The organism is Streptomyces sp. NBC_01750 (assembly GCF_035918095.1).
Taxonomy (GTDB): Bacteria; Actinomycetota; Actinomycetes; order Streptomycetales; family Streptomycetaceae; genus Streptomyces.
In genome coordinates this window covers 1,663,015-1,774,559 of sequence record NZ_CP109137.1, presented here as the reverse complement: position 1 = coordinate 1,774,559, position 111,545 = coordinate 1,663,015, and the positions used below count along the sequence as shown (strand labels likewise).

Here is a 111,545-nt window from a genome sequence, read left to right as displayed (position 1 = left end):
CTCCTCGATACGGGGCGTGAAACGGCCCGCCGCCATGTCCGCGCGGAGTTCGAGGAGTTCGTCCGCGTCGACCGCGTACCACTTGATCCGGTCGAAGAAGCGCAGCAGCCACGGCTGTTCCTGCCAGCGCGACCACACCTGAGTCGTACGGCCCACGAACTGATAGCCGCCCGGCCCCTCCATGCCGTAGACGCACAGATACGCGCCGCCGATTCCGACCGAGTTCTCCGCCGTCCAGGTCCGGGCCGGGTTGTACTTCGTGGTGACCAGCCGGTGGCGCGGGTCCAGCGGCGTGGCGACCGGCGCCCCCAAGTAGACGTCGCCCAGGCCGAGTACGAGATATTCCGCGTCGAAGACCGTGCGGTGGACGTCGTCCACCGAATCGAGGCCGTTGACGCGGCGGATGAACTCGATGTTCCACGGGCACCATGGCGCGTCGTCACGTACCCCGGCCGTATAGCGGGCGATCGCCTCCCGTGTCGCCGGGTCGTCCCAGGACAGGGGGAGGTGGACAGTCCGCGACGGCACCACCAGGGCGTCCGCGGGCGGGAGTTCGGACTCGAGGCGGGTCAGGACCGAGAGGAGGGCCGCCTGGGAGAGGGTCTCGGGGTCGATCTGGATCTGGAGCGAGCGGATGCCCGGCGTCAGATCCACGACGCCAGGCAGCCCCTCCGCCGCCACCGCCTCGGCCAGCGCGTGAACCCGCATCCGCAGCGCGAGATCCAGCTGCATCTCCCCGTACTCGACCAGCAGATTGTCGTCCCCGCTGCGGCGGTAGGTGACCGACTCGCCCTGCCCGAGGATCCCGCCGTCGACGATGGCCTCGCGCTCCTCGCCCTCGACCGTCACGGGGACGAACCTGACCGTGTCACCCGGCCGCAGCTGGCCCAGTTTCCAGCGCTCGGCCTTCAGAATCGTCGCCGGGCAGACGAAGCCGCCGAGCGAGGGGCCGTCCGGGCCCAGCAGCACGGGCATGTCTCCCGTGTAGTCGACCGCGCCGACCGAGTACGGCGTGTCGTGGATGTTGGACGGGTGCAGTCCTGCCTCTCCGCCGTCCGTCCGCGCCCACCGCGGCTTCGGGCCGATCAGCCGTACGCCCGTGCGCGCGGAGTTGAAGTGGACCTTCCACCCGGCGGCGTAGAAGTCATGGATGTCCTCCTCGGTGAAGAACTCCGGTGCGGCGTGTGGGCCTTCGGTCACCGCGATGTGCCAGATGTTCGGGTAAGCGGGGCGGTCGGCGTGCGGGACGGGCGTGCCGAACGCCGCCGCCGTGCCGCCGTGGAGCACATCGCCCGTACGCAGCGCCCGGCCGCCGTGGCCGCCGAACCGGCCCAGCGTGAACGTGGCCGCGCTGCCCAGGAAGTCCGGTACGTCCAGACCGCCCGCGAACAGGATGCAGGTGCGCAGGCCGTGGCCGTCGGGGGTGCCGACGGCCAGCGAGGAACCCGCGGGGACGGTGAACGGCTCCCACTGGCGGACCGGTGCGCCGTCGACCGTCACCGGCGCGGGCGCGCCCGCGACGCAGACCGTCGTCGCGTGCGTGAACCGCAGCGTCGGGCCCTGCAGCGTGCACTCCAGTCCTGGCGCGCCCTCGTCGTTGCCGAGCGCACGGTTGCCGAGGCGGAACGAGCGATCGTCCATCGGCCCCGACGGCGGCACGCCGACCTGCCAGTAACCGGTGCGACCCGGCCAGTCCTGGACGGTGGTGAGGGTTCCCGGTGTCATGACTTCGATACGCGGCGTCGGGTCGCTGATGGTCGCCAGCGTCGCGGTGGTGTGTGCGGCGGCCCTTACGGAGGCGTCGGCGAGCGCGGCCCGCACCAGGCCCAGATTGGTCTCGATGCCGTCGACGCGGGTCGCGGCGAGCGCGGAGTCCAGCCGGTCGAAGGCTTCGGCACGATCGGCGCCGTACGCCACGACTTTCGCCAGCATCGGGTCGTACGCCGTCGTCACCTCCGTCCCTGTCTCGACCCAGGAGTCGACACGTACGTCCGTGGGGAAGGACACCCGGGTCAGCAGGCCGGCGCCGGGGCGGTGGTCGCGGCTCGGGTCCTCGGCGTACACGCGGGCCTCGACGGCGTGCCCGCGCGGTTCGCCGGGCTCGCGCACGACGGCGGTCTCGCCCTGCGCGAGCCGCAGCATCCACTCGACGAGATCGACGCCATAGATCTCCTCGGTCACCGGATGCTCCACCTGAAGGCGGGTGTTGACCTCCAGGAAGTAGGCCTCCTCGCGGGCCGCGTCGTACACGAACTCGACCGTGCCGGCCGAGCGGTAACCGACGCTTGCGCACAGCTCCCGTGCCGAGGAGGTCAGTCGTCGGCGTACGGCAGCGGGCAGGCCGGGCGCCGGGGCCTCCTCCAGCACCTTCTGATTGCGGCGCTGGAGCGAGCAGTCGCGGTCGCCGAAGGTGATCACCCGGCCCTCGCCGTCGCCGAATACCTGCACCTCGACATGGCGGGCGTGCTCGACCAGGCGCTCCAGGAAGACGCCGGCCGAGGAGAAGGAGGCCGCGGCGACGCGCTGCACCCGCTCCCACGCGTCGGCCAGGCCCTCGGCGTCGTGCACGGCCCGCATGCCGATGCCGCCACCGCCGCCCGTCGCCTTGAGCATCACCGGGTAGCCGATGCGGTCTGCCGCCGCCAGCGCGGTGGACAGGTCGGGCAGCAGTCCGGTGCCGGGGGCGAGTGGCACGCCCGCGGCCTCGGCGGCCGCCCGCGCGGTGTGCTTCGCGCCGAAAAGTTCCAGCTGCCCGGGGGTCGGCCCGGCGAAGACGAGTCCGGCGTCCTCGCAGCGGCGCGCGAAGTCCGCGTCCTCGGAGAGGAAACCGTAGCCGGGGTGGATGGCGCCCGCGCCCGTGTCCTTCGCGGCCTTGAGTACGAGATCGGCGTCGAGGTACGACTCCTTGGCGGGCGCGGGGCCGAGCCGTACCGCCTCGTCGGCGAGCCGGACATGGGGTGCGGCGCGGTCGGGGTCGGAGAACACGGCGACCGTACGCAGCCCGAGGCGGCGGGCGGTGCGGATGATGCGGACGGCGATCTCGCCCCGGTTGGCGACCAGCAGTGTGCCGAACGCGGTCATACGGCGGCCTCGCTGATCGTCATCTCGACTGCGGTCGGCTCGAAGCCGTTGCACGGGTTGTTGATCTGAGGGCAGTTGGAGACGAGGACCAGGACATCGGTCTCGGCGCGCAGGGTGACGCGCAGACCCGGCGAGGAGATGCCGTCGACGATGCCGAGCGTGCCGTCCTTCTCGACCGGGACGTTCATGTACCAGTTGATGTTGGAGACCAGATCGCGCTTGCCGAGGCCGTAACGCGCGCCCTCCGCGAGGAAGTTGTCGACGCAGGCGTGCTGCGACCAGGTGTGGTGGCCGTAGCGCAGGGTGTTGGACTCCTTGGAGCAGGCGCCGCCGACTGTGTCGTGCCGTCCGCAGGTGTCCTCGGTGACGGTCATCAGCGGGGTGTGCTCGTTCGACAACAGCACGCTCCCGGTGGTGAGGAAGATGTTCCCCTGGGCGTGGACGGTATCGGCGGCGCTGTAACGGACGGTGGTGTCCTGGGCGTCGTACAACAGGAAGTCGACGGCCTGATTGCCGTGCAGATCGGTGATGGTCAGCTGTTTGCCGGCGCGGACGACGGCGGACCAGGCGGCGCGAGCGGGTACGACGGTGGTCGCGCTCATGCGAGTCCCCTCGAGGCAAGGAAATCAATGGTGTTGGCGAAGGCGCGGCGTCCCTCCGGTGTGGCCTCCCACAGCGGATCGCCGGGCGCGGTGGGCGCGGCGCGCCAGGCCAGCACCTCCAGCGCCGTGCTGGTGTACTCGGGGCGCGGGTCCAGTGGATGCGGGACGTTCGCGATCAGCACGGTCACGTCCTGCTCGGCGCGGAGCGTCACGGAGGCTCCGGGGCCGGCCGAGCCGGTGAAGTCGAGGGCGCCGTCGTCCCGTACCTCCACGCCCTGGAAGAAGGAGAGCGAAGGCGGCAGATCGCGCGGCTCCAGGCCGTTCTTGAGCGCGGCGAGCTTCAGGAGCTCGCGGCCCGCGGGGGACGCGGAATGGGGTGCGCCGTCCCCGTACCGCTCTGTGTTGCGTACGAGCGTGGAGGTGCCGCACAGGGCGTCGTGCCGGCCCGTTGTGTCCGCGACAAGCGTGGCGAGTACGCGGCCCTGGTCGGAGAGGAGCAGCTGCCCGGCGCGGAGGTAGGCGTTCCACTGGACCTTGACGGTGTCGGCCGTGTTGAGACGCTCCCACGGTCGTCCGTCCACGAAGAGCAGCACGTGCGCGCAGGCGTCCCCGTGCGGGTCCGTGAGCCGCAGCTCGGTGCCGCGGGCGAACACCCGGTGGGTGTAGTTGCCGCCCGCCACGGTCTCGGCCCACACCAGATGCCCGGCCTCGCGGGGCGGGGCGGGCCAGTCGGTCGCGGGCACGACCGGCATGGCCTCGGCGCGGGCGCCGTCCTGTGCGCGGGCGTGGTCGCGGGCCCCGTATGTCGTCGCGGTCGCCATGGCGGCGGACCTCCTCCGGCTCGGCGGTCATTTCTGTCGCGCGACAGAAATTAGGCGCAGGGGGAGTCGGGGTCATTGCCTGTCCGTTGCCCGGCGGTTACGGAACGCTCACCGGGATCTTGGTCGAAGGGATGTGCGGTCGGTGATCGGGGGGTGTGCGACGATCGGCTGCATGGGCACCACCACAGGACGACGGGTCGGGCGGCCGCGCGCGGAGCAGCGGCCGGACCGCGGGCTGTCCGCCCGAGACGAACTGCTGGCCGCGGCGGCCGAGTTGTTCACGACGCACGGCTACGCGGCGACCACGACGCGAGTGGTCGCGGAGAGCGCGGGGATGCGCCAGGCGACGATGTACCACTACTTCGGGGGCAAGGAGGACCTGCTCGCGGAGCTCCTCGAGTCGACGGTGACACCGTCACTGATCCTGGCACGTGAACTGCTCGCGGACGACGGGCGCCCGGCGGAGAAGCGCCTGTGGGAGCTGTGCCGCTCGGACGTGGAGCTGCTGTGCGGCGGACCGCACAACCTGGGCGCGCTGTATCTGCTGCCGGAGGTGCGGAGCGAGCGATTCGCGGGCTTCCACCGGGTACGGGAGGATTTGAAGGACGCCTACGGTCAGCTGCTGGGGGCGACGGCGGCGGGGGCCGAGCTGGACAAGGACGAGCTGCAGCTCCGTACGGACCTGGTGTTCGGGCTGATCGAGGGCGTGATCCTGGTGCACAGGTCGGATCCGCGTCGTGCCGTGGGGGTGTTCGCGGAGGCGACGGCGGATGCGGCACTGCGGATCACCGGGGCGTGAGGTCGGGCGCGGGCCTGTGTTCAAACACCCCGCTCAGCTCTGTGAGCCGACTGTGCGCTCCCCGCAGTCGGTAGCGGCTCGTCCCGGTGCTCTCGGGCGGCGCGTCACGACTCCGAGCCGTTCCCGGCCTCGCGGCCCCACCCGCCGGCATCCAGCACGCCGCATCCGCCCCCGCGCGGGGCCGGCTGTAGCCTGCGGTCATGACCAACTGGCTGCCGGACTTCGAGCCGCTACCCGATCCCGAGGCTCTCATCGCCCCGGAGATCACCGAGACCGAGTGCAGACAGTGCGGTACTCGCGTGTCCGGTCTCGACGGGCGCTATGCATGCGGAGTGTGTGGCTGGGTCAACGACCACACGGAGGGGCACCGGCCGCTTCCGCTGGCCGAGGACGACGCCGATTTTCCGCGCAGGAAGCGGATCGGGACCGGCGCGGCCTGAGGCGCGCGCCGGGCCGGCAGCCCCGCAGCGGGCCGGCCTCCGCACCGGATTCGCCCTGAGCGCCGCTCACATGCGAGCCATCGCTCGAGCATCGAGGCCGTCCGGATGCGGTTCGGTCATTCGAAGCCGAGTATCACGCACGACAAGGACCCCGGGCCCCGGCCGACCGTCAAGGACACTACGGCGGACGCGGCACGAGTCGGCTAGGGGCGCGCCGCCGCAGGTGCCACTTCCGGTGCCGATTGCCCCCGTTGTGCCCTCATAGCCCTCCAGAGAGCGCCGAGCCCCACTGTGACCAGCAGGAACAGCGCCGTGAACCACTGGAAGTACCAGTGCCCGCCCGACGGGTCGTACACCGCCGCCCGCGGCCAGGCCAGGTTCACCGTCATGAACAGGCCGTACGCCAGCGCCACGATGTTCACCGGCAGGCCCCAGCGGCCGAGTGAGAACAGCGGGCGGCCCGACTCGTCCACCTCGTCGGCCCCCGGACCAGGGGACCATTCGCCGCGCAGCCTGCGTACCAGCATCGGGCCCGTCACCATCGCGTAGGCCAGATACAGCATGGCGATGCAGGTCGTGCCGATGGCGAGGAAGGCCTCCGGCGAGACCAGGTTGAGCAGGACCAGCGCCGCTGCCGCCGCGCCGACGACCAGGGCGGGGACGGCGGGCATTCCGGTGCGCGCGGAGACCTTCGCGAGGCGGGCCGAGAAGGGCAGCACACCGTCGCGCGCCATGGAGAAGAGCATCCGGGAGCCCGCCGTCTGGATGGCCAGCGTGGCCACCGCGATGGCGATCACCACATCGATGAGCAAGGCCTTGCCCACGCCGTCGCCGAGGCTGCTCGTGAGGACGTAGGAGAGTCCCTCGGTCGCGAGGCGCCCGTCGGTCAGACTCGGCGCGGCGAGCACCCCGCCGAGCAGCAGCAGTCCGCCGAGGACACCGGCGGAGGCGAGCGCGAGAAGGATCGTGCGCGGGGCGGTACTGCGGGGGCTGCGCGTCTCCTCGCTGAGTTCGCCGGCGCTGTCGAAGCCGATGAGGACGTACGCCGCGGTGAAGGAGCCGACAAGAAGCGCGCCGATCGCTCCGCCCTGGCCGCCGGTGTGCAGGGTGACGCCCGCGCCGCGCTCGGAATGGGTCAGGAGCAGCACCACGATCAGCACCGCCCCGATGATCTCCGCGGTCACACCGATGCGGTTGACGGCGGACATGACGCGGTTGTCGAGGAGGTTGACGGCGGTGGTCAGGGCGAGGAGTACGACCGCCAGCAGCGCGGCGTTCGCGGCGCCCGACGGCGTCACGGGCGACGGGTCGCCGCCGAACAGCTGGAAGCCGGACCAGATCGCGGGGAGCACGACCTGGAGTGCCAGGGCTGCTGCGGCGACCACGACGATCTGGCCGATGACCATGATCCAGCCCGCGAACCAGCCGAAGGACGGAGTGCTGAGCCGCGTCGACCACTGGTAGATGGCGCCCGACAGCGGGTAGCGGGCGGCGAGTTCGGCGAAGCAGGCCGCGACCAGCAACTGCCCGGCCAGCACAGCGGGCCAGGTCCAGAAGAAGGCCGCGCCGCCGAAGGAGAAGCCGAACGCGAAGAACTGGAAGACCGTGGTGAGGACGGAGATAAAGGAGAACCCGGCGGCGAAGGAGGCGTACCGCCCCATGCTGCGATGCAGCTCCTGCCGGTAGCCGAAGCCGGCCAGTGCGGCCGCGTCGCCGCCCCGGCCGTTCTCCGGAGGGTCGGGCCGTACGTCGGTGGGTGCGGTCGTGGTCATGGCAGCCCCTGTCGCTCATTCCGGTTGTTATTCCGGTCAGGTGACAGAAATTAGGGAGAGGCTGTTTCGCCGGTGTCACGTGTCCATGTCCGTACGGGGCCCAAGTCCTCACGCCGTACTCCGCATGCCGTCCGCCCGAACTCCCCGTGCGCCGTCCGCCGAAAGATCTCTCCGCCGACCAATCCAACGCCCCCACCGCGCCGAATGACCGGTGGAGGGCGGTGCCGGAGCCGGCCCGGAGGGAGCGGGAATGACAGCGGAACGGCGGCGTACGGCCGTGGTCGGCGGCGGAGTCGCGGGGCTGACCGCCGCGTACGTACTGCAGCGCTCTCACACGGTGTCGCTGTACGAGGCGGACGACCGGCTCGGCGGGCATGCCCACACCCACGACGTCCCGTCCTCCGACGGGCGCGTACACCGCGTCGACTCCGGATTCATCGTCCACAACGAGCGCACCTATCCGCATCTGCTGCGTCTCTTCGCCGAACTCGGCGTGGTCACACAGGAGTCGGAGATGAGCATGTCGGTACGGTGCGAGGGCTGCGGACTCGAGTACGCGGGGGCCCGCGGCCTCTCCGGACTCCTGGCCCAGCCCCGCAACGCCCTGCGCGGCCGCTACCTGCGGATGCTCACCGAGGTCCCGGCCTTCCACCGCCGGGCCCGCCGACTGCTGGAGAACAGCGGCGACGAGCACCTGACGCTGGGGGAGTTCATCGCGGACGACGGCTTCTCCCCGTACTTCACCTCGCACTTCATGACACCGCTCGTCTCCGCCGTCTGGTCCTGCGACGGCGCCACCGCCCTGCGCCACCCCGCCCGCCATCTCTTCCGCTTCCTCGAGCACCACGGACTGCTGACGATCACCGGCTCGCCGGTATGGCGGACGGTCACCGGTGGCTCGCGCGCGTACGTCGAACGGATCGGCAAGGAGCTCGCCGCCGTGCACACCGCAACCCCCGGTCCGCGCGCTGCGCCGCCACGCGGACGGCGTCGAGATCACCGCCGAGGACGGCAGCGTGCGGGAGTTCGACTCCGTGGTCGTCGCCGTCCACCCCGACCAGGCACTGCGGCTGCTCGCCGACCCGACCGAGCAGGAGCGCCGGGTCCTCGGCGCGTTCCGCTACTCCCGGAACTCCACCCTGCTGCACACCGACACTTCCGTACTGCCGCGTACCAGGGGCGCACGGGCCTCCTGGAACTCTTCGATGCCCTCCTGCGAAACGGGTGCCGAACGGGTGCGGGTCAGCTACGACATGAACCGCCTCCAGCGGCTCGACGCCCCCGAGACCTTTGTGGTGACACTCAACGACTCCGACCGGGTCGACGCCGAACGGGTGCTCGCACGCATGCAGTACGAACACCCCCTCTTCACCCCGGAGTCGGTGGCCGCACAGGGGCGGCTGCCGCTGCTCAGCGGACCGGTGACGGCGTACGCGGGGGCGTACCACGGCTGGGGCTTCCACGAGGACGGCTGCGGCTCGGGCGTCGAGGCGGCCTTGGCGCTGAGGGTGTCCTGGTGAGCGCCCGACCCGCCCTGTACAGCTGCACGGTCACCCATGTGCGGACGGCGTCCTGCCGGTACGCCCTGCGCCACCGCACCTACATGTGGCTGACCGACCCCGATGAACCGCCGCGCCTGCCCCCGCTGCTCCGGCCGCTGGCCCGCTTCGACGCACGTGATCACTTCGGCGGTACCCAGCCGACGATCCGCGCCGGGCTCGAGCAGTACCTCGCCGCGCGGGACGTGCACCTGGACGGCGGCCGGGTGGTGATGCTCGCCCACGCGCGCGTGTTCGGCCATGTCTTCAACCCGCTGACCCTCTACTGGTGCCGGAGCCGCGACGGCAGCCTGCTCTGTGTCGTCGCCGAGGTGCACAACACCTACGGCGAACGGCACTGCTATCTGCTGCGCCCCGACGACGCCCACCGGGCCACGGTGGACAAGGCGTTCTACGTCTCACCCTTCTTCCCGGTGGACGGCGCCTACCGGATGCGGCTGCCAGAACCGGGCTCCCGGCTGGATCTGACGGTGCAGCTGGAACGGTCCGGAGCCCGCCCCTTCACCGCCACCGTACGAGGGGAGCGCCGACCGGCGACGGCGCGCGCCCTGCTCCGCGCCGCCCTGCGCAACCCCCTCTCCACCCTGGCCGTATCCGCCGGCATCCGGTTCCACGGCATCCGCCTGCTTCTGCGCGGACTGCCCGTACAACCCCGTCCCCGCCATGTGTCCCAGGAGGGTGTGAAGTGAGCGTGACCATGTCCCCGGCACCATCGAGAGTCGCGTCGGTCGACGCGCGGAGCTGGCCCGATGTGGCCCGGCTGCCCCGGACCTCCCGGCTGCGTACCGCGGCCGCCGAACGGCTCGTCCTGCGCGCCCTCGGCAGGCTGCCGCTGCGGGTCCGCCTCGCGGGCGGTGAGCCGATCGGCCTGGGCGGGCCCTTCATGGAGGTGCACGACCCGCAGGCCTTCTTCCGCCGTATCGGCGCGGGCGGACTCATCGGCTTCGGCGAGTCGTACATGGCGGGCGAATGGGAGGCCCGTGACCTCGTCGGCGTACTGACCGTCCTCGCCGAGCACGTGGCGACGCTGATCCCCGAGCCGCTCCAGCGGCTGCGCGGAGCCTGGGCGCCCACGGGGCCGGGCGAGCACCGCAACACCTCCGAGGGCTCCCGCGCCAACATCAGCCACCACTACGTCCTGTCGAACGAACTCTTCGCGCTCTTCCTCGACCGGACCATGTCGTACTCCTCCGCTCTCTTCCGCGGTTTCCCCGCCGAACAGAATCTGCTGCCCGCCGCTCAGCACCGCAAGATCGACCGGCTGCTCGACCTGGCACAGGTCGGATCCGGCACCCAGCTGCTGGAAATCGGCACTGGCTGGGGCGAGTTGGCGATCCGGGCGGCACAGCGCGGCGCCCGCGTGCTGACCGTGACCCTCTCGGGCGAGCAGCAGGAGCTGGCACGGCGACGCGTCCACGAGGCGGGACTGGCGGACCGGGTGACGGTCCTGCTGCGTGACTACCGCAAGGTGCTCGGCCACTACGACGCGATCGTCAGTGTGGAGATGGTCGAGGCAGTCGGCGAGGAGTTCTGGCCGGAGTACTTCATGACGCTGGACCGGCTGCTCGCGCCCGGCGGGCGAATCGCGCTTCAGTCGATCACCATGCCGCACGAGCGGCTGCTGGCCTCCCGCACCACCTTCACCTGGATCCAGAAGTACATCTTCCCGGGCGGGCTGCTGCCCTCGACCGAGGCGATCGAGCAGGTCGTCACCGGCTGCACCGGACTGCGGGTGGCCGCGCGGGACGGCTTCGGTCCGCACTACGCCGAGACACTGCGGCTGTGGCGCGAGCGCTTCGCCGAACGAGCCGCCGCCGTCGGCGCCCTCGGTTTCGACGAGACCTTCCGCCGGATGTGGACCTTCTATCTCGCCTACTCCGAGGCGGGCTTCCGCTCCGGCTATCTGGATGTGCAGCACATGCTGCTGACGAAGGAGGAGACGGCATGAGGCCCCGGTGAACGGCTTTCCGTGGACGGCGTTCGCGCACGGCCTCGGCTTTGCCGCGGCCGTCGCTCTCGCCGTCATGCTCGTCACTTTCGCCGTCGCCCTGCGGGCCGGCGTGCACCGCGTCGTCGATGTGGCGTGGGGCATCGGCTTCACGGCCGTGGCCCTCGTCTCGTACGCGCTCTCCGCGGGGCACGGGGACGACGGGCGGCGGCTCCTGGTGACCGCGCTGACGGCCGTATGGGGTGTGCGACTGGCCGTGTACATCGCCCTGCGCGGGCGTGGACACGGCGAGGACCCGCGGTACGAGGCGATGCTCGCCAGGGCGGGCGGCAACCGCCACCTCTACGCCCTGCGCATCGTCTATCTGCTGCAGGGTGCGCTGGTATGGCTGGTCTCACTGCCCGTCCAGGCCGCGCAGTACACCCCCGGGCCGGTCACCGCGATCGGCCGGCTGGGCTGCGCGGTATGGCTGGCCGGGGTGTTCTTCGAGGCGGTCGGGGACTGGCAGCTCGCCCGCTTCAAGTCCGATCCGGCGAACAAGGGCCGGATCATGGACCGCGGTCTGTGGAGCTGGACCCGGCACCCCAACTACTTCGGCGACTTCTGCGTCTGGTGGGGTCTCTTCCTGATCGTGTGCGACGACTGGGCGGTCACGGCGGCGACGGTTGTGAGCCCGCTGGTGATGAGTCGGCTGCTGATCAAAGGGAGCGGAAAGCCCATCCTGGAACGGCAGCTGGGGCGACGCCCCGGCTTTGCCGAGTACGCCGCCCGTACGAGTGGTTTCTTCCCGCGCCCGCCGAAGAAGGCCTGAAGCCCGGGGACCCCGGGGCGCGGGTCCCACTCGGAGGGCCTCCGCTCAGTGCAGGCCGCGCGCCCGCTCGAACCGCGCCCGCCCCTCGGCCGGTTCCACCAGCGGATCGGGATAGTCGAGCCGGGCCCGGTCCAGCCCGCCGAGTTTCCACGGTTGGTGCACGGCGGGCCCGGCCAGCTGGGCGAGCTCGGGGACCCAGCGGCGTACGTAGTCGCCCTGCGGGTCGAAGCGCTTCGACTGAGCGAGCGGATTGAGGACACGGTTGGGGCGGGTGTCGGTCCCGGTGCCCGCCACCCACTGCCAGTTGAGCTGGTTGTTGGCGATGTCGCCGTCCACCAGCAGATCCAGGAAGTGGCGGGCGCCGATGCGCCAGTCCACGTACAGGGTCTTGGTGAGATAACTCGCCGCCAGCAGCCGCCCGCGGTTGTGCATCCAGCCCTCGTGCAGCAGCTGGCGCATCGCCGCGTCCACGATGGGGCAGCCGGTGCGGCCGTCCTTCCAGGCGGCGATCGCCTTCTCGTCAGTACGCCAGTGGTCGCCGCGCGTCCGGTAGTCGGCGTGGGCCGCCTCGGGCCGGGCCGCCAGGACCTGGTGGTGGAAGTCCCGCCAGGCCAGCTGCCGCACGAAGGCGTCCGCACCAGGACCGCCCTTGCGGTGTGCCCGGTGGACGAGTTCGGTGGCGGAGAGGGTGCCGAAGTGCAGATGCGGCGAGAGCCGGGAGGTGGCATCGCCCGGAAGATCGTCGTGTCGCTCCGCGTACGCCGCGATGCCCGCCTCCGTGTCGGCCAGCCAGGCGCTCAGCCGCCGACGGCCCTCCAGCTCACCGCCCTTGGCGAGGCCGGGCGACACACCGGTTACCGCGGTGCGGCGCGGCAGCGGATGGCCGGCGAGCTCGGGAACCCGCAACGACCGCGGCGCCGCCATGGCCCCGCGCAGCCCGGCCGCCTCCCACCTGCGGAAGTACGCCGAGAACACCGCGAAATGGTCGCGGCCATCAGGCGTGACCCGCCCCGGCGGCAGCGCGGTGACCACCCCGTCATGGACGTGCAGGGCACAGCGCACCGCCGCCAGCGCACTGCGCAGCTGCTCCTCCCTGCGTACGGCATAGCCGCTGACCCCGGCAGCGATATGCACTGCGCGGGCCCCGGTCTCGGCGACGACGCGGCAGACCTGCTCGGTGACATGGCCGGTACGGATCACCAGCCGCCCGCCGCGTTCGTGCAGCCCGGCATCGAGCGAGGCCAGGCAGTCGGCGAGGAAGGCGCGGCGGTTGGGCGCGTCGAAGCCCGCTTTCCGGATGCCCGGATCCAGCACGAACAGCGGTACGACCTCGTCGGCGCCGCGCAGTGCCGCTTGCAGCGCCGGCTGGTCGTGCAGCCGTAGATCGGAGGTGAAGAGCATGACCGCAACGCTCATGCGCCGTCCTTCCTCAGGCGGGGAAGCTCGTCAGGGCAAGGGGGTCGGAGGTCGGCTCGGGGGAGCCGCCCGCCGGTTCGACGGTGATGCCCATGCCCGAGGCGGTGTTCACCGGTCCGTCCATCAGGACGGCGTTGGTGGTGGTCGCGGGGTCCATGAGCCCCGCCGAACGCATCTTTCCGCCGTCGCTGAACCAGAGTTGGTAGACCTTGCCCTGCGGCGGCTTCGGCAGGCCGGCGGAGAGGAAGGCCGCCTTGTTCCTGTCGCGTGAGACGACCACCGTGCCGGTCGCCCCGTCCTTGAGTTTCACGGCGGCGACCCTCGCGTCCGGCGCGGCGAGCACCGAGGCCAGCTCCTCGGCCTGCTGCTGAGAGCGCTGCGCCAGCTCGTGTGCGTCCTGCGCCTCCTGGTGCTGCCAGACCGCCACTCCGCCGAAGGCGGCGACAGCGGCGAGACAGGCCGCCAGTGCGAAGCGGGACAGTGCCCGGCCGCGGTTGCCGCCGGGGCGGGCCCGGCGTGAGATCCGCGGCGGATCCTGGCGCTCCGCGGAGACCTGCTGCATGACCCGCTGCTTGAGCGCGGGCGGCGGCGTCACGGCCACAGCGAGCCCCAGCTTCCCCACCGTGGCGGCCAGTTCCTGTACTTCCTGCACGCAGGCCGGACACATCTGCAGATGCCGCTCGAACTCGGCACGCTCGTCGGGCGCCAGCGCGTGCAGCACATAGGCGCCGGTCAGCGTGTGCAGATCAGCGGTGGTCATGCGCTCACCCCCAGGCAGTCGCGCAGCCGGATGAGCCCGTCGCGCAGTCGTGTCTTGACCGTGCCGAGTGGCACGGAGAGCAGTTCGGCCACTTCCCGGTAGGCGAGCCCCCGGTAGTACGCGAGCGTCACCGATTGGCGCTGCAGTTCGGTCAGGCTGCGCAGACAGCGCCGTACCTGCTCGCGTTCGAGGCGGGCCTCGACCTGCTCGGTGACGTCGTCGTAGGCCGGCGTCCGTTCGAGCAGCGCCGCTCGCCGCTCCCGGTCGCTCGCGGACTGTGCCGACCGGACCCGGTCCACGGCGCGCCGGTGGGCGAGCGTGAGAATCCAGGTCATGGCCGACCCGCGGGACGGCTGGAAGCGGGCTGCCGTACGCCAGACCTCGATCAGCACCTCCTGGGTCACCTCCTCCGACTGGGCGGGGTCGCGCAACACGGCGCGCACCAGCCCGAGTACGGGTCCGCTGACACTGTCGTAGACACGGGAGAAGGCCTCCTGGTCGCCTCTGGCCACCAGGCCGAGCAGTTGCTGCAGATCGGGACCCGCCGAGGTCGGGCCGCCGATGTGTACGGCTTCTTTCACGCGCACTTTCCTCCACGGTGTGGATGAGTGGACGGACAGATTTCATCAGGCATTCGGAGCCGATGGCCAGGCGGATTGGTACAGGGTTCGCAGCGGGTTCCTGGCGTCACGCCCGCACCACCGATTCTCGCGATATGTCGCGGTTGACGGCAACGCGAACTCGCGATATGTTCGGCAACGAGTATTCGGAGACGAGGTGTTCGGGATGGCGGCGAAGCGACGCAGGCTCAGCAACCCGCTGGCGCTTGTGGTCATGGTGCTGCTGGCCGAGAAGACCATGCATCCGTACGAGATCGCGCAGACGATCCGTCAGCGCGGCAAGGAGAACAGCGTCAAGGTCAACTTCGGCTCGCTCTACACCGTTGTGCAGAACCTCGAGAAGCACGGCCTGGTCGAGGTCACCGATGTGCAGCGACAGGGCAACCGGCCGGAGCGCACCCTCTACGGCATCACCGAGGCCGGACGCGCGGAAATGGCGGAGTGGCTGTCCGATCTGCTCGCCGTACCCGCCCGTGAGTACCCGTTGTTCGAGACCGCGCTCTCGCTCATGGGCATCCTGCCGCCGGAGGAGGTCATGTCGCTGCTCGCGGACCGGCTGGCGGCGCTGAAGGTCCGGATCGCCAGTGCTCGCGGCGCGCTGCAGATGCTCCACGGCACGTTGCCCCGGATCTTCGTCGTGGAGAACGAGTACCAGCTCCACATGATCGAGGCGGAGGCGGAGTGGCTCCGCGGCTTCCTCGACGAGGTCGAGCAGGGCACGTACGAGGGAGTCGAGGGGTGGCGGACCTTCCACGAGACCGGTGAACTGCCGCCGGAATTCAGGGAACCTCAGGAGAGAGCCGAGGGCCGCCCCACGCAGACGTAAACAGATAAAGACCCCGGCGGGTGCTGTTGGAGCAGCTCCCGCCGGAGTCTCGAACCCCGGACCGGAGCCGCCGTGAAGGCAGACCGGGCGATCGAGGTGCGGCACACCCAGGATAGCCCGGCGCTCTTCACGCGGATCGGCTCGGCATACCCGAGAACCGCTCACCCGAGGAGAGCTCCGTCATGAGTACCCGTGCGCCCGCCGTCGAGGCGCGGCAGCTGATCAAGACCTACCCCGGCGATGTCACCGCCCTCAGCGGCATGGACCTGACCGTCCGGACCGGCACGGTCTTCGGACTGCTCGGCCCCAACGGCGCCGGCAAGTCCACCACCGTCAAGATCCTCACCACCCTGGCCAGGCCCGACAGCGGCACCGCCGTGGTCGCGGGCCACGACGTCCTGCGACACCCCGGCCGGGTGCGCCGCGCCATCGGGGTCGTCGCCCAGAAGTCCGGCGCGGACCCCGTCGCCACCGGCCGCGAGAACCTCCTGCTGCAGGGCAGGCTGTACGGGCTCAAGGGCGCCGCACTCGGCCGGCGCGTCGATGAACTGCTGGCCCGCTTCGACCTCACAGGTGCCGCGAAGCGCCAGGTCAAGGGGTACTCCGGTGGGATGCAGCGACGTCTGGACGTGGCACTCGGCCTGGTCCACCGGCCCGAGGTGCTCTTTCTGGACGAGCCGACGACGGGCCTCGACCCCGAGTCCCGTACGGCCATGTGGGAGGAGATCAGCCGCCTCGCCGGAGAGGAAGGGCTGACCATTCTCCTCACCACGCACTATCTGGAGGAGGCCGACCGGCTGGCCGGGCGGATCGCGATCGTCGACCGCGGCCGGGTCGTCGTCGAAGGCACACCCGACGAGCTCAAAGGCGAACTGCGCGGCGACGCCGTGCACCTCGAGCTGCGGGCGGACGGCGACCGTGCGGTACTCGGCGAGGCCATCGCCGCACTGCCCGGGATCCACGATGTGCTCGTCGACGGCCGCCGTGTCAGCGTGCGCGCCGACGACGGCGCGGCCGCCGTGCCCCTGCTGCTGGCAGCGCTGGAGCGGACGGGAGCCGCGGTCGCCGCCGCGACTGTCGCCCGGCCCTCCCTCGACGACGTCTATCTGCGGTACGCGGGACGCCGCTTCTCCGAGGCCGAGGCCGGCTCCGGACCGGCCGACGCGCAGGATGCGCCCGCACTCGCCGCCGCGGGGGGCACCCGATGAGCGCCGATTCCCTCACCCAGACCTGGTACATGACGCAGCGCCGGCTGGTGGCCGTGGTCCGCCAGCCCGCGTATCTGCTGATGATGCTGATCCAGCCGGCGATCTGGCTGTTCCTCTTCGGCAATCTTTTCAAGAAGGTCGTCGAACTGGGCGGCTTCGGCACCGTGACCTATCTCGACTATCTCGTCCCCGGCATCGTGGTGATGAGTGCGCTCAACTCCAGCATGTGGGCCGGGATGGGGACCCTGGAGGAGATCGAGCGCGGCACCCTGAACCGCTTCCTGACCACTCCCGTCAGCCGCGGCGCGCTGATGAACGGCAATGTGGCGCAGAACGGCATCAGCACCGCCGTGCAGTCCGTCATCATCGTGCTGCTGGGTATGGCGGGCGGGGCGGATTACCCCGGCGGTATGAGGGGTGTCGCGATCCTCGTCGTCGCCTCGGTCCTGTTGGGTGCGGTCTTCGGCGCGTTCTCCAACGCCGTCGGCATGCTGGTGCGCGAGCGTGAGTCGATCATCGGCATCAACACCTTCCTGCTGCTGCCGCTGACGTTTCTCTCCTCGGCGTTCATGGCCCCGTCCCAGATGCCGTCCTGGATGGGGCACATCGCGGACTTCAATCCGGCCAACTGGGCGATGGTGGCGGGCCGTTCGGCGATGGCCGCCGATCCGGACTGGGGGGATGTGCTCAGCCGCGGGGGAGCGCTCGCCGTCCTCACCGTGGTGGCGGTGTGGCTGTCGACCCGCACCTTCCGCCTCTACCAGAAGTCCGTCTAGAGCCTTCCGGGGGGCTGCCCGGTGGGTCGTGGCTGACTCACCGGACACGCCCTGGACGGCAGTACGGCTGGGCGCGCGCCGTCGTAGTCCCCGCCTTGCGCCGGAGGGTGCGGAGCGGATCGGCCACCGGATCGGTCGCGACGGAGAACCGTGGTGTGATGGCAACGTGAGCCGTGCCGCAGAGGAGAACAACCGCCGCATGCTTCGGGCACGGGACGCGATGGACCGCGCCTACGCGCAGCCGCTGGACGTCCCGGCCCTGGCCCGGATCGCCCATGTGTCACAGGCACACTTCACGCGCACCTTCCGGGCCACGTTCGGTGAGACGCCGCACCGCTACCTGCAGCGCCGCCGTGTCGAGCGTGCGATGTTCCTGCTGCGGGAGACCGACCGCAGTGTGACGGACATCTGCTTCCAAGTCGGCTTCGGCAGCCCGGGAACCTTCAGCCGGACGTTCCGCGACATCGTCGGCCGGTCGCCGAGGACGTACCGCAAGGAAGCGGCGGCCACGGACGTACCGACGTGCTTCACGATGGCGTGGACGCGGCCGAGCGCCTGACCGTCCGCACCCCCGTACCGTCCGTCGACCGAGCAGTTTTGGATAAGTTTTCGTCCGGCCTGCCCAGTAGCGTGATGTACATGTTCAACGCCATCACGCACTCACAGATTTACGTCCTCGACCAGGACGAGGCCCTCGACTTCTATGTCGGCAAGCTTGGCCTGGAGGTCAATGCCGACGTCGACCTGGGCTTCATGCGCTGGCTTACCGTCAGCATCCCCGGTCACCCGGAGCGTCAGATCCTGCTGGAGAAGCCGGGTCCTCCGGCGATGTCCGAGGAGACGGCGCGGCAGGTCCGTGAGCTGGTGACCAAGGGCGCGACGGGCGGCTCGCTCATCTTCAGCACGGACGACTGCCGCAAGACGTACGAGACGCTGCTGGGCCGGGGCGTCGAGTTCACCGAGGAACCCACCGATCGTCCGTACGGAACCGACTGCGGCCTCCGCGACCCGTTCGGCAACAGCATCCGCTTCACCCAGCCTAGGGCCTGAGTCACTCCGCCCCTCCGCGTCGCCGCCGGCGCCGACGGCGACGCGGGATCCGGTCCCGCATACCGCGGGCCGACCACCGCCTCGGACAGACCTCAGGCCGACCACCGCCTCGGACAGGCCTCAGTACGAGAGTGGGTGTACGGCCCGGTCCGTGGCTGTGGTCGCGGCCCGGGCCTTCACCGCGCGCAGCACCAGGAACACGGGCAGGGCGAACGGCGAGAGCAGGATGGTCAGCGCCAGCAGCGGCCCCATCACCAGGGGCTGGATACCGAGTCGCCGCGCCTCGAGGAACATCCACTGGCCGATGAGCAGATCCCAGGCGATGACCTGCGCCCAGAGAGCGCCGGCGCCGTTGGCCCGTACCGCCAGCTCCCGGAAGGTGTCGATATCGGGGCTGCTCACCGCGGTCCAGAGCTCCGGGAAGACCGGCACCGCCATGACGGCATAGATGACCAGGACACCCGAGATCGTCCAGGGCGACGCGGCCAGCCGCGCGGTCGGCCGCCAGGTGGGCGCGAAGATCATCAGCAGCCAGAACGGGGCGGCCAGCCAGAAAGTGATTTCAAAGAGCGTCCCGGTCATGCCACAAGCTCCTTCTCCGTGTCATCCGCGGTGTTCTGTACGGGAGTTGTGCTCCGCAGCGATACGAGCGCCCCCAGTGCGGCGGCGACGACGATCAGGGCCGCGGCGCCGAGCGTCGCGCCGTCCGGGTGGATCAGCGGCTGTCCGCGCAGCGCCTGCCAGGTAACGAGAGCGAGCACGGCCGCATACGTGCCCGAGGCGACCAGCACGAGCCGCAGCCGTACGCGCTCGTCCCGCAGCCGGGCGAAGCGCGGGGCCAGGACGATGAGCCCGAGCAGGAAGAGCGGGATCAGTTGAAGGGCGTGCATACCGACGAAGTGCGGGATGCGCAGATCGCCGCCGGTGGTCGACCAGCCGGTGAGTGGCATGGCGGGACCGCCTTCGGGTACCCCGACGCTGTGGGAGCCGACCACCTGGGCGACGCTGCGGCCACCGGCCGCCTCCTGCTCGGACGTTGCCTGTGTCATCAGATTTCCCAGGGCGGCGCCCACGAGTGCGACCGCCGCGCCGAGTCGCATCGCCCAGGCGGCGGCGCGATCTGCCATCGGCGAGCGGAACAGCAGGATCACGATGATCAGAGAGCTGATCCAGAGGGTGACGATGGTCGCCCCCATGATGTTGAACAGCATCCCGTCGAAGGCGGTTTCGAAGTTGAAGTGGCTGCGCTTGCCGCGGATCACCTGCCCGGTGATGATCGCCATCTCGATCGCGCCGGTCAGCGCGACAACGGTGCCGGCCCACCAGCCCACCCGGCGGCCGCGGCCGGCCAGCGAGAGCATCCAGGCCAGCGTCAGCGCGTAGATCATCAGTGAGGCCGAGAACTTGAGGGGCTTGAACCAGATCGGCGAGCCCACCAGGACACGGTCGTCGACGACCATGCCCACGCCGGACACTACGAATGTCACCGCCATCGAAGCGGCGAAGACCATGAGTGGCCGGTGCCACGAACGCCATGAAGACATAGGTATCCCCTCCGTCGGATTCCCCGAGTGGATAGCGGCGCTACCTGCTATCCGATAGTGGAACTATCTATGATGAGTGCGGTGGCTGGCAAGAGCGAAGAGGTGAACACGCGGTGCGCATAGGAGAGCTGAGTCGCAGAACCGGGGTCCCGGTGCCGACGATCAAGTACTACGTCCGTGAGGGACTGCTCCCCGCCGGGCAGCTGACCAGCCCGAACCAGGCGAGCTACGACGACGCGCACGAGCGCAGACTGCGGCTGATCCGCGCGCTGCTCGATGTGGGCGGGCTGAAGGTGGCCGCGATCGCGGAGGTCCTCGCGGCGATCGACGACCCCGACCGGTCCGTGCACAAGGTGCTGGGCGCGGCCACGGACCCCATCGTCCCGCGGTACGCCGACAGCGAGGCGGACGCGGAGCTGGAGGGGGCGCGCGAGGAGGTCCGGGAGCTGATCGCGCGGCGCGGCTGGCGGGTGGACGACGACACCCCGGCCGTCGAGGCGCTCGCGGCTGCGCTGGCCGCGCTGGACCGTGTGGGGCACGGAGCCTTCATCGAAGTGCTGGACGACTACGCGTCCGCGGCGGAACAGGTGGCGCGGGCGGACCTCGCGTATGTCGGGCGCCGGGCGGGCCTTGACGACCTGGTGGAGAGCGTGGTGATCGGTACGGTGCTGGGTGACGCGGTGCTGGTCTCGCTGCGCCGGCTCGCACACGTGGAAGTCTCGGCACGCCGGTACGGGGACGACACGGCGGCGGACGGAGGGGGCCAGGGGCCGGGCCGAGAGGGCGGAGGCCGGAGCGACGGCAAGGCGGTCGTGTCGTAGGAAGCGGAATCCTCGGCCGCGTGCGCCGGCCAGGTCCGGCCGATCCGCCTGCCCCAGGGACGAAAACGCCCCCGGCCGCATCCGCGGTCGGGGGCCGGGCGGCGCCTGCGTCAGGCAGCCGTCTCCTGCTCCCGTTCCACCTGATCGTTCCATTCGCGCTTCGCCGCGCGCCACGCCTCGTCGTTCTGGCCCAGTCGCCAGTACCCCGAGATCGACAGCTGCTCGCGCGGAATCTGCCGGTCCAGCCGCAGATGGCGCCGCAGCTCCCGTACGAACGCCGCCTCGCCGTGCACGAACGCGCAGACGTCGCCCGGAGGGAACTCCAGCGTGGTGACCGCCGCGACCAGTGCCTCGCCGACCGGCCGAGCACCTCGGTGCAGCCAGTTGATCTCGATTCCGTCGGGCGTGGCTACCTTCTGCTCGTCCCCGGGGCCGTCGACCTCGACGAAGGCATGGACGCGAGCACCCGCCGGCATCGCCTCCACCGACGCGGCGATCGCCGGCAGTGCGCTTTCGTCGCCCACCAGCAGATGCCAGTCCGCCGCCGGAGCCGGGGCATAGCCGCCGCCCGGCCCGAGGAAGCGCACCGTCTCGCCCACCCGCGCCCGGGCCGCCCACGGCCCGGCCAGGCCCTCGTCGCCGTGGACCACGAAGTCGACCGTCAGCTCACGCTGGGCCGGGTCCCAGCTCCGAACCGTGTATGTGCGGTTGGTGGGCCACTGCTCGCGCGGGAACTCCTCGCGGATCCGCTCGCTGTCGAACGGCTCCGGATACGTCACGCCCTCGGGCGCGAACAGCAGCTTGATGTAGTGGTCGGTGTACTCGTCGATGGCGAACCCGGCAAGCCCCTCACCGCCCAGTACGACGCGCACCATGTGCGGCGTGATCCGCTCCACGCGCACCACCTGCGCCTCATGGGCCTTCGTTGCCTTGCGGGCAGGTCGTTCTGCCACGGCGGTCTCCCTGAACTCGTGCAGTGCTTAGGCTTGCCTAAGTTAACACCTCAGTCCTGGAGTGTGGACAGCAAACGCTTGAGTGCGCCACCGAGACCCCACTGGGCCGCGAGCTCGTCCAGCGACGCCGGGTCCCGCGGCTCGGAGGGCAGTGCGGGGTCGAAGTCCGGCAGTGGTACGTCCGGGGCCACCCGTACGACCTTGGGCGCGACCGCGACATAGTCCCGCGCCTCGTCGAGCCGCTTGCGCTGCGAGGGTGTCAGCCTGGCGAGCGGATCGTCGACGGCGGCCATGATCCCGGCCAGGTCGCCGAACGCGTCCAGCAGCTTGGCCGCGGTCTTCTCGCCGATCCCGGGCACACCCGGCAGCCCGTCGCTCGGGTCGCCGCGCAGCAGCGCCAGGTCGACGTAGCCGGGTCCGTCGACGCCGTACTTCTCGCGCAGCCAGGCCTCGTCCGTGACCTGGAGCGTCCCGACGCCCTTCAGCGGATACAGCACGCGCCGGCCACGGGCGTCGTCGACCAGCTGGAAGAGGTCGCGGTCGCCGGTGACGATGTCGACGGGCCCGGTGGCGCGCCCCGTGAGCGTGCCGATGATGTCGTCCGCCTCATACCCGTCGACGCCGACACGGGCGATGCCGAGCGCGTCGAGCACGTCGACAATCACCGGAACCTGGGGCGCGAGGGTGTCCGGGGTCGCTTCCTCGTCCGGCCCCGTCTCCGTCTCGACGGCGACGCGGTGCGCCTTGTACGAAGGAATCAGCTCGACCCGCCAGTGCGGCCGCCAGTCGTTGTCCCAGCAGGCCACGAGGTCGTCGGGGCGGTGGTCCTGGACCAGCCGGGCGATGAAATCGAGCAGTCCGCGCACGGCGTTGACCGGAGTGCCGTCGGGGGCCCGTACCGAATCGGGGACCCCGAAATAGGCCCGGAAGTACAGGGAAGCGGTGTCGAGGAGCATCAGGCGTCGCGTCACAACACTGATGATGCCGCACCCCACTGACAGCCACCCGCTCTCCGCCGACAGCGGCCATTCGCACCGCCGGGAGCTGACTCGCACCGCCCGGGTGAGGTGGGTCACTGTTGCGTTTGGCCCGAAAGGGCAAGGGCAGGCGGGGACCCGGAGCGGACCCCTGGCACGGTTTTGGATCAAGAAGGCCGGTACATGTCACGGGCAAGCGGGCAGAACCCGTCCTGTTCCACGGCTCGCCTGCGGGGGTTGGCGAGCCGTTTTCGGTTCTACGCGTGAGGTGTATGTGTCCAGGCTGCAAGCCGAGCACTTGTACAAAGTGTTCGGCAGACGACCCGATGAAGCGGTACGCAAGCTCGAAAGCGGCAGCGACCGCGACGAGCTGCGCGCCGACGGAACGACCGCGGCGGTGATCGACGCATCGTTCGCCGTCGAGCCGGGTCAGATATTCGTCGTCATGGGTCTGTCCGGGTCCGGTAAGTCCACGCTGCTGCGCATGCTGAACGGACTGCTCGAGCCCACCGCCGGACGCGTGCTCTTCGACGGCGAGGACCTGACCGCCCTGAGCCCTCGCGAGCTGCGCTCCGTACGCTCGGCCAAGATCAGCATGGTGTTCCAGCACTTCGCGCTCTTCCCGCACCGAAGCGTGCTGGAGAACGCCGGCTACGGCCTCGAGGTGCAGGGCGTCCCGCGCGCCGAGCGCGACAAGCGCGCCGCCGAGGCCCTGGAGCTCGCCGGGCTCGCCGGCTGGGAGAACTCCTGGCCCGACGAGCTCTCCGGCGGTATGCAGCAGCGTGTGGGCCTGGCCCGCGCGCTCGCCACCGACGCCGATCTGCTGCTGATGGACGAGTCCTTCAGCGCGCTCGACCCGCTGATCCGCCGCGATATGCAGGACCAGCTCCTCGAGCTGCAGAAGAGGCTCAAGAAGACGATCGTCTTCATCACTCACGACCTCAACGAGGCCATGCGCCTCGGCGACCGGATCGCGGTGATGCGGGACGGCAGGATCGTCCAGCTCGGCACCGCCGAGGACATCCTCGTCACCCCGGCCAACGACTATGTCGCCTCCTTCACCCAGGACGTCGACCGCTCGCGGGTGCTGACCGCCGGTGCGATCATGGCCGATCCGCAGACGTCGTTCGGCCGGAAGACGGACAGCGGCAAGGAACTGCGCAACGCCAAGGACGTGCTCGCCGCGGCGCCCGCCACGGTCACGGCCGACACGCCGATCATCGAGCTGTTCACCCCCTGCTCCACCAGCGGCGTCGCCGTAGCCGTCATCGACGACGAGGGGGAGCTGATCGGCGTCGTACCGCGCGCCCGGCTGCTCGCGGTCCTCGGCGAGCCGATGACCCCGGCAGCGATTCCGCCGCAGGACGCGGGACAGCGACAGGTCCCGCAGCGGGGCGTGACCAAGGAGGTGGCCAGTGCCTAGGCTCCACCTCGGCGACTGGGTCGACGCCGGTGTCAACTGGCTCCAGTCCCATCTCTCCTGGCTGTTCGACGCCGTCACCTCGGTCGTCACCGGTATGTACGACGGCATCGACGCGGCGCTCTCGGCGCCCCAGCCGCTGCTCTTCGCCGGCATCCTCGCCGTCCTCGCCTGGTGGCTGCGGGGTCTGCTCGGCGGCGTGCTGGCCTTCGCCGGCTTCGCGCTGATCGACTCCATCGAACTGTGGGACGACGCGATGTCGACCCTCTCCCTGGTGCTCGTCTCCACGATCGTCACCCTGGTGATCGCCGTACCGCTCGGTATCTGGGCCTCGCGCTCCAAGACCGTCAGTGCCGTCACCCGGCCGGTCCTGGACTTCATGCAGACCATGCCGGCGATGGTCTATCTGATCCCCGGCATCATCTTCTTCGGCGTCGGCGTGGTCCCCGGCATCATCGCCACCATCGTCTTCGCCCTGCCGCCCGGTGTACGGATGACCGAGCTCGGTATCCGGCAGGTCGACGAGGAGCTCGTCGAGGCCGCCGAGGCCTTCGGCACCACGCCGCGCAACACCCTGCTGCGCGTCCAGCTCCCGCTCGCCCTGCCCACGATCATGGCCGGTATCAACCAGGTGATCATGCTGGGCCTGTCCATGGTCGTCATCGCCGGCATGGTCGGCGGCGGCGGTCTCGGCGGAGCGGTCTACCGCGCCATCGGCAATGTCGACATCGGCCTCGGCTTCGAGGCGGGCATCTCCATCGTCATCCTGGCGATGTACCTGGACCGGATGACGAGCGCGCTGGGCCGTCAGGTCTCACCGCTCGGCCGTCGCGCCCTCGCCAAGGCCAAGTCGATGACGGGCGGGCCGAAGATCTGGAGCTACCGTCCGCAGCCGGTCGTCGCGGTCGCCGGTGTCGTCGTCCTCGCGCTCGTCGCGGGCGGCATGAGCCTGTTCGGCGGGGCCAAGTCCGCCGACGCCTCGGCCGCCGGCAACGTCGGCCAGGGCAAGAAGGTATCCATCGGATACATCCCGTGGGACGAGGGCATCGCCTCCACCTTCCTCTGGAAGGAGCTGCTGGAGAAGCGCGGCTTCGAGGTGGAGACCAAGCAGCTGGAGGCCGGAGCGCTCTACACCGGTCTGGCCGGCGGCCAGGTCGACATGGAGACCGATTCCTGGCTCCCGGTCACGCACGCCCAGTACTGGAAGAAGTACCGGAACAAGCTCGAGGACCTGGGCTCCTGGTACGGCCCCACCTCGCTGGAGCTCTCGGTCCCCTCGTACATGAAGGGCATCGACTCTCTCGAGGACCTCAAGAGCAAGTCGGGTCAGTTCAAGGGCCGGATCATCGGCATCGAGCCGAGCGCCGGAATGATGGGCATCCTCAAGGACAAGGTCCTGAAGGACTACGGTCTTGAGGGTGAGTACAAGGTCGTCGACGGCTCGACGCCCGGCATGCTCGCCGAGCTGAAGCGCGCGTACGACAAGATGGAACCCATCGTCACCACGCTGTGGTCTCCGCACTGGGCGTACAGCACCTACGACCTGAAGAAGCTCAAGGACCCCAAGGGCTCCTGGGGCAAGGGCGACGGCGTGCACACCCTGGCCCGCAAGGGCTTCGCCGCCGACAACCCGCAGGTCGGCAAGTGGCTCAAGAACTTCAAGATGACCGAGAAGCAGCTCACGGAGCTTGAAGCCAAGATCCAGACGACGGGCAAGGGCAAGGAGCAGGACGCGGTACGCGCCTGGCTCAAGGAGAACCCGGACCTCGCCGCGAAGTGGACCCCGGTCGGCAAGGTGGGCAAGGCCGCGAGCACGACTGCTCCCTAGCAGCGGTCGAGCGTCGCACGAAAGGGTGGGCCCCGCATTTGCGGGGCTCGCCCTTTCCGGCTGTCCGGGCCGGGCCGGCCACAGTACTGGCCTGCTCCCTGAGCACCGGCGGTCGGAAGCTGCGTAAGGTGATACAGGACCAGGGAGGGGAGCCCGGCTGATGGACGCGATGGACGCGATGGACGCGAAGGACCCGAAGGAGACCGAACCCCTTCGGGTGGGCGCGGCCGTCCGCAGGCGCCGCCGGGCCCTTGACCTCACGCTGGCGGCAGTGGCGGAGCGCAGCGGTCTCTCCGTGCCCTTCCTCAGCCAGATCGAGAACGAGCGTGCCCGTCCCAGCATGCGTTCGCTCCAGCGGGTCGCCGACGCGCTGGAGACCACGGTGGGCCGGCTGATCGCCGCGTCCGACGCCGCCCGCACCATCAATGTCGTACGCGCCCCGGATGCCGCCGCCGCTGCGCACGCCGTCACGACGCGTCGCCTCGTGCGGGGACACCATCAGCTGCAAGCCCTGGAATTCACCGGTGAGAATGACGCGGGACGCGAGTTCCAGCACCGCAACGACGAGCTGATGTACGTCGCCGAGGGTACGGCGGAGGTCGAGGCGGAAGGACGCGCCTACCGGCTCGCGCGCGGCGACACCCTCTTCCTCTCCGGCGGCGTCCGGCACCGCTGGCGTGCCACCTCACCCGACACCCGGATCCTGGTCGTCACCGTCTCCGACCACATCGACGCGCCCGCCGATCAGCGGCGCTGAGGGCGGCCCGGTGCGCGTCGTCTCGCTGGTGCCATCGCTGACCGAGGCCGTGGCCGTCAGCGCACCCGGGCTGCTGGTCGGGGCCACGGACTGGTGCAGCCATCCCGCGGAACTCGATGTCGCACGGGTCGGGGGCACCAAGAACCCGGATGTGGCGGCCGTGGCCGGGCTCCGCCCCGATCTCGTGATCGCGAACGAGGAGGAGAACCGGGAGCCCGATCTGGCCGCACTGCGGGCGGCGGGAATCGAGGTCCTCGTCACCGAGGTGCGCAACCTGGAGCAGGCGTTCCGCGAGCTGCAGCGGGTGCTGGTGTCCGGGTGCGGCGTGGCACGGCCGCGCTGGCTGGACGAGGCGGAGTCGGCGTGGGCCGCGGTCGCGCCCACCGGGGCGTGGCGGGCGGTGGTGCCGGTCTGGCGGCGGCCGTGGATGGTGCTCGGCCGCGACACCTTCGCCGGTGATCTGCTGGCCCGGCTCGGCGTCAGGAATGTGTACGCGGGGCACGCCGAGCGCTATCCGCGTATGCCGCTGGAGGAGCTTCGGGAGGGCGGCGCCCAGATGGTGGTCCTGCCCGACGAGCCGTACCGCTTCGCGGCCGACGACGGGCCCGAGGCCTTTCCCCGGCTGCCCGCCGCGCTGGTCAGCGGCCGTCATCTGACCTGGTACGGGCCCTCACTGGCCGAGGCGCCGACGGTGCTCGGCCAGTCGCTGCGACGAGCAACGCGGCAGCGACTGGCCTAAGACGTGGACCGTCTTCAAGCAGTTGCGGTTGTGGAACTGGAACCAGCGCCAACTGCCAAACCCTGTCAGTGACTTACCGCAAGGGCTCACGGTGTCGGCTTAGAGCGGCGCATCGGCACCTGCCCTAGCGGCAGCTTCTTACGTTGGTTTGAACGTACGCACCGATAAACGGGTCGTACACCAGCCCGTAGAAGGGGAAGCAGTCGCGGTAACCCCTATTGTCCCTGAAACAATCCGACGAGTAGCCGTAGTAGCCGTTGTTGTAGCCGTTGCGGTTCGAGAATGGATCGCACGACCTGCTATTGGTCGGCAGGGTTTGTTGCTGCGACTGCGTCATGGCAGATTCCGCTGATGCGGTCACGGTTGAGGCCTTGGGCGCTGCGGCGGCAATTGGGGTTGCAGCTGAAAAGGCAAGCGCGGAGGCCAGGAGAGATGCACCGACGAAGCCGGGGATTCGACGTCCGAATATTCTGGACATGATGATGATTCCTCATCTGTGGATGTCCGGCGTCCTATGAGTCCTGAGCGGACTTCAGGGTGTGAGCGGCTTGACGCCCATGGGCTGGTTACCCACAAGTCCAGCTTCCGCCCATCTCCGATGTCTCGCAAGCTAGCCCTTCGGGAGTGCCCAGGCGGCCCGTTGACCAGGACATCAGCCTGTCTGCGCGCTGGTCATGGGGTGTCAAGTAGGCCCGGTCCCGGCGGCGATCCGCGGATGCGGGAATTGTCTCGCCCGCCGCGAATTCTTCCTGACCATCAGAACGCCCCGCGCAGCGAGACGATCCGAAACCCCAATGGCGTTGCTCGTGAAATGCTCGCCCGCCGTAGTTGTGGTGACGGGACGCGGACCATTTATGGAATCCGGTGCCGTGTACTTGGGCGCAGGGAGATCGCCGCGCGCCTTGGGCCTTGTTGGGCCTTGTGAGGCGCGAAGCGCTGATCGGCGCGGAAAGGCTACTTCTGCAGAGGCGCTGCGAGCAGCGCTCCGCTGAACAGACCCCGCAGGGTACGCACTCCGGTCACGGCCCATGCCGTGACAAGGACGGCGAACAGGCCGACCGCCAGCCACTCGAGCGCGACCAGCCCCGTATGGCCCGCCAGCCCCTCCGCGCCGGTCACACAGGTGCCGAGCGGGAAGGTGAAGGCCCACCAGGTCATCGTGAAGGGCATGCCTTCGCGTGCGGCGCGCACCACCATCGAGCCCGCGAGCGCCAGCCACATCAGCGCGAAACCCATCACAGGGACGCCATAGATCACCGCGAAGGCGCCGAAGCCGGTGGCGTACGGAGCCGCGATCGCACCGGGAGCCACGTCCGCGAGCTTGCTGACGGCGGTGGTCGACTGGCCGAGCGGGCCGAGGACCAGAAAGAGGGTGGGGGTGAGAGCGAGCGGCAGCGGGCCATGGTGGACGAGCCGGGCGAAGACCATCGGCAGGATGACGGAGGTCGCCAGCAGACTGATCCCGAACATCGCGTAGCTCCCGAGCAGCATCGCCTCCCGCCACTGGCCGGCCGGCAGATGAGGTACCAGCAGGGGACCGAGCGACGCGGAGACCATGGGGGAGACGACGGGGAGCAGCCAGACCGGTGAGGCGGTGCTGGGCGTCACCAGATGGCGGACGACCATCAGGTACGGGACGACGACGGCGGCGCAGAGTCCGATGAGGGTGCCGATGCCGAAGAGCACGGCTGCGGCCGCCACGGCCGCGCTCTCGCCGATGACGTCCTGACCCACGGTCAGCGTGCCGGTTCCGACGGCCAGCAGCGCCATGGACAGACAGCCGTAGAAGGGCGCGATCGCCGGGTCCACGAGGTGGGCGCGGGCCTGGTCGCGGTGGTGGATCCAGTGCGTGGCGCGCGCTGCCAGGACGAGGGCCAGCAGCACGGCGGAGAGCGCCCACACGGCGACGCAGGCCGTCCGCAGCCCCGGGACGTCGACGGGGAGGGCGACTCCGGCGTTCGCGACGATGGCCGTGCCCATGACGGTCGCGTACCAGTTGGGGCCGAAGTGGCGGAACGAGTACAGCCGTACGGCCGCGGGAGCGCCGGCGGCGGTGCGGGAACGGGGCTGCACGGCGATGACCATGTCTTCACTTTCACGCGGGATGCGGAGCCCCACCAGGGATCGCTGCCCTATGGCCCCATAAGCTGGATCTATGAGCGACGAGGACGAGGGCCGGGTGCCTCTCGCGCACCGGGTGCCGGACCTGGGTGCGCTGGAGCTGCTGCTCGCGGTCGCCCGGCACGGCAGCCTGGGGCGTGCGGCGCGCGAGCTCGGGATCACGCAGCCGGCCGCGAGCAGCCGGATCCGCTCGATGGAACGGCAGTTGGGCGTGGCCCTCGTCGACCGGTCGCCGCGCGGCTCCCGGCTCACCGACGCGGGTGCGCTCGTCACGGACTGGGCGCGGCGGGTGGTGGAGGCGGCGGAGGCGTTCGACGCCGGGGCGCAGGCGCTGCGGGGGCGGCGTGATTCGCGGCTGCGGGTGGCGGCTTCGATGACCATCGCGGAGTACCTGCTGCCGGGATGGCTGATCGCGCTCCGTGCCGAGCGCCCCGGTACGGCGGTCTCGCTGCTGGCCGGAAACTCGGCGATGGTGGCCCGGCGTCTGCTCGCGGGCGAGGCGGATCTGGGCTTCGTGGAGGGCCTGGCCGTCCCCGAGGGGCTGGACGGGACGGCCATCGGCCACGACCGGCTCGTCGTGGTCGCGGCCCCGAGCCATGTGTGGGCCCGCCGCCGTGCGCCGCTGTCGTCGGCGGAACTCGCGGCCACACCGCTGATCCTGCGCGAACGGGGCTCGGGCACGCGCCAGGTCCTCGACTCGGCGCTCAGTGAGTACGGGGGCCTCGCGGACCCGCTCCTCGAGCTCGCGTCGACGACGGCGGTGAAGGCGGCGGCGGTGAGCGGGGCGGGCCCGGCGGTCCTGAGCGAACTGGCGGTGACGGACGAGCTGGCGTCGCGCCGCCTGGTGGAGATCCCGGTGGAGAAGGTCCAGCTGCATCGTGATCTCCGCGCTGTCTGGCCCACCTCCCACCGTCCGGCGGGCCCGGCCCGCGATTTGCTGACGCTGACCCGGAGGGGTCCGGCGACGGGGTGACGAGGACTTGCGCGGGTGGCCGCGCGGGGGGCGCTCGCCAGGAGTGACCCGGCCCGGCCCGGTGATGCCCCGGTCCGGGGGCAGGCCCGGACCGGGGAGGGCTGCCCGGCTGAGGGGCCCCGTCCCCTCAGCCCGCCGCACGTACCAGCGCCGACATCACCCTCTCGTCCTCGCCCGCCTCCGGATGCCACTGCACCGCCAGCGCCCAGCCCGCACCCGGCAGTTCCACCGCCTCCACCGTGCCGTCCTCCGCGTGCGCGCTCGCCACCAGCGCGTCCGCCAGGCGGTCCACCGACTGGTGGTGGTACGTCGGGACCGACGACTCCTCCGGCACGATCTCCGCGTACCGTGTCCCGGGCACGGGCTTCACCGTGTGCCGGCCGAAGACACCCACGCCTCCGACATGCCCGTCCAGGTGCTGGACCAGCGTCCCGCCGAGCGCCACGTTCAGCAGCTGCAGGCCCCGGCAGATCCCCAGCAGGGGTGTGCCGGACTCCAACGCCGCCCGGATCAGGGCGAGTTCCCACGCGTCCCGGTCCCGCGCCGGCGGGCCGGTGCGGGGATCGGGTTCGGCCCCGTACCGTATGGGCTCGACATCCGCGCCGCCCGCGATGACGAGCCCGTCCAGGCGGGACACGACCGGCTCGGCCAGGGCCGGGTCATCCGGTGGGAGCAGCGCGGCGAGGCCGCCCGCCGACTGGACGAGGCGCGGATATCCGGCGGGCAGCAGCGCCGCGGGCATCTCCCACACGCCCCATTTGGCGGGTTCCAGATAGGTCGTGACGCCGATCAGCGGCTTGGACACAGTGACTCCCTTCAGCTTCGTCCGACTTTCGCTCAGCCTCGTTCGCGTTCTGCTCAGTCCCGTTCGAGTTCGGCCTCGGCCGCCGCCAGTGCCGCGAACTCCTCCTCCGGCGCCCGCGCGACCAGATGGTGCCGACTGTAGATCGCGAAGTAGGCGAGAGCGACGGCGTAGACGCCCAGCGCGATGAACGCTGCGTCCTTGTCCACCAGGAACGTCGCCACCAGCGCGGACAGCGCGAGGACGAAGGCGACGGACGAGGTGAGGATGCCGCCGGGCGTGCGGTACGGGCGGTGGAGTTCGGGCTCGCGGCGCCTCAGCACAATGTGTGAGAGAGCCATCAGCGCGTACGAGATCGTCGCGCCGAAGACCGCGATGTTCAGCATCCGCGCCCCGTTGCCCGTCCCCGCCGCCAGTGCGAAGCCGATCGCTCCCGGGATCAGCAGTCCGAGATACGGCGACTTCCGGCGGCTGGTCAGCGAGAGGAAGCGCGGCAGATAGCCGGCCCGCGAGAGCGCGAAGAGCTGGCGCGAGCCCGCGTAGATGAGGGAGAAGAAGGACGCGACCAGGCCGGCCAGACCCGCGTAGTTGACGAAGCGGCTCAGCGGCGTCGGGTCGCCGTCTCCCTGCAACGCCACCACCAGCGGGTTTCCGGCCTCCTGGATGGCGTTCGAGCCGCGCGCGCCGGTCGAGGCGAAGAAGGTCAGCACGGCCAGCAGCACCAGGATGCCCATGGAGATCGACAGCGCCCGCGGCATGGAGCGCACCGGGTCCTTCGCCTCCTCCGCCGCCAGGGGTACGCCCTCGACGCCGAGGAAGAACCACATGCCGAACGGGAACGCCGCCCAGATGCCCAGCAGTCCGAACGGCAGCCAGGAGCCCGAGCCGAGCGCGTCCTTGTCGACGGGGATGTCGTCGAGCCCGCCCACGCTGAAGTCGGTGAGCGCGCCGACCGCGAAGATCAGCAGTGCCGCGACCGCGATCGCCGTCACCACCAGGCTGAAGCGCAGCGCCTCGCCGACGCCCCACAGATGGATGCCGATGAAGATCGCGAAGCAGGCGAGGTAGACCGGCCAGCCGGACTCCAGGCCGAAGAGGCCGAGCGATTCGACGTAGTCGCCGATGAAGATGGAGATCGCGGCGGGCGCGAGAATGTACTCGATGAGGATCGCGGTACCGGTCAGGAACCCGCCCCAGGTCCCGAGCGCGCGGCGGGCGAAGCCGTAGCCGCCGCCCGCCGTCGGCAGGATCGCGGAGAGTTCGGCGAGCGCGAAGACCAGGCAGGCGTACATCGCGCCCATCAGCAGCGTGGCTATCGCGAGTCCGCCGAAGCCGCCCTTGGACAGGCCGATGTTCCAGCCGGAGAAGTCCCCGGAGACGACGTAGGCGACGCCGAGGCCGGTGAGCAGCAGCCAGCCGGCGCTGCCCCTGCGCAGCGTGCGCCGGTTCAGATAGGTGTCGTCGGCCGGTGATGGCGGGCGCGTGGTGGTGTCTTCGGCCATGAGTCGCTCCTGGCTGAGTCAAAGGTTTGTGCGCACACCTTTGCGGTCGCCGTCATGGATGCGCAAGCCCCGCGCGTAAAGCCGTGGTTACGGATCGGTTGACGTGAGGTCGAGGTGGAAGGTCAGGACAGGAAGCCGCGCAGCAGCGCCGCCGTCCCCTCGCAGTGCTCCCGCATCACCTCGCGGGCCGCGTCCGAGTCCGCGTCCAGCACCGCCTCGACCAGGGCTGTGTGCTGATGCTGTGAGTGCTCGAGATTGCGTACGAGCAGCGGAATGCAGTCCAGCAGATCGTTCAGTGTCGCCCGCACCGCGGCGTACTGCGCGGTCAGCGTGGGGGAGCCGGAGAGCTCGGCGAGGGTCAGATGCAGCAGCGTGTCCTGCCTCCGGTACTCGGCGAGCGGGGCGTCGTGCGTCGCGGCCAGTGCCGTACGCAGCCGGTCCGCGCCCTCATCGGTCAGGCCGTGAGCGGCGCAGAGACCGGCCGCCCCCACCTCGAGCACCTCCCGGAAACGCAGCGTGTCCTCGACGTCCACGGCAGCCACGCGCCGCCGCAGCTCGTCCTCGCCCTGGCTGTCGGGCCGCTGCAGTACAAACGTTCCGCCGTACCGGCCGCGCCGGCTCTCCACCAGCCCCTGGTCGCCCAGGACCTTCAGCACTTCGCGCAGCGTGACCCGGCTGATCCCCATCCGCTCCGCGAGCTCGCGCTCCGCGGGCAGCCGCCCGCCGCCGGGGACCAGTCCGAGCCGCAGCAGCTGAAGAATCTGTTCCAGCGCTTCCTCGAAGCCGTTGCCCGCGCGCACGGGACGCAGCACGGGTGTCAGCCGGTCGGCCGGTTCACTCATCTTCACCACGTCGCCGTTTCCTCTTCCCAGATAATGGTCTTCGGTAATACCTTAAGGCTTCCGGCTGACCCAAGGAGGCGTAATCCCGTGGCAGACCGCAAAGCCCCGCTCGGGGTCGAGGAGCTTCGTGCCCTCGTCGCGAGCGGTGAGATCGACACAGTCGTCCTGGCCTTCCCCGATATGCAAGGACGGCTCCAGGGCAAGCGGTTCGCCGCGCCTTTCTTCCTCGACGAGGTTCTGGAACACGGCACCGAGGGCTGCAACTACCTCCTCGCCGTCGACATCGAGATGAACACCGTCGACGGCTACGAGATGTCCTCCTGGGAGCGGGGTTACGGCGACTTCGCCATGCACCCCGACCTCACCACACTGCGCCGTATCCCCTGGAACGAGGGCACGGCACTGCTCGTCGCCGACCTCGCCTGGAACGACGGCTCACCCGTTGTCGCCGCACCCCGCCAGGTGCTGCGCCGTCAGCTGGACCGCCTCGCCGAGCACGGCTTCACCGCGCATGTGGGCACCGAGCTCGAGTTCATCGTCTTCAGGGACACCTACGAGGAGGCCTGGGACCGCGACTACCGCGACCTCGTCCCGGCCAACCAGTACAACATCGACTACTCGGTTCTCGGTACCGGCCGCATCGAACCGCTGCTGCGCCGGATCCGCAACGAGATGGCCGCGGCCGGCCTGACCGTCGAGTCCGCCAAGGGTGAGTGCAATCCCGGTCAGCACGAGATCGCCTTCAAGTACGACGAGGCCGTGGTCACTTGCGACCAGCACGCCGTCTACAAGACCGGCGCGAAGGAGATCGCCTCCCAGGAAGGTGTCTCGCTCACCTTCATGGCCAAGTACAACGAGCGCGAGGGCAACTCCTGTCATATCCACCTCTCGCTCCAGGACGAGCACGGCACCAATGTCATGGCGGGCGATGGCCCCGGCGGAATGTCGCAGGTCATGCGGTACTTCCTGGCCGGGCAGCTGGCGGCGCTGCGTGAGTTCTCGCTGTTGTACGCGCCCAACATCAACTCGTACAAGCGCTTCCAGCCCGGCTCCTTCGCGCCGACCGCCGTCGCCTGGGGCTACGACAACCGCACCTGCGCGCTCCGCGTCGTCGGTCACGGCCGCTCGATGCGCTTCGAGAACCGGCTGCCGGGCGGCGACGTCAACCCGCACCTGGCCGTCGCCGGCCTGGTCGCCGCCGGTCTGTACGGCATCGAGCAGCAGCTGGAACTGCCGCAGGAGTGCACGGGCAACGCGTACACCGCCGGATACGCGCAGGTCCCCACCACACTGCGCGAAGCCGCCGAGCTCTGGGAGAACAGCCCCATCGCCAAGGCGGCCTTCGGCGACGAGGTCGTCGCGCACTACCGCAACATGGCGCGGGTCGAGCTGGAAGCCTTCGATGCCGCGGTGACCGACTGGGAGCTCCGCCGCTCCTTCGAACGTCTGTGAGGCACGCTGTGTCGTACACGCACCACGAGGTGCTCAACCCCGCCACCGGGCAGGTCATCGAGACCGTCCCGGCGACGACGGCGGCCGAGGTCGACGCCGCCGTCGCGCGGGCGGCGGAGGCCCAGCAGGGCTGGGCGGCCGCAGCCCCCGCGGACCGGGCCAGACAGCTGCGCCGGTTCGCCGCGGTCGTCGACGAACACCTCGAAGAACTGGCCCGGTTGGAGGTCCGCGAGGCCGGGCACACGATCGGCAACGCCCGCTGGGAGGCCGGTAACGTCCGCGATCTCCTCGACTTCGCGGCCGGGGGGGTGGAGCGGCTCAACGGCCGCCAGATCCCTGTCGCCGGCGGACTCGACATCACGATCCTCGAACCGCTCGGCGTCATCGGCGTGATCGCGCCCTGGAACTTCCCCATGCCGATTGCCGCCTGGGGTACGGCCCCGGCCCTCGCCGCGGGCAACGCCGTCCTCCTCAAGCCGGCCGAGACGACCCCGCTGACCGCGCTGCGGCTCGCCGAACTCGCCCTGGAGGCCGGCCTTCCCGAGCATCTCTTCCAGGTGCTCCCGGGCGCGGGCGACGTCACTGGCAACGCGCTGGTCGAACACCCCGGCGTCGCGAAGATCGTCTTCACCGGGTCCACCAGGGTCGGCAAGCAGATCATGGCCAAGAGCGCCGATCGCCTGAAGCGCGTGACGCTCGAACTGGGCGGCAAGAGCCCCAACATCGTCTTCGCCGACTCCGACCTCGAGGCCGCGGTCGCCGCAACCCCCATGTCCTTTCTGGACAACTCGGGACAGGACTGCTGCGCGCGCAGCCGTGTCCTGGTGCAGCGTTCCGTGTACGACCGCTTCCTCGAACTCCTCACCCCCGGGATCGAGTCCGTCGTCGTTGGCGATCCGTTCGACGAGAAGACCCAGATGGGCCCGCTGATTTCGCAGGCTCAGCTGGAGCGGGTGCGTGGTTACGCACCCGAAGAGCTGAAGGGGATCCGCGGCACCGCGCCCGAAGGCCCCGGCTTCTGGTTCCCGCCGACGGTCCTCACCGGCCTCGACCCGGACGCCCCGGCCGCCTGCGAGGAAGTCTTCGGCCCGGTCGCCGTCGTCCTCCCCTTCGAGGACGAGGCGGATGCGATCCGGCTCGCCAACGCCACCGAGTACGGCCTGTCAGGCTCGATCTGGACTCGCGACGTCGGCCGCGCGATCCGCGTCTCGCGTGCCGTCGCCGCCGGCAACCTCTCGGTCAACTCCCACAGCAGTGTCCGCTACTGGACCCCGTTCGGCGGCTACAAGCAGTCCGGAGTCGGCCGCGAACTGGGCCCGGATGCCCTCACCGCTTTCACCGAAACCAAGAACGTCTTCATCAGCACGGAGGCCTGAGCACCATGACCGACGCAACCCCCATCTGCCGCCGCCTGATCGGCCGTACCGCCGTCATCACCGGCGCCGGCAGCGGCATCGGCCGGGCCACCGCGCGCCGGCTGGCCTCCGAGGGCGCCAATGTCGTCTGCGGCGACATCGACGAGATCGCGGGCAAGGCGGCGGCCGAAGAGGTCGGCGGCACCTTCGTACGGGTCGACGTCACCGATGCCGATCAGGTCGAGGCCCTCTTCAAGACCGCGAACGACACCTACGGCAGCGTCGACATCGCCTTCAACAATGCGGGCATCTCACCGCCCGACGACGACTCCATCCTCACCACCGGACTCGAGGCCTGGCGCCGCGTCCAGGAGGTCAACCTCACCTCCGTGTACCTCTGCTGCAAGGCCGCCATCCCCTATATGCAGCGCCAGGGCCGCGGCTCCATCATCAACACCGCGTCCTTCGTGGCGATCATGGGCGCGGCGACCTCCCAGATCTCCTACACCGCGTCCAAGGGTGGTGTGCTCGCCATGTCGCGCGAGCTCGGCGTGCAGTTCGCGCGCGAGGGGATCCGGGTGAACGCGCTCTGTCCGGGGCCGGTCAACACCCCGCTTCTGCAGGAGCTGTTCGCCAAGGACCCGGAGCGCGCCGCGCGTCGGCTCGTCCACATCCCGGCCGGACGGTTCGCGGAGGCGGACGAGCTCGCCGCCGCCGTGGCCTTCCTCGCCAGCGACGACTCCTCGTTCATCAACGCCACCGACTTCCTGGTCGACGGCGGAATCTCGGGCGCGTACGTCACGCCTCTGTAGCCCGGCCCGGAGTACGGCCGCCGGGTGGGGGCCCGCGCTGTACCCGGCCTGAACCGGCCCCCTAGGGTGGCCGGATGAGCATGACGACACCCACTGGCTGGTACCCGGACCCGAACGCGCCCGGCACCGAACGCTGGTGGGACGGGACCGCCTGGACCGCGCACACACGCGCGGTCCAGGCGCAGGCCCCGGCCGCCCCGGTTCCGGGCTTCGGCCCGCAGACCGTGCCGATGCATCAGCCGTCCCTCACGTCCGGCGGGAACGGTGGCGGCAAAGGCCGTGTCGTCGCACTTGTCACCGCGGGCCTCGTGCTCGTCGCCGCGGTCGCCACCGGCGCCGTACTGCTCGGCAAGGACGACGGGTCCGCGAAGCCCGAGTCCGCGCCAACCGTCAGCGAACCGGTCCCCACCACGACCGACACCGGCAACAGCCCCGCCGCCGCCCCGCCGCCGCCCCGCCGCCGCCCCGTCGGCGACCGCCGGCTCCGCCGACTCCGCTCTTCTGACCGACCAGCTCAACGGCATCTCCATGCCCATCCCGGCCGGCTGGGAGACGTCCGACAGCTCCCTCGACAAGGGCACGACGATGGTGACGGACGAGACGTACGAGTGCCCCGCCGGCGGCTCGTCGCTCTGCCGGCACGGCCGGGTCTCGTCCATCACGGCGGCGCAGACCGGTGAGACCTCCGTGGCCGCGCTGGCCAGGAAGGACATCGTGACGGCGGCGGACGACGCCTACGAGGAGGACGCCGTCGGCAGCCGAATCCACGGCGGCATCAAGTCCCATACGGTGCTCAAGTCGCAGTCCGTCGCGGTCGCCGGGCGGGCCGGCTACCTCGTGCGCTGGCGGGTCGCCACCGGAGCCGGTCCCGGCGGCTACGTCCAGTCGCTGGCCTTCCCCTCGACCGTGGGCAGCGAGGCAATGGTCGTCGTGCGGTTCGCCTTCGACGCGGGTCCGCAGGGGCCCAAGCTCACCGACATGGACAGGATCGCCGCGAGCATCCGCCCGATCGGCGACTCCACGAGCGGCGGAGTCGGCAGCAGCATCGGCCCGGGCTAGGTCATTGTGCCCTCCGGCGACCCAGGACATAAGGCCGTCCGGCGATCGAGCACATCGGGCCGTCCGGCGATCGGGGACGAAACCGGCTGCGAACGGCCCTGGCTGAATGCTTCGTACCCGGCCGAATGTCTTTTCCCCTGCTCAGAGGAGCGTGCGGCCCTAGAGGAACGTGCGGCCCTCGCCCCGGTACGTCGGTGCCGTGCCGGTCACCCGGTCACCCTCGATCAGCTGCAGAGTGTCGAAGCGCTCACACATCTCCCCGGCCTTGGCATGCCGGAACCACACCTTGTCGCCGATCAGCAGATCGTCGGCGGGCGCGCCGAGCAGCGGGGTCTGCACCTCGCCGGGCCCCTCCTGCGGGTCGTAGCGAAGACCTTCCGGGAGATACGGCACCGGCAGCCGGTCCGCACCCGGCGCACCGGAGGCGGGGTAGCCGCCGCCGAGCACCGTGACCACACCCACGCCCGGCCTGCGCACCACCGGCTGGGCGAAGAGTGCGGCCGGACGCCCCGTGAACGACGTGTAGTTGTCGAACAGCCGCGGTACGTACAGCCCGGAACCGGCGGCGATCTCCGTGACCGCGTCCTCGGCCGCCGTGTGCTGGACACTGCCGGTGCCACCGCCGTTGACGAATTCCAGGTGCGGGGTCACCGCCCGTACCGCGCGCACCACCGCCGCCCGCCGGGCCGCCAGCTCCCGGCGCGCGGCGCCCTGCATCAGCCGGATGGCGCGGGAGCGCACCGGGCGCCCGGCGAGGGAGTCGCCCACACCCGCGACATGCCCCTCGTACGCCATCAGCCCCACCAGCCGGAAGCCGGGGCGACGCGCGATCGTCCGGGCCAGCTCGGCCAGCTGGGCCGGCTCGCGCAGCGGGGAGCGCAGCGCCCCGATCCGCACCCGCCCCCCGAGCAGCTTCAACGACGTGTCCAGCTCCAGACAGACCCGGACCTCCTCCGTGCCGCCGTCACGGGCACGGTCGATCAGTTCCAGCTGAGCCGGATCGTCGACCATCACGGTCACCGCGGCGGCGAGCTTCGGGTCAGCGGCCAGCTCCGCGAAACCGGCCCGGTCCGCCGACGGGTACGCGAGCAGCACATCGTCGAAGCCCGACCTGGCCAGCCACAGGGATTCGGCCAGCGTGAAGGACATGATCCCGGCGAACCCGTCCCGCTCCAGCACCCGCTCCAGCAGCGCCCGGCAGCGTACGGACTTGCTCGCCACCCGGATCGGCTTGCCGCCCGCTCTGCGCACCAGATCGTCGGCGTTGGCGTCGAACGCGTCGAGATCGACGACGGCGAGCGGTGCGTCGAGCTGGGCGGTGGCCCTGTCGTAGCGGGCCCGGTCAGCGGCTCGGGGAGTCATGGCCCGAGCTTGCCAGACCGGATTACCGCAGGGTAGGGGGATGTTCTGGGCAGATCCTCCCGGACCCCCGGCCTCGTTGCCGCCGGGCTCGTTCCAGCCCGTAGAGTGACGGACACGCGGTGACGAACGGGCCTGCCCGGAAAGGCGAACCGTCGGTGTCCGTGGACGAGAAACAGGGGGCGGGATGAGCACGGAGGCGCAGCGACCTCCCGGCCCGCACTCGCCCCAGCCGGACGACGGGGAGACGGCGCCCAGCACCTCGCGTATCACTGATGCCCTGGTCCCGCCGGAGACGGCGCCGAGAGCGCTGCGCGCATCCGGCATCACGCAATTCCTGCCGGCGGATCCGCCGCCCGCGCGTTCCGATGCCTCTTTGGCCATGGACCCCGAGCGCCACGGTGCACCCGGCGGGCCGGACCGGCATCAGTCGACGCCGGCCGAGCCCGGCGCCCGGCCCGGCGGCGGGGGTCCCGCCGTCCCGGAGCCGTCCGGTGGAGCCGACGCCGGCCGTCCTGCCCCACATGGCAGCGCCCGGCCGTTGGCCTCCCCGCCCACGCCGAGCGCGTCTGCCGCCGGGCCCGACTCCGGCGGCATGCAGGCGCGTCGGCCCCCTGCCGCCCCGCCCACGCCGAGCGCGCCCGCCGCCGAGCCGCCGCTGCCCGGTCTTCCGCCGCGCCCCGCCGCGCCCCGGCCCGGAACAGCCCCCTCCGCCGAGCGACACATGCTGCCGAGCCCCGCTGCGGCCCCGGACGAGACCGGCGTCCCCGCCGTCGAGACCACCACCCGGCTGCGGCCCATCTCCGCGCTCCGACGCGCGCCCGTGCCCCCGCCCATCTCCGCGCCCCTGCCGCCCCAGGCGCCGCCCCGGCCCACCGCCGCCCCCACCCGGCGCAGGCCCGTCGGGGCAGTCGACCTCACGCCGCGGCCCGGCGCCGGGCAGCCCGCGGCCCACACGGTCCCCGGCCCCCGCTCCTGGGCACCACCGGAGACGCCCGTCGAGATGACCACCCGGCTGCGCCCGGTGCGCACCCGGCGCACCGGCCGCACCCTCGGCGCCCTCGCGTGTGTCGTACTCGGGCTCGGACTGATCGGCGGCGCGGCCACCGGCAGCTGGCTCACCGGCGACTCGAGCGCGGACCCCACCGCCCGTACCGGCTACACCGAGGCGCGCACCCTCTGGCACAGCGTCCCCGTGGACACGCTGTTCCCGCGCACCCTCAACGGCACCGGCGCCGGGCCCGGCCGCGCGGACCGGGTGTGGACCCGGATCGCCGTCGCGCCGGACGGCGCCTGCGTGATCGCCCTCGATCCGTTGCTGCTCAAGACCCTGCAGCCGGTCGGCTGCGCGCGGGTGCTGCGCGCCACCTACACCGACGCCACCACCAGCAGCGTCACCACCGTCGGCATGATCTTCACCGAGGCCGACGTGGATGCGATGAGCGCGCTGGACGCCCGCTTCACCTCGGAGGGGCTCGACGAGCGCCCCGATCTGATGCCCCGCACCCTCCCGGCCAAGAACACCGTCGCCGCCGGGTTCGGCAACGGACAGCGCGCGAGCTGGACCGTGAGCGTGCTGACCGACGCGCCCGTCATCGTCTACGCCGTGTCCGGCTTCGCCGACGGGCGTGCCGTCACCGACCCCCAGCCCGCCGACGAGGCGAGGGCCGAAGGCGCGACCTCCGCGCCGGCCCAGGCCGGCCTCGGCCACGAGGCCAAGGGGATCGCCGACCGTATAGAGGCCGGTCTGCGCAAGACCGTCCGCACGGCCACGGAGAAGCCCGAATGACACGCCGCCGCCATCGCCTCGGCGCCGCCTTCGCGGCCGCCGCCTTCGTACTGCTGCCGGCGACTCCCGCGCACGCGGATGCCATACGGGCCCAGCAGTGGGCGCTCGACGCCATGAGGACCGACCGGGCCTGGGACATCACCAAGGGCAGCGGCATCACGGTCGCCGTCCTCGACACCGGCGTGGACGACAGCCACCCGGACCTCGCGGGCACCGTCCTCCCCGGCAAGGACTTCATCGGCTTCGGCGCGCAGCGCGGCTCACGGGCCTGGGCCCGCCACGGCACCGCGATGGCCGGCATCATCGCCGCTCACGGCCATGGTTCCGGCCGCGAGGACGGCGTCATCGGCATCGCTCCCGAGGCGAAGATCCTCCCGGTCCGGGTCATCCTCGAAGGCACCGACAAGGCCCGCGACAAGGCCCGCAGCTCCCGCGGCACCGCCCTCGCCCAGGGCATCCGCTGGGCCGCCGACCAGGGCGCCGACGTCATCAACCTCTCCCTCGGCGACGACAGCGAGTCCGCGCACCCCGAGGCGGGCGAGGACGCCGCAGTGCAGTACGCGCTCGCCAAAGGCTCCGTTGTCGTCGCCTCGGCGGGCAACGGCGGCGAGAAGGGCGACCACATCTCGTACCCCGCCGCTTACCCCGGCGTGATCGCCGTGACGGCCGTCGACCGCTTCGGCACCCACGCCGCCTTCTCCACCCGCCGGTGGTACGCAACCGTCAGCGCCCCCGGCGTCGACATCGTCATCGCCGACCCCGACCGGAAGTACTACCAGGGCTGGGGCACCAGCGCCGCGTCCGCGTTCGTCTCCGGCGCGGTCGCCCTGGTGCGGGCCGCCCACCCGGGCCTGGCTCCCGCCCAGATCAAGAAGCTCCTCACCGACACGGCCCGGAGCGGGCACAAGAGCGCCCGCGACGACTCCAAGGGATACGGCATGGTCGATCCGGTCGCCGCGATCAAGGCGGCGGCGAAGCTGCGCCCCGCGGATCCGAAGGCGGCCACTGCCGGCTACGGCAAGCAGTACTTCGGCTCCGGTCCCGCCGCCGTGAAGGAGGACGCGGAACCGGCGGGCTGGCTCGCCCCGCTCGCCGGTGGCGTCGGCGCCCTGCTCCTGGCGGGAGCCGTGGTGCTCTGGCGCGGCGGCCGGGTCAGCAGGGACTGACCGCCTCCCGCACCGCCTCCTCGACGCGCGCGATACCCGCCTCCATCGTCGGATGCCCGTCGGAGAGCACCGCGATCGGACAGCCACCGGCCCGCCCGACGGAGTGGACGACCCACAGCCCGGTGTCGCGCATCGGCATCCAGCCGTTCTTCAGCGCCCACTCACCGCCCGCGGCCGACACCCCCCAGCTCTGCCCGTCGACCACCTGCTCCATCAAGGAGCGCAGATACGCGTAGGGCCCGCCGAACACAGCCCGCATCAGGGTGAGCTGATCCCGCGCGGTGGTCCGCGTCAGCCCCCACGCCGACTCCGCCCGGGTCCCGGTGAGCCCGAGCCGTTCGTGTGCGACGTCCAGCCCGGCCGCACCGCCGATCGTCTCCCACAGCACCGACGCCGCGTCGTTGTCGCTCCGCACGATCATGGCGCGGGCGAGCGCCCGCTCCCGCGTGGTCGGCGGACGCCCCCGCTGCAGCAGCGCGGCCAGGATCGAGACCTTCACGATGCTCGCCGAGGGATACGTCCGCTTCTCGCCGTAGGAGCGGCCGGGCAGGGCGACCGAGACGGCGACCGGGACACTGGCACTCATACCAGGGAGGTTAGGGTCGACCTGTGGCGCTCAAGAACATCCCAGACCCCGGATTCTCCGACGACGACGGCACGGCCGACCCCGCTCTGACGTCGGCCCTCGCCGCCTGGGCGGACGACAGAACCGCCGTACGGCCGGTCCTCGAAGCCCTCCGCACCGCCCGGCTGCTGGTCCCCGTCGTGGCCGTGCTCGGCGAGGTCGAGGAGGACGAGAAGGGACTGCGCCGCGAGAAGACCAGCGATATGGCGGTGCCGACGCTGACCGCGGGCGACCGCCGCGCCCTGCCTGCCTTCACCTCGATCGCGTCGCTCGCCCTCTGGAACCCCGAGGCCCGTCCCGTCGCCGTACCGCTCCACCAGGCGCTGCAGGCGGCCGCCCACGAAAAGGCCGACACGGTGGTGCTCGATCTGGCGGGACCCGTCCCGTACCAGCTGACCGGCCCTGCGCTGCTCGCCCTCGCCGAGGGGCGTACGAATCCCGACCCGCTCCAGGACCCCACGGTCATCGCCGCGGTGACGGCCGCGGTCGCCGCCGAGCCCGCGGTGCTCCGGGCCCATCTCGGCCCGGGCGGCGCGGACGGCACCCTGGCCCTGATCCTCGCCCGGGACGCGGCCCCCGCCGAGACGGCCCGGCGCGTCGCCGAGGCACTGGCGGCGGACGACGCACTGAGGGCCCGCCTGGTGCGGGGCCTCGACCTGGCGCTGCTGCCGGCCGAGGCCACGCCTTCGGGCGAGCCCCTGTTCGTACGTGAGTAGCCGCTAGCCGTAAACGGGTCCGGTGTACTTCTCTCCCGGGCCCTGGCCAGGCTCGTCCGGTACCAGCGACGCCTCGCGGAACGCCAGCTGCAGCGACTTCAGCCCGTCACGCAGCGGTGCCGCGTGGAAGGAGCTGATCTCGGTCGCGCTCGCGTCCATCAGACCGGCCAGCGCATGCACCAGCTTGCGGGCCTCGTCCAGGTCCTTGTGGTCCGCGCCGTCCTCGGTCAGACCGAGCTTGACGGCGGCGGCGCTCATCAGGTTCACCGCGACCGTGACGATCACCTCGACGGCGGGGACCTCCGCGATGTCGCGGGTCATGTCGTCGAAGCCGGGAGATTCATTGGGGGTCGCGTCACTCATGACGCACACGATAGGCCCCGGCGGGCCGCGTCCGGCCGCTGACCCCAATTAGCCGTGTTCGGCCGAAGCTGCTAACCTTGTGTAACGACCGGCCGGTCACGTGTGTGCCCGGCCCACAAGTGGAGGCTCCGATCTCCCACCTGGCCGTCCTTCTGGGCGGCGGGTCACCGGTCAGGTGGCGCCCATCGTTCCGTACGGACGATGGAAGTCGCCCGATGTGCGCCCCGCGGTTGACCGCGGCGGTGCTCCGGTATTCGAGGAGCTGCCGCCTGTGTCCCGTCCGGGGCATTTTTCATGACCCGGTGCGGTTGGTCTCACGAAACAGACGTTACGCGGCTGCCTGCCAGACATCCGTGTGGTGCTACCTAGGAGGATCCATCAGCGCCGAGCCCCGCATCAACGACCGGATTCGCGTTCCCGAAGTGCGACTTGTCGGTCCCAGCGGCGAGCAGGTCGGGATTGTTCCGCTTGCCAAGGCCCTCGAGCTTGCGCAGGAATACGACCTCGACCTGGTCGAGGTCGCGGCAACCGCCCGGCCGCCCGTGTGCAAGCTCATGGACTACGGGAAGTTCAAGTACGAGTCGGCCATGAAGGCCCGTGAGGCGCGCAAGAACCAGGCGCACACGGTCATCAAGGAGATGAAGCTCCGGCCGAAGATCGACCCGCACGACTATGACACCAAGAAGGGTCACGTCGTCCGGTTCCTCAAGCAGGGTGACAAGGTCAAGATCACGATCATGTTCCGTGGTCGTGAGCAGTCCCGCCCCGAGCTTGGCTTCCGCCTGCTGCAGCGTCTCGCTTCGGACGTCGAGGACCTCGGCTTCATCGAGTCGAACCCGAAGCAGGACGGCCGGAACATGATCATGGTTCTTGGTCCGCACAAGAAGAAGACCGAGGCCATGGCCGAGGCGCGTGAGGCCCAGGCCGCCCGCAAGGCGGAGCGTCAGGGCTACACGCACGAGGAGTCGGCGGACGAGGCTGCGAAGGCTCCGGCCGAAGCACCCTCCGAGACGCCTTCCGAGACGCCCTCCGAGGCGTGATCCAGGGGGCTGCCACCCAGGCGGCCCCGGGTCCCGCCCGGAAACCCACAAACCAAGATCTGACGCTCCTGTTGTCCGGTGTCCGCACCGGGGGAGCGCCACTGACGAGGAGATAACGGCGCGATGCCGAAGAACAAGACGCACAGCGGTGCCAAGAAGCGCTTCAAGATCACCGGCTCCGGCAAGGTGCTCCGTGAGCGTGCCGGCAAGCGCCACCTGCTCGAGCACAAGTCGTCCAGGCTGACGCGTCGCCTCACCGGCAACGCCGAGATGGCCCCGGGTGACTCGAAGACCATCAAGAAGCTTCTCGGCAAGTGACGCCCGTGTCCCCGGTCTCCGGGGACACGAGCCGAGACCGGGACCAATTCGTTTCCGGGCCGGGGTGAGTCGAACTCTAAATCCCAGCCCCGCTACAAGGAGTTAACAAGTGGCACGCGTCAAGCGGGCAGTCAACGCCCACAAGAAGCGCCGGGCAATTCTCGAGGCCGCCAGCGGTTACCGCGGTCAGCGTTCGCGCCTGTACCGCAAGGCCAAGGAGCAGGTCACCCACTCCCTGGTCTACAACTACAACGACCGCAAGAAGCGCAAGGGCGACTTCCGTCAGCTGTGGATCCAGCGCATCAACGCCGCTGCCCGCCAGAACGGCATGACGTACAACCGCCTCATCCAGGGTCTGAAGGCCGCCAACATCGAGGTGGACCGCAAGATCCTGGCCGAGCTCGCGGTCAACGACGCCAACGCGTTCGCCGCGCTCGTCGAGGTCGCCCAGAAGGCGCTTCCGAGCGACGTCAACGCCCCGAAGGCCGAGTCGGCGGCCTGACGGCCGCATCGAGCCGACCGGACCCGCAGGCCTTTGGCCTGCGGGTCCGGTGTGTTTGGAGTTGTTTTCGGGGGTGGCCCCGAACCCCCGCCGGCTTGCGGGCGGGGACATCGCACAGGTCCGTCCGGGCCGACCCCGGAACCCGAATCAGAGAGCCGCAGGCGACATGGGCACCCCCGAGCTGATCTCCCCGCGTTCCCCGCGCGTCACCGCCGCCCGGCGGCTTGCCAAGCGCGCCTTCCGCGGCAAGGAGCGGCTGTTCATCGCCGAGGGGCCGCAGGCCGTGCGCGAGGCCGTCGCCCACCGCGGCCCCGGCGGTGAGCCCACCCTGGTCGAGCTCTTCACCACCGTCGATGCCGCCGAACGGTACGCGGACATCGTCGGCGCCGCCCGTGCCGCCGGGGTCCGGGTGCACCACGCCTCCGACGCGGTGCTCGCCGAGGTGTCCCAGACCGTCACCCCGCAGGGCCTGGTCGGGGTCTGCCGCTTCCTGGACTCGCCGTTCGAGGAGATCCTCGCGGCGCGGCCCAGGCTCGTCGCGGTCCTCGCGCACGTACGCGACCCGGGCAACGCCGGCACGGTACTGCGCTGCGCGGACGCCGCGGGTGCCGACGCCGTCGTCCTCACCGATGCCTCCGTGGACCTCTACAACCCCAAGTCGGTACGGGCGTCGGTCGGTTCGCACTTCCATCTGCCCGTCGCGGTGGGCGTGCCCGTCGAGCAGGCCGTCCAGGGGCTGCGCGACGCCGGAGTGCGCGTACTGGCGGCCGACGGCGCAGGCGACGACGACCTGGACGACGAACTCGACGCTGGCACCATGGGCGGCCCCACCGCCTGGATCTTCGGCAATGAGGCCTGGGGCCTGCCGGAGGAGACCCGCGCGCTCGCTGACGCGGTGGTGCGCGTCCCGATCCATGGAAAGGCCGAGAGCCTGAACCTCGCGACCGCCGCAGCCGTATGTCTCTATGCCTCGGCGCGTGCACAGCGCACAGGCAGTGCTCGCTGACCAGGAGTACTCGCTCAGGGGGTCCGCTCCGTCACTTCCAGCTAGTAGGGTGACGGGCTCGGGGGCCCACTGCACCGGCGGAGAGGTGGGGTACGGGGATGGCTGTCGGGACGAGCAGGCCCGCGGAGACACACGGGGCGTTGCTGTGTCATTCCGAGGGCCCCCACATGTACGGAATCGACCCCGACGATCTTCCCGACGGACTGGTCGTCGCCGACGAGACCGGCCGGGTGATCTGCTTCAACGACGCGGCCGTACGGATCACCGCCGTGTCCAAGGCCGATGCGCTGGGCCTGCCGCTGGAGCGCGCGCTGCCGCTGGAGGACCTCAAGGGCCGCCGCTGGTGGACGCTGACCGATCCGTACGGCGGACTCGCCACCCGCGTCGGCCAGCCCGAGCGCAATCTCCTGCTCCCCGGCGGCCGTGAAGTCCTCGTCTCCGCCCGCTATGTGCGCGAGCACCCGACCGGTCCCCTGCGCAGGCTGGTCATCAGCCTGCGCGGCACCGAGGCACGGCGCCGTACCGAACGCAGCCATGCCGAGCTGATCGCCACCGTCGCCCATGAACTGCGCTCCCCGCTCACCTCCGTCAAGGGCTTCACGGCGACGCTGCTCGCCAAGTGGGAGCGCTTCACCGACGACCAGAAGCGGCTGATGCTCGAGACCGTCGACGCCGACGCGAACCGCGTCACCCGGCTGATCGCCGAGCTGCTCGACATCTCCCGTATCGACTCCGGACGGCTCGAGGTGCGCCGCCAGCCCGTCGACATCGCGGCCGCCGTCGGGCGGCACATCCAGGCACACATAGCCAGCGGCCAGCGGCCGGACCGGTTCTTCGTACGCATCCAGCGGCAGCTGCCCGATATGTGGGCCGATCCTGACAAGATCGACCAGGTGCTCGGCAATCTGCTGGAAAACGCGGTGCGCCACGGCGAGGGAACCGTCACCATCGAGGTGGCACCGGCATCCGCGAAGGACGACGAGAAGGGAACGGCCGTCACCGTGAGCGACGAAGGTCCCGGCATCCCCGAGGAGTCGATGGGCCGTGTCTTCACCCGCTTCTGGCGGGGAAGCAAGCGCGGTGGTACGGGGCTCGGTCTCTACATCGTCAAGGGCATCGTCGAGGCGCACGGCGGGACGATCACCGTCGGCCGTGGACCCGGCGGCGGCGCCGAGTTCCGATTTATTCTGCCCGTCGGCGCCCCGGCCTACCTGGCCTGAGCAGCCCGCGGGCTCATTCGCCTCTCCATACCCCGTTAGACTCGTTCTTTGGCACCTTTGCGTCCTCGGTCGTCGAGCGGGGGCCCCAGCCAGCCCATCGGAAGTACGGGAAGAGATGTCCGCACCCAATAAGTCGTACGACCCTGTTGAGGTCGAGGCACTGAAACCGGAAGAGATCGAGCGCATGCGGGACGAGGCGTTCGCCGCCTTCGCCGCCGCGGGCGACCTCGAGGCTCTCGCCCACGCGAAGGTCGCGCACACCGGCGGCGCCTCGCCGCTCGCGCTCGCCAACCGGGAGATCGGCGCGCTGCCGCCGCAGGCAAAGGCCGAGGCCGGCAAGCGCGTGGGCCAGGCCCGCGGCGCCGTGAGCAAGGCCCTCGCCGCCCGCCAGGCCGAGCTCGAGGCCGAGCGTGACGCCCGGGTGCTCGTCGAGGAGGCAGTGGATGTCACGCTGCCCCACGACCGGATCCCGGCCGGCGCCCGCCACCCGCTCACCACGCTCATGGAGCGGCTCGAGGACATCTTCGTATCCATGGGGTACGAGGTCGCCGAGGGCCCCGAGGTCGAGGCGGAATGGTTCAACTTCGACGCCCTGAACTTCGTGCCCGACCACCCGGCGCGCCAGATGCAGGACACCTTCTTCGTCCAGGGGCCCAAGGGCACCACGGACGACGAGTCCGGCATCGTGCTGCGTACGCACACCTCGCCGGTGCAGGCCCGCACCCTGCTCGACCGCGAGCCGCCTGTCTATGTCGTCGTGCCCGGCCGCGTGTACCGCACCGACGAGCTGGACGCGACGCACACCCCGGTCTTCCACCAGATCGAGCTGCTCGCCGTCGACGAGGGCCTGACCATGGCCGACCTGAAGGGCACCCTGGACCACATGGTCCAGGCACTCTTCGGCCGGGACATGAAGACCCGGCTGCGCCCGAACTTCTTCCCGTTCACCGAGCCGTCCGCCGAGATGGACATGGTCTGCTACGTGTGCCGAGGCGAGTCCGTCGGCAATCCGGACCGGCCGTGCCGCACCTGCGGCAGCGAGGGCTGGATCGAGCTCGGCGGCTGCGGCATGGTCAACCCGAAGGTGCTCATCGCCTGCGGCGTCGACCCCGAGAAGTACAGCGGGTTCGCCTTCGGGTTCGGCATCGAACGGATGCTGATGTTCCGCCACAACGTCGAAGACATGCGAGACATGGTCGAGGGTGACGTCCGGTTCACCCGGCCGTTCGGGATGGAGATCTGATGCGGGTCCCGCTTTCCTGGCTGCGGGAGTACGTCGACCTGCCGGCGACGGAGACCGGCCGTGACGTCCAGGCCAAGCTCGTTTCCGCCGGCCTCGAGGTCGAGACCGTCGAGCAGCTCGGCGCCGGGCTCAAGGGCCCCCTCGTCGTCGGACAGGTGCTGACCATCGAGGAGCTGGCGGAGTTCAAGAAGCCCATCCGCTTCTGCACCGTCGACGTCGGCATGGCCAACGGCACCGGTGCGCCGCAGGAGATCGTCTGCGGCGCGCGCAACTTCTCGGTCGGCGACAAGGTCGTCGTGGTCCTGCCGGGCGCCGTGCTGCCCGGTGACTTCGCCATCGCGGCGCGCGAGACGTACGGCAAGACCTCGCACGGCATGATCTGCTCCGGCGATGAGCTGGGCATGGGCGACGACGGCTCGCACGGCATCATCGTGCTGCCGCGGGAGTACGAGGTCGGCACCGACGCCATCGAGCTTCTGGAGCTTGTCGACGAGGTCCTCGACATCGCCGTCACGCCGGACCGCGGCTACTGCCTCTCGATGCGCGGCGTCGCCCGCGAGACCGCCATCGCGTACGGCCTGCCGCTGCGCGACCCGGCGCTGCTCGACGTCCCCGCCCCGAACTCCTTCGGCCACGTGGTGAAGGTCTCCGACCCGAAGGGCTGCGACCGCTTCACCGCGCGTACCGTCGTCGGCCTGGAGCCCGAGGGCCGCTCCCCGATCTGGCTGCAGCGCCGGTTGCAGAAAGCCGGGATGCGCCCGATCTCGCTCGCTGTCGACGTCACCAACTACGTGATGCTCGAGCTCGGCCAGCCGCTGCACGCCTACGACCGCTCCCGTCTCGACGGACCGATCGGAGTGCGTCGCGCCGAGCACGGCGAGAAGCTCACCACCCTCGACGGCGTCACGCGCGTCCTGGACTCCGAAGACCTGGTCATCACCGACAACCGCGGGCCGATCGGCCTCGCGGGTGTCATGGGCGGCGCCAACACCGAGATCGCCGACGCTGCGGCCGACCCCGAGACCGGTCAGGTCCGGGGCACCACCGAGGTCGTCATCGAGGCCGCGCACTTCGACGCGATCACCATCGCCCGTACCGCGCGCCGCCACAAGCTGGCCTCCGAGGCGTCCAAGCGCTTCGAGCGGGGCGTCGACCCGCAGGCCGCGGCCGCCGCCGCGCAGCGGACCGTCGACCTGCTGGTGCTGCTCGCCGGTGGTACCGCCGAGGCAGGCGTCACCGAGATCGTCGCGCCGTCCGCGCCTCGTACGATCTCGATGCCGGCGGACCACCCGGACCGCGTCGCGGGCGTCGACTACGGACGCGAGACCGTCGTACGCCGCCTCCAGGAGGTCGGCGCGGACGTCTACGGGCAGGACGAACTGGTCGTCGCCGTCCCGTCCTGGCGTCCCGACCTGAGCGAGCCGAACGACCTCGCCGAAGAGGTCATCCGGCTCGAGGGCTACCAGAACCTGCCGTCGACGCTGCCCACACCGCCGCCCGGCCGTGGGCTCACCCCACGGCAGCGGCTGTACCGCCGCGTCGGCCGCGCGCTGGCCGGCGCCGGCTATGTCGAGGCGCTGAACTACCCGTTCATCGGGGAGCAGATCCTCGATCAGCTCGCGATCCCGGCGGACGACACCAGCCGCCGGCTGGTCAAGCTGGTCAACCCGCTCTCCGACGAGGAGCCCGCGCTGCGCACCACGCTGCTGCCGGGACTGCTCGGCGCGCTGCGCCGCAATGACGGCCGCGGCAGCCACGACCTGGCCCTCTTCGAGACCGGCCTGGTCTTCCAGGCTCCCACGCAGGAGGGCATCGCGGTACGGCTGCCCGTCCACCGCCGTCCGACCGACGAGGAGATCGCCGGACTGACCGGGGTGCTGCCGGTGCAGCCACGCCATGTCGCGGTCGTGCTCGCCGGTGCGCGTGAGCAGGCCGGCTGGTGGGGCAAGGGCCGGCCGGCCGACTGGGCGGACGCGGTCGAATCCGCCCGCACGGTCGCCGGCGAGGCCGGGGCCGAACTGATCGTCCGCCAGGGCCAGTACGGACCGTGGCACCCGGGCCGGTGCGCCGAGCTCGCCGTGGTGATCGACGGAGCGGAGCAGACCGTCGGATACGCCGGTGAACTGCACCCGCGCGTGGTGAAGGCACTGCATCTGCCCGCACGCAGCTGCGCGATGGAGCTGAACCTGGACGTGCTGGAGCAGGCCTCGCAGGGCGCGCTTCAGGCGCCGCGGATCTCCACCTTCCCGGTGGCGACCCAGGACGTCGCGCTCGTGGTCGACGAGCGGGTGCCGGCCGCGGAGGTCGAGAAGGTGCTGACCGAGGGGGCGGGTGAACTGCTGGAGTCCATCCGGCTGTTCGATGTATTTGTCGGGTCGCAGATCGGCGATGGCAAGAAGTCGCTGGCGTACGCGCTGCGGTTCCGTGCCTCCGACCGGACGCTGACGGTCGAGGAAGCCTCGGCCGCCCGCGACGCGGCGGTGGCGCTCGCCGCAGAGCGCACCGGGGCGGTACTGCGCGGAGCCTGACCGCTCCCGGCCTGTTGAGGGGCGCGCCCGGACACCGGGCGCGTCCCTCACTCATTTGGGTGAGAACGTGGGGCGTTGTCCCTTCCGGGCCAGGTCGATCGAAAGAATCGTCCTGGCCGTGGGGGCCTGCCTGCGTGCCGGACAGGGCCTACGAGGGGACCACCGCATGATCCGTATCAGCAGGTCCGGCGGAGGTCCCTTTCCGGCCTCGCGGTGGGTGAGGTCCGTGCGCGCCGACCATTCGCGGGTAGGGCGACTGCTTCCTCTGGTCCTTCCCGCCGTATGCGGCTCCGCCGCGCTCACCTGGAAGATCGCCTGTCCGTCCCCCCAGCCGGAGAGCCTCGGGCAGCGGGTGGCAACCGGGGTCGTTCTCTTCTCGGTCGGCACCGGTCTTGTCCTCGGTGTCCGGCACGGGCTGAACCGTGAGCTCAGACGGATGAGCGAAATCGCCTACGCCGCCCATCGGGTGCTGCTGCGGCCGCTGCCGGACCGTCTCGACGGACTCACCCTCGCCGCGAGCCAGCTCTCGGTAAGCCGTGGCGCCGCGGTCGGCGGTGATCTGTACGAGGCCGTGGCCACCCCGTACGGCGTGCGGATTGTCATCGGCGACGCCCGCGGGCACGGGCTGCCCGCGATAGGGGCGGCCGCCGCGGTTCTCGGCAGCTTCCGGGAGGCCGCGTACGACGAGCCCGAACTGGACGGTGTACTGCGGAGGTTGGACCGGTCGATCCAGCGGCATCTGCGGGAGCGGGCGCGGGAGGAGCATCCGGCGGCCGGCGGGGGAGAGCCGGACTGTCCGGCGGCGGAGGACTTCGTCACCGTACTGCTGCTGGAGATCGGGCAGGACGGCGGCGTACTGGCGCTCAACTGCGGTCATCCATGGCCGTACCGGCTCTGCCGCCGGGCCGAACCGCTGGCCTGCGCGGACCCGCTGCCACCGCTCGGTCTGTTCCCGCTCCCGGCCGAGCTGCCCCTCCACCGGTGCGCCCGGCTGCGTTCCGGGGAGGCGCTGTTCCTGCACACGGACGGGGCTGCGGACGCCCGTGACGCGTCGGGGACGTTCTTCGGTCTGGAAGCCGTGCTCGCCGAGGCCGCGCTCGGCTCGCCGGTTTCGCCCGCTGCCGTGATCGCCACCGTTCGCTCGCAGTTGCTGCGTCACACCGGCGGTCGTCTCGCAGACGATGTGGCACTGCTGGTGCTGCGTAACGACCGCGCGCGGGTACCGGCGCAGTCCGGAGATGCCGCCCTGCGCCGTACCCGGCCGGAACCCTCCAATCGCTAGCCATCCGCGGACATGTGCAGCGATCAGCAACCAAGGGATTGCCGTGCGGCCGGCGCCGCCCGCCCTGCCGCGGAGTGTCGGGCAGATCAGCAGGGCAGACGACGCAATCTGGGGCCGTCGCACTGTACGAGGGGGAGCCGACGGCCCGGCCGCCTCTGTGAGAGGCACCCCAGTCAACAGGCGCGGCCGGCGTGGCGGCAGAGCGCGCGGGGCACAGATGAGGGCACTTGGTTCACACCCCGTGCGAATCGCCCTCCACTACGCTGAGCCCACCGAGCCACCGGAGGGGCACATGCAGCCCAATACCCTGCTCGACGCCCTGCTCGACGAGGCGGGCATCTCCAACGCGGGCCTCGCCGCCAGGGTCAACCAGGCCGGCCGGGCAAGAGGTCTGGAACTGCGCTACGAACACACGGCCGTAGCGCGCTGGTTGAAGGGCCAGCGCCCGCGCGGCCAGGTGCCCGACCTGATCTGCGAGGTACTCGTCGGCCGGCTGCACCGGGCGATAGTCCTCGGCGACATCGGCCTCGGAGTGCCGGGCGAGTCCGTGACACAACTCGGCTCGCCGCTCTCCGGTTTCGTGGAGCGGGCCACCGCGATGTGGCGCTCCGACGAACAGCAGCGGCGGCACATCATCGAGGCCCCCGCGGTCACCGGCACCCCCGCCGTCATGCCCGTATGGGAGTGGGAGAACCCGCCGGAGGACTCGGATGTCTCGCGCTCGGGACAGACGCGCGTCAGCATGGCCGACATAAAGATGCTGCGCGCCGCCCGTGCGCACTACGAGCTGATGTACCGGAAAGCGGGCGGTATCGCCACCCGCGCCCGCATCGTCGGCTTCCTCAACGCCGAGACCGCGCCGCTGCTCCGCGGTGGCTACAGCGACGCACTCGGCCGCCAACTGCACCGCGCGACGGGCGGTCTGGTGTCCGTCGCCGGTATCTGCGCCTACGACTCCAACGCGCACGGCCTCGCCCAGCGCTACTTCCACCAGGCGCTGCGGCTGGCAAAGGCCAGCGGGGACCGGGGACTTGGCGCATATGTGATCGCGCTCCTGGTCAACCAGTCGCTGTTCATGGCGGATCACCGGCAGGCGGTGGCCTTCGCGGAGGCGGCGCTGCGTGCCGCGGGAGCGCAGCTCACTCCGGCGCTGGCCGCCGATCTGTACGCGATGCAGGCGAAGGCGTACGCCCATCTCGGCGACGGCCGCAGCGCCTTGCGGTGCATCCGGCGCGCGGAACTGGAGGCGGAGCGGATCCGTCCGGGGTGCGAGCCGGACGAGACCGGTTATGTCCAGCCGGGCCTGGTGAATGTCCAGGTGGCGGAGGCCCTGCTCAGCCTGGGGGATCTGACGGCGGCACGGGAGCATGCCGCGGCGGCCGTCGGCACTCCGGCGCACGACCGCGGCCGGGTGCACCGGCTCGCCATGCTCAGCCAGATCGAACTGCGTCAGGGCGAGGTGGACCGGGCGGCGCAGACGGCGGCGGAGATGGTGGAACGGGCCAAGGGGATGGAGTCGCAGCGGCTCCGGGACCGGCTGCGGGCGGTACGCGAGCATCTCGTGGCGAGCGGTTGCACCAACGCCGACGAGGCCGCCGAACTCATCGACGGGGCACTGCGCGTTCCCCTGTGACCGAGCTCCTGCTGCGATATTGCCATCTACTTGTCGGAAGGTGGCAGAAAAGTGCAGTGGACGAAATTAAGCGAACAAACTGTGTATGAAAACCGTTGGTTCAGGGTCAACCTGGCCGATGTCGAGCTCCCCGACGGCCGGCACCTGGACCACTTCCTCATCCGGCTCCGCCCGGTCGCCGTCGCGACCGCGGTCAACAGGGCCAACGAGGTGCTGATGCTCTGGCGGCACCGCTTCATCACCAACAGCTGGGGCTGGGAGCTCGCCGCCGGCGTCGTCGAGGACGGCGAGGACATCGCGGCCGCGGCCGCCAGGGAGATGGAGGAGGAGACCGGCTGGCGTCCGGGTCCTCTCCAGCACCTCCTGACCGTCGAACCGTCCAACGGCCTCACCGACGCCCGGCATCATCTCTACTGGTCCGAGGACGCGACGTACATCGGGCATCCGGAGGACGACTTCGAGTCCTCGCGCCGCGAGTGGATACCGCTGAAGCTGGTGCCCGACATGATCGCCCGCGGTGAGGTCCCGGCCGCCAATATGGCGGCCGGGCTGCTGATGCTTCACCATCTGCGGCTGGGCTGACGCCCGGCGGCTACCGGCCCATGGCCTGCCACACCGTTACCGCCAGCGCTCCGAGCGCGGTCAGCGCGGCAACGGCGGGCAACGGCCACCTGGCGTGCTCGAGTGCCCCGACGCGCGCGGCCAGATCGGTAAGCTCCCGGTCGATCTGGCCGTTGCGCTGCGCGAGCAGCGCCAGATGTCCGTCTATCCGGGCGAGGCCGACGTCGAGGCTGCGGCGTATCTCGGCGAACTCTTCGACGACCACTAAATGATCAGGGTCGTTGGTCACGGAACGGCTCCTCTACGGGAAAGTTGTGCAGCGGACCCTTGACTGAGCGGAACCGAGTCAACTCTCCCTGGTCGGAGGGCGGGAGCGTGTGCGCACGGCATATGCGGGCACGCCCCGCACACTCCGTGTGAATCAGGAGTTCGACCCCATCACGCGTGTGGCGGGGCCAGTCCCGTCATGAGTACGGGTAGAAGCCCGAGCCCGTCTTGCGGCCGAGCCGCCCCGCGTCCACCATCCGCTGCAGCAGCGGGGGAGCGGCGTACAGCGGCTCCTTGTACTCGGCGTACATCGAGTCCGCCACCGAGGCGACGGTGTCCAGACCGATCAGGTCGGAGAGCTTCAGCGGGCCCATCGGGTGGGCGCAGCCGAGCTCCATGCCGTTGTCGATGTCCTCGCGGCTCGCGATGCCCGACTCGAACATCCGGATCGCGGAGAGCAGATACGGGATGAGGAGGGCGTTCACGACGAAGCCCGAGCGGTCCTGGGCGCGGATCGCGTGCTTGTCCAGCACGTTCTGGACGACGGCCTCGGAGCGCTTGATCGTCTCCTCGGAGGTGGTCAGTGCCGGGATCAGCTCGACGAGCTTCTGCACCGGAGCCGGGTTGAAGAAGTGGATGCCGATGACCTGGTCCGGACGAGAGGTCGCGACGGCGAGCTTCACCAGCGGGATGGACGAGGTGTTGGAGGCGAGGATCGCGTCCTGGCGGGTCACCACCTGGTCGAGCACCTGGAAGATCTCGGTCTTGACCTGCTCGTTCTCCACGACGGCCTCGATGACGAGATCGCGGTCGGCGAACTCTCCGAGGTCGGTGGTGAAGCTGAGGCGCTCCAGCGTCGTGTCGCGCTCCTCCTCGGTGATCTTGCCGCGTTCGGCGGCCTTCGAGAGAGAGTTGTAGAGCCGGGTACGACCGATCTCCAGAGCCTCGCCCGTGGTCTCGGCGACCTTCACCTCGAGGCCGCTGCGGGCGCACACCTCCGCGATGCCCGCGCCCATCTGGCCGCAACCCACCACTCCGACGCGTGCAATGTCGGCCATTGAGTCCGTCACCTCGTGCCTTTCGCTGATCTTGTGTCCGGGGGTCTTCCCGGCCGGTGGCCGGGGGACAGGTCCGCCGTGTGATTCCGGCGACCGCCTCGACCCCACGACGTTACTCCGGATGCGGGTGTGCATGACCGTCAGGGGCGGGCATGCTGTGCGGATACGGCGGTCGGCACCGATGACGCAGGGGGCGAAAAATGGGGCAGATCGGTAGAAGAGGGATCGTCGTGGCGGCGGTCGGAGCGCTGGCCGCGCTGACGGCGGCCGGGGACGCGGCAGCCGCGCCGGCCTCCGGCCGGGGCCGGCGACGGCACGGGTCGAGCCGGGAGTTCCGCGGCATGTGGCTCGCGAGCGTCGCCAACCGCGACTGGCCTTCCCGGCCGGGCCTCACCGCAGCCGAGCAGCGCGCCGAACTCCTCGCCCACCTCGACTCCGCCGTGGCCCGTCGGCTGAATGTCGTGGTCTTCCAGGTCAGGCCGACCGCTGACGCCCTGTGGCCCTCACCGTACGAGCCCTGGGCCCAGTACCTGACCGGCGTCCAGGGACAGCACCCCGGCTGGGACCCGCTCGGCACTGCCGTGCGCGAAGCCCACCGGCGCGGTCTGGAGCTGCACGCCTGGTTCAACCCGTACCGCGTCGCGAATCACACCGATCCGTCCAGGCTTGTCGAGAACCACCCGGCCCGGGTGCACCCCGACTGGGTCCTTCCGTACGGCGGGAAGCTCTACTACAACCCCGGCATCCCGGAGGTCCGCACTTTCGTCCAGCGCGCGATGATGGACGCCGTCCGCCGTTACGACATCGACGCCGTCCACTTCGACGACTACTTCTATCCGTATCCGGTCGCCGGCCAGGTCTTCGACGACGACGCCACCTACGCCCGCTACGGTGCCGGCTTTCCGGACAAGGCCGCCTGGCGTCGCGACAACATCGACCGGCTGGTCCGCGAGATGGCCCAAGGGGTCAAGAAGGCCAAGAAGAACGTCCGCTTCGGCATCAGCCCCTTCGGCGTATGGCGCAACGCCGCGACCGACCCGCTCGGCTCCGACACCCGGGCCGGCGTGCAGACCTACGACGATCTGCACGCCGACACCCGCACATGGGTGAAGCAGGGCTGGATCGACTACATCGTCCCCCAGATCTACTGGAACATCGGCTTCGCCGTCGCCGACTACGCCAAGCTGCTGCCCTGGTGGAACAGCGTCGTACAGGGCACGGGCGTCCATCTCTACGCCGGTGAGGCCCTCTACAAGGCGGGCGATCCCGCTCAGCCCGCGCCCTGGCAGGACCCCGCCGAACTCTCCCGCCACCTCACGCTGGCGTGCCAATACGCCGAGGTCCGCGGCCACTGCTTCTTCTCGGCGAAAGAGGTCATGACGGATTCGATCGGTGCGATGGCCAGAGTGGTGGCCGATCACTATCCGACCAGGGTGCGGCCGCCGGCCTGAGTCAGGCCTCCTTGTGGTGGCGCACAACGGTGTCGGGGCCAGGGGACATCAGCGCCTCGTGCCCGTCGTCGAAACGGACGCGGTACGGCGGAGTGCCTTTGGCCCCCAGCACCTCGACCACTTCGGCGTGCTTGTCGTGCTGACCCACGGTCCTGCCGTGCATCAGCAGGGTGTCGCCCACGTTCGCTTGCATCGGGAGTGACCTCCTCGAAGGCGGTGTTTCCGGTGCTTCGAGTTTACGACCGGGGGCGAGAGTTGCACCCTCTCAGCTGCGGGCGCGCTGGGTGACCGCGATGCAGACCAGGACGGCGACCGCGGCCACCGGGGCGGCGGGCGAGAGCCGCTCGTCCAGCAGGGACACCGACCAGACCAGCGTGAGAAGCGGTTGCGCGAGCTGGAGCTGGCTTGCCTTGGCGATACCGATCGAGGCCATGCCCCGGTACCAGACGTACAGGCCGAAGAACGTCGAACCGGCGGCGACCCAGAGCAGCCCGATCACGCCGTGGGCCGTCAGCCGCACCGGTTCGAAGGCCAGGGCGACGGCCGATCCGGTGAGCGTCAGCGGCAGGCAGAGCATCAGCGCCCATCCGATCACCTGCCAGCCCGGCAGCTCCCGGGCCAGGCGGCCGCCCTCGGTGTAACCGGCTGCGCAGACCAGCAGGGCGCCGAAGAGGTACAGATCGCCGGTCCTGAGCGCGCCACCGCTCTGCTGCACGGTGAACGCGATGACCACGGCGGCCCCGGCGAGCGCCGCAAGCCAGAAGGTGCGGGAGGGGCGGCGGCCGGTGCGCACGGCCGCGAAGGCCGCGGTGGTCAGCGGCAGCAGTCCCACCACCACGGCGGCGTGCGAGGTGGTGGCGGTCTGCAGGGCGAGCGTGGTCAGCAGCGGGAAGCCCACGACCACACCGCCGGCCACCACCGCCAGCCCCGCCCAGTGGCGGCGGTCGGGGAGCGGCACACGCATCGCCCGCAGAAAACCTCCCGCGACGATTGCGGCGAGCACGCTGCGTACAGCGACGAGGGACCAGGGGCCGAAGCTCTCCAGGCCCCAGGCGGTGGACGGAAAGGTGAGCGAGAAGGCGAGGACGCCCAGCGCGGCGAGAAGGGTGCCGCTGCTGACCGCTATCGGAGTGGTCGGAGTAGCGCTATCCTGTGCTGTCATGAATGAGCGTAGCAGTGTAGTCGAATTGGCGAATACGCTGAAGCGTGAGCTCGACCGCTACTCACCTGGTGGGAAGCTGCCATCGAGCCGAGCGCTCGTGGAGCGCTACCGGGTCTCTCCGGTGACTGTGTCGCGCGCACTCGCCCAGCTCGCCGCCGAGGGCCTGGTCGTCACCCGGCCCGGCGCCGGGGCTTTCCGTGCGGAGCCCCGCACGGGCACCCCGCCGCCCCGGGACACCTCCTGGCAGGAGGTCGCCCTCAGCGCCGACGGGGCCACCGAGCCGGTGCCGCGAGCCGTCGACGCCTCCGGCGTCCTGGCCACCCTTGCCGCGCCGGCGCCCGGTGTCGTGGAGTTCAACGGCGGCTATCTGCATTCCAGCCTCCAGCCGGAGCAGGCGATGGCCGCCGCCCTGGCGCGGGCCGGGCGGCGCCCCGGGGCCTGGGGCAGGCCGCCCATCGACGGACTGCCCGAACTGCGCGAGTGGTTCGCCCGCGGTCTCGGCGACACCTCAGGAGCCGCCGACGTACTGATCACGGCGGGTGGCCAGTCCGCACTGACCACGGCCCTGCGCGCGCTCGCCCCGCCCGGAGCCCCCGTTCTCGTCGAGTCCCCCACCTACCCGGGCATGCTGGCGATCGCCCGCGCCGCCGGGCTGCGGCCCGTGCCGGTCCCGGTGGACGCCCGGGGCGTACGCACGGAACTGCTCGCCGCGGCCTTCCAGGCCACCGGTGCCCGGGTCTTTGTGTGCCAGCCGCTCTTTCAGAACCCGACCGGAGCGGTGCTCTCGCCCGAGCGCCGCCCCGAAGTGCTCCGCATCGCGCGCGCGGCGGGCGCCTTCGTCGTCGAGGACGACTTCGCGCGCCGCCTGGTCCACCAGGACGCCGGCCCGCTGCCCAGGCCGCTCGCCGCGGACGATCACGACGGCGTCGTCGTCCATGTGAGCTCGCTCACCAAGGCGACCTCGCCGAGCCTGCGGGTGGGGATGCTGGCTGCCCGCGGCCCCGTCCTGGAACGGCTGCGTGCCATCCATGTCGTCGACAACTTCTTCGTACCCCGCCCGCTCCAGGAAGCAGCCCTGGAACTGGTCGGCGCACCCGCGTGGAACCGTCATCTGCGCACGGTGGCCGCGGAGTTGAAAGCCCGCAGGGACACCATGACCGCCGCGCTGCTGCGGGATCTGCCCGAACTGGCCCTGCCGCACATCCCGTCCGGCGGCTACCACCTCTGGCTGCGGCTTCCCGACGGGGCGGACGAGGCGGCGCTGCTCTCAGCGGCCCTGCGCGCGGGCGTCGCCCTCGCACCCGGCCGCCCCTACTTCTGCGCCGAACCCCCTGCGGGACACGTGCGGTTGAGCTTCGCGGGCGTGGCGGGCCCGGCCGAGATCGCCGAGGGCGTCCGGCGGCTGCGGACCGCGTGCGACGAGGTACTGGTGCCGGGGCGGGGCTGAGCGACCGTCAGTGGTCCGGTATCGGCACCGTCCCGCACACGAACTCCGAAGTCCGAAGAAGCTCCGGCGTCAGCAGCACCCCCGTGATCCGCTCGGCCGGCGCGAACGTGGCCTCCGTGTGCAACGCGTAGTCGCGGCCGCCTCCCTCGCTGAGGTCGAAGCCCACCTTCCGCATGGTGTCGACGAGGCCGTCGGGGTCGCTGCCGTCGCGACCGTAGGGGAACAGCGGCTCGAAGTGGAGGCGCAGTTCGCCGTCCTCGAACCAGTTGAAGTGGTCGACGGCGTTGATGTTCCGGAAGTGCGGGACGACCGTCGTCCCGCGCGATATCGGTGCCACCGCCTCATCGGTGACCCCCAGCCAGCCGTTCGGCTCGACCATCAGCGCCCAGTCGCCGACGGCGGTCACCCCCACGAACAACCGGTCGCCGTCGTGCGTGTCGCAGGCGTCGTACGCGGGCTCGATCAGAGCCTGGACCCCAGTGACCCGCACCTCGTCCTCGGCCCCGAGGCGCGCGAGCAGCGTCCGCGGCGAGAGTCCGCGCACCAGCGTGACGCAGTACGCCTCGGCCAGGTCGTCGAAGTCTTCGCCGAACCACAGATAGTCGGCAGCGGTCGTCCCAGTCATGATCCGAGCATCGCAGCCGCCACTGACAACGCCCCTGCCGCGCCCGCAAAAACGGCTCGACCCAACGGCCCGGGCCTGCGAGCCTCCCCCTATGAACGACACGGCCTTCGGCATGTACACGATCTCCACTGACCCCGCCCGCCTGGACGCCGCCCGCATCCACCACTGGCTCTCCACCGATGCCTACTGGGCGCTGGGCCGCAGCCGTGAGAAGCAGGACCTGGCCATCGCCGGTTCGCTGAACTTCGGGGCGTACGACACGACTTCGGGTGAGCTCGTCGCGTACGCCCGTATCGTCACCGACCACGCCACCTTCGCCTGGCTCTGCGATGTGTACGTCGACCGGGGCGTCCGCGGCGAGGGGCTGGGCACCGCGCTGGTCGCCGCCGTCCGTGATCACCTCGTCCCCTGCGGGCTGCGCCGCATCCTTCTCGCCACCGAGGATGCCCACGGCGTCTACGAGAAGATCGGCTTCCAGACCCTCGAGCGCCTCGGGAAGTGGATGGCGCTCGGCCTTCAGTGACCTCTTGACCTGCGCGGCTTTCGCAACCACGATCACGCCATGAGTGTCCGGATCACGTTGGTCGCTGCCGCCCGCAGCTCCGCCCTGCTCGCCGAGCGCTTCGACGACGACCGGCCGCTCGACCAGGCCGGCTGGCACGAGATGCAGCTCGCCGCGCACGCTCTCGTGCCGCTGAACGTCGCCGAGCTGCGCTACTGCTCGCCGACCGCCCGCAGCCGTGCGACCGGCGAGGCCTTCGGCTTTGCGCCGCTCGTCCAGCCGGCACTGCGCGACTGCGACATGGGCCGCTGGCGCGGTTACACATTCGCGGAGGTGACCGCCAGGGAGCCGGAGGCCGTGAACGCCTGGCTCGCCGACCCGCGCTCCGCGCCGCACGGCGGTGAGCCGCTGATCGCGTTCATCTCGCGGATAGGCAGCTGGCTGGACACCCGGCCTGCCGAGGACGTGGGCGCCATCGTCGCTGTCGCCGAGCCGGCCGTCGTACGGGCGGCGCTGGTGTACGCGCTGAAGGCGCCGCCCTCCACGTACTGGAATGTGGACGTCCGTCCGCTGTCGACCGTCACCCTGACCGGCCTGGCGGGCCGCTGGAGCCTGCGCCTGGAGGCGGCCCCATGACCCCGCAGGCACCGCGGCGTCGTCCGGTTTCGGGGCATTTGTCGAGCGCGGCCGGGCGGTCAGGCGCGGTTCAGGGACTGGAGACCGCGCCGCAGGAAGTCACGCTCGGCCGCGTTCTCGGTGCGGGCGATCGCCGCCTCGTACGCGAGCGCCGCCTCGCTGTCGCGACCCAGCCGCCGCAGCAGATCGGCCCGGACGGCGTGGAAGAGATGGAAACCTCCGAGATCGAGGCTGTCGACAAGGGCGAGTCCCGCCCCCGGGCCTTCGACCTCCGCCACCGCGACGGCGCGGTTGAGGGCCACGACCGGGCTGGGGGCGAGCGCGAGCAGCTGGTCGTACAGCCGCAGGATCTGCGACCAGTCCGTGGCGGCCGCCGCCGGTGCGTCGCTGTGTACGGCGTTGATCGCCGCCTGGATCTGGTACGGGCCGGGCCGACCGCGCCTCAGACACTGCCGGACAAGGGCCTGGCCCTCGGCGACGAGATCGTGGTCCCACAGACCGCGGTCCTGGTCGGCCAGCAGCACCAGGCCGCCGTCCCGCGTGGTGCGGGCGGCCCGGCGCGACTCGGTGAGCAGCATGAGCGCGAGCAGGCCTTTGACCTCGGGCTCGTCGGGCATGAGGTCGGCCAGGAGGCGCCCGAGCCGGACAGCCTCCGCGCAGAGGTCCTCCCGCATCAGCCGCTCGCCCGAGCTGGCTGTGTAACCCTCGTTGAAAATGAGGTAGACGACGGCCAGCACCGGCTTGAGCCGGTCCGGGAGATCGGCGTCCTTCGGGACCCGGTAGGGGATCCGCGCGTCGCGGATCTTGCCCTTGGCCCGGACGAGCCGCTGCGCCATCGCCGGCTCGGTCACCAGGAACGCGCCCGCGATCTCCGCGGTGGTGAGCCCGCCCAGCAGCCGCAGCGTCAGAGCGACCTGGGAGGCAGGGGCGAGTGCGGGGTGGCAGCAGGTGAAGATCAGGCGCAGCCGGTCGTCGTGCACAGGATCCTCCTCGGCCGGTTCGCCGGCGGCGTGCAGCAGAGCGGCCTGGGCGTACCGGTCCTCGCGGGACGCTTCCCGGCGGAGGCGGTCGATCACCCGGTTGCGGGCCGTGGTGATGATCCAGCCGGCCGGGCTCGGCGGCACTCCGGTGGCCGGCCAGCGCTCCACCGCCGCGACGAACGCGTCCTGGACCGCCTCCTCGGCGATCTCGATGTCGCCGAAGCGGCGGACCAGGACGGCTACCGCGCGCCCGTACTCCGCACGGAACACGCGCTCGACCTCCGCGACGGTGCTGCCGGGCATACCGGACCTCACTCCGCGACGTCGCCCAGGAACGGCCGTACCTCGATCGGCAGCGTGGTCGCTCGGGCGGCCTTGCGGCCCCATTCGAGCGCGGAGTCCAGATCGGGCGCCTTGACGATGCACAGCCCGCCGAGGTGCTCCTTGCCTTCGGCGAACGGGCCGTCGGTCATGAGGGCGTCCCCGTCCTTGACCCGGACCACTGTGGCTGTGCTCGGGCCGTGCAGCCCTCCGGCGAAGACCCAGGCGCCGGCGGCCTTCAGCTCCTGATGGAAGACGTCGAGGTCGCGCCTGATCTCTGCCAGCACCTCGGGCGCGGGCTTCTCTGCGGACGACGGCTGGATCACGCTGAGCAGGTAGTGCTTCATGGCGTCTCCCCTTGGAGTTCGTGGCCGGCGCCGTGCCGGCTCTCACCCTCTATACGAACGGCTTCCGGCCGGATCGACACCTCGGTCTCGGGGTGGGAAGAACGCCCCCACCAGGGGACGTCCGCAGGCACCCAGGAGCAGGAGCAGTCCGGTGAGGCGCCGGAGAACGGCGGCCCCGGCGGCCACGCAGACGCCCACAGCAGCGTCGACCACCATTTCACCGGTAGGGAGTGAGTGACGGCACTGTCGGCGGTCCGGCGACGTGAGTGAACCGACGCCCGGCCGCGCTGCTCGGCGTGCGGGTCCTTGAACGTGACGTCGACGGCGTGAGCGAGGCGGTCCGGGCTGCCTCAGCCGACGAGTCGGCATCGCTGGGGGAAGCGATCAGGAACGCGGTCGGCGGGGTTCGTCGCCTCGCTCCGCGTTTTTCTCCTTGATGCGTACCGCTTCTTTCCGGACCTCGGCCTGGGTGGCGCGTTCCTTCTGCAGCCACTCGGGACTTTCGGCCTTCAACGCGTCGATCTGCTCGGTGGTGAGGGCGTCTGTGACTCCGCCGCGCGCGAGACCCGAGATGGAGATGCCCAGCTTCGCCGCGACCACGGGCCGGGGATGCGGGCCGTTGCGTCGCAGCTCCAGCAGCCACTGGGGCGGATCGGCCTGCAGGACACTCAGCTCGGCACGCGAGACGACACCTTCCTGGAACTCGGCGGGGGTGGCCTCGAGGTACACACCCAGCTTCTTCGCCGCCGTTGCGGGCTTCATCGTCTGGGTGGTCTGGTGCGACGTCATGGTGTCAAGAGTATCGAGCATGTGCGCTACCTCCGACCACGACCGGTAGCCTGGCGCAGTGACAGGCTCGGAAGTATCCCCTTCGTTCCGGCTCGCGTATGTCCCGGGAGTGACGCCCTCCAAGTGGGTGCGGATCTGGAACGAGCGCCTGCCCGACGTACCGCTGACCCTCATCCCGGTATCCGCCGCCGAAGCATCCGACGTGCTGCGGGGCGGTGGCGCCGATGCGGGTTTCCTGCGGTTGCCGATCGATCGGACGGATCTCAGCGCGATCCCCCTCTACACCGAGACGACGGTCGTCGTGGTCCCGAAGGATCACCTCGTGGCCGCGGCCGACGAGGTGTCCGCCGAGGATCTGGCCGACGACATCGTGCTGCATCCCCTCGACGACACCCTCGACTGGGAGCCCCTGCCGGGACGGCCCGCGAACGAGCGCCCGGCCACGACGGCGGATGCCGTCGAGCTGGTGGCAGCGGGAGTGGGACTGCTTGTCGTCCCGCAGTCACTCGCCCGCCTGCACCACCGCAAGGACCTCACGTATCGGCCGGTCTCGGACGCCCCCGAGTCGCGCATCGCACTGTCGTGGCCGGAGGACGAAACCACCGAACTGGTGGAGCAGTTCATCGGGATTGTCCGCGGGCGGACCGTCAACAGCTCGCGGGGTCGCCCCCCAACCCCGCCACAGCCGAAGCGCAAGCGCCCCGATGCAGGCGGCGCACAGCGGAAGCCGGCAACCGGCAAGGCGGCCGGCAAGAACCCACGGAGCGGTTCCGGCGGCCCCAAAGCAGGCAAGCGCGGCAAGCCTCGCCGCCGGCCATAGCCCCGGGGTCGCGCGTCAGTGGTTCCGGGCAACGTTCCACGTTCGTCGCGGCCGGCTCTTGTTGCGGGCCGGTTCGCCGCGCCAGTCCTCGTACTCCTGGAGTCGGCGCCGGCGCGCAGCGGCCTCGGCAGCGAGGTAGCGGTACCCGTCACACCGGCGCCCGATCCCCGGGTGCGGGCCTGCCGCTGGGCCGTTCACAGCAGCGGTTCCTGCTGGGCCGCCGGCGATGACCCGTGGTCACGACCCAGGAAAGCAGGGCTCTGCCGACTCTCTGAATTGGGCGCACAATGCGCACCAGTCCTCATCCCTCCACTCGCTGCCCGTCACCGAGTGCCGTACCGACTCGACCGCGGCCGCCAGGTTCTCGGCCCGCTTGGAGAAGCAGCGTGCGGCCCAGGTGTCCTTACCACGCCACCACGTGTGGAGTTCGAGGTGAATGGCGGTCTCATCGTTGCGCCACCATTTGTCAGCCGGCCCGGTTGCCTCGAAGTCGAGGGCGGGCAGGCCCTCTTCCGCGACGGCCGGTTCCTGCCCCGGTTCGGTGGTCAGGCGCAGGGTCGCGTGGGGCCATCTCCGGACCAGCACCAACCGGGCGTGGGCTTCCAGGCGTTGTGCGATGCTGCTGTTGATGATCCTGGGCCGTCCCGCAAGAGTCATCACGGTGCGCTCGTCGAGGAGGACGTCGACGGCCCACGTCTGGTCGCCGTCCACGATGGCGCGGTAGGCCCAGCCATCTGTGCTGGGGTGGACCGTGGCTTCTCCGTGCAGTCCATGTTCTATGCCGTTGGAGCCGAGCAGCGGATACCAGAGGCCGCCGTAGCGCTCCTCGAAGCGGATCATTGTCTCAATGGCCTCCTCGGGCACTGCCGTCGCACCGCCTACTGCGGTTTCCGCGCGCGCGAGTTCCCGTATTCGGCCGGCGGTCATCTATTCGGCCGGCGGTCATCGCGGGATCACGTCGCGCCCGGGTCAGGAGAGCCAGGACGCGGGGCGACAGGCTGGGGTCATCGAGGATATGCACCCCGGCACGCTAGCTGCCCAAGCACGGTCCCCGTGGCCCACTACAGCTGCACCGCCTCGCAGCCGGTCGACGGCTTACGGCCGCGCCTACTATCTGTTCATGATCAATGGCGAACTGGTGAGGCTGCGCGCACTGCGCGCGCAGGACCTGGAACATCATGTGCGATGGCGTAACGACATGGAGGTGGCCCACTGGGCCGCCGCGGGAGATCCGGCTTTCGGGCCGGTCACGGCCGAGGCCGTGGGGCTCGGATTTGACGTGATGCTGGGGCTGAACCCGCGGGAGTCGGCCGTCTTCACGATCGAGGACCTGACCGACGGGACACCGATCGGCATGGCCGACTACCGCGACCTGGACCCGTTCGCCCGGGTGGCCACGGTCGGGTTGACCATCGGAGAGCGTGACCGTTGGGGCAAGGGCCACGGCTCGGACGCACTGCGGCTGTTGGTGAACCACTTGTTCGGAACTCTCGGGCTGCACCGGATCGAGCTCGACACCTGGAGCGGCAATGAACGCGCCCTGCGTGCCTTTGCCCATGCCGGCTTCCGCGAGGAGGGCCGACGCCGGGACGCGGTCCTGGTGGCAGGAGAGCGGTACGACAGAGTGCTGTTCGGGCTGCTCCGGAGCGAATGGCCGGGCGCGGCACTCAGGAAGGTTCGCACCGGTAAGTAGCGGCGAACGGCGATGTCACCGATGAACCGTTGGGGGAGGCGTCGGTCCGACCGGGGCCGTCGCCCCGAGGGGCGCCCGGTGCAGCCCAGGAACGATAGTTGGCCCGGCTGAGGCATGGCCGATCTTCCGCCATGTCCGCGCAGCCCCAACCGCCGCACCTCTCAGCAGCCAATGCCGTCCTCACCCCTGGAGCGGCAACGCTGGAAAGCTCAGTGCCTGAAGACGCTCACGTCTCCGGGCTCGGTCTCCAGCGCCCCACGGTCGAAGATCAGCAGGCCGAGGAAGAAAAGCCCGCCCGCAAGAAGCAAACCGACCACGATCAGGACCGGGACGAGCGCCTCCGCCGGCGCCACCAGCACAAACAGTGAGACGACCGACCACACCAGCGCGCAGATCGCGACCGGCAACTCGAAGCGCCCGAGGTCGAACGCGCCCTTTTTGCGGTCCAGCCGTCGGCGCACCGCCAGGTAGAGGACAATCGTCGCGCCGTAGATGATCGCCGGGAGGATCGTCGACGCCGTGATCAGCTTCAGCAGTGCGGCACCCGGCAACGCGACCATCAGGACGACTCCCACGACGAAGATCAGGATCGTCGCCGGGACCGGCGTATGCGTGCGTGGGTTGACCCGTCGCATCAGCCGGTGGGCAGGGAAGCGTGAGTCGCGCGACATCGCGAAAACGATCCGCGAGCACGCGGTCATCACCACCATCCCGGCGCCGAAGAACGCGAACGCGATCGCAACCAGTAGCACTCTCTCCATCACCGGACCGAACTGATCGTGCATGATCGCCGCGACCGGCGAGCCGCTGGCGGTGATCCGCGGAATGTCTTCGATCGCGACGGTGAGCGAGATCAGGAACAGCATCCCCAGCAGACCGGCGGCCACGACCGATCCCACGATCGCGCGCGGGACGCTGCGATAGGGATCCTTGGCCTCCTCGGCCAGGTTGGCCGCGGCATCGAAGCCGACGAGCGTAGCCAGGCCCATGATCATCGCGAGCATCAACCCGCCGCCCACGGTGAAATAGTCCTGGGCGTTCTCGGTGACACCGCGCGAGGTGAGGTTGTCGGCTGCGCCGTGGCCCGTGACCGCCACAGCGATGACGAGGGCGATGGCCACCACCACGACGAGCGCCAGCTCGAGCCCCACCGCGCTCGCGTTGATCATGCTGACGATGCGTGTCGAGGCCACTGCGAGCAAGGTCTGGATGAGCAGCACCACGAGCGTGATCAGGCGCGCCGTACCCTCGTCCGGCTGCATGCCGGCGAGCGGCATGATGGCCTGACTCGCGAGTGCATTGTCGATCGCCACGACCGCGATCGCCAGGTAGCAGAAGGTCAGCCAACCGAACCCCCAGCCGACCTTCGGGTTGGCCAGCCGCGAGGCCCATTGGTAGGACGAGCCGCTGAGCGCGATGCGGGCCGCGAGCTGCGCGACCACCAAGGCCACCAGGACCTGCCCCACCGCCGCGATGGGCCACAGCCAAAGCCCGACCGGCCCCGCGTTCTGCAGCACGTCGTCGTACGTCGCGAAGATGCCAACCGCCACCGAGATGAACGCGAACGAGATCGCGAACACCTGAAAGGAGCCGAGCGTCCGTTTCAGCTCCTGCTGGTAGCCCCCGAGCTCGACGGAACTCTCGTCGGCCTGCGCGACCTTCGAAGCCTCAGCCACCTCGGCCACCTCACCTTTCACCGGGCCCCGGCGGCCACCCACCCAGGTATCTCATGACAGGTGTCCGATTCTCATGGGGCATGCCACGTTTCCTTCGCATATGGCACGGTTGCGGGATTGCGCACCCATGAGATCGGTCTGCGGTGAAGCCCTCGGGGTTCGGCGGCGCTGCCGCAGTTCCTGATCTCGAGGCGGTCCTCCCGACCCGGCCGGTGGCGCACGGGGCAGTGATCACTGGGAGCGCTCGGCCACGCGAAGATCCACGGCGCGGCAGCGCTGATTGCATAAATCTGCAGAGATGCGTATAGTCATGCCATCGACGAGGAGGGCTCGATGGCGGTACGTGCGGCAGTGGCAGGAGCGAGTGGATACGCGGGCGGAGAGCTTCTCCGGCTGCTCCTCGCCCACCCCGAAATCGAGATCGGCGCCCTCACCGGTAACTCCAACGCGGGCCAGAAGCTCGGCGGCCTGCAGCCGCATCTGCTCCCGCTCGCCGGGCGGGTGCTCGAACCGACCGTCGCCGAGGTGCTCACCGGGCACGAGGTCGTCTTTCTCGCCCTCCCGCACGGTCAGTCCGCCGCCGTTGCCGAGCAGCTCGGCGACGAGGTCCTCGTCGTCGACATGGGCGCCGACTTCCGGTTGGAGGACGCGGCCGACTGGGAGACGTTCTACGGCTCGCCGCACGCCGGGACCTGGCCCTACGGTCTCCCCGAGCTGCCCGGAGCCCGCGCCGCGCTGCAAGGGGCCAAGCGCATCGCCGTCCCCGGCTGCTATCCCACCGCCGTCTCGCTCGCCCTTTTCCCGGCGTACGCGGCCTCGCTCGCCGAGCCCGAGGCGGTCATCACCGCGGCCTCCGGCGCCTCCGGCGCGGGCAAGGCACCCAAGCCGCATCTGCTCGGCTCCGAGGTGATGGGCTCGATGAGCCCGTACGGCGTAGGCGGCAGCCACCGCCACACCCCCGAGATGATCCAGAACCTGAGCGCCGCGGCCGGCGAGCGGGTCACCGTCTCCTTCACGCCCACGCTCGCGCCCATGGCCCGCGGCATCCTCGCCACGTGCAGCGCGAAGGCGAAAGCGGGCACGACGGCTCAGGGTGTACGGACCGCGTACGAGAAGGCGCTTCAGGACGAGCCGTTCGTTCACCTGCTTCCCGAGGGCCAGTGGCCCGCCACCGCTTCCGTCTACGGGTCGAACGCCGTCCAGATCCAGGTCGCGTACGACGAGGCCGCCGGGCGCATCATCGCGATCAGCGCCATCGACAACCTCACCAAGGGCACCGCGGGCGGCGCGGTACAGAGCATGAACCTCGCCCTCGGGCTCCCCGAGGACACCGGACTTTCCACGATCGGAGTCGCTCCATGAGCTGGGGGCACCGCCCAGCGGTCGCTGGGGGAGCACGCGCAGCCGCCGGGCTGCTGACAACGACGAAAGCCGCACCGCTGCCCGCCCCGCCTCCGGCGGGCGGGACCACGGGCGGAGAAGCGAACAAGGAGATGCAGTGAGCGTCACGGCAGCCAAGGGATTCACGGCGGCGGGCATCGCCGCCGGGATCAAGGAGAACGGCAACCCGGACCTGGCCCTCGTGGTCAACAACGGTCCGCGCCGCGCCGCCGCGGGCGTCTTCACCTCCAACCGCGTCAAGGCCGCGCCCGTCCTCTGGTCCGAGCAGGTCCTCCGCGGCGGTGAAGTCACCGCCGTCGTTCTCAACTCCGGTGGCGCCAACGCCTGTACGGGCCCGCAGGGCTTCCAGGACACCCACGCGACCGCCGAGAAGGCCGCCGAGGTGCTGGGGCAGAGCGCCGGCGAGGTCGCCGTCGCCTCCACGGGTCTGATCGGTCTGCTGTTGCCGATGGACGAGATCCTCGCCGGCGTCGAGAAGGCTGCCACCGAGCTCTCCCCGCACGGCGGCGAGAAGGCGGCCATCGCCATCAAGACCACCGACACCGTCCACAAGACGGCTGTGGTCACCAAGGACGGCTGGACCGTCGGCGGAATGGCCAAGGGCGCCGGCATGCTCGCGCCGGGCCTCGCCACCATGCTCGTCGTCCTCACCACCGACGCCGACCTCGAGGCCGGAACGCTCGACAAGGCGCTGCGCGAAGCCACCCGGCAGACGTTCGACCGGATCGACTCCGACGGCTGTATGTCCACCAACGACACGGTGCTGCTGCTCGCCTCCGGAGCCAGTGGGTTCACGCCCCGGTACGACGAGTTCGCCGATGCCGTTCGGACCGTCTGCGACGATCTCGCCCGTCAGCTGATCGGTGACGCCGAGGGAGCCAGCAAGGACATCCGTATCGAGGTGATCAACGCCGCGACCGAGGACGACGCCGTCGAGGTGGGCCGCTCCATCGCCCGTAACAACCTCCTCAAGTGCGCCATCCACGGCGAGGACCCCAACTGGGGCCGGGTGCTCTCCGCCATCGGCACCACGCAGGCCGCCTTCGAGCCCGACCGGCTGAACGTCGCCATCAACGACGTCTGGGTCTGCAAGAACGGCAGCGTCGGCGAGGACCGGGACCTGGTCGACATGCGCTACCGCGAGGTGAAGATCACCGCTGACCTCTCGGCCGGGTCCGAGTCCGCCGTGATCTGGGCGAACGACCTCACCGCCGACTACGTCCACGAGAACAGCGCGTACTCCTCATGAGTACCCGTAAGCACACCGCGCTGCCGAAGGCCCAGATCCTCATCGAGGCGCTGCCCTGGCTGACCCGGCACAACGGAAAGACCGTCGTCATCAAGTTCGGCGGCAACGCCATGATCGACGAGGACCTGAAGGCGGCCTTCGCGCAGGATGTCGTCTTCCTGCGGCAAGCGGGCCTCAAGCCGGTCGTGGTCCACGGCGGCGGCCCGCAGATCAGCGCCCAGCTCGACAGGCACGGCCTGGTCAGCGAGTTCAAGGCGGGCCTCAGGGTCACCACCCCCGAGGCCATGGACGTCGTACGGATGGTGCTGGCCGGACAGGTCCAGCGTGAGCTCGTCGGGCTGCTCAACCAGCACGGACCGCTCGCCGTCGGCATGACCGGCGAGGACGCCCACACCATCACCGCCACCAAGCACCAGCCGCAGATCGACGGCGAGTTGGTGGACATCGGCCGGGTCGGTGAGATCACCAAGATCGACACGGGTGCCATCGAGGCGCTCCTGGAGGATGGCCGTATCCCGGTCATCTCCTCCATCGCGCGCTCCGCCGACGACAACCATGTCTACAACGTCAACGCCGACACCGCCGCGGCCGCGCTCGCCGCCGCGCTCGGGGCCGAGACGCTGATGGTCCTCACCGATGTCGAGGGCCTCTACGAGGACTGGCCGAACAGCGACGAAGTGATCAGCCGGCTCACCGCCACCCAGCTGGAGAAGCTGCTGCCCGACCTCTCCAGCGGCATGGTCCCCAAGATGGAGGGCTGTCTGCACGCCGTGCGCAACGGGGTCAACACCGCGCGCGTGATCGACGGCCGGGTCCAGCACTCGATCCTGCTGGAGATCTTCACCGACGAGGGCATCGGCACGATGGTCGTGCCCGACGGACAGGCACCGCTGGAGGGGGAGTCATGAGCAACGAGGAGCTCACGCAACGCTGGCAGGGCGTGATGACGGACAACTACGGCACGCCGAAGCTGTCCCTCGTCCGCGGCCGGGGAGCGAAGGTCTGGGACGCGGACGGCACCGAGTACACCGACTTCGTGGGCGGCATCGCCGTGAACGCGCTCGGCCACGCCCACCCCGCCGTCGTCGAGGCCGTCTCCCGGCAGATCGCCTCCCTCGGCCATGTCTCCAACCTCTATGTCGCCGAGCCTCCCGTCGCACTCGCCGAGCGGCTGATCCAGCTCTTCGGCCGCCCCGGCCGCGTCTTCTTCTGCAACTCGGGCGCGGAGGCCAACGAAGCCGCCTTCAAGATCGGCCGGCTGACGGGGCGTACGCACATGGTCGCCACCGACGGCGGCTTCCACGGCCGCACGATGGGCTCCCTCGCCCTGACCGGCCAGCCGGGCAAGCGGGAGCCGTTCCTGCCACTGCCGGGAGACGTCACACACGTTCCGTACGGCGATGCCGAGGCGCTGCGGGCCGCGGTCACCGAAGAGACCGCGCTGGTCGTCATCGAGCCGATCCAGGGCGAGAACGGCGTGGTCGTCCCGCCCAAGGGCTATCTGGAGGCCGCCCGGGAAATCACCCGGGCCACCGGCACGCTGCTCGTCCTCGACGAGGTGCAGACGGGTATCGGGCGGACCGGCCACTGGTTCGAGTACCAGGCGCACCAGGGCGTGGAGCCCGATGTCGTCACGCTGGCCAAGGGTCTCGGCGGCGGGCTCCCGATCGGTGCGACCGTCGCCTTCGGCCCGGCCGCGGATCTGCTCCGGCCCGGCCAGCACGGCACGACGTTCGGCGGCAACCCGGTCGCCTGCGCGGCCGGACTCGCCGTGCTCGACACCCTCGCGGCCGACGGAGTCCTCGACGCGGTGAAGCGCCTCGGCGAGAAACTGCGCGACGGAATCGAGGGCGCCGGCGGCAAGCACAGGCACCCGCTGGTCTCCCATGTCCGTGGTGCGGGCCTGCTGCTGGGTATCGTGCTCACCGAGTCCCTCGCACCGAAGGTGCAGCAGGCGGCTCAGGATGCCGGATTCCTGGTGAACGCTCCCGCCCCCGATGTCGTACGGCTCATGCCGCCGCTGATCATCGGTGACGCGGAAGTGGACGCGTTCATCCAGGCGCTTCCGGGCATCCTCGACGGTGTGTACGGGGAAGGACGATCCGGGGAATGAGACGACGACGATGACCGAGGCGCAGGACACCGAGCACGGCGGGCCCGCCGTACCGCAGACCCGCACGGCCCGCCACCGCCGGATCGTGGACATCCTCAACCGGCAGCCGGTGCGCTCGCAGAGCCAGCTGGCGAAGCTCCTCGCGGACAACGGACTGAGCGTCACCCAGGCGACACTCTCCCGCGACCTCGACGAGCTCGGCGCGGTGAAGCTCCGCAACACCGGCGGTGAGCTGATCTACGCGGTGCCCAGCGAGGGCGGCTTCCGCACCCCGCAGGCGCCGCTCGGCGAGTCGGCCAAGGAGGAGCGCATGCGGCGCCTCTCGGCCGAACTGCTCATTTCCGCCGAGGCCTCCGCCAACCTCGTGGTGCTGCGTACGCCTCCGGGCGCTGCCCAGTTCCTCGCCTCGGCCATCGACCAGGCCGAACTGCACGACATCCTGGGCACGATCGCGGGCGACGACACACTGATGCTGATCAGCCGCGACCCGGCGGGCGGTCAGGCGCTCGCGGACCATCTGCTGCGCCTGGCCCAGAACGACCGCTGAGGCCGCCGGCGGTCCGGCCGACCGCCGACGTCCCGTCGTCAGGCGGTCAACTTCGCCGTGTGGCGGGCGAATCCGCTGGTCTGCCAGGTGCTGCCGTCGGCGTTGACCGCAAAGCCCTCGGTATCGGGCAGCTCTTCCAGCCAGTCGCGGGCCCGCCCGCCCATGGCGTACGCGGCGGTCGCCCGCGCGTCGGCGTGGGTCAGCCCCGGGCAGACGACGGTCATCGACGCCGTGACCTCGGTGGGTGACCGACGGGTGTGCGGGTCGAGAATGTGGCAGCCGCGCTCGGCCGGGCCCGATGTGGCGACGGCGAGGCGCTCGTCGGCCTCGATCACCGTGACGAGCTCGCCCGGGTGCAGTGGGTCACTGACGCCCACCCGCCAGGGGCCGCCGTGCAACTGGATGTCGCCGCCTCCGTTGAGGCAGACCGAATCCGCACCCGACGAGGCGAGCATGCGGACCGCGCACTCCACCGCCCAGCCCTTGACCAGACCTGTCGGATCCAGCTCTCCGGCGTAGTGGGCGGTGAACCAGCCGTCGCTCTCCCGCTCCGCGTCCACGCACAGATCGAGCACTTCGGCGACCTCGGTGACGCACTCTCCGAGTGAGAGTTCGCCGCGGGCGAGTCGGCTGAGCTGGCTGCCCTGACGGTACGTCGAGAAGATCTCGTCCACACGGTGCAGACCGGCCACGGCGGCGGCGAGTCCGGCGCGCACTCTGGGAGAGCCGCTGCTGTCGGCGACACGGATGTCGAACGAGAAGACCGTGCCCATGGAGTGCTCGACATGGCGCAGGCGTTCTTGGCGGCCGGGCATCACAGACCCGCTTTGTCGAGTGCGCTCTGCAGGGACTTGATGTAGCCCTCGCTGGTGTAGCTGGCGCCGGAAACGGCGTCGATCTGTGCGCTCTGTGCCGTGACCGCTGCCTGGTTCAATTTGGGCACGGCGTCGGCGGCGATCCGTCGGCTGTTGGCGTCGGTGGAAGGTGCCTTGACGGCGTCGGCCGCGGTGACCTTGCCGCCGCTGACCGTGATCCGGACCTGCACCGGGCCGTACTGGGTATCGGCCACGTCGCCGAGGACGGTCTTCGCCGCCGGGGCGACGCCGGAACCGGAACCGGAACCGGAACCCGAGCCCGAGGACGCAGCGGAACCCGGGCTCCCTCCGGGCTGCGTCCCTGCCCCGGCCTGCGCGCCGGACCCGTCGCTACCGGAGTCCCCGGCACCGGAGCCCACCGCCCCCGCGGTCCCGGCCTTGTCGAGTGCGCTCTGCAGGGACTTGATGTAGCCCTCGCTGGTGTAGCTGGCCCCGGAAACCGCGTCGATCTGCGCGCTCTGCGCCGTCATCACGGCCTGGTTGAGCTTGGGGATCGCTCCGGCGGCGATCTGCCGGCTCCTGGGGTCGGCGCTGGGCGCCTTCACCGCCTGCGCCCCGGTGATTCTGCCGCCGCTGAGGGTGAGCTGGACCTGGACGTCGCCGTACTGCGTGCCCGCGACATCACCGAGCACCGTCCTGCCCCCCGCGGCCCCGGCCCCGTTCCCGGCGGAGGCCGAGCCGGTGGGGGGTACCTGAGAGCCGGCCTGCGACGCCCCGGCCACGGTGTTGCCCGGTTGCTTCAGCGCGAGCAGCAGGACGACACCCGACACGGTGGCGGCGGCGCCGATCATGATCCGGCGAAGCGGATGTTTCCTCTTCAAGGAAGGCCTCACATCTCGAAGGACTCGTGGTGGATCCGGCGGGACGGCACTCCTGCTTCACGCAGTGCCTGGTAGGACTCCTCGGCGAGACCGGGCGGCCCGCAGAGATAGACGTCGTGCTCGTCGATGTCGGGCAGCACCTCCGCCAGCCGCTCGGCGGTGATCTCGGGCCGTGCGCCGTCGGGACCGTTCACCGCGTACATCAGCTGTGCGTCCCGGCGCTCGGCGATCTGCTGCAGCTCGCTCCAGAGCGCCAGGTCCTGCTTGTTGCTGGCCCGGTAGAGCAGTGTCAGGTCGCCCGGTCCGCCCGGCAGCGTCTCGAACAGCGCCCTCAGCGGGGTGATCCCGGCGCCGCCCGCGATCAGCAGCACTTTGTTGCGGCTCCGGCGCCCGGCGGTCATGGCTCCGTACGGGCCCTCCGCCCAGACCCGTGTCCCCGGCTCCAGGCGGGACAGGGCCGTGCTGTGTCTGCCGACCGCCTTGACGGTGATACGCATCAGAGTGGGGCGGGGCGCGGCGGAGAGCGAGTACGGATTGGCGCTCCAGCGCAGCCCCTTGGTGAGGAACCGCCAGCGGAAGAACTGGCCCGCCTCGGCGCCGAGCCGGTGCAGCCGTCGCCCGGTGATCAGCACGGAGACCACACCCGGTGCCTCGTCCACAGTCGACTCGACCCGCATCCGGTGCCAGAGATTGAGCCGGACGGGGGACAGGACGCGGTACCAGAGCAGCAGCGCGCCGACCGTTCCGTACAGCACGTACCAGACGGTGCGCACCGCCGGGTTCGCCACGAACTCGGCACCTGTCGCCAGCTGGTGCCAGAAGGTCAGATACACCGCGACATAGGTGAGGAGGTGCAGGTAGTACCACGTCTCGTACGCCATCCGCCGGCGTACCGCCCCGGCCGAGACGAAGCCGATGAGCAGCAGGAGCCCGGTGCCGATCGCCGCCTTGATCATTTCGGGGAAGTCGACGACGACGGTGACGGTCTGCTCCACGAGGCCGGTGCGGGCCTGGACGGCGTACCCCCAGACGGTCAGCACGACATGCGTGACGATCAGACTGATCGCGTAGCGGCCGCTCATCGCGTGCCAGCGGGTCACCCGGTCGGAACCCACCCGCCGTTCCAGCGCCGGAACGCGTGCCATCAGCAGCACCACCAGCGCGATCGTGTATCCGCCCAGCAGACCGGTGATCCTGCCGGCACCGATCAGCCACTCGGCGGTGCTCATGTGCACCACCGCCGTGTTCTGCCACCACAGGGACAGCACGGCCACCGCCCCGGCCCAGGTGACGGCCAGCAGCGCCACCGCCGGGTCACGCCGGGGGCTGATCGCCCGCATGGTCTGGCGCCTCGCGGCCCGACCGCTCTGCAACATCGCCACGACTGCTCCTCGGCTGTACCTCTTTCGCGTACGGGAATACGCATGCGAGGCGCGCGGAGTTCAATTCGAGGGACGCTTGCGCAATTTGTGAGCCTGCCGGCCCGGTCAGTAGCGCGTGACGGCCGTGGGGCCGGAGGCTGTTCCGATCGCGATATGCGGCCGGCGGCCGGGCTGGACCCAGGCCAGGATCCGGCGCATCGCGGCGTCCGGCACCGACACACAACCGGCTGTCGCGCCACGCCCGTTGACATGCAGGAAGATCCCGGCGCCCCGACCGCGCACCGGACGGTCGTAGTTGAAGCCGACGACCAGGGCCCGGGCGTACTGCGTCGCGTACGTGACCAGGTGTTCGGACTCGGCCGCCCGGCAGTCGGCGGGCAGCCCCTCCACCCAGCGGTTGTACGCGTCGGATCCGTTGTCCTGGCACCACCAGGACGTCTCCGTCACCCGGCGGTACGGGTAGTCGGTCCAGGCGGCAGCGTCCCTGGTCCCGAACGCGTACGGCAGGCCGTACAGCCCGGTCGGAGTGGTCAGGGTGCCCTGCTTCCGGCTGCCGCCCTCGGCCAGGCCGTTCGCGCCGAACCGGGCCGCCGCCGAGCCCGCCGCCACCCACCGCCCGTCGCGGCGCCGGTCCCACCAGGTGACACTGCCCGTGGTGGAACCGGTGCCCGGGGCCTCGGCGGTGATCAGCTGGGTGCCGCCGCCGGTGTCGGCCATCCGCTCGGGGAGGGTGACCGCGCGGCCGGGTACGGTCGCGACCGTACCGGCGGCGAGCAGCAGCAGAACGGAGCCGAGCGCGAGTCCTGGGCGCATGGTTCATGACCGTACGCGCGGCCCGGGGGGTGCGCCGCCCGGACTGCGCCGTACGTGCACCCGGTCACTCCCCGGGGTCAGTCCGTGCGCGCGGGGAGGGGGAGCGGCAGCGCCGGCAGCCCGTCCAGGCTCACCCCGACGTGGTCCTTCTTCTCGCAGTACGCGGCGAACTCCTCGTCCGACTTACGGCCGAAGTGCTCCGCGTGCTGCGTGCGCTCCTCCCGGTACTCCATGAAGGGCACGGCGAAACCGCAGGCGTCGCTGATCCGCTGCGCGTGGATGACGATGATCGCGCGGGCGCTCGGCCCGTCGACCCGCTCGAAGCGCGGGATGAGATCGCTCCAGCGCGGGTCGTCCCGGAAGATCGCCGCACCGGTGCCGTGCACCCGCAGCACTTTGGGCGGGCCGGTGAATGCGCACCACATCAGCGTGATGCGTCCGTTCCCTTCCTCGCGGAGGTGGGCGATGGTCTCTGCGCCGCTGCCGCCGAAGTCGAGATAGGCGAGGGTCAGCTCGTCGATGACGACGAGCGTGCCGCTGCGGCCCTTGGGGGAGAGGTTGATATGCCCCTCGCCGCCGAGTGGGGCGGTGGCGGTGAAGAAGACGGGCTGTTGCTCGATGAAGCTGCGGATACGGCCTTCTATTCGTTCGTAGCGCTGTCCCATACGGGGATTATCCGCGGTGATCGATCACCCGCCGTGCTCCGTACGGACCGCGTTGACAAAACATACGGAGGACTGCATAGTTATACCCATCACCGAATGCATCGTAAGGAGAAACCAGTGACCGAGCGCGTCGTACTCGCCTATTCGGGCGGTCTGGACACCTCCGTCGCCATCGGCTGGATCGCCGAGGAGACGGGCGCCGAGGTCATCGCCGTTGCCGTGGACGTCGGCCAGGGCGGCGAGGACCTGGACGTCATCCGCAAGCGCGCGCTCGCCTGCGGTGCTGTCGAGGCCGAGGTCGCCGACGCCAAGGATGAGTTCGCCGACGAGTACTGCCTCCCGGCGATCAAGGCCAACGCCCTCTACATGGACCGCTACCCGCTGGTCTCAGCCCTCTCCCGGCCGACGATCGTCAAGCACCTCGTCGCCGCCGCCAAGAAGCACAATGCGGGCATCGTCGCCCACGGCTGCACCGGCAAGGGCAATGACCAGGTGCGGTTCGAGGCCGGTATCTCCGCGCTCGGCCCCGATCTGAAGTGCATCGCGCCGGTCCGTGACTACGCCATGACCCGGGACAAGGCGATCGCCTTCTGCGAGGAGAAGCAGCTCCCGATCGCGACCACCAAGAAGTCGCCGTACTCCATCGACCAGAACGTCTTCGGGCGGGCCGTCGAGACCGGCTTCCTGGAGGACATCTGGAACGGGCCGATCGAGGACATCTACGAGTACACCTCGAACCCGGCCGTGCAGCGCGAGGCCGACGAGGTCGTCATCTCCTTCAAGGAGGGCGTCCCGGTCGCCATCGACGGCAAGCCCGTCACCGTCCTGCAGGCGATCCAGCAGCTCAACGAGCGGGCCGGCGCGCAGGGCATCGGCCGGATCGACATGGTCGAGGACCGTCTTGTCGGCATCAAGTCCCGTGAGGTGTACGAGGCTCCGGGCGCGATCGCGCTGATCACCGCCCACCAGGAACTGGAGAACGTCACGGTCGAGCGCGAGCTGGCCCGCTACAAGCGGCAGGTCGAGCAGCGCTGGGGCGAGATGGTCTACGACGGCCTGTGGTTCTCCCCCCTCAAGCGAGCCCTGGACGGCTTCATCAACGAGGCCAACCAGCACGTCACCGGTGACATCCGGATGACCCTGCAGGGCGGACGCGCCGTCGTCACCGGCCGGAAGTCCGAGGAGTCGCTGTACGACTTCAACCTGGCGACGTACGACTCGGGCGACACGTTCGACCAGTCGAAGGCGCAGGGCTTCATCGAGATCTTCGGCCTGTCGTCGAAGATCGCGGCGCGGCGCGACCTCGCCTGATTCGATAGGCGTACGAGAGCCGCCTCCCCGTTCCTCTACGGCGGGGTGGTGGTCCCCCCCAGGCCCGCAGGGGCCCCGGGGGCGCACATCCACCCTCCTGAGGAGCTTCAGCTGTGAGCAGCAACAACGGTGACGTACGGCTCTGGGGCGGCCGTTTCGCCGACGGTCCGGCCGAGGCGCTGGCCAAGTTGTCGGCGTCGGTCCACTTCGACTGGCGGCTCGCGCCGTACGACATCGCCGGCTCCCGCGCCCACGCGCGGGTGCTTCACGTGGCCGGCCTGCTCACCGAGGACGAGCTGACGCGGATGCTGGCCGGCCTCGGCCGGCTCGAAGCCGATGTCGCCGACGGCTCCTTCGTCGGCACGATCGCCGACGAGGACGTACACACCGCGCTGGAGCGCGGTCTGCTGGAGCGCCTCGGCCCGGACCTCGGCGGCAAGCTGCGGGCGGGGCGGTCCAGGAACGACCAGGTCGCGACGCTCTTCCGGATGTATCTGCGGGACCACGCCCGGATCATCGGCGGCCTGATCGCCGAACTCCAGGACGCGCTGGTCGGCCTTGCCGAGGCGCACCCGGACGTCGCCATGCCCGGCCGTACACACCTCCAGCACGCCCAGCCCGTGCTCTTCGCCCACCATGTCCTCGCCCATGTCCAGTCCCTCTCCCGGGACGCGGAGCGGTTGCGGCAGTGGGACGAGCGCACGGCGGTCTCCCCGTACGGATCGGGCGCCCTGGCCGGATCGTCGCTGGGCCTCGACCCGGAGGCGGTCGCCGCGGACCTCGGATTCGAGCACGGCAGCGCGGGCAACTCCATCGACGGCACGGCCTCCCGTGACTTCGTCGCGGAGTTCGCCTTCATCACCGCGATGATCGGCGTGAACCTCTCCCGGATCGCGGAAGAGGTCATCATCTGGAACACGAAGGAGTTCTCCTTCGTCACCCTGCACGACGCCTTCTCGACCGGGTCGTCGATCATGCCGCAGAAGAAGAACCCCGACATCGCGGAGCTGGCGCGCGGCAAGTCCGGCCGGCTCATCGGCAATCTGACCGGTCTGCTGGCGACGCTGAAGGCGCTGCCGCTCGCGTACAACCGCGACCTCCAGGAGGACAAGGAGCCGGTCTTCGACTCCTGCGACCAGCTCGAGGTCCTGCTCCCGGCCTTCACCGGGATGATGGCGACACTGACGGTCAACCGGGAGCGGATGGAGGAGCTGGCCCCGGCCGGTTTCTCGCTCGCGACGGACATCGCGGAGTGGCTGGTGAAGCAGGGCGTGCCGTTCCGAGTGGCGCACGAGGTCGCCGGCGAGTGCGTCAAGGAGTGTGAGGCGCACGGCATCGAACTGGACCAGCTCACCGACGCCCAGTTCGCGGAGATCTCCGAGCACCTCACGCCCGAGGTGCGCACGGTCCTGAATGTCCACGGCGCGCTGGCTTCCCGGAGCGGCCGAGGCGGTACGGCCCCGTCGGCCGTCGCCGTCCAACTGGCCGAGGTCAAGGCCGACCTGGCCGTGCAGCACGCCTGGGCCACGGCGAAGAAGTAGGCATCGCCACAGCGCCGCCGCCCAGTTGGCGAGCGCGTCGAAGTCCGGGCCGGAGCCGTCCGACCCTCTCATCGTCGCGCAGCAACAGGGCGGCGGCCGCTGCTGTTGTTCCACCCACTCGTGGTCCCTGGCCGCGATGTCGTCGTCGATCCGGGCGAACGGCCGCTCCACCGCGCGTTCCAGGAGGTCGTCACCAGGAAGCACTGCGTCTTCCGGAAGGTCCCGCGAGGGGCCTTTCCGTGCGTCTCGGGCCAGTCGCTGTACGGCAGTGCGGGCAGGCCGAGGTGAGGCCGCCCTGGTTCGCCTCGCCCTTTCAGGTGGTGGCCCGGACGGGTTCGTACCGCTCGGCCGGCGCCGACAGCTCGAACATCTAATGAGACATTCATGTCTCATGTGGGTTATGGTTGTCTCATGACAGTCGACCGCGAACAGGTTCTGCGTACCGCCGCCGCCCTGCTCTCCCGTAAAGCGACCGCCACCATGGACGAGGTGGCCCGGGCCGCGGGTATCGGACGCGCCACCCTGCACCGGCACTTCGCCGGGCGGCACTCCCTTGTCAAGGCCCTCGAAGACCTCGGCATCCAGGAGTTCGAGGCGGCCCTCGACGCAGCCCGGCTCGACGACGGCACCGCCGAGGACGCGCTGCGGCGGCTCGTCGCCGAAGTGGAGTCCGCCGCCCCCCTGCTCGCCTTCCTCGTCACCGAGAACCAGCTCTTCGAGGGCGACCAGGTGAACGAGGGCTGGAACCGCCTCGACGCCCGTGTCTCCGCGCTCTTCCGGCGGGGGCAGGAACAGGGCGAGTTCCGTATCGACCTCACGCCCGCCTGGCTGACCGAAGCCCTCTACGGGCTCGTCGGCTCCGGCGCCTGGTCGGTGCAGGAGGGGCGGGTCGCTGCCAAGGATTTCCAGTACATGATCGTCGAGTTGCTGCTCGGCGGCGCACGACGGAGCGTGAGGGAATGACCAGTACCGACCGGCAGACGACGCAGAGCGGATCGGTACGCAGTCCCGGCCGCTGGCTCGCGCTGGCCGTCCTCGTCCTCGCCGTGCTGCTGGTCGCGGTCGATGCGACCGTGCTCGGCCTCGCGACGCCGTTCCTCAGCGAGGACCTGCAGCCCACCGGCACCCAGCTGCTCTGGATCGGCGACGTCTACTCGTTCATCATCGCCGGACTGCTCGTCTCGATGGGCAGCCTCGGCGACCGTATCGGCCGCAAGAAGCTGCTGCTGATCGGTGCGGTCGCGTTCGGCGCGGTCTCCGTCCTCAACGCCTACGCCACGAGCCCGGAGATGATGATCCTCGCGCGGGCCCTGCTCGGTGTCGCGGGCGCCACCCTGATGCCGTCCACGCTCGCGCTGATCCGCAATATCTTCCACGACCCCAAGGAACGCAGCCTGGCGGTCGGCATCTGGGGCGCGGCGGCCTCCGCGGGCGCCGCGGTCGGACCTGTCGTCGGCGGCTTCCTGCTGGAGAACTTCTGGTGGGGCTCGGTCTTCCTGATCAACCTGCCCGTGATGGCGGTACTGGTACTGGTCGGCATCAAGCTGCTGCCGGAATCCCGCGACCCCAACCCCGGCCCCTGGGACCTGATCAGCGTCGGCCTCTCGCTGATCGGCATGGTCAGCATCGTCTACGCCGTCAAGGAGACGGCGGTGCACGGCTTCCGCCTGGACATCGCGGCAGCCGCCGTCATCGGACTGGCAGCTCTGTACTGGTTCGCCCGGCGGCAGCTGACACTCGACTCGCCACTGCTGGACATGCGGCTCTTCCACCACCGCGGCTTCTCCGGCGCGGTCCTCGCCGATCTGCTGACCATTCTCGGCCTGTCCGGCCTGGTCTTCTTCCTCTCGCAGTTCCTGCAACTGGTGCAGATGCGCTCGCCGTTGGAGGCGGGACTGATCGAACTGCCCGCCGCGATCGGCGCGGTGGGCGCGGGCCTGCTGGCCGGCCATCTCGCCCGCAGAGCCTCCGTACGCAGCGCGGTGTCCAGCGGACTGACGGCGGTCGGACTCGCACTCGCGGCCTGTACGGCGATCACCGCGTCCACCGGGGTCGTGGCGCTCGGTATCGCGCTGTTCATCGGCGGTGTCGGAGCGGGTCTCGCCTTCACCGTGACCGCGGACGTCATCCTCTCCAGCGTGCCCAAGGAGCAGGCGGGCGCGGCCTCCGCGGTGTCGGAGACGGCGTACGAGCTGGGCGCGGCGCTCGGCATCGCCCTGCTCGGATCCATCGTGACCGGCATCTACCGCGGCTTCACCGCCCCGCCGGGCATCCCCGCCGAGGCGGCCGCGTCGGCGCACGACTCACTCGGCGGCGCGGTCGAGTCGGCCAAGGACCTGCCGCAGGATCAGGGCGCGGCGATGCTGTCGGCCGCGCAGGACGCCTTCACCGACGGCTTCCAGACGGCGGCCGCGATCGGCGCGGCCGTACTCTTCGCAACGGCCGTCGCGGCGTGGTTCATGCTGCGCGGCCAGAAGCTCGAGGAAGGCATCGAGCACCTTTGAGGTCTCGAGCGCCGGTTCATGAGCACCCGCAAGGCCACCTGAGGGTCCTCGAATTTCCGTCGGACGGACGGCGCCCATAAGGGTGAGCGACAACGGGAGAAGGGCCGGACCCCGTGGGGTCCGGCCCTTCTCTCAACTTCGCGCTACCCCCGGAGCCACCGGCTCAGGCAGCCTTCGCCTTCGTTGCGTACATGTCCACGTACTCCTGGCCCGACAGCTCCATGACCTCGGTCATCACCGAGTCCGTCACCGCGCGCAGCACATAGCGGTCACGGTCCATGCCGTCGTACCGCGAGAACTCCATCGGCTCGCCGAAACGGACCGTCACGCGGCCCGGCCGCGGCAGACCGGCGCCGCCCGGCTGCAGCTTGTCGGTGCCGATCATCGCGAACGGAACCACGGGCGCGCCGGTCATCAGCGTGAGCCGCGCGATGCCCGTACGGCCCCGGTAGAGCCGTCCGTCGGGGGAGCGGGTGCCCTCCGGGTAGATGCCGAAGATCTTGCCCTCCTCCAGCACCCGGCGGCCGGTCATCAGCGCGGCCACACCGCCGTTGGCACCGTCGCGGTCCACCGGGATCATGCCGCAGCCTGTGAAGAACCAGGCCATCAGCCGACCCTTGACGCCCTTGCCCGTGACGTACTCGTCCTTGCCGATGAAGTACACCGGACGGGCGCAGACAAGCGGAAGGATCATCGAGTCGATGAACGTGAGGTGGTTTCCGGCGAGGATCACCGGCCCCGTCCCCGGGATGTTCCCGGCACCTTCCACCCGTGGGCGGAACATCAGGCGCAGGAACGGTCCTAGCACTGCCTTGATGAGCGACAAGCGGGACAACGGGTCCTCCGTGTCATGTGCGGGTGTCGTGGGGGCGGACGTAGCGGCGGCGAAGTCTCTGCAGGTGAGGACGATACTCGTGGGTCACACCTGATCGCACATCGGGTTCATCGATCGGATACGCAGTGTTGACGTGTGTTTCCACTGCGTTCGTCCAGGCTCTGCCGTATGTAAGGCGTAGCTGCATAACATCGGGCGTCGCTTGACAGGTGCGGGACATCACACGGAGGACATCGATGACACAGGGTGCGGACAGGGGTCCCGGGCGTCGGACCGTAGTGGGAGCGGCGATGCTCGGCACGGCCGCCATCGGGCTCGGCTCCACGGCAGCACGGGCGGACGAGCGCAACAGCGGACACGGTTCGTACAAGGACCTGCCCTGCCCGACGATCATCGCCCACCGCGGCGCCAGTGGCTACCGCCCCGAACACACTCTCGGCTCCTACCAGCTGGCCCTCGACATGGGCGCGCATGTCATCGAACAGGATCTGGTGCCGACCCGGGACGGCCACCTCGTATGCCGTCACGAGAACGACATCACGGGTACGACGGATGTCGCGGCCCACCCGGAGTTCGCGTCCCGCAGGACCACCAAGTCCGTCGACGGCGTCAGCCTCACCGGCTGGTTCACCGAGGACTTCACGCTCGCCGAGCTGAAGACACTGCGCGCCAAGGAGCGGATCCCCGCCAACCGCCAGGAGAACACCCTCTACGACGGCCGCTGGGCGATACCCACCTTCGAGGAGGTGCTGCGCTGGGCCGAGAAGGAGGGCCACCGGCGCGGCCGTCCCGTCTGGCTCCATGTCGAGACCAAGCACCCCACCTACTTCAGGGGGCTCGGGCTCGGACTCGAGGAGCGACTGGCCAGGCTCCTGCGCCGGTACGGACGCGACCGCCGCAACTCCCCCGTGTTTCTCCAGTCGTTCGAGCCGAGCAGCATCCAGCGGCTGGCCGGGCTTGTCGACTCGCCGCGCGTCGTCCTGCTGTCGGCCGCGAACACCCGCCCCTGGGACTTCGTCCAGGCGGGCGACCCGCGCACCGTCGCCGATCTCGTCAAGCCCGATGGCCTGAAGTGGATCGCGTCGTACGCGCAGGGCATCGGCCCTACCCTCGACCTGGTCATCCCGAAGGACGCGAACGGCAAGCTGGGCACGCCGACGTCACTGGTGCGCGACGCGCACGCGAAGGACCTGATCCTGCACCCGTACACGATGCGCAACGAGAACACCTTCCTGCCCGCCGACTTCCGGCGCGGCACCGACCCGAACGCATACGGCGACGCATTCGGCGCCTTCAAGGTCTACTTCGAGACCGGCATCGACGGGATCTTCACCGACAACTCGGACACGGGACTGCTGTCCGTCGCCGACTTCCGCGGCTGACGCACAGGCGACCGCCGGCCCGCTCGAAGGGGTGACTGTGCCGTCGCACGGCAACCGCCGCCGTGCGACGGCACGTCCCGCCGGGCATGAGGCTTCTCGAAGACACCCCCGCCCATGTGGTCCGGGCGTTGCGCCCGCTGGTGGGCGCCGAGGCCACGGCCGAGGCGCCGGGCACCGCGATGGAGGCGGGTGACCTCGAACAGGCCGTCTGGGTGCGGCTGCTCGAGCGGCTCGACGGGGACGGTCCGCCGCCGGACGCCGCTCGCTGGGTCAAATCGGCCGTGCGAGCGGAAGCACGCCGCGCCCGGCGGACGGCCGCCCGTGAACTCCCGTACGGCCAGGAGCCCTCCGCCGACCCGGCCGGCAGCCCCGAATGCACCGCGCTCCGGGCCGAGCGGCGCCTCTCGTTGCGGGCCGCCGTCGCGCGCACGCCGGGGAACTGCCCGCGCCTGCTCACCGCGATGCTGTCCCCGGACGACCCGACCTACCGGGAAATCGCAGGGACGTTGGGAATCTCACAAGGCAGTCTGGGACCGATGCGTTCCCGCTGCCTGGGATGCCTGCGCAGAATGCTGACGGCAGAGGTTGGCGCTCCTGAACGCGGGGGAAAGGAGCGGTAGACAACCGGCGGACAGGTGAGCGGGAGGCATGCACACATGGGCATGAGCGTGACCATCTCAGCGGCAGCGGCGCAGGACGCGGAGCACATCCTCAAGCTGCAGTATCTGTGCTACCAGAGCGAGGCCGAGCTCTACGGCGACTACGGAATCGAGCCGCTCACCCAGTCCCTCGACAGTCTGCGGGCCGAAATAGCGCAGGGCCACGCCCTGGTGGCGCGGCTGGGCGACGAGGTGGTGGCTTCCGTACGCGGCAGGGTCGACGAGGGCGGGACGGCCCGTATCGCCAAGCTCATCGTCCATCCGCGGATGCAGCGCCACGGTCTGGGTGGGCGACTGCTGGACGCGATCGAGGAGCGCTTCGCCGGGGAGCCGGCCGCCAGGCGGTTCCAGCTCTTCACCGGCCATCGCAGCGACGGCAATCTGCGGTTGTACCGCAGCCGCGGCTATGTGCAGGTGTCCAGCGAGCAGGTCGGCCCGCGGCTCATAGTCGTCACGCTGGAGAAGGAGTCCGCCGCGCGCGCTTATGTCGCCAGGGCATAGAGGCCCCGCCCTTCGGTCGGACGGCGCTACTTCCGGAACGCGCCCCGGCCGTCCCGGCCGGCGGGTTGCGCCGCGTCCGTACGGGACCGGCGCAGCCAGAGCATTCCGGTGATCGGCAGCACGACCGGGATGAAGAGGTAGCCCATGCCGTACGCCGACCAGACTGTCGAGTCCGGGAAGGCGGACGGTTCCACCACGGTCCAGGTCCCGACGACCAGTACGCCCACGAGCTCGGCGGCGCAGCACACCAGCGCCGCCCTGCGGGCCGTCTCTCCGCCGCGCACGAGGGTGTACGTGATGAACGCGTACACCACGGCCGCGACGGCGGAGAGCGTGTGGGCGAGCGGTGCCGAGTCGTAGTCGGTGAGGATCTGGTAGACCGAGCGCGACACCGCGCCCACCGACATCACGCCGTACAGCCAGAGCAGCAGAAGTCCGGGTCCCTGGACGAGTCCGGTCCGCTGCCTCGTCCGCTGCTCTCCGGTGCCGGTCTCGGCCATCGTCAGCCTCCCCAGATGTCGTAGAGCCGTACTTCGAGCACTGCCAGGACCACCGCGCCGGCCGCGACGGTCGCCGAGCCCCAGCGGGTCCGCTCGGCGAGCGACAGGAAGCCCGCCGCCGGTACCGCGGCGAACGAGCCGATCAGATACGCGATGAAGATCGCGGTGCCCTCCTGCGCCTTCTCGCCGCGCGACAGCTGCACGATCCCGACCACCAGTTGCGCGAGCGCCAGCACCGTCACCACGGCCATGCCGATGAAGTGCCAGTCCTTTGTGGGCTGGTCGCGGTAGGTGGCGAAACCGCACCAGGCGGCGAGGGCGAGCGCGGTCACGGCGACCGCGACCGTCAGGGCGTCAAGCATGGACCCGAGGGTATTACGGGCCAAAAGGCCCGATGCGCGCGGCCCCGTGCGCCCCGTATGGTCGACGACCATGAAGATCCTCCACGCCGATGCCCTGCTGTTCGACAACGACGGGACGCTCGTCTCCTCGATGGAGTCCGTCGACCGATGCTGGGCAATCTGGGCGCGGGAGTACGGGATCACGGCGGAGGACTTCGCCCGCGTCGAACTCCACGGCCGCCCCGCCATGGAGATAGCCGCCGATCTGGTGCCCGCGGGCATGGTGCCCGAGGCCCTGGCCCGTATCGAACAGCTCGAGGTCGAGGACGTGGTCGGCGGAGTCGTCCTGCTGCCCGGCACCGCCGAGCTGCTCGCGCGGCTGCCCGCGGACCGCTGGGCCGTGGTCACCTCCGCGACCCGGCGGCTTGCCGAGGCCAGGCTCGAAGAGGTCGGCATCCGGCCCAAGTGCCTGATCGCCGCCGACGACATCAAGCGCGGCAAGCCCGACCCGGAGCCCTACCTGCTCGGGGCGCGCCGGCTCGGCCTGGATCCGGCGCGCTGCGTCGTCTTCGAGGACGCGCCGGCGGGGCTGACCGCGGGGCGCGCGGCCGGTATGCGGACCGTGGGCTTGGCCACAACACACCAGCGTTCCGAGCTCGTCGCCGATGTCGTCGTGCGTGACCTCTCGGCCGTGTCCGTGCAGGTCACCGGAGGGGGAGTGGAGATCACCGCGGCGGAATGAGCCAGTCCAAATGCTGTATCAAGGATGTCCGCTATTCGGACAACCGGGATCGCTCGGCAGGCATGTCTGCTTTACTTGCCGACATGACCAGGACGAGCAGCCGCACCCTTGCGACCGAGGCGATCACGACGCCCGGTGCTCGTTGTATGTGTCGAATGTGCGCCAACTGAGGGCCCCTGCCTGAGCCTCGCGCCCCGAAGCGAGACCGACAGCCGCGCCGAATCCGATCTTCCGCCTGGAACGCATCGGACCGAGCTGCCCCGCGCACGCGTTGCTCCCCGGCCACAAGCCGAATCAGCCGTACCGCGCACGGCTGTCCAAACCCGAATGCCCCGTGCCCGGCGGACACCGCGCCGCGCACTCGACAGTGACGGAAACCCCTGTGATCACCGCTACGGGCCTGACGAAAATTTACCGGGCTCACCATTCGCGAGGCCGCGAGGTCACCGCCCTGGACGGCGTCGACCTGCACGTCCGTGAGGGCGAGGTCTTCGGAGTCATCGGCCAGAGCGGCGCCGGCAAGTCTTCGCTCATCCGCTGCGTGAACCTGCTGGAGCGCCCCACCGCCGGCACCGTGACCGTCGCCGGCCAGGACCTCACCGCGCTGGCCGGACGCGGCCGCCGGGCCGGCAAGGAACTGCGCGAGGCGCGCAGCCGTATCGGCATGGTCTTCCAGCACTTCAACCTGCTGTCCTCGCGCAGCGTCAAGGACAACATCGAACTGCCGCTGGAGATCCTCGGGATCTCCGGCGCCGAGCGCTCCCGCAAGGCACTCGAGCTGCTCGATCTGGTGGGCCTCGCCGACAAGGCGAAGGCGTACCCCGGACAGCTCTCCGGCGGACAGAAGCAGCGTGTCGGCATCGCCCGCGCACTCGCCGGCGACCCGCAGGTGCTGCTCTCCGACGAGGCGACCAGCGCGCTCGACCCCGAGACCACCCGCTCGATCCTGCAGCTGCTGCGCGACCTCAACCGGCAGCTCGGACTGACCGTACTGCTCATCACGCACGAGATGGACGTCGTCAAGACGATCTGCGACTCGGCCGCCCTGATGAAGAAGGGGAAGATCATCGAATCCGGAACGGTGAGTGAACTGCTCGCAACGCCCGGCTCCGAGCTGGCCGAGGAGCTCTTCCCGGTCGGCGGCGAGGCCTCTGGCCCCGAGAGCACGGTCATCGACGTCACCTTCCACGGCGAGGCCGCCACCCAGCCGGTGATCTCCCAGCTCTCGCGTACGTACAACATCGACATCTCGATCCTCGGCGCCGCCATGGACACCGTCGCGGGCAAGCAGATCGGCCGGATGCGCATCGAGTTGCCCGGCCGCTACGAGGACAACGTCGTTCCCGTCGGCTTCCTGCGCGAGCAGGGCCTGCAGGTCGATGTCGTCGACCCCGACGCACCCGCCGAGTCGGTCGCTCTGCCCGCGCAGACCTCCGCGCTGGTCAGGGAAGGTGCCAAGTGAACTGGTCGGAGATGCAGCCGCTGCTGAGCCAGGGCACCCTCGACACCCTCTACATGGTGCTGTGGTCCACCCTCGTCACCGTCGCCGGCGGACTGCCGCTCGGTGTGCTGCTCGTCCTCACCGACAAGGGCGGGCTGCTGCAGAGCACCCCGGTGAACAAGGTCGTCGGCGTGATCGTGAACATCGGCCGCTCGCTGCCGTTCATCATCCTGCTGATCGCGCTGATCCCCTTCACCACCCTGGTCGTCGGCACCTTCATCGGCCCCACCGCGATGATCGTGCCGCTTGCCGTCGGCGCCATTCCGTTCTTCGCCCGGCTCGTCGAGACGGCGATCCGCGAGGTCGATCACGGCCTGGTCGAGGCCGTCCAGGCGATGGGCGGATCCATCTGGACGATCGTCCGCAAGGTGCTGCTGCCGCAGGCACTGCCGTCGCTCGTCTCCGCCGTCACCACCACCGTGATCGTTCTCGTCGGCTACTCGGCGATGGCAGGCGCGGTCGGCGGCGAGGGTCTGGGCTCCAAGGCCGTCACCTACGGATTCCAGCGCTTCGAGACCCAGTTCATGCTCATCACGGTCGTCATCCTGATCGCCCTCGTCACCGTCGTACAGCTCATCGGTGACGGAGTCGTAAGACTCCTGGCGCGCCGCGGCCGTACCGCCTGACAGGCCCCCAGACCTCACTCCAAGAAGCCCGCACTCCTTGTCCGGGCGACGTTTCCGCACCACCAGAAAGAGGCACTTTTCGTGCGTAAGAACATCAAGCTCACCGCGGCTGCCGCCGCCACCGCCGCCCTCGCTCTCGGCCTCACGGCCTGCGGCACCGCGTCCGACCCGACCGCCAAGTCCGGCTCCGGCGCCAAGGCCGACGAGTCCAGGGCGTTGGTCGTCGCCGCGTCCCCGACGCCGCACGCCGATATCCTCAACTACGTCAAGGACAACCTGGCGAAGAAGGCCGGACTCAAGCTCGAGGTCAAGGAGTTCACGGACTACGTCCTGCCGAACACCGCCACCGAGAGCGGCCAGGTCGACGCCAACTTCTTCCAGCACAAGCCGTACCTCGACGACTTCAACAAGAAGAACAACACCCACATCGTTCCGGTCGTCAATGTTCACCTGGAGCCGCTGGGCCTCTACTCCAAGAAGGTCAAGGACCTCAAGGAGATCAAGTCCGGCCAGACGGTCGCCGTACCGAACGACACCACCAACGAGGGCCGCGCGCTCAAGCTCCTCGCGGACAACGGTCTGATCACCCTCAAGTCCGGTGTCGGTTCCGGCGCCAAGCTCTCCGACATCCAGGACAAGAAGGGCCTGGAGTTCAAGGAGATCGAGGCCGCCACGCTGCCCCGCGCCCTGAACGACGTCGACGCCGCGGTCATCAACGGCAACTACGCCATCGAGGCCGACCTCAAGCCCGCCAAGGACTCCCTTGCGCTGGAGAAGGCGCAGGGCAACCCCTACGCCAACTTCCTCGCCGTCAAGGAGGGCAATGAGAAGGACGCCCGGGTGCAGAAGCTCGCGGAGCTCCTCAACTCCCCCCAGGTGAAGAAGTTCATCGAGGACACGTACGCCGGCTCGGTCGTCCCGGCCTTCGGCGCCGCCAAGTAACGCTCGCCGCAAGCCCTTTGAACGAGGCCCCACGTACCCCGACAGGTGCGTGGGGCCTCGTGCTACTCACCACCCGGCCATGCGCATCCGCCACCCGATGCTGCATGCTGTGCCTTTACGGCTACGGCCCTTACGACGGTCTTCGGCATGGAGCTGCGCATGACTACCACCTTCCCGGACGTGTCCATCAGCACGGAGCGGTTGGTGCTGCGCCCCTTCGAGGAAGCCGACATCCCGGCGCACACCGAGATGATGAACGACGAGCTGGTTACCGCCTGGACCTCAGTTCCGCAGCCCTACACGGCGGCGCACGCCGAGGAATGGGTGTGCAGGATCGCTCCTGCAGAGCGCACCGAAGGACGCGGCATCGTCCTGGCCGTCACGGAGTTCCTCACCCAGCGGCTCGTCGGAACGGTCCATCTGCAGAACACCAACTGGCGCACCCTCGCCACCGAGGTCGCCTATGTGACCGCCCCCTGGGCGCGCGGCGAGGGCTACGCCACCGAATCGGTACTGGCCGTCGCCCAATGGCTCTTCAAGATCCAGAAGTTCGAGCGCATCGAGCTGCGCACAGCCGCCGACAACACCGCGTCCCAGCAGGTGGCCCAGAAGATCGGCTGCATAAGCGAGGGTGTGCTGCGTAACGCCTGGATAGCGCGTACACAGACCGAGGACGGCGGCTGGGCCGACATCCGCACCGACCTGATCGTCTGGAGTCTGCTGCCCGAGGACATCGAGGGCGTCTCGGGCCGGATGGCGGACGCGGGCTACGCCTCCTTCACCGACTGGAACTGACGGCAGCCGCCAGAACCGATCACCGCCCGCTCCAGGTACTCTCGCCATGCCCGTGCCTGCGGGCTGCCCCGACCTGCGACAACACCAGGAGACTGACGACGATGGCCGACCGCGTCACGGTGATTGGCTGGGACGGCTCGCCCCTCACCGCAGCCGCCGGGTCCGCCCTCTCGGCCGCCACTCTGGTGGCCGGAGCCGCGCACCATCTGGCGCTGCCCGAGGTGCCGCGGGACGCCGAGCGCATCCGGCTCGGCAGCGTCGACCTCGCCGCGCGCCGGATCGCCGGGCACCGCGGCAGCGCAGTCGTTCTCGCCGACGGTGACCCGGGCTTCTTCGGGGTCGTGCGCACCCTGCGCGCGCCGGAGCACGGCCTCGAGGTCGAGGTCGTCCCCGCCGTCTCCGCCGTCGCCACCGCCTTCGCCCGGGCCGGAATGCCGTGGGACGACGCACAGGTCGTCGTCGCCCACCGGCGTACGCTGCGCCGCGCCGTCAATGTGTGCCGGGCGCACTCCAAAGTCGCTGTCCTCACCTCCCCGGGCGCCGGGCCCGCGGAACTCGCCCTGCTCCTGGAAGGCGTCCACCGCACCTTCGTCATCTGCGAGGAACTCGGTACCGACCGTGAGCAGGTCACCGTCCTCACCTCCGACAAAGCCGCCGACCACGTCTGGCGCGACCCCAATGTCGTCATCGTCATCGGCGGAGCGGCGAGCGCGGCCGTGCCGGGCAGCGGCTGGATCGCCGGCCGGGACCCCGGCTATCCGCCGGCGATACGCGGCTGGGCGCTGCCGCCGGATCCCGGTGCCGGTGCCGGTGCCGGTGCCCTCGGCGAGGGCGAGTCGGTGCAGTTGCGCGCCGCGCAACTGGCCCGCCTGGGGCCGCGTATCGGCGACCTCGTGTGGGACATCGGCTCCGCCGGCGGTGCGCTCGCCGCGGAGGCGGCCCGCTTCGGCGCCGCGGTGATTGCCGTCGATGCCGACCCGGCCGCCTGCGACCGTACCGCCGCGACGGCACGGCGCTCCGGAGTCCAGCTTCAGATCGTCCATGGCCGTGCGCCGCATGTGCTGGAGCGGCTGCCCGAGCCCGATGTCGTACGGATCGGGGGTGGGGGAGTACCGGTGGTGACCGCCTGTGTCGACCGGCGGCCGCAGCGCATCGTGACCCACGCCTCGACCCGGGACGAGGCCGAGGCGATCGGCGCGGCACTGGCGGCCGGCGGCTATGTCGTCGAATGCGCGCTTCTGCAGTCCGTCGAAATGGACACCGCGGCATGGGCGGAGCGGGAGCGTTCCGTCGTCTTTCTCCTCTCCGGCCGCCAGCCGGACCGCGCCCCCTGACCCTGCCGCCGCACGGCGCGGGGTAGGCTGGCCGATTGTTGTACCGCACCCGGTCGTTCGTCGCTTCGTTCGTCAATGTCCGGAAAAAGGGGTCCATTTGGCTCCCGTATGTGGTACGTCGGAACCGGGGGAGGCGCAACGTGGCGCAGCCCACATCGGACCGTGGCGGATCTCCCTGCCGCGGCGGCGAACGGCCGCGAGAATGCCTTGTGTCCGTGGGCCGATCGTGCCGCGCGGCGCTCACGCTCGTTCTTGTTGACGGGCGTCAGGTGTGCAGTGGTCGGGTGCCCCGGGCGATGGGCGAAGGAGCACAAGCGATGGGCGAGGGGTACGCATGACTGACACCGGCCAGATCCCGGGCGAGGGGCTGCCGGAGAACGCAGGCATGGTGGAGCAGCCGGGCATCCCCGCTCCTGGCGCGTACACCTTCCTGGGCCCCTCCGAGAACGGTCCCGAAGAAGATGATCTCCTGCTGATGCCGGGAGCGCAGGGCGCGTGGAGCGACCCGCAGCCGGGCGCGGCGCCGGGCATGGGGGCACAGGGGCCGGTGGCGCAGACGCCGGTCGCGCAGATGCCGATGGCTCCGGCGCCCGCGCACGCCGCGGGTGGGCTCGCGCCTGTGGCTGTGCCGGTGTCGAGAGACCAGGCGCCGACGCCCGAGCAGATGGCTTCCGGGCGGCAGTTTTCCGAGCATCAGGTCTTTGAGCAGCAGTTTTCCGAGCACCTGGGTTCCGAGCAGCATGTCGGGGTGTCCGCGTCGGCGCAGCTGTCCGCGGGTCAGGAGTTCGCGGGCCAGGAGTTCGTGTCTCAGGAATTTGCGGCGCCGGAGTCCGCAGCGACGGTCGAGCCGGTCGCTCCGGCGTTCGCGGAGGAACCGGCCGCGGCCGCGGCCGAGGCCTTCGCGCCGGCCGCACAGGTCCCGCCGCTGTCCGAGCCGGGCGCGCACGAGTCCGGCGGCCGTGACTCCGGTTCGGTCGACCTCAATGGCGTACGCATCCCGCCCACCTCCGCCACGCCGACTCCGCCGCCCGCGCGCCGGCCGCTGCACATGGGCCCGCCGGTGCCCGACAGCACGGGTGGCGTGGTGCGCTCCCTCGCCGACCGCGGACCGGCGGGTACAACGCCGCCGCACGCCGTGCCCGCGCCCGGCCCCGCGTCGCCAGCGACGGGCCTGGAGTACCTCGACATCCCGCGCGACGGGTCGGCGGGGACGCTGCCGGGCCCGCAGCTGGGCGAGATCCCGCCGCAGGCCGGAGCCCCTTGGGACCCTCAGCCTCCGCAGCCCCAGATGTTCACCGCCGTCCCAGCAGAAACGGTCGTCCCTGAGCCTGCTCCGGTGGTCGCCGAGGCCGTGGCCGTTCCCGCCCCGGCCCCCGAGCCGACACCCGCCGGACAGTTCGTCCCCGTCGACGGACCGCTGCCCGCCATGCCCTACCTGGCGGCGGCGCCGGTCGACGTGCCGGTGCAGCGGGAGATGGTGCAGCCCGAGATGGTGCAGGTCGAGATGATGCAACAGGAGCCCGAGCCCGAGCGGGCGGCCGGGCCCGTGCCTGTGCAGGAAGCGGAAGCCGTGGTGGAGCCGGAACCGGTGTCCCTGCCGGAGCCGGAAGCCGGGGCCAAGGTGCCCGCGCCGCGTGACGGTGGCTGGGACATGCCCCAGGAAGTGTCCGCGGAGACCGCTGCCCAGCCGGACCCCGAAGTCGAGCCCGAGCCCGAGTCGGCTCCCGAGGTGATCGAGGCGATGAACGTGGCCGAGGTCGTCGAGGCCGAGGAGCCCGCGCCCGCACCTGAGCCCGCGTCTGAGTCCGCGCCTGCGCCTGAGTTCGCGCCCGCACCTGAGCCCGAGCCCGAGCAGATGCCCGCGGCGGCCGCTGCCCGGCCCGCGCCCGCGCCCGCACCCGGCTACGACGACGCCGAGCGCGAAGCCGTACTGCGCGTGATGCGGGAGCGCCGCGACATCCGCAACGGCTTCCGTTCCGACCCCATCCCGCACGAGGTGCTGCTGCGCGTCCTCGAGGCCGCGCACACGGCCCCCAGCGTCGGCCACTCGCAGCCCTGGGACTTCGTCGTCATCCGCTCCGCCGAGACCCGGCGCACAATGCACGAACTGGCGCAGCGCCAGCGGGAGGCGTACGCCAAGTCGCTGCCGAAGGGCCGGGCCAAGCAGTTCAAGGAACTGAAGATCGAGGCCATCCTCGACACCCCGGTGAACATCGTGGTCACCGCCGACCCGACGCGCGGCGGCCGCCACACCCTCGGTCGGCACACCCAGCCGCAGATGGCCCCGTACTCCTCGGCCCTCGCCGTCGAGAACCTCTGGCTCGCCGCCCGGGCCGAAGGCCTCGGCGTCGGCTGGGTCAGCTTCTTCGACGAGCGCGAGATGGTGCGCGCGCTGGGTCTGCCCGAGCACCTCGAGGTCGTGGCCTACCTCTGTGTCGGTTATGTCGACGAGTTCCCGGAGGAGCCCGAGCTGATGCAGGCGGGGTGGTCCAAGCGCCGGCCGCTGTCGTGGGTCGTGCACGAGGAGACGTACGGCCGCCGCGCCCTGCCCGGCGAGGAGCCGCACGATCTGCTCCAGGAGACCGTCTCCAACATCCGTCCGCTGGACGCGAAGGCGCTCGGTGAGGCGTGGGAGCGACAGAAGCGGATGACCAAGCCGGCCGGGGCGCTCGGCATGCTGGAGATCATCTCCGCGCAGCTGAGCGGCCTGTCCCGGATGTGCCCGCCGCCGATCCCGGAGCCCGCGGCAGTCGCGATCTTCGCGGGTGACCACGGCGTCCACGCGCAGGGGGTCACCGCCTGGCCGCAGGAGGTGACGGCGCAGATGGTCGCCAACTTCCTTGGCGGCGGGGCCGTCTGCAACGCTTTCGCCAACCAGGTCGGGGCCGAGGTCTGCGTCATCGACGTGGGCGTCGCCGGGGACCTTCCCGCCACGCCGGGTCTGCTGCCGCGCAAGGTCAGGCCCGGTACGGCCGACTTCACGACGGGTCTCGCGCTGAGTCGCGAGGAGGTCCTCTCGGCGGTCGAGGTCGGCATCGAGACGGCGCGGGACTTGGTGGCCGCGGGGAACAAGGCGCTGCTCACCGGTGAGATGGGCATCGCCAACACGACGGTCTCGGCGGCGCTGATCTCCGTGTACACCGAGATCGACCCGAGCGAGATCACGGGCCGCGGTACCGGCATCAACGACGAGATGCACGCCCGCAAGGTCGATGTCGTGCGCCGCGCGCTGGAACTGCACGCGCCGGACCCGGCGGACCCGATCGGCGTGCTGTCGGCGGTCGGCGGCCTGGAGCACGCGGCGCTGGTCGGCTTCATCCTGGGTGGCGCGTCGCTGCGTACGCCGGTGGTGCTGGACGGAGTCTCGGCGGGCGCGGCGGCCCTGGTGGCCCGTGCGATCGCCCCCGAGGCCCTGGCGGCCTGCATCGCGGGCCACCGCAGTGCGGAGCCGGGTCACGTGGCGGCCCTCAACAAACTGGGTCTGCGTCCCCTGGTGGACCTGGACCTCCGCCTCGGCGAGGGCACGGGCGCGCTGCTGGCGCTCCCGGTGGTCCAGAGCGCGGCCAGGGCGATGCATGAGGTGGCAACGTTCGACTCCGCGGGCGTGACGGAGAAGTAACGGTCGCGGTAAGGGGCCGGGGCGCCGGGAGTGGTGGGCGCCCGGCCCCGCGTGACCTCCCGGCGGAGGCCCGATTGCCCAGGGGACTGTCCCGGATTCGGGAAGGCGCGGGGGCCGGGGCCGGGTGGAGAGACTCTCCCGGCCCCACCTCCGCACCCCCGGCCCCGTAAGCTGGTCCGCGGGCGCTGACAACCCGCCCACCAGCCGCTTCAGCGCCGCAGCGGACCCGTACCACGCACGTCCCGCCCGAGGAGTCCGTACCGTCATGGCCGAGCACGCCGCGCGCGCCGCGCATCCCGCCTATCCCGTCGGACTCCGCCTCTCCGGGCGGCGCGTCGTCGTCATCGGCGGCGGCCAGGTCGCCCAGCGCCGGCTGCCCGCGCTCATCGCGGCCGGTGCCGACATCGTTCTCGTGTCGCCGTCCGCGACGCCCTCCGTCGAGGCGATGGCCGACGCCGGCGAGATCCGCTGGATCAAGCGCGCCTACGAGGACGGCGACCTCGCCGACACCTGGTACGCCCTCGTCGCCACCTCCGACGCCGACGCGAACAACGCCGCATCCGCCGAGGCCGAGCGCACCCGCACCTGGTGCGTACGCTCCGACGACGCCGGCGCCGCCACCGCCTGGACCCCCGCGACAGGCCGGTCCGAAGGCGTGACCGTCGCCGTCCTCACCACTGAGGTGTCCGGCCGCGACCCCCGACGGTCCGCCGCCCTGCGCGACGCCATCGTCGAGGGCCTGCGCGACGGCACCCTCGCCGCCCCCCATCACCGCACCCGTACCCCGGGCGTCGCTCTCGTCGGCGGTGGTCCGGGCGATCCCGACCTGATCACCGTTCGCGGCCGCCGCCTCCTCGCCGAGGCCGACGTCGTCATCGCCGACCGCCTCGGCCCCCGTGACCTCCTCGACGAACTCCCGCCGCACGTCGAGGTGATCGACGCCGCGAAGATCCCGTACGGCCGTTACATGGCCCAGGAGGCCATCAACAACGCCCTGATCGAGCACGCCAAGGCCGGCAAGGCGGTCGTACGGCTCAAGGGCGGCGACCCCTTCGTCTTCGGCCGCGGCATGGAAGAGGCCCAGGCCCTCGCCGAGGCCGGCATCGCCTGCACCGTCGTGCCCGGTATCTCCAGCTCGATCTCTGTCCCGGGCGCTGCCGGAATCCCGGTCACCCACCGTGGAGTGGCCCACGAGTTCACCGTCGTCAGTGGCCATGTCGCCCCGGACGACGAGCGTTCGCTCGTCGACTGGCCGTCCCTCGCCAAGCTCCGCGGCACGCTGGTCGTCCTCATGGGCGTCGACAAGATCGGTGCGATCGCGCAGACCCTTGTCGCCCATGGGAAGGCCCCCGAGACCCCCGTCGCGCTGGTCCAGGAGGGCACGACCGCCTCCCAGCGACGTGTCGACGCCACCCTCGCGACCGTCGCCGAGACGGCCAGGGCCGAGGACGTACGGCCCCCGGCCGTCATCGTCATCGGCGACGTGGTCGCCGTAGGAACAAAGTAACCAGCGGTAACCCAACGCCGTCCCAGCCGTTGGCACCGCACCCCGGAGAAGGCAGTATCACCCTGTGGCTGATCTCATCACTGTCGAGGATCCCGACGACCCGCGCCTGCGCGACTACACGGGCCTGACCGACGTCGAGCTCCGGCGCAGGCGCGAACCCGCCGAGGGCCTGTTCATCGCCGAGGGCGAGAAGGTCATCAGACGGGCCAAGGACGCCGGTTACGAGATGCGCTCCATGCTGCTCTCGGCCAAATGGGTCGATGTGATGCGCGACGTCATAGACGAACTCCCGGCCCCGGTCTACGCCGTCAGCCCGGAGCTCGCCGAGCGGGTCACCGGCTACCACGTGCACCGCGGCGCGCTCGCCTCCATGCAGCGCAAGCCGCTGCCGACGGCCGACGAGCTGCTCCGGACGACCCGACGGGTGGTCGTGATGGAGTCGGTGAACGACCACACCAACATCGGCGCGATCTTCCGCAGCGCCGCCGCTCTCGGCATGGACGCTGTGCTGCTCTCCCCGGACTGTGCGGACCCCCTCTACCGCCGCTCGGTCAAGGTCTCCATGGGCGCGGTCTTCTCCGTCCCGTACGCCCGCCTCGAATCCTGGCCCAGGGGCCTGGAGTCCGTACGGGAAGCGGGGTTCAGGCTCCTCGCTCTCACCCCCGACGAGAAGGCCTCGGCGATCGACGACGCGGCCCCGCACCGGCTGGAGCGCGTCGCGCTGATGCTCGGCGCGGAGGGCGACGGGCTCTCCACCCAGGCGCTGGTCGCCGCCGACGAGTGGGTACGCATCCCGATGTCGCACGGCGTCGACTCGCTCAATGTGGGCGCGGCCGCCGCGGTCGCGTTCTACGCCGTGGCGACGGGCCGCCCGCAGTCCTGAACCCGAACAGCCACCACAGCTAGAGCTGCTGGGCCGCGGCGATGCCCAGCGCCACGATCAGCGTCACCACGAAGAACACGATGATCCGCTGCCGCAGCAGCCGCGGGTTGGCGGGCCGCCGCCCGGTCGACGTCGGCCGGGTACCGGGCCTGGTGCCCTGACGGCCGTTTGTCCGGGAGGTGTTGCGGGGCGCCTGGGGGCGCGTCCCGCCGGTGCGAGAGGGCTGCGGCCGCGGCACCGACGTGCCCGCCGTACGCCGCTCCATACGTTCGGTCCGCTCCGAACGCTCCGGGTAGCGTGACGTCGGACGGTCCTCCTCGACACGCACGCGCTGGGACGGCGGCCGGGCCTCCGGCAGCCCCTGGGCCTCCCGGGCCGCGATCTCCTTGAGCCGCATCGACAGCTGCAGCGTGCTGGGCCGCTCCTCGGGATCCTTCGCCAGACAAGCCCGTACGAGCGGAGCAAGTGCGTCCGGGACCCCGTACAGCTGCGGCTCCTCGTGCACCACCCGGTAGAGCATGACCTCCGAACTGCCGTGCCCGAAGGGGGAGTCCGCGGTCGCGGCGTACGCCAGCGTGGCACCCAGCGCGAAGACGTCCGTGGCCGGCGTGACCGCCGCGCCGCGCACCTGCTCGGGCGCGAGGAACCCCGGGGAGCCCACCGCCGTGCCGACATGGGTGAGCGTGCTCGCGCCGGTCGCCCAGGCGATGCCGAAGTCGATGATCCGGGGGCCCTTGGGGGAGAGCAGAATGTTCGACGGCTTCAGGTCCCGGTGAACGACGCCGGCCTCGTGCACCGCGACCAGGCCCTCCGAGAGCGCCGCACCGATCGTGGCCACATCGGCGGCCTGCAGCGGGCCTCCCTCGGCGACCTTGTCGTGCAGCGAAGGACCGGGGACGTACTGAGTGGCGAACCACGGGCGCTCCGCCTCGAGATCGGCCGCCACCAGGCGTGCCGTACAGCCGCCGCGGATCCGTCGCGCGGCCGAAACCTCGCGCGCGAACCGCGATCTGAACTCCTGGTCCTCGGCCAGATCCGGCCGGATCACCTTGAGGGCGACGCGCTGGCCGCGGCGGTCGGAGCCCAGGTAGACGACGCCCATGCCACCTGCACCGAGGCGCCGGTGAAGCCTGAACGAGCCGACGACACGCGGGTCCTCGCGCCGGAGCCGCATCATCGCCATGTCCGTCCCCTACCTACGGTGGGGAGACCCCACCCCCGCTACTACGGTCGTCCGTTTGACGTGGCACAGCTTACGTACCCCTGTCCCGGTGTGCTCATAGGCCGCGCCCTCACGGTCCGATCGATTGTCAGTGCCGGACGTGAAACGTGAAGAGTGGTCAGGGGCCCGTGGATCCAACGCTCCTGGCCCGTGCGAGATCTCAAAGGTCCGTCGCAGAAGGGGGATTGGATCAGTGAAGGGTGACCGCGTGGAGATTGTGGTGGACGCGGGTGACACGACTCGTACATACGAAGTGGTGGCAAGCCGACGGGCCGCCGGGTCGAGACGGCGGTACACAGAGGGGTGGTGGAAGTGAGCGAAGTCACCTGGAGGCACCTCCCCGCGGTAGCCGGGGGAGGACCGGTGGTGCTGACGTCCCGTTTCATGGCCACCCGGGTGTGCCGGCTCCGGACGAGCAGCCGGTCCCGCTGGAGGACGACCCTGCGCGCCCCCTCCGGGAAGACCCCAAGGCCCGGGGCCGCGTCTCCACCCTGGGGAGTACGTCGCCGGGTGGTGGCTCATCCTCCGGGAGGCCCGGCAATCGGTACGCGGGCATGACGCCCGGGCCTTGTCGCTTCCCTAATGTTGAAGTCAAGCGGCGGGTGCAGCACTCGTCCCCCGAGGTCAGACACCCGCCGCTGCCACATACGACAGGAGAGGGACCATGGCGGACACGGCTTCGCGGATGATGATCCGCATGCAGGGACGCAAGGCTTACGCCGCGTTCGGCGGCCGCCCGTCCGGTACGCGCCACCCGCTGGTGGCGACGGCCATGGTTCTTCCTCTGGCGGCACTGCTGGTGGTCGTCTTCGGCGGCTGGGATGCGGTGGTCACACAGGCGTCGTCCGTGGGCGTGATGCTGGGGCGCTGAGCGGCGCCCCGGACCCGGAAGAGCGGTCCGGGTCGGGGACATCCGGCCAACAACCCCGTGGGGACGGGGGTGCGGCGGACGGCAGCGTTTGGCCGGTCAGCTGGGGAGCTGACCGGCCATCGCGCTGCCCGGGCCCATTCGGTAGCCCCCGGGCACCTCCACCGCTGCACACTCGGCGACACCCACCCGCCTCCGCGTAGGCTCTCCCAGTCGGCCAGTCGGCCAGTCGGCCAGTCGGCCAGTCGGCCAGTCGGCCAGTCGGCCAGTCGGCCCGCACCGCATCCGGGGGAGAGACCGTGACCGCATCCGTCGTACGCGCGCTCGCCGACGTCGCACGTGACGCCGCGCATCTGCCCGCGCCGCGGCAGATGTGCCGGGCCTGCGGGCGGGACGAGTCCGTCCTCGCCGACCGGGCCGACGGCGCCGTCGTACGGCACGGTGACGCCGTCGCCAAGGCCCACGCACCCGGCACCGACCCGGACGGACACCGGGCCCGGCTCGCTGTCTCGGCCCACCCCCGCCTCGCAGGCATCCTGCTGACCCCGCTCCCGCTCCATGCGCGGGACGTACGCGGCAGACCCGTCACCGCCTGGCCCTACGGCCTCCCCGTCGACCCCGCGGACCCCGACGCGGCGCCCTGGGAGGACGCCGCAGTCCTCCTCGCCCGGCTGCACTCCATCGAGCCCGCCGTACTCCCCGCGCCTCTCCCGCCCATGCGCGGCCCCGCCAAGGTCGCCCTGGCCCATGCACGGATGCGGAAGGCGGCCGCGCGGCATCCGGCGGCCGCCACGGTCCGGCGCGCCTGGGACCGGCTCCCCGCCTGGGCCCGCGACGAGGCCCCCTCTCCGCGGGCCGGCACCCTCTGCCACGGCGATCTCCACCTCGGACAGCTCGTCCGCCACCCCGCCCCGGCCGGCCCCTGGCTGCTGATCGACGTCGACGATCTCGGCCTGGGCGATCCGGCCTGGGACCTGGCCCGCCCCGCCGCCTGGTACGCGGCCGGACTGCTGCCTCCCGAGATCTGGCAGCGGTTCCTCGGCGCCTACACCGCGGCACACGGCCCGGCCGTCACCGGTGATGGCGACCCCTGGCCCCAACTCGACGTTCCCGCCCGTGCCTTGACCGTCCAGACCGCCGCCCTGGCCCTCGCGAAGTCCGCCGCGGAGCAGCGGGACCTGGACGAGGTCGAGCAGACCATGATCGACGCCTGTGCCCGAATTGCGGCCCTCCCGCCCGAGTTGGAGTTCGAGCCTCCGTCGTAGTCTGAACTCCTCATCACCGGGCATTCATCCCGGCGATGCCGATCGAACGGCGAGGAGCTGAGCAGACCATGCAGTGTCCCAAGTGCCATGCAGCGATGCACACGTACAACCGCAATGGCGTCCAGATCGAGCAGTGCAGCGGCTGCCGGGGGATATTCCTGGACTACGGCGAGCTGGAGTCCCTGACCCGCCTCGAGTCGCAGTGGACGCAGCAGGCCCCGCCCCCGCCGCCGGCCCCGCAGGCCTACCCGGCCGCTCCCGCCCCCGCCTGGGGCGCGCCGCACCATGGCGGACACCATGGCGGGCACCACCGCCAGAAGAGCTTCGGCCGGATGCTCTTCTCCTCCTGAGCGGCTCCTGAACCTGCCGCGGGCCCGGACTTCGCGCCGCCGGGCCCGCAGGGCGTGCCGTGGGCTCGCTTCGTCTCGACCCACACCCGGGTGAGAAGCCCGCGGCGCAACGACAGAACCCCCGGCCGTCGAGACGGTCGGGGGTTCCGGCTGGTGCGCGATACTGGGATTGAACCAGTGACCTCTTCCGTGTCAGGGAAGCGCTCTCCCGCTGAGCTAATCGCGCGGGACGATCTTGCGTGGTACTGCGTGCGCGATACTGGGATTGAACCAGTGACCTCTTCCGTGTCAGGGAAGCGCTCTCCCGCTGAGCTAATCGCGCGAGGAATCCATACGGATCCAGTGGACGATACTGGGATTGAACCAGTGACCTCTTCCGTGTCAGGGAAGCGCTCTCCCGCTGAGCTAATCGTCCTTGGAGGTGGAGACGGGATTTGAACCCGTGTAGACGGCTTTGCAGGCCGTTGCCTCGCCTCTCGGCCACTCCACCCGGAGTGCAGGGGTTCGGGAAGATCCCCCATCGAGCGGACGACGAGATTCGAACTCGCGACCCTCACCTTGGCAAGGTGATGCTCTACCAACTGAGCCACGTCCGCTTGTCGTTTCCGGTTCACTCTCGCGTCCCGGCGACGTGTTGAACTCTAGCGGATTACTGGGCCAGCACAAAAACACGTTTCCGCAGCGTGCTGAGGTGTGCTCATGCCGCAGCAGGTCATCGGCGCCCGCCCTAGACTCACAGACGTGCACGACCTTGCTCCTTTGGCCCGTTTCGGCTCCCTCGTCGCCTCAGACCTGCGGGACGTCACCAGCGACCCCGAAGCCCTCGACTCGGCCGGTTTCTGGGCCGTTGCCGCGGACTTCGAGGGCCGTCTGACCTGCGCCCGCTTCGGCGATGTACGCACGGAGCCGGTTCCCGACCCCGTGCCGGGGCAGTGGCACGGCCCGGCCGCCGACGACTGGACGTCCTCCCTGGACCGCGCCGCGTACGCCGCGGGCGTACGCCGCATCCGCGAGCACATCGCGGCGGGCGAGGTCTACCAGGCGAACCTCTGCCGCGTCCTGTCCGCGCCGCTGCCCGACCCGGCCGCCGCCGACGTCGACGCCCTCACGGCACTCCTGGCGCGCGGCAACCCGGCCCCGTACGCAGGAACGATCCGGCTGCCCGGGCACGGCGTGGAGATCGCCACCGCCTCACCCGAGCTGTATCTGCGGCGCGACGGGCGCACCGTCGAGTCCGGGCCGATCAAGGGCACCGGCCGCACCGCCGGGGACCTGCTGGAGAAGGATCACGCGGAGAACGTGATGATCGTGGACCTTGTCCGCAACGACCTGGGGCGGGTCTGTGCCACGGGTACCGTGACCGTCCCCGCGCTGTGCGCGGTCGAGCCGCATCCCGGGCTCGTCCACCTCGTCTCCACCGTGCGCGGCGAGCTGACCCCCAAGGCGGGCTGGCAGGAGCTGCTGACGGCCACCTTCCCGCCGGGTTCGGTGACCGGGGCGCCCAAGTCCAGTGCGCTGAAGATCATCGAGGCGCTGGAGACGGCGCCCCGCGGCCCGTACTGCGGAGGCATCGGCTGGGTCGACGCCGACCGTGGCACGGGCGAGCTGGCCGTCGGCATACGCACCTTCTGGATCGACCGTGATGGCCTCGCGGGACCGGTGCTCCGCTTCGGCACCGGTGCCGGCATCACCTGGGGATCCGACCCCGTGCGCGAGTGGGAGGAGACCGAGCTGAAGGCCGCCCGGCTGCTCGCGGTAGCGTCGGGGGTGTACGAAGCAAGCGGAAGGACAGCTCGATGAAGCTTTGGGTCAATGGCGGACTCACGGATGCCGACGACGCCCGGGTGTCAGTGTTCGACCACGGGCTGACCGTCGGCGACGGCATCTTCGAGACCGTCAAGGCTGTCCACGGGCAGCCCTTCGCGCTCACCCTCCATCTCGACCGGATGACTCGCTCTGCCGCCGGTCTCGGCCTGCCGGAGCCGGACCACGACGAGGTGCGTCGCGCCTGCTCCGCCGTGCTGGACGCCAATCCGATGAAGCTCGGCCGGCTGCGCATCACCTACACCGGCGGAGTCTCACCCCTCGGCTCCGACCGGGGCACCGCAGGACCGACCCTGGTCGTCGCACTCGGCGAGACCGAGCGCCGCCCCGACGCCACCGCGGTGATCACCGTCCCCTGGACCCGCAATGAACGCGGTGCCCTGACCGGGCTGAAGACGACGTCGTACGCGGAGAATGTCGTCGCCCTCGCCAGGGCGAGCGAGCAGGGCGCGTCCGAGGCACTCTTCGCCAACACCGTCGGACAGCTCTGCGAGGGCACGGGCTCCAATGTCTTCGTCGTCGTCGACGGCGAGTTGCTCACCCCTCCTGTCTCCTCCGGCTGCCTCGCGGGCATCACCCGCGCCCTGGTCGTCGAATGGGCGGGAGCCAAGGAGGCCGACCTGCCGTTCGACGTACTGGACCGGGCCGAGGAGATCTTCCTGACCTCGACGCTCCGCGACGTCCAGGCGGTTCACGGAATCGACGGACGCCGGATCGCGGAAGCGCCGGGACCGGTGACCGCCAAGGCCATGCGGATCTTCGAGGAGCGCGCGGCCGCCGCCCCCGATCCGAATGCTCCGTAAATCTCGTGACGGGTTGCCTCGGCGGCGGGTAGAACTCCCCTGATGACCACCACCCTGCGGCCTACCGGGCCGATTCAGCACGAGGCCGACGGCGCGAAGTCACGGGCGTACGAGGTCTGCGTGAACGGCCGTCCTGTCGGCAGCACCGAGATCGCCACATTCCCGGCGCTCGGCGCCGAGGCCGGCGCCATACGCTCGCTGCGGATCGACGAGGCGGACCGGCGGCGCGGACGCGCGACCGTCGCCGCCCTCGCCGCCGAAGAGGTGCTGCGCGGCTGGGGGTGCACCCAGGTACTGGCATCCGTACCGCCCGACGCCACCGCCGCGCGGCGGCTGACGAGCGCACTCGGCTACACCGAACGCAGCCGCAGCATGCGCAAGACGCTTCCCGCGGAGCCGCCCGCTCTGCCCGCGCACGTCCAAGGCCGTCCGATGAGCGAGGCGGAGTTCGAGAAGTGGCGTGCTCACGCCGTCGAGAGTTACGCACAGAGCTGGATCGACCGCGGCGTTCCGGCCGAGGAGGCGCGCGCCAAGTCCGAGGCCGATCACCGCGAGAGCCTGCCCGACGGCCTCGCCACCCCGGGGACCTCGCTCAGTGTCCTGGTCCATGACGGTGTGATCGTCGGGCATCTCTTCGTCGGGCGGCGCGAGGCGCGCTTCGACGAGCAGGCGTCGTTCGTGTACGACGTCCAAGTCGTCGACGGACACCGGGGACAGGGCCACGGGCGCTCCCTGATGCTGCTCGCCGAGCGCCTCTCGATCGATGCCGGGATGCGCCTGCTCGCCCTGCATGTCTTCGCCGGCAACACCCCGGCGATCAGCCTCTACGCATCGCTCGGCTACGAAACGACCGCCGTCAACCTCTTCAAGCCGCTGCTCTAGGAGTGGGACCCGGAGCCGGCGAGCAGCCGGTCGGCGATCTCCTCGATACGTGCCCGCAGCCCCTCCTGGCTCTTGCCGCCGTCGAGGCGCTCGCCGTCGATGACATACGTCGGAGTGCCCGTCACACCGATCGCCTTGCCCTCGGCCTGGTCGGCGTCGACGGTCAGGATGTGCCGGCCGTCGATCAGCGCGGTGTCGAACTCATCGGCGTCCAGGCCCAGTTCGCGCGCCATCTCCAGCAGGAAGGGCTCGCCCTTCGCCGCGAGCTCGTCGGTGCGCTCGAGCACCGCCTCCACATACGGCCAGGTCGTGCCCTGCTCGGCCGCCTCCTCCGCGGCCTGGGCTGCGGCGAAGGCGTGCTTGTGCTTCTCGAGCGGGAAGTGGCGCAGCCGCAGCTCGAGCCGGTCGCCGTAGCGCTCGCGCAGGGCCCGCAGGTCCACCAGGGCGCTGCGGCAGTCGGGGCACTGGAGCTCGCACCAGACGTCGAGCACGACGGGGCGGGCTGTGGCGGAGTCGTTCATGGGGCCAGTCTCCCAGCCCGTCCCCCATGTCCCAACCGGGACCTGGGGAGGAGGATGTCCCGGAGATCTCCCTGAGCTCGTCCCAGGCCGTGGCCCGGACGCCACCCGACGGTGCACGATGGAGGGGACACGTACCCGCACATGCCCCGAAGCCTGGAGGACCGGATGCTTGCCGAGACCATTTGTTCCGCGGTGTCCGCGGCGGGCCTGGGCATCGCCGCCGTCACGGCGTACCGCAAGCGTTTCCTGGCGGCGACCCGGATACTTGCCTACTCCCTGATCCCTGTGGGTCTGGTGCTGACCGGCGCGGTCGCGTGGGCCGTCGACACCGCCTTCAGCCCCTCGGCGTGGCTCGGATTCGGCCTGCTCGGCGGCGCCTGGCTGCTCTTCATGACCACCCGGGCCGTCGAGCGGTGTGGCGGCGGGACCCGCAAGGAGCGCAAGGCCGCCGCCAGGGCGGCACAGCAGGAGGCCGTCGCCCCCGCGGCGTCCGCACCCTCCATCGGTCCGGGCAGCCGTCCGGCGGCTCAGCCCAAGACGAAGCAGAAGGCCGCCGGTTCCGGCGAGGACTTCAGCGACATCGAGGCGATCCTGAAGAAGCACGGCATCTGACGTATCCGGTCCGGCCATGGCCGGAAACACAGTTGTGATGAACTCCCGCAGTCACGGGGCGTGTTGGTCGATCATGGCAGGCTGCTCTGCGCCATCATCACCCCGAGATGCTCGATACCTCACGGGGCGAGGCCCCCGCACCGACCGAAGAGCCGCGTGGCTGCCTCTTCGCACTCTCCCAGCCGCCTCTGATGATCTTCCTCGCGGTGATCGGCTTCCTGCTGCTCATGGCCGCGGTACACGATCTGTTTCTGCTGTGAGGCTCAGCCGGCCGCTTCCTTGCGGCGCGCGCGGTAAGCGGCGACATGCAGGCGGTTGCCGCAGGTGCGGCTGTCGCAGTAGCGACGCGAGCGATTGCGGGAAAGATCGACGAACGCGCGCCCGCAGTCGGGCGCCTCGCAGCGCCTCAGCCGCTCCTGCTCGCCCGCTACGACGATGAAGGCCAGGGCCATCCCGCAGTCCGCCGCGAGATGGTCGGCGACCGAGGCGCCCGGCGCGAAGTAGTGCACATGCCAGTCGTAGCCGTCGTGGTCGGTGAGCTGCGGGGTGGTCCCCGCGGCCGCCACCAGCTCATTGACCAGCTCGGCCGCGCTACGGCTGTCGGGCGCCGCGAAGATCTCCGCGAACTGCGCCCGTACCCCCTTGACGGCCTTCAGGTCCCGCGGGCCGAGATCGCCCACGCCGCTGACGCTGTGGTTCCGTGCGAAGTCGTACAGCGCCGCGACGTCCGTGAGTCCGTCGTCCTGCTCGCTGTCCGGTGCGGTGTTCACCAGATCGACGACGGTGTCGAGGGCGATCCGGGTGTCGTGGGGGATCAGCACGATTCGCTCCCTGAGGTGCTGCGGGCCGGTGCCCGCCGAATTGCGCTGACTCTAGCGGTTGGTGCGCAGAGCGCACCGGCGCCGTCACCGCGAGGGATCCCGCGGTGACGGCGCCGGTGTCCGCCGTATATGGCTGTCCGCGCGGCGCCGTCTCCCCGAGTAGGACGGCGCCGTGCAGCTCTCGGCCTGGCTCAGCTTTCGGCCAGGATGTGCGAGAGCTCCGTGTCGAGATCGAAGTGACGATGCTCGGTGCCCGGTGGCACCGCGGCGTCGGTCCGCTTCAGGAACGACTCCAGGGCCCGCGCCGGGGCCTCGAGCAGGGCTTCGCCCTCCGGGGAGCTCAACGCGATGCAGACGACGCCCTGGCCATGGCTGCGGGACGGCCAGACTCTGACGTCGCCCGTGCCGGTGGGCCGGTGCAGGCCCTCGGCGAGAAGATCGCGGGCGAAAACCCACTCGACCGTCTCTTCGGCTCCGGTGTGGAAGGTGGCGTGCACGGCATAAGGATCGGCCGTGTCATACCGCAGGCCCGCGGGTACAGGCAGTGATGACTCGCTCGATACAACGAGGCGCAGGTGCAGCTCGCAGCTGACCGTGGTGTTCATAAGCGCCAGGGCCTTTCGCTCAGTGTGCGCTCGGGGATTCGCACGTCGGCGAAATCGACATGCCACCTACGGTGCCGTTGTAAACCCCTCTGACCGTTTTGTGATCCTTCATGTCGCTCGTACAGCGGTGCGTTACTTTGTGTTATACGGCCATTCCGGTGACGAGGTCCGATCCGGTAGGTTGGGCTTCATGAATGCGGAGAGTGACGAGCGGGAAGAGTCCGTCGTACCGATGGGTCCGACTCCCGCGACGGGGGACGCGACGGGGGACGTGACCGAGAAGGTGGATACCGGGCCGGTCCTCGGCTCGAAGGCGCCCCACTTCATCAAAAGGTCGAGGACGCTGCACCTGAGCTGGCAGGTCGGCGTCTTCGTCGTCGGCCTCGCGGTGGTCGGCGCCGGCATCGTGATGCTGCCGCTGCCGGGCCCCGGCTGGCTGGTGATCTTCGGCGGCATGGCGATCTGGGCGACCGAGTTCGTCTGGGCGCAGCTCGTGCTGCACTGGACCAAGCGCAAGGTGACCGAGGCGGCTCAGCGGGCGCTCGATCCGAGGGTGCGCCGACGGAACATCATCCTCACCACGATCGGTCTCGTGATCATCGCCGTGCTGGTCGGAATCTACGTCTGGAAGTTCGGCATCGTCATGCCGTGGAAGATCAAGGAGTGACCCGAGGATTGGCCGGGGCGGCCCTCCCCCCGGCCTCCGGCCGGGGGGACCCCCGCCATGGGGTAATCTTTGCGGAGTGCCCGGGCGATTAGCTCAGTGGGAGAGCGCTTCGTTCACACCGAAGAGGTCACTGGTTCGAACCCAG

Annotated in this window: 110 protein-coding genes, 6 tRNA genes and 3 pseudogenes (2 of these 119 only partly in view); 73 read left to right on the top strand and 46 right to left on the bottom strand. The window is 70.5% G+C overall.

Translation table 11 applies throughout. The features are described from left to right. The 3 genes in view from OG966_RS07940 to OG966_RS07930 are tightly spaced (each overlapping or abutting the next) and all read right to left on the bottom strand, a layout consistent with a single transcriptional unit that may run on beyond the window. Positions 1 to 3,081, bottom strand: the 5' portion of a protein-coding gene (locus OG966_RS07940) for a 5-oxoprolinase/urea amidolyase family protein (protein WP_326648735.1). 426 nt of this gene lie to the left of the window's left edge; only the first 3,081 of its 3,507 coding nucleotides appear in the window; its start codon is at positions 3,079 to 3,081; its stop codon lies off the left edge, out of view. Beyond that, positions 3,078 to 3,683, bottom strand: coding sequence for an urea amidolyase associated protein UAAP2 (locus tag OG966_RS07935; protein ID WP_326648734.1), 606 nt, complete (start codon positions 3,681 to 3,683; stop codon positions 3,078 to 3,080). Before OG966_RS07935 ends, OG966_RS07940 begins: the two co-directional genes overlap by 4 nt. Next, positions 3,680 to 4,504 (bottom strand): urea amidolyase associated protein UAAP1, encoded by an 825-nt coding sequence (locus OG966_RS07930; RefSeq protein ID WP_326648733.1) that lies wholly within the window; start codon positions 4,502 to 4,504, stop codon positions 3,680 to 3,682. Before OG966_RS07930 ends, OG966_RS07935 begins: the two co-directional genes overlap by 4 nt. 172 nt (positions 4,505 to 4,676) lie before the next feature. On the opposite strand from OG966_RS07930, the gene OG966_RS07925 reads away from it, so the two are divergent. Then, the gene (locus tag OG966_RS07925) at positions 4,677 to 5,303 is read left to right on the top strand and encodes a TetR/AcrR family transcriptional regulator (protein ID WP_326648732.1); all 627 of its coding nucleotides are present in this window, start codon (positions 4,677 to 4,679) and stop codon (positions 5,301 to 5,303) included. 200 nt (positions 5,304 to 5,503) lie between these two features. Beyond that, positions 5,504 to 5,743 (top strand): hypothetical protein, encoded by a 240-nt coding sequence (locus OG966_RS07920; RefSeq protein WP_326648731.1) that lies wholly within the window; start codon positions 5,504 to 5,506, stop codon positions 5,741 to 5,743. Between the two features lie 203 nt (positions 5,744 to 5,946). Here the strand turns inward: OG966_RS07920 and OG966_RS07915 are convergent, their stop codons facing one another. Beyond that, positions 5,947 to 7,515, bottom strand: a complete 1,569-nt coding sequence (locus OG966_RS07915) for an amino acid permease (RefSeq protein ID WP_326648730.1) — start codon at positions 7,513 to 7,515, stop codon at positions 5,947 to 5,949. 250 nt (positions 7,516 to 7,765) lie between these two features. On the opposite strand from OG966_RS07915, the pseudogene OG966_RS07910 reads away from it, so the two are divergent. The 4 genes and pseudogenes from OG966_RS07910 (at position 7,766) to OG966_RS07895 (ending at position 11,833) form a co-directional block, all read left to right on the top strand. Next, a pseudogene (locus OG966_RS07910) lies at positions 7,766 to 9,035 on the top strand (NAD(P)/FAD-dependent oxidoreductase). After that, complete coding sequence (locus OG966_RS07905; RefSeq protein ID WP_326648729.1) at positions 9,032 to 9,763, top strand: DUF1365 domain-containing protein; 732 nt, start codon at positions 9,032 to 9,034, stop codon at positions 9,761 to 9,763. The pseudogene OG966_RS07910 and the gene OG966_RS07905 overlap by 4 nt, the downstream one beginning before the upstream one ends. A gap of 8 nt (positions 9,764 to 9,771) precedes the next feature. Then, a complete protein-coding gene (locus OG966_RS07900; RefSeq protein WP_326655123.1) occupies positions 9,772 to 11,022 on the top strand; it encodes a cyclopropane-fatty-acyl-phospholipid synthase family protein in 1,251 nt (416 codons plus the stop codon). Positions 11,023 to 11,029: 7 nt separating this feature from the next. Next, entirely contained in the window at positions 11,030 to 11,833 is an 804-nt protein-coding gene (locus OG966_RS07895) for a DUF1295 domain-containing protein (protein WP_326648728.1), read from the top strand. A gap of 45 nt (positions 11,834 to 11,878) precedes the next feature. Here OG966_RS07895 and OG966_RS07890 read toward each other — a convergent pair whose 3' ends face one another. Genes OG966_RS07890 through OG966_RS07880 form a run of 3 tightly spaced genes read right to left on the bottom strand, consistent with a single transcriptional unit; the run spans position 11,879 to position 14,590 of the window. Continuing rightward, a complete protein-coding gene (locus tag OG966_RS07890; RefSeq protein ID WP_326648727.1) occupies positions 11,879 to 13,249 on the bottom strand; it encodes a cryptochrome/photolyase family protein in 1,371 nt (456 codons plus the stop codon). Positions 13,250 to 13,262: 13 nt separating this feature from the next. Beyond that, positions 13,263 to 14,009, bottom strand: a complete 747-nt coding sequence (locus tag OG966_RS07885; protein ID WP_326648726.1) for an anti-sigma factor — start codon at positions 14,007 to 14,009, stop codon at positions 13,263 to 13,265. After that, complete coding sequence (locus tag OG966_RS07880; protein WP_326648725.1) at positions 14,006 to 14,590, bottom strand: sigma-70 family RNA polymerase sigma factor; 585 nt, start codon at positions 14,588 to 14,590, stop codon at positions 14,006 to 14,008. Before OG966_RS07880 ends, OG966_RS07885 begins: the two co-directional genes overlap by 4 nt. A 205-nt stretch (positions 14,591 to 14,795) precedes the next feature. Here OG966_RS07880 and OG966_RS07875 point away from each other — a divergent pair, with 205 nt between their 5' ends. The 5 genes from OG966_RS07875 to OG966_RS07855 all read left to right on the top strand — a co-directional run bounded on the left by OG966_RS07875 (position 14,796) and on the right by OG966_RS07855 (position 18,489). Next, positions 14,796 to 15,455 (top strand): PadR family transcriptional regulator, encoded by a 660-nt coding sequence (locus OG966_RS07875; RefSeq protein ID WP_326648724.1) that lies wholly within the window; start codon positions 14,796 to 14,798, stop codon positions 15,453 to 15,455. A gap of 182 nt (positions 15,456 to 15,637) precedes the next feature. After that, entirely contained in the window at positions 15,638 to 16,663 is a 1,026-nt protein-coding gene (locus OG966_RS07870; RefSeq protein WP_326648723.1) for an ATP-binding cassette domain-containing protein, read from the top strand. Then, a complete protein-coding gene (locus OG966_RS07865; RefSeq protein WP_326648722.1) occupies positions 16,660 to 17,439 on the top strand; it encodes an ABC transporter permease in 780 nt (259 codons plus the stop codon). Before OG966_RS07870 ends, OG966_RS07865 begins: the two co-directional genes overlap by 4 nt. A gap of 166 nt (positions 17,440 to 17,605) precedes the next feature. Then, complete coding sequence (locus OG966_RS07860; protein WP_326648721.1) at positions 17,606 to 17,998, top strand: AraC family transcriptional regulator; 393 nt, start codon at positions 17,606 to 17,608, stop codon at positions 17,996 to 17,998. A gap of 80 nt (positions 17,999 to 18,078) precedes the next feature. Then, a complete protein-coding gene (locus OG966_RS07855) occupies positions 18,079 to 18,489 on the top strand; it encodes a VOC family protein (protein WP_326648720.1) in 411 nt (136 codons plus the stop codon). A 120-nt stretch (positions 18,490 to 18,609) separates the two neighbouring features. Here OG966_RS07855 and OG966_RS07850 read toward each other — a convergent pair whose 3' ends face one another. Further along, entirely contained in the window at positions 18,610 to 19,071 is a 462-nt protein-coding gene (locus tag OG966_RS07850) for an ABA4-like family protein (protein WP_326648719.1), read from the bottom strand. Further along, positions 19,068 to 20,033 (bottom strand): hypothetical protein, encoded by a 966-nt coding sequence (locus tag OG966_RS07845; protein ID WP_326648718.1) that lies wholly within the window; start codon positions 20,031 to 20,033, stop codon positions 19,068 to 19,070. Before OG966_RS07845 ends, OG966_RS07850 begins: the two co-directional genes overlap by 4 nt. 113 nt (positions 20,034 to 20,146) lie before the next feature. Here OG966_RS07845 and OG966_RS07840 point away from each other — a divergent pair, with 113 nt between their 5' ends. Further along, the gene (locus OG966_RS07840; protein ID WP_326648717.1) at positions 20,147 to 20,854 is read left to right on the top strand and encodes a MerR family transcriptional regulator; all 708 of its coding nucleotides are present in this window, start codon (positions 20,147 to 20,149) and stop codon (positions 20,852 to 20,854) included. 110 nt (positions 20,855 to 20,964) lie between these two features. Here the strand turns inward: OG966_RS07840 and OG966_RS07835 are convergent, their stop codons facing one another. Together OG966_RS07835 and OG966_RS07830 are read right to left on the bottom strand one after the other, a co-directional pair. Then, on the bottom strand, positions 20,965 to 21,807 hold the full coding sequence (locus tag OG966_RS07835) for a siderophore-interacting protein (RefSeq protein ID WP_326648716.1): 843 nt from the start codon (positions 21,805 to 21,807) through the stop codon (positions 20,965 to 20,967). A gap of 50 nt (positions 21,808 to 21,857) precedes the next feature. Beyond that, entirely contained in the window at positions 21,858 to 22,763 is a 906-nt protein-coding gene (locus tag OG966_RS07830; protein ID WP_326655122.1) for a 5'-3' exonuclease, read from the bottom strand. Positions 22,764 to 23,058: 295 nt separating this feature from the next. Between OG966_RS07830 and OG966_RS07825 the strand changes: the two genes are divergently transcribed. From OG966_RS07825 to OG966_RS07810, 4 genes are all read left to right on the top strand, one after another. Further along, a complete protein-coding gene (locus tag OG966_RS07825) occupies positions 23,059 to 24,207 on the top strand; it encodes a quaternary amine ABC transporter ATP-binding protein (RefSeq protein WP_326648715.1) in 1,149 nt (382 codons plus the stop codon). Further along, positions 24,200 to 26,032 carry an ABC transporter permease/substrate binding protein gene (locus OG966_RS07820; protein ID WP_326648714.1) on the top strand — a complete coding sequence of 611 codons (1,833 nt, stop codon included), beginning with the start codon at positions 24,200 to 24,202 and terminating at the stop codon, positions 26,030 to 26,032. Before OG966_RS07825 ends, OG966_RS07820 begins: the two co-directional genes overlap by 8 nt. 169 nt (positions 26,033 to 26,201) lie before the next feature. Then, the gene (locus OG966_RS07815; RefSeq protein WP_326655121.1) at positions 26,202 to 26,789 is read left to right on the top strand and encodes a helix-turn-helix domain-containing protein; all 588 of its coding nucleotides are present in this window, start codon (positions 26,202 to 26,204) and stop codon (positions 26,787 to 26,789) included. A gap of 10 nt (positions 26,790 to 26,799) precedes the next feature. Then, entirely contained in the window at positions 26,800 to 27,528 is a 729-nt protein-coding gene (locus OG966_RS07810; RefSeq protein WP_326648713.1) for a helical backbone metal receptor, read from the top strand. A 124-nt stretch (positions 27,529 to 27,652) separates the two neighbouring features. On the opposite strand, the gene OG966_RS07805 is transcribed toward OG966_RS07810, so the two are convergent. Together OG966_RS07805 and OG966_RS07800 are read right to left on the bottom strand one after the other, a co-directional pair. Next, positions 27,653 to 28,006, bottom strand: coding sequence for a hypothetical protein (locus OG966_RS07805; protein WP_326648712.1), 354 nt, complete (start codon positions 28,004 to 28,006; stop codon positions 27,653 to 27,655). 476 nt (positions 28,007 to 28,482) lie between these two features. Beyond that, positions 28,483 to 29,613 carry a TDT family transporter gene (locus OG966_RS07800; protein WP_326648711.1) on the bottom strand — a complete coding sequence of 377 codons (1,131 nt, stop codon included), beginning with the start codon at positions 29,611 to 29,613 and terminating at the stop codon, positions 28,483 to 28,485. A gap of 70 nt (positions 29,614 to 29,683) precedes the next feature. Here OG966_RS07800 and OG966_RS07795 point away from each other — a divergent pair, with 70 nt between their 5' ends. Continuing rightward, positions 29,684 to 30,622 (top strand): LysR family transcriptional regulator, encoded by a 939-nt coding sequence (locus OG966_RS07795; protein WP_326648710.1) that lies wholly within the window; start codon positions 29,684 to 29,686, stop codon positions 30,620 to 30,622. Between the two features lie 127 nt (positions 30,623 to 30,749). Here OG966_RS07795 and OG966_RS07790 read toward each other — a convergent pair whose 3' ends face one another. From OG966_RS07790 to OG966_RS07780, 3 genes are all read right to left on the bottom strand, one after another. Continuing rightward, complete coding sequence (locus OG966_RS07790; RefSeq protein WP_326648709.1) at positions 30,750 to 31,427, bottom strand: gamma-glutamyl-gamma-aminobutyrate hydrolase family protein; 678 nt, start codon at positions 31,425 to 31,427, stop codon at positions 30,750 to 30,752. Positions 31,428 to 31,480: 53 nt separating this feature from the next. After that, positions 31,481 to 32,926 (bottom strand): ethanolamine permease, encoded by a 1,446-nt coding sequence (eat, locus tag OG966_RS07785; protein ID WP_326648708.1) that lies wholly within the window; start codon positions 32,924 to 32,926, stop codon positions 31,481 to 31,483. A 122-nt stretch (positions 32,927 to 33,048) separates the two neighbouring features. After that, positions 33,049 to 33,768 (bottom strand): FadR/GntR family transcriptional regulator, encoded by a 720-nt coding sequence (locus OG966_RS07780; RefSeq protein ID WP_326655119.1) that lies wholly within the window; start codon positions 33,766 to 33,768, stop codon positions 33,049 to 33,051. A gap of 87 nt (positions 33,769 to 33,855) precedes the next feature. Between OG966_RS07780 and OG966_RS07775 the strand changes: the two genes are divergently transcribed. The 5 genes and pseudogenes from OG966_RS07775 (at position 33,856) to OG966_RS07755 (ending at position 38,446) form a co-directional block, all read left to right on the top strand. Continuing rightward, entirely contained in the window at positions 33,856 to 35,220 is a 1,365-nt protein-coding gene (locus OG966_RS07775) for a glutamine synthetase family protein (RefSeq protein ID WP_326648707.1), read from the top strand. Positions 35,221 to 35,228: 8 nt separating this feature from the next. Further along, on the top strand, positions 35,229 to 36,596 hold the full coding sequence (locus OG966_RS07770; RefSeq protein WP_326648706.1) for an aldehyde dehydrogenase family protein: 1,368 nt from the start codon (positions 35,229 to 35,231) through the stop codon (positions 36,594 to 36,596). Between the two features lie 5 nt (positions 36,597 to 36,601). Continuing rightward, on the top strand, positions 36,602 to 37,387 hold the full coding sequence (locus OG966_RS07765) for a 3-oxoacyl-ACP reductase (RefSeq protein ID WP_326648705.1): 786 nt from the start codon (positions 36,602 to 36,604) through the stop codon (positions 37,385 to 37,387). 74 nt (positions 37,388 to 37,461) lie between these two features. Beyond that, positions 37,462 to 37,536, top strand: a pseudogene (locus OG966_RS07760) (DUF2510 domain-containing protein); the annotation flags it as partial. Positions 37,537 to 37,915: 379 nt separating this feature from the next. Beyond that, positions 37,916 to 38,446 carry a hypothetical protein gene (locus OG966_RS07755; protein WP_326655563.1) on the top strand — a complete coding sequence of 177 codons (531 nt, stop codon included), beginning with the start codon at positions 37,916 to 37,918 and terminating at the stop codon, positions 38,444 to 38,446. Between the two features lie 159 nt (positions 38,447 to 38,605). On the opposite strand, the gene OG966_RS07750 is transcribed toward OG966_RS07755, so the two are convergent. After that, positions 38,606 to 39,808, bottom strand: a complete 1,203-nt coding sequence (locus tag OG966_RS07750) for an amino acid deaminase/aldolase (protein WP_326648704.1) — start codon at positions 39,806 to 39,808, stop codon at positions 38,606 to 38,608. A gap of 1,000 nt (positions 39,809 to 40,808) precedes the next feature. On the opposite strand from OG966_RS07750, the gene OG966_RS07745 reads away from it, so the two are divergent. Further along, the gene (locus OG966_RS07745; RefSeq protein ID WP_326655118.1) at positions 40,809 to 41,594 is read left to right on the top strand and encodes a hypothetical protein; all 786 of its coding nucleotides are present in this window, start codon (positions 40,809 to 40,811) and stop codon (positions 41,592 to 41,594) included. Next, positions 41,591 to 42,760 (top strand): type VII secretion-associated serine protease mycosin, encoded by a 1,170-nt coding sequence (gene mycP / locus OG966_RS07740; RefSeq protein ID WP_326648703.1) that lies wholly within the window; start codon positions 41,591 to 41,593, stop codon positions 42,758 to 42,760. Before OG966_RS07745 ends, mycP begins: the two co-directional genes overlap by 4 nt. Here the strand turns inward: mycP and OG966_RS07735 are convergent. Continuing rightward, positions 42,747 to 43,346: a serine hydrolase gene (locus tag OG966_RS07735; protein WP_326648702.1), complete on the bottom strand. Its 600-nt coding sequence runs from the start codon at positions 43,344 to 43,346 to the stop codon at positions 42,747 to 42,749. The genes mycP and OG966_RS07735 overlap by 14 nt on opposite strands. Before the next feature lie 23 nt (positions 43,347 to 43,369). Here OG966_RS07735 and OG966_RS07730 point away from each other — a divergent pair, with 23 nt between their 5' ends. Beyond that, positions 43,370 to 44,101: an SseB family protein gene (locus OG966_RS07730; protein ID WP_326648701.1), complete on the top strand. Its 732-nt coding sequence runs from the start codon at positions 43,370 to 43,372 to the stop codon at positions 44,099 to 44,101. 3 nt (positions 44,102 to 44,104) lie between these two features. Here the strand turns inward: OG966_RS07730 and OG966_RS07725 are convergent, their stop codons facing one another. Next, positions 44,105 to 44,464 (bottom strand): DUF1844 domain-containing protein, encoded by a 360-nt coding sequence (locus tag OG966_RS07725; protein ID WP_326648700.1) that lies wholly within the window; start codon positions 44,462 to 44,464, stop codon positions 44,105 to 44,107. A gap of 353 nt (positions 44,465 to 44,817) precedes the next feature. On the opposite strand from OG966_RS07725, the gene infC reads away from it, so the two are divergent. From infC to OG966_RS07675, 10 genes are all read left to right on the top strand, one after another. Continuing rightward, entirely contained in the window at positions 44,818 to 45,504 is a 687-nt protein-coding gene (gene infC / locus OG966_RS07720) for a translation initiation factor IF-3 (RefSeq protein WP_326648699.1), read from the top strand. A gap of 123 nt (positions 45,505 to 45,627) precedes the next feature. Further along, positions 45,628 to 45,822, top strand: coding sequence for a 50S ribosomal protein L35 (rpmI, locus tag OG966_RS07715; RefSeq protein ID WP_326648698.1), 195 nt, complete (start codon positions 45,628 to 45,630; stop codon positions 45,820 to 45,822). A 109-nt stretch (positions 45,823 to 45,931) separates the two neighbouring features. Continuing rightward, positions 45,932 to 46,324: a 50S ribosomal protein L20 gene (rplT, locus tag OG966_RS07710; RefSeq protein ID WP_326648697.1), complete on the top strand. Its 393-nt coding sequence runs from the start codon at positions 45,932 to 45,934 to the stop codon at positions 46,322 to 46,324. A 166-nt stretch (positions 46,325 to 46,490) separates the two neighbouring features. After that, positions 46,491 to 47,330 carry a TrmH family RNA methyltransferase gene (locus OG966_RS07705; RefSeq protein ID WP_326648696.1) on the top strand — a complete coding sequence of 280 codons (840 nt, stop codon included), beginning with the start codon at positions 46,491 to 46,493 and terminating at the stop codon, positions 47,328 to 47,330. 98 nt (positions 47,331 to 47,428) lie between these two features. Beyond that, positions 47,429 to 48,550 (top strand): sensor histidine kinase, encoded by a 1,122-nt coding sequence (locus tag OG966_RS07700; RefSeq protein WP_326648695.1) that lies wholly within the window; start codon positions 47,429 to 47,431, stop codon positions 48,548 to 48,550. A 115-nt stretch (positions 48,551 to 48,665) separates the two neighbouring features. Next, positions 48,666 to 49,793, top strand: coding sequence for a phenylalanine--tRNA ligase subunit alpha (gene pheS / locus OG966_RS07695; RefSeq protein WP_326648694.1), 1,128 nt, complete (start codon positions 48,666 to 48,668; stop codon positions 49,791 to 49,793). After that, on the top strand, positions 49,793 to 52,321 hold the full coding sequence (pheT, locus tag OG966_RS07690; RefSeq protein WP_326648693.1) for a phenylalanine--tRNA ligase subunit beta: 2,529 nt from the start codon (positions 49,793 to 49,795) through the stop codon (positions 52,319 to 52,321). Before pheS ends, pheT begins: the two co-directional genes overlap by 1 nt. Positions 52,322 to 52,487: 166 nt before the next feature. After that, positions 52,488 to 53,603, top strand: a complete 1,116-nt coding sequence (locus tag OG966_RS07685) for a PP2C family protein-serine/threonine phosphatase (RefSeq protein WP_406732674.1) — start codon at positions 52,488 to 52,490, stop codon at positions 53,601 to 53,603. 292 nt (positions 53,604 to 53,895) lie between these two features. After that, a complete protein-coding gene (locus tag OG966_RS07680) occupies positions 53,896 to 55,236 on the top strand; it encodes a transcriptional regulator (protein ID WP_326648691.1) in 1,341 nt (446 codons plus the stop codon). Positions 55,237 to 55,287: 51 nt separating this feature from the next. Further along, positions 55,288 to 55,818: an NUDIX hydrolase gene (locus OG966_RS07675; RefSeq protein WP_326648690.1), complete on the top strand. Its 531-nt coding sequence runs from the start codon at positions 55,288 to 55,290 to the stop codon at positions 55,816 to 55,818. A gap of 10 nt (positions 55,819 to 55,828) precedes the next feature. Here OG966_RS07675 and OG966_RS07670 read toward each other — a convergent pair whose 3' ends face one another. Both OG966_RS07670 and OG966_RS07665 read right to left on the bottom strand, forming a co-directional pair. Then, positions 55,829 to 56,086 carry a hypothetical protein gene (locus tag OG966_RS07670; protein ID WP_326648689.1) on the bottom strand — a complete coding sequence of 86 codons (258 nt, stop codon included), beginning with the start codon at positions 56,084 to 56,086 and terminating at the stop codon, positions 55,829 to 55,831. Positions 56,087 to 56,261: 175 nt separating this feature from the next. Continuing rightward, complete coding sequence (locus OG966_RS07665; RefSeq protein ID WP_326648688.1) at positions 56,262 to 57,122, bottom strand: 3-hydroxybutyryl-CoA dehydrogenase; 861 nt, start codon at positions 57,120 to 57,122, stop codon at positions 56,262 to 56,264. Positions 57,123 to 57,322: 200 nt separating this feature from the next. On the opposite strand from OG966_RS07665, the gene OG966_RS07660 reads away from it, so the two are divergent. Next, positions 57,323 to 58,573, top strand: a complete 1,251-nt coding sequence (locus tag OG966_RS07660; RefSeq protein WP_326648687.1) for a glycoside hydrolase family 10 protein — start codon at positions 57,323 to 57,325, stop codon at positions 58,571 to 58,573. A gap of 1 nt (position 58,574) precedes the next feature. Here the strand turns inward: OG966_RS07660 and OG966_RS07655 are convergent, their stop codons facing one another. Next, positions 58,575 to 58,766: a DUF1918 domain-containing protein gene (locus OG966_RS07655; RefSeq protein ID WP_326648686.1), complete on the bottom strand. Its 192-nt coding sequence runs from the start codon at positions 58,764 to 58,766 to the stop codon at positions 58,575 to 58,577. A gap of 72 nt (positions 58,767 to 58,838) precedes the next feature. Next, complete coding sequence (locus tag OG966_RS07650; RefSeq protein ID WP_326648685.1) at positions 58,839 to 59,735, bottom strand: DMT family transporter; 897 nt, start codon at positions 59,733 to 59,735, stop codon at positions 58,839 to 58,841. On the opposite strand from OG966_RS07650, the gene OG966_RS07645 reads away from it, so the two are divergent. Then, a complete protein-coding gene (locus OG966_RS07645; RefSeq protein WP_326648684.1) occupies positions 59,734 to 61,182 on the top strand; it encodes an aminotransferase-like domain-containing protein in 1,449 nt (482 codons plus the stop codon). The two genes, OG966_RS07650 and OG966_RS07645, sit on opposite strands and share 2 nt — an antisense overlap. 7 nt (positions 61,183 to 61,189) lie before the next feature. Here the strand turns inward: OG966_RS07645 and OG966_RS07640 are convergent, their stop codons facing one another. Continuing rightward, complete coding sequence (locus OG966_RS07640) at positions 61,190 to 61,807, bottom strand: DUF6461 domain-containing protein (protein WP_326648683.1); 618 nt, start codon at positions 61,805 to 61,807, stop codon at positions 61,190 to 61,192. A gap of 91 nt (positions 61,808 to 61,898) precedes the next feature. Here OG966_RS07640 and OG966_RS07635 point away from each other — a divergent pair, with 91 nt between their 5' ends. Together OG966_RS07635 and OG966_RS07630 are read left to right on the top strand one after the other, a co-directional pair. Continuing rightward, complete coding sequence (locus OG966_RS07635) at positions 61,899 to 62,330, top strand: GNAT family N-acetyltransferase (protein ID WP_326648682.1); 432 nt, start codon at positions 61,899 to 61,901, stop codon at positions 62,328 to 62,330. Between the two features lie 39 nt (positions 62,331 to 62,369). Further along, positions 62,370 to 62,945 (top strand): histidine phosphatase family protein, encoded by a 576-nt coding sequence (locus tag OG966_RS07630; RefSeq protein WP_326648681.1) that lies wholly within the window; start codon positions 62,370 to 62,372, stop codon positions 62,943 to 62,945. Between the two features lie 59 nt (positions 62,946 to 63,004). Here OG966_RS07630 and OG966_RS07625 read toward each other — a convergent pair whose 3' ends face one another. The 3 genes from OG966_RS07625 to OG966_RS07615 form a co-directional block, all read right to left on the bottom strand. Then, positions 63,005 to 64,228: an RNA polymerase sigma factor gene (locus OG966_RS07625; protein WP_326648680.1), complete on the bottom strand. Its 1,224-nt coding sequence runs from the start codon at positions 64,226 to 64,228 to the stop codon at positions 63,005 to 63,007. Positions 64,229 to 64,236: 8 nt separating this feature from the next. Further along, complete coding sequence (locus OG966_RS07620; RefSeq protein WP_326648679.1) at positions 64,237 to 64,593, bottom strand: YciI family protein; 357 nt, start codon at positions 64,591 to 64,593, stop codon at positions 64,237 to 64,239. A gap of 384 nt (positions 64,594 to 64,977) precedes the next feature. Then, positions 64,978 to 65,382 (bottom strand): DUF5997 family protein, encoded by a 405-nt coding sequence (locus OG966_RS07615; RefSeq protein ID WP_326648678.1) that lies wholly within the window; start codon positions 65,380 to 65,382, stop codon positions 64,978 to 64,980. A gap of 58 nt (positions 65,383 to 65,440) precedes the next feature. Between OG966_RS07615 and OG966_RS07610 the strand changes: the two genes are divergently transcribed. Continuing rightward, positions 65,441 to 66,202 carry a LysR family substrate-binding domain-containing protein gene (locus OG966_RS07610; RefSeq protein WP_326648677.1) on the top strand — a complete coding sequence of 254 codons (762 nt, stop codon included), beginning with the start codon at positions 65,441 to 65,443 and terminating at the stop codon, positions 66,200 to 66,202. Between the two features lie 237 nt (positions 66,203 to 66,439). Here OG966_RS07610 and OG966_RS07605 read toward each other — a convergent pair whose 3' ends face one another. After that, positions 66,440 to 67,042 (bottom strand): hypothetical protein, encoded by a 603-nt coding sequence (locus tag OG966_RS07605; protein ID WP_326648675.1) that lies wholly within the window; start codon positions 67,040 to 67,042, stop codon positions 66,440 to 66,442. Positions 67,043 to 67,322: 280 nt separating this feature from the next. Here OG966_RS07605 and OG966_RS07600 point away from each other — a divergent pair, with 280 nt between their 5' ends. Continuing rightward, the gene (locus OG966_RS07600; protein WP_326648674.1) at positions 67,323 to 67,895 is read left to right on the top strand and encodes a GNAT family N-acetyltransferase; all 573 of its coding nucleotides are present in this window, start codon (positions 67,323 to 67,325) and stop codon (positions 67,893 to 67,895) included. Between the two features lie 209 nt (positions 67,896 to 68,104). Here the strand turns inward: OG966_RS07600 and OG966_RS07595 are convergent, their stop codons facing one another. Then, positions 68,105 to 69,580 (bottom strand): APC family permease, encoded by a 1,476-nt coding sequence (locus tag OG966_RS07595; RefSeq protein WP_326648673.1) that lies wholly within the window; start codon positions 69,578 to 69,580, stop codon positions 68,105 to 68,107. Positions 69,581 to 69,904: 324 nt separating this feature from the next. Here OG966_RS07595 and argC point away from each other — a divergent pair, with 324 nt between their 5' ends. From argC to OG966_RS07570, 5 genes are all read left to right on the top strand, one after another. After that, the gene (gene argC / locus OG966_RS07590) at positions 69,905 to 70,933 is read left to right on the top strand and encodes an N-acetyl-gamma-glutamyl-phosphate reductase (RefSeq protein ID WP_326648672.1); all 1,029 of its coding nucleotides are present in this window, start codon (positions 69,905 to 69,907) and stop codon (positions 70,931 to 70,933) included. Positions 70,934 to 71,069: 136 nt separating this feature from the next. Then, the gene (gene argJ, locus OG966_RS07585; protein WP_326648671.1) at positions 71,070 to 72,221 is read left to right on the top strand and encodes a bifunctional glutamate N-acetyltransferase/amino-acid acetyltransferase ArgJ; all 1,152 of its coding nucleotides are present in this window, start codon (positions 71,070 to 71,072) and stop codon (positions 72,219 to 72,221) included. After that, a complete protein-coding gene (gene argB / locus OG966_RS07580) occupies positions 72,218 to 73,129 on the top strand; it encodes an acetylglutamate kinase (protein ID WP_326648669.1) in 912 nt (303 codons plus the stop codon). The genes argJ and argB overlap by 4 nt, the downstream gene beginning before the upstream one ends. Continuing rightward, the gene (locus OG966_RS07575; RefSeq protein ID WP_326648668.1) at positions 73,126 to 74,334 is read left to right on the top strand and encodes an acetylornithine transaminase; all 1,209 of its coding nucleotides are present in this window, start codon (positions 73,126 to 73,128) and stop codon (positions 74,332 to 74,334) included. Before argB ends, OG966_RS07575 begins: the two co-directional genes overlap by 4 nt. A 10-nt stretch (positions 74,335 to 74,344) precedes the next feature. Further along, the gene (locus OG966_RS07570; protein ID WP_326648667.1) at positions 74,345 to 74,881 is read left to right on the top strand and encodes an arginine repressor; all 537 of its coding nucleotides are present in this window, start codon (positions 74,345 to 74,347) and stop codon (positions 74,879 to 74,881) included. Positions 74,882 to 74,919: 38 nt separating this feature from the next. Here the strand turns inward: OG966_RS07570 and OG966_RS07565 are convergent, their stop codons facing one another. The 5 genes from OG966_RS07565 to OG966_RS07545 all read right to left on the bottom strand — a co-directional run bounded on the left by OG966_RS07565 (position 74,920) and on the right by OG966_RS07545 (position 79,437). Then, entirely contained in the window at positions 74,920 to 75,696 is a 777-nt protein-coding gene (locus OG966_RS07565) for an FAD:protein FMN transferase (protein ID WP_326648666.1), read from the bottom strand. Further along, positions 75,696 to 76,547 (bottom strand): FMN-binding protein, encoded by an 852-nt coding sequence (locus tag OG966_RS07560; RefSeq protein ID WP_326648665.1) that lies wholly within the window; start codon positions 76,545 to 76,547, stop codon positions 75,696 to 75,698. Before OG966_RS07560 ends, OG966_RS07565 begins: the two co-directional genes overlap by 1 nt. Positions 76,548 to 76,585: 38 nt before the next feature. Then, complete coding sequence (locus tag OG966_RS07555) at positions 76,586 to 77,953, bottom strand: ferredoxin reductase family protein (protein WP_326655117.1); 1,368 nt, start codon at positions 77,951 to 77,953, stop codon at positions 76,586 to 76,588. Between the two features lie 111 nt (positions 77,954 to 78,064). Continuing rightward, complete coding sequence (locus OG966_RS07550; protein ID WP_326648664.1) at positions 78,065 to 78,772, bottom strand: L,D-transpeptidase family protein; 708 nt, start codon at positions 78,770 to 78,772, stop codon at positions 78,065 to 78,067. A 77-nt stretch (positions 78,773 to 78,849) separates the two neighbouring features. Then, the gene (locus tag OG966_RS07545; protein WP_326648663.1) at positions 78,850 to 79,437 is read right to left on the bottom strand and encodes a pyridoxamine 5'-phosphate oxidase family protein; all 588 of its coding nucleotides are present in this window, start codon (positions 79,435 to 79,437) and stop codon (positions 78,850 to 78,852) included. A gap of 117 nt (positions 79,438 to 79,554) precedes the next feature. Here OG966_RS07545 and OG966_RS07540 point away from each other — a divergent pair, with 117 nt between their 5' ends. From OG966_RS07540 to OG966_RS07525, 4 genes are all read left to right on the top strand, one after another. Continuing rightward, entirely contained in the window at positions 79,555 to 80,748 is a 1,194-nt protein-coding gene (locus OG966_RS07540; RefSeq protein ID WP_326648662.1) for an argininosuccinate synthase, read from the top strand. Between the two features lie 113 nt (positions 80,749 to 80,861). Next, complete coding sequence (gene argH, locus OG966_RS07535; RefSeq protein ID WP_326648661.1) at positions 80,862 to 82,289, top strand: argininosuccinate lyase; 1,428 nt, start codon at positions 80,862 to 80,864, stop codon at positions 82,287 to 82,289. Between the two features lie 411 nt (positions 82,290 to 82,700). Then, complete coding sequence (locus tag OG966_RS07530; RefSeq protein ID WP_326648660.1) at positions 82,701 to 83,252, top strand: TetR/AcrR family transcriptional regulator; 552 nt, start codon at positions 82,701 to 82,703, stop codon at positions 83,250 to 83,252. Next, positions 83,249 to 84,793: an MFS transporter gene (locus OG966_RS07525; protein ID WP_326648658.1), complete on the top strand. Its 1,545-nt coding sequence runs from the start codon at positions 83,249 to 83,251 to the stop codon at positions 84,791 to 84,793. The genes OG966_RS07530 and OG966_RS07525 overlap by 4 nt, the downstream gene beginning before the upstream one ends. A 163-nt stretch (positions 84,794 to 84,956) precedes the next feature. Here the strand turns inward: OG966_RS07525 and OG966_RS07520 are convergent, their stop codons facing one another. Beyond that, positions 84,957 to 85,619, bottom strand: a complete 663-nt coding sequence (locus OG966_RS07520; protein WP_389183028.1) for a lysophospholipid acyltransferase family protein — start codon at positions 85,617 to 85,619, stop codon at positions 84,957 to 84,959. A gap of 245 nt (positions 85,620 to 85,864) precedes the next feature. Between OG966_RS07520 and OG966_RS07515 the strand changes: the two genes are divergently transcribed. The 3 genes from OG966_RS07515 to OG966_RS07505 all read left to right on the top strand — a co-directional run bounded on the left by OG966_RS07515 (position 85,865) and on the right by OG966_RS07505 (position 88,170). Continuing rightward, entirely contained in the window at positions 85,865 to 87,010 is a 1,146-nt protein-coding gene (locus tag OG966_RS07515; protein WP_326648657.1) for a glycerophosphodiester phosphodiesterase, read from the top strand. A gap of 86 nt (positions 87,011 to 87,096) precedes the next feature. Continuing rightward, positions 87,097 to 87,630, top strand: a complete 534-nt coding sequence (locus OG966_RS07510; RefSeq protein ID WP_326648656.1) for a sigma-70 family RNA polymerase sigma factor — start codon at positions 87,097 to 87,099, stop codon at positions 87,628 to 87,630. A gap of 36 nt (positions 87,631 to 87,666) precedes the next feature. After that, positions 87,667 to 88,170, top strand: a complete 504-nt coding sequence (locus tag OG966_RS07505; RefSeq protein ID WP_326648655.1) for a GNAT family N-acetyltransferase — start codon at positions 87,667 to 87,669, stop codon at positions 88,168 to 88,170. A 26-nt stretch (positions 88,171 to 88,196) separates the two neighbouring features. Here the strand turns inward: OG966_RS07505 and OG966_RS07500 are convergent, their stop codons facing one another. Together OG966_RS07500 and OG966_RS07495 are read right to left on the bottom strand one after the other, a co-directional pair. Beyond that, entirely contained in the window at positions 88,197 to 88,670 is a 474-nt protein-coding gene (locus tag OG966_RS07500) for a hypothetical protein (protein ID WP_326648654.1), read from the bottom strand. Between the two features lie 2 nt (positions 88,671 to 88,672). Beyond that, the gene (locus OG966_RS07495; RefSeq protein ID WP_326648653.1) at positions 88,673 to 89,032 is read right to left on the bottom strand and encodes a hypothetical protein; all 360 of its coding nucleotides are present in this window, start codon (positions 89,030 to 89,032) and stop codon (positions 88,673 to 88,675) included. Between the two features lie 70 nt (positions 89,033 to 89,102). Here OG966_RS07495 and OG966_RS07490 point away from each other — a divergent pair, with 70 nt between their 5' ends. From OG966_RS07490 to OG966_RS07450, 9 genes are all read left to right on the top strand, one after another. After that, the gene (locus tag OG966_RS07490; RefSeq protein ID WP_326648652.1) at positions 89,103 to 89,753 is read left to right on the top strand and encodes an HAD family hydrolase; all 651 of its coding nucleotides are present in this window, start codon (positions 89,103 to 89,105) and stop codon (positions 89,751 to 89,753) included. Positions 89,754 to 90,087: 334 nt separating this feature from the next. Beyond that, positions 90,088 to 91,215 (top strand): methionine ABC transporter ATP-binding protein, encoded by a 1,128-nt coding sequence (locus tag OG966_RS07485; protein ID WP_326648651.1) that lies wholly within the window; start codon positions 90,088 to 90,090, stop codon positions 91,213 to 91,215. Further along, positions 91,212 to 91,880 (top strand): methionine ABC transporter permease, encoded by a 669-nt coding sequence (locus tag OG966_RS07480; protein ID WP_326648650.1) that lies wholly within the window; start codon positions 91,212 to 91,214, stop codon positions 91,878 to 91,880. The genes OG966_RS07485 and OG966_RS07480 overlap by 4 nt, the downstream gene beginning before the upstream one ends. An 81-nt stretch (positions 91,881 to 91,961) precedes the next feature. Next, positions 91,962 to 92,822, top strand: coding sequence for a MetQ/NlpA family ABC transporter substrate-binding protein (locus OG966_RS07475; RefSeq protein WP_326648649.1), 861 nt, complete (start codon positions 91,962 to 91,964; stop codon positions 92,820 to 92,822). A gap of 147 nt (positions 92,823 to 92,969) precedes the next feature. Beyond that, entirely contained in the window at positions 92,970 to 93,617 is a 648-nt protein-coding gene (locus tag OG966_RS07470; RefSeq protein WP_326648648.1) for a GNAT family N-acetyltransferase, read from the top strand. A gap of 101 nt (positions 93,618 to 93,718) precedes the next feature. After that, the gene (gene cbiE, locus OG966_RS07465; RefSeq protein WP_326648647.1) at positions 93,719 to 94,951 is read left to right on the top strand and encodes a precorrin-6y C5,15-methyltransferase (decarboxylating) subunit CbiE; all 1,233 of its coding nucleotides are present in this window, start codon (positions 93,719 to 93,721) and stop codon (positions 94,949 to 94,951) included. A gap of 334 nt (positions 94,952 to 95,285) precedes the next feature. Next, positions 95,286 to 98,570 (top strand): nicotinate-nucleotide--dimethylbenzimidazole phosphoribosyltransferase, encoded by a 3,285-nt coding sequence (gene cobT, locus OG966_RS07460; RefSeq protein ID WP_326648646.1) that lies wholly within the window; start codon positions 95,286 to 95,288, stop codon positions 98,568 to 98,570. A 265-nt stretch (positions 98,571 to 98,835) separates the two neighbouring features. Then, positions 98,836 to 100,077, top strand: a complete 1,242-nt coding sequence (cobA, locus tag OG966_RS07455; RefSeq protein WP_326648645.1) for a uroporphyrinogen-III C-methyltransferase — start codon at positions 98,836 to 98,838, stop codon at positions 100,075 to 100,077. Positions 100,078 to 100,141: 64 nt separating this feature from the next. Then, positions 100,142 to 100,960: a TrmH family RNA methyltransferase gene (locus OG966_RS07450; protein WP_326648644.1), complete on the top strand. Its 819-nt coding sequence runs from the start codon at positions 100,142 to 100,144 to the stop codon at positions 100,958 to 100,960. A 19-nt stretch (positions 100,961 to 100,979) separates the two neighbouring features. On the opposite strand, the gene OG966_RS07445 is transcribed toward OG966_RS07450, so the two are convergent. Then, on the bottom strand, positions 100,980 to 102,143 hold the full coding sequence (locus OG966_RS07445) for a serine/threonine-protein kinase (protein WP_326648642.1): 1,164 nt from the start codon (positions 102,141 to 102,143) through the stop codon (positions 100,980 to 100,982). A gap of 232 nt (positions 102,144 to 102,375) precedes the next feature. On the opposite strand from OG966_RS07445, the pseudogene OG966_RS07440 reads away from it, so the two are divergent. The 4 genes and pseudogenes from OG966_RS07440 to OG966_RS07425 form a co-directional block, all read left to right on the top strand. Next, positions 102,376 to 102,655: pseudogene (locus OG966_RS07440) on the top strand (hypothetical protein); the annotation flags it as partial. 191 nt (positions 102,656 to 102,846) lie between these two features. Next, complete coding sequence (locus OG966_RS07435; RefSeq protein WP_326648641.1) at positions 102,847 to 103,053, top strand: hypothetical protein; 207 nt, start codon at positions 102,847 to 102,849, stop codon at positions 103,051 to 103,053. 296 nt (positions 103,054 to 103,349) lie between these two features. Next, a complete protein-coding gene (locus tag OG966_RS07430) occupies positions 103,350 to 104,315 on the top strand; it encodes a phosphotransferase family protein (protein ID WP_326648640.1) in 966 nt (321 codons plus the stop codon). A gap of 68 nt (positions 104,316 to 104,383) precedes the next feature. Next, the gene (locus OG966_RS07425; protein WP_326648639.1) at positions 104,384 to 104,665 is read left to right on the top strand and encodes a TFIIB-type zinc ribbon-containing protein; all 282 of its coding nucleotides are present in this window, start codon (positions 104,384 to 104,386) and stop codon (positions 104,663 to 104,665) included. 151 nt (positions 104,666 to 104,816) lie between these two features. Here OG966_RS07425 and OG966_RS07420 read toward each other — a convergent pair. The 5 genes from OG966_RS07420 to OG966_RS07400 form a co-directional block, all read right to left on the bottom strand. Beyond that, positions 104,817 to 104,891: transfer RNA gene (locus OG966_RS07420), tRNA-Val, on the bottom strand. A 24-nt stretch (positions 104,892 to 104,915) separates the two neighbouring features. Further along, positions 104,916 to 104,987, bottom strand: a tRNA-Val gene (locus OG966_RS07415). 21 nt (positions 104,988 to 105,008) lie between these two features. Further along, a tRNA-Val gene (locus OG966_RS07410) sits at positions 105,009 to 105,080 on the bottom strand. A 1-nt stretch (position 105,081) separates the two neighbouring features. After that, positions 105,082 to 105,155, bottom strand: a tRNA-Cys gene (locus tag OG966_RS07405). 33 nt (positions 105,156 to 105,188) lie between these two features. Then, a tRNA-Gly gene (locus OG966_RS07400) sits at positions 105,189 to 105,261 on the bottom strand. 145 nt (positions 105,262 to 105,406) lie between these two features. On the opposite strand from OG966_RS07400, the gene OG966_RS07395 reads away from it, so the two are divergent. The 3 genes from OG966_RS07395 to OG966_RS07385 are packed head-to-tail and all read left to right on the top strand — an operon-like array spanning position 105,407 to position 108,174. After that, positions 105,407 to 106,465 (top strand): chorismate-binding protein, encoded by a 1,059-nt coding sequence (locus OG966_RS07395; RefSeq protein WP_326655115.1) that lies wholly within the window; start codon positions 105,407 to 105,409, stop codon positions 106,463 to 106,465. Beyond that, entirely contained in the window at positions 106,462 to 107,292 is an 831-nt protein-coding gene (locus OG966_RS07390; RefSeq protein WP_326648638.1) for an aminotransferase class IV, read from the top strand. The genes OG966_RS07395 and OG966_RS07390 overlap by 4 nt, the downstream gene beginning before the upstream one ends. A 42-nt stretch (positions 107,293 to 107,334) precedes the next feature. After that, positions 107,335 to 108,174, top strand: a complete 840-nt coding sequence (locus OG966_RS07385) for a GNAT family N-acetyltransferase (protein WP_326648637.1) — start codon at positions 107,335 to 107,337, stop codon at positions 108,172 to 108,174. Here OG966_RS07385 and OG966_RS07380 read toward each other — a convergent pair. Continuing rightward, positions 108,171 to 108,695: a DsbA family protein gene (locus OG966_RS07380; protein ID WP_326648636.1), complete on the bottom strand. Its 525-nt coding sequence runs from the start codon at positions 108,693 to 108,695 to the stop codon at positions 108,171 to 108,173. The genes OG966_RS07385 and OG966_RS07380 overlap by 4 nt on opposite strands. A 165-nt stretch (positions 108,696 to 108,860) precedes the next feature. Between OG966_RS07380 and OG966_RS07375 the strand changes: the two genes are divergently transcribed. Beyond that, positions 108,861 to 109,307, top strand: coding sequence for a hypothetical protein (locus OG966_RS07375; protein ID WP_326655114.1), 447 nt, complete (start codon positions 108,861 to 108,863; stop codon positions 109,305 to 109,307). A 107-nt stretch (positions 109,308 to 109,414) separates the two neighbouring features. Beyond that, complete coding sequence (locus tag OG966_RS07370) at positions 109,415 to 109,567, top strand: hypothetical protein (RefSeq protein ID WP_186357054.1); 153 nt, start codon at positions 109,415 to 109,417, stop codon at positions 109,565 to 109,567. 3 nt (positions 109,568 to 109,570) lie between these two features. Here the strand turns inward: OG966_RS07370 and OG966_RS07365 are convergent, their stop codons facing one another. Together OG966_RS07365 and OG966_RS07360 are read right to left on the bottom strand one after the other, a co-directional pair. After that, positions 109,571 to 110,128 (bottom strand): CGNR zinc finger domain-containing protein, encoded by a 558-nt coding sequence (locus OG966_RS07365; protein WP_326648633.1) that lies wholly within the window; start codon positions 110,126 to 110,128, stop codon positions 109,571 to 109,573. 191 nt (positions 110,129 to 110,319) lie between these two features. Next, positions 110,320 to 110,733 (bottom strand): SsgA family sporulation/cell division regulator, encoded by a 414-nt coding sequence (locus OG966_RS07360; RefSeq protein ID WP_003959770.1) that lies wholly within the window; start codon positions 110,731 to 110,733, stop codon positions 110,320 to 110,322. Positions 110,734 to 110,923: 190 nt separating this feature from the next. On the opposite strand from OG966_RS07360, the gene OG966_RS07355 reads away from it, so the two are divergent. Both OG966_RS07355 and OG966_RS07350 read left to right on the top strand, forming a co-directional pair. Next, complete coding sequence (locus OG966_RS07355) at positions 110,924 to 111,400, top strand: TIGR02611 family protein (RefSeq protein ID WP_326648632.1); 477 nt, start codon at positions 110,924 to 110,926, stop codon at positions 111,398 to 111,400. Positions 111,401 to 111,482: 82 nt separating this feature from the next. Beyond that, a tRNA-Val gene (locus OG966_RS07350) sits at positions 111,483 to 111,545 on the top strand; it runs 9 nt beyond the window's last position.

Coding starts and splice junctions, on each gene's coding strand:
- OG966_RS07935 (WP_326648734.1), bottom strand. CDS start 3,683: ATGAGCGCGACCACCGTCGTACCCGCTCGCGCCGCCTGGTCCGCCGTC.
- OG966_RS07930 (WP_326648733.1), bottom strand. CDS start 4,504: ATGGCGACCGCGACGACATACGGGGCCCGCGACCACGCCCGCGCACAG.
- OG966_RS07925 (WP_326648732.1), top strand. CDS start 4,677: ATGGGCACCACCACAGGACGACGGGTCGGGCGGCCGCGCGCGGAGCAG.
- OG966_RS07920 (WP_326648731.1), top strand. CDS start 5,504: ATGACCAACTGGCTGCCGGACTTCGAGCCGCTACCCGATCCCGAGGCT.
- OG966_RS07915 (WP_326648730.1), bottom strand. CDS start 7,515: ATGACCACGACCGCACCCACCGACGTACGGCCCGACCCTCCGGAGAAC.
- OG966_RS07900 (WP_326655123.1), top strand. CDS start 9,772: ATGTCCCCGGCACCATCGAGAGTCGCGTCGGTCGACGCGCGGAGCTGG.
- OG966_RS07890 (WP_326648727.1), bottom strand. CDS start 13,249: ATGAGCGTTGCGGTCATGCTCTTCACCTCCGATCTACGGCTGCACGAC.
- OG966_RS07885 (WP_326648726.1), bottom strand. CDS start 14,009: ATGACCACCGCTGATCTGCACACGCTGACCGGCGCCTATGTGCTGCAC.
- OG966_RS07875 (WP_326648724.1), top strand. CDS start 14,796: ATGGCGGCGAAGCGACGCAGGCTCAGCAACCCGCTGGCGCTTGTGGTC.
- OG966_RS07870 (WP_326648723.1), top strand. CDS start 15,638: ATGAGTACCCGTGCGCCCGCCGTCGAGGCGCGGCAGCTGATCAAGACC.
- OG966_RS07865 (WP_326648722.1), top strand. CDS start 16,660: ATGAGCGCCGATTCCCTCACCCAGACCTGGTACATGACGCAGCGCCGG.
- OG966_RS07855 (WP_326648720.1), top strand. CDS start 18,079: ATGTTCAACGCCATCACGCACTCACAGATTTACGTCCTCGACCAGGAC.
- OG966_RS07850 (WP_326648719.1), bottom strand. CDS start 19,071: ATGACCGGGACGCTCTTTGAAATCACTTTCTGGCTGGCCGCCCCGTTC.
- OG966_RS07845 (WP_326648718.1), bottom strand. CDS start 20,033: ATGTCTTCATGGCGTTCGTGGCACCGGCCACTCATGGTCTTCGCCGCT.
- OG966_RS07830 (WP_326655122.1), bottom strand. CDS start 22,763: ATGCTCCTCGACACCGCTTCCCTGTACTTCCGGGCCTATTTCGGGGTC.
- OG966_RS07815 (WP_326655121.1), top strand. CDS start 26,202: ATGGACGCGATGGACGCGAAGGACCCGAAGGAGACCGAACCCCTTCGG.
- OG966_RS07805 (WP_326648712.1), bottom strand. CDS start 28,006: ATGTCCAGAATATTCGGACGTCGAATCCCCGGCTTCGTCGGTGCATCT.
- OG966_RS07800 (WP_326648711.1), bottom strand. CDS start 29,613: ATGGTCATCGCCGTGCAGCCCCGTTCCCGCACCGCCGCCGGCGCTCCC.
- OG966_RS07795 (WP_326648710.1), top strand. CDS start 29,684: ATGAGCGACGAGGACGAGGGCCGGGTGCCTCTCGCGCACCGGGTGCCG.
- eat (WP_326648708.1), bottom strand. CDS start 32,926: ATGGCCGAAGACACCACCACGCGCCCGCCATCACCGGCCGACGACACC.
- OG966_RS07780 (WP_326655119.1), bottom strand. CDS start 33,768: ATGAGTGAACCGGCCGACCGGCTGACACCCGTGCTGCGTCCCGTGCGC.
- OG966_RS07765 (WP_326648705.1), top strand. CDS start 36,602: ATGACCGACGCAACCCCCATCTGCCGCCGCCTGATCGGCCGTACCGCC.
- OG966_RS07755 (WP_326655563.1), top strand. CDS start 37,916: ATGCCCATCCCGGCCGGCTGGGAGACGTCCGACAGCTCCCTCGACAAG.
- OG966_RS07750 (WP_326648704.1), bottom strand. CDS start 39,808: ATGACTCCCCGAGCCGCTGACCGGGCCCGCTACGACAGGGCCACCGCC.
- OG966_RS07745 (WP_326655118.1), top strand. CDS start 40,809: ATGACCACCCGGCTGCGCCCGGTGCGCACCCGGCGCACCGGCCGCACC.
- mycP (WP_326648703.1), top strand. CDS start 41,591: ATGACACGCCGCCGCCATCGCCTCGGCGCCGCCTTCGCGGCCGCCGCC.
- OG966_RS07735 (WP_326648702.1), bottom strand. CDS start 43,346: ATGAGTGCCAGTGTCCCGGTCGCCGTCTCGGTCGCCCTGCCCGGCCGC.
- OG966_RS07725 (WP_326648700.1), bottom strand. CDS start 44,464: ATGAGTGACGCGACCCCCAATGAATCTCCCGGCTTCGACGACATGACC.
- rpmI (WP_326648698.1), top strand. CDS start 45,628: ATGCCGAAGAACAAGACGCACAGCGGTGCCAAGAAGCGCTTCAAGATC.
- OG966_RS07705 (WP_326648696.1), top strand. CDS start 46,491: ATGGGCACCCCCGAGCTGATCTCCCCGCGTTCCCCGCGCGTCACCGCC.
- OG966_RS07700 (WP_326648695.1), top strand. CDS start 47,429: ATGGCTGTCGGGACGAGCAGGCCCGCGGAGACACACGGGGCGTTGCTG.
- pheS (WP_326648694.1), top strand. CDS start 48,666: ATGTCCGCACCCAATAAGTCGTACGACCCTGTTGAGGTCGAGGCACTG.
- pheT (WP_326648693.1), top strand. CDS start 49,793: ATGCGGGTCCCGCTTTCCTGGCTGCGGGAGTACGTCGACCTGCCGGCG.
- OG966_RS07685 (WP_406732674.1), top strand. CDS start 52,488: ATGATCCGTATCAGCAGGTCCGGCGGAGGTCCCTTTCCGGCCTCGCGG.
- OG966_RS07680 (WP_326648691.1), top strand. CDS start 53,896: ATGCAGCCCAATACCCTGCTCGACGCCCTGCTCGACGAGGCGGGCATC.
- OG966_RS07665 (WP_326648688.1), bottom strand. CDS start 57,122: ATGGCCGACATTGCACGCGTCGGAGTGGTGGGTTGCGGCCAGATGGGC.
- OG966_RS07660 (WP_326648687.1), top strand. CDS start 57,323: ATGGGGCAGATCGGTAGAAGAGGGATCGTCGTGGCGGCGGTCGGAGCG.
- OG966_RS07655 (WP_326648686.1), bottom strand. CDS start 58,766: ATGCAAGCGAACGTGGGCGACACCCTGCTGATGCACGGCAGGACCGTG.
- OG966_RS07645 (WP_326648684.1), top strand. CDS start 59,734: ATGAATGAGCGTAGCAGTGTAGTCGAATTGGCGAATACGCTGAAGCGT.
- OG966_RS07650 (WP_326648685.1), bottom strand. CDS start 59,735: ATGACAGCACAGGATAGCGCTACTCCGACCACTCCGATAGCGGTCAGC.
- OG966_RS07640 (WP_326648683.1), bottom strand. CDS start 61,807: ATGACTGGGACGACCGCTGCCGACTATCTGTGGTTCGGCGAAGACTTC.
- OG966_RS07635 (WP_326648682.1), top strand. CDS start 61,899: ATGAACGACACGGCCTTCGGCATGTACACGATCTCCACTGACCCCGCC.
- OG966_RS07630 (WP_326648681.1), top strand. CDS start 62,370: ATGAGTGTCCGGATCACGTTGGTCGCTGCCGCCCGCAGCTCCGCCCTG.
- OG966_RS07625 (WP_326648680.1), bottom strand. CDS start 64,228: ATGCCCGGCAGCACCGTCGCGGAGGTCGAGCGCGTGTTCCGTGCGGAG.
- OG966_RS07620 (WP_326648679.1), bottom strand. CDS start 64,593: ATGAAGCACTACCTGCTCAGCGTGATCCAGCCGTCGTCCGCAGAGAAG.
- OG966_RS07615 (WP_326648678.1), bottom strand. CDS start 65,382: ATGACGTCGCACCAGACCACCCAGACGATGAAGCCCGCAACGGCGGCG.
- OG966_RS07605 (WP_326648675.1), bottom strand. CDS start 67,042: ATGATCCGCTTCGAGGAGCGCTACGGCGGCCTCTGGTATCCGCTGCTC.
- OG966_RS07600 (WP_326648674.1), top strand. CDS start 67,323: ATGATCAATGGCGAACTGGTGAGGCTGCGCGCACTGCGCGCGCAGGAC.
- argC (WP_326648672.1), top strand. CDS start 69,905: ATGGCGGTACGTGCGGCAGTGGCAGGAGCGAGTGGATACGCGGGCGGA.
- argB (WP_326648669.1), top strand. CDS start 72,218: ATGAGTACCCGTAAGCACACCGCGCTGCCGAAGGCCCAGATCCTCATC.
- OG966_RS07575 (WP_326648668.1), top strand. CDS start 73,126: ATGAGCAACGAGGAGCTCACGCAACGCTGGCAGGGCGTGATGACGGAC.
- OG966_RS07570 (WP_326648667.1), top strand. CDS start 74,345: ATGACCGAGGCGCAGGACACCGAGCACGGCGGGCCCGCCGTACCGCAG.
- OG966_RS07565 (WP_326648666.1), bottom strand. CDS start 75,696: ATGCCCGGCCGCCAAGAACGCCTGCGCCATGTCGAGCACTCCATGGGC.
- OG966_RS07560 (WP_326648665.1), bottom strand. CDS start 76,547: ATGATCGGCGCCGCCGCCACCGTGTCGGGTGTCGTCCTGCTGCTCGCG.
- OG966_RS07555 (WP_326655117.1), bottom strand. CDS start 77,953: ATGTTGCAGAGCGGTCGGGCCGCGAGGCGCCAGACCATGCGGGCGATC.
- OG966_RS07550 (WP_326648664.1), bottom strand. CDS start 78,772: ATGCGCCCAGGACTCGCGCTCGGCTCCGTTCTGCTGCTGCTCGCCGCC.
- OG966_RS07545 (WP_326648663.1), bottom strand. CDS start 79,437: ATGGGACAGCGCTACGAACGAATAGAAGGCCGTATCCGCAGCTTCATC.
- OG966_RS07530 (WP_326648660.1), top strand. CDS start 82,701: ATGACAGTCGACCGCGAACAGGTTCTGCGTACCGCCGCCGCCCTGCTC.
- OG966_RS07525 (WP_326648658.1), top strand. CDS start 83,249: ATGACCAGTACCGACCGGCAGACGACGCAGAGCGGATCGGTACGCAGT.
- OG966_RS07515 (WP_326648657.1), top strand. CDS start 85,865: ATGACACAGGGTGCGGACAGGGGTCCCGGGCGTCGGACCGTAGTGGGA.
- OG966_RS07510 (WP_326648656.1), top strand. CDS start 87,097: ATGAGGCTTCTCGAAGACACCCCCGCCCATGTGGTCCGGGCGTTGCGC.
- OG966_RS07505 (WP_326648655.1), top strand. CDS start 87,667: ATGGGCATGAGCGTGACCATCTCAGCGGCAGCGGCGCAGGACGCGGAG.
- OG966_RS07500 (WP_326648654.1), bottom strand. CDS start 88,670: ATGGCCGAGACCGGCACCGGAGAGCAGCGGACGAGGCAGCGGACCGGA.
- OG966_RS07495 (WP_326648653.1), bottom strand. CDS start 89,032: ATGCTTGACGCCCTGACGGTCGCGGTCGCCGTGACCGCGCTCGCCCTC.
- OG966_RS07490 (WP_326648652.1), top strand. CDS start 89,103: ATGAAGATCCTCCACGCCGATGCCCTGCTGTTCGACAACGACGGGACG.
- OG966_RS07470 (WP_326648648.1), top strand. CDS start 92,970: ATGGAGCTGCGCATGACTACCACCTTCCCGGACGTGTCCATCAGCACG.
- cbiE (WP_326648647.1), top strand. CDS start 93,719: ATGGCCGACCGCGTCACGGTGATTGGCTGGGACGGCTCGCCCCTCACC.
- cobT (WP_326648646.1), top strand. CDS start 95,286: ATGACTGACACCGGCCAGATCCCGGGCGAGGGGCTGCCGGAGAACGCA.
- cobA (WP_326648645.1), top strand. CDS start 98,836: ATGGCCGAGCACGCCGCGCGCGCCGCGCATCCCGCCTATCCCGTCGGA.
- OG966_RS07445 (WP_326648642.1), bottom strand. CDS start 102,143: ATGGCGATGATGCGGCTCCGGCGCGAGGACCCGCGTGTCGTCGGCTCG.
- OG966_RS07435 (WP_326648641.1), top strand. CDS start 102,847: ATGGCGGACACGGCTTCGCGGATGATGATCCGCATGCAGGGACGCAAG.
- OG966_RS07425 (WP_326648639.1), top strand. CDS start 104,384: ATGCAGTGTCCCAAGTGCCATGCAGCGATGCACACGTACAACCGCAAT.
- OG966_RS07390 (WP_326648638.1), top strand. CDS start 106,462: ATGAAGCTTTGGGTCAATGGCGGACTCACGGATGCCGACGACGCCCGG.
- OG966_RS07385 (WP_326648637.1), top strand. CDS start 107,335: ATGACCACCACCCTGCGGCCTACCGGGCCGATTCAGCACGAGGCCGAC.
- OG966_RS07380 (WP_326648636.1), bottom strand. CDS start 108,695: ATGAACGACTCCGCCACAGCCCGCCCCGTCGTGCTCGACGTCTGGTGC.
- OG966_RS07375 (WP_326655114.1), top strand. CDS start 108,861: ATGCTTGCCGAGACCATTTGTTCCGCGGTGTCCGCGGCGGGCCTGGGC.
- OG966_RS07370 (WP_186357054.1), top strand. CDS start 109,415: ATGCTCGATACCTCACGGGGCGAGGCCCCCGCACCGACCGAAGAGCCG.
- OG966_RS07360 (WP_003959770.1), bottom strand. CDS start 110,733: ATGAACACCACGGTCAGCTGCGAGCTGCACCTGCGCCTCGTTGTATCG.
- OG966_RS07355 (WP_326648632.1), top strand. CDS start 110,924: ATGAATGCGGAGAGTGACGAGCGGGAAGAGTCCGTCGTACCGATGGGT.